Origin of the sequence: Delftia sp. WSY_22 (assembly GCF_043104185.1) — a bacterium.
Classification (GTDB): Bacteria; Pseudomonadota; Gammaproteobacteria; order Burkholderiales; family Burkholderiaceae_C; genus Comamonas; species Comamonas tsuruhatensis.
In genome coordinates this window covers 1-89258 of sequence record NZ_JBICKN010000014.1, presented here as the reverse complement: position 1 = coordinate 89258, position 89258 = coordinate 1, and the positions used below count along the sequence as shown (strand labels likewise).

Below are 89258 nucleotides of genomic sequence, written 5' to 3'. Positions count from 1 at the left end.
ACCTGTGCGTGAACGTGCGCGACACCGGCATAGGCCTGGATGCATCGCGGGCCGAACGGCTGTTCCAGCCCTTCACCCAGGCCGACATCCAGACCACGCGCCGCCACGGCGGCACCGGCCTGGGCCTAGCCATCTGCCACAGGCTGGTGCAGCTCATGGGCGGCGAGATCAGCGTCTGCAGCCAGCCCGGCCAGGGCAGCAACTTCCGCTTCACGGCCAAGGTCCGGCCTGCCACGGATGCGCCGCTGGACGGCCACGACAACCTGGGCAGCACCGGCGTTCTCATCGTCGATGACAACGCCAGCGCGCGCGAGGCCCTGGCCGCCATGGTGCGCAAACTGGGCATGCGCTGCGATACGGCGGCGGACGGCATGCAGGCGCTGCACATGCTGCAAGAGGCCGCACGCCAGGAATCCCCCTACGGCCTGGCCCTGCTGGACTGGCGCATGCCCGGCATGGACGGGCTGGACCTGGCACGCCGCATGCGCGAGCAGCAGGACCTGGCCAAGACCCCGGCTGCGCTCATGGTCACGGCCTTCGGGCGCGACGAAGTGCAGCTGCAGGCCGCGCAGTTGGGCCCGCGGGGCCTGCTGATCAAGCCCTTGACCGCATCGGCACTGCGCTCGTGCATCCGGGAGGCACTGCGGGACCCCGAATCGCCCCCGCCGGAAAGCCCGGCGGCCGGCCCCTCGCCACAGCAGCGCTACCCGGGCCTGCCTGGGCGCAGGGTGCTGGTGGTGGATGACAACGTACTCAACCGCGAGGTGGCCACCGAGCTGCTGGAGCAGGCCGGCATATCGGTACAGACTGCGCAGGACGGTCTGCAGGCGCTGCAGCTGCTGGACACCCAGCCTTTCGATGCCGTGCTCATGGACGTGCACATGCCCGGCATGGACGGCCTCAATGTCACGCACACCATCCGCACGCGCAGCGCGCTGCGGCATCTTCCGGTGATCGCGCTGACTGCGCAGGCCTATGTCGAGGAGCGCGCCCGGATCGAGGCCGCAGGCATGAATGCCCATCTGACCAAACCCGTTGACGATGTGCTGCTGTACGAGACACTGCAGCGCTGCCTGCGCGCGGGCCCTCCTCCAACGGCAGCGCTTGCGCCGGCCGCGCCCTTGCAGCCGACGCCGTCAAGCCCTGCCCAGGCCTGGGATCCGGCACGGCTGCGGCAACGCCTTGCCGGCCAATCGCCGCGCATGCTCCACGCCATCGAAGGCTTTGCCCAGGACTTTGCCGATGCGCCGCAACGGCTGCGCGATGCCGTGCGCAGCGGCCATTGGGACACCGTGGCATCGCTGGTGCACACCTTCAAGGGCAGTCTGGGCTACCTGGGCGCGGACCTGCTGGAGCAATGGTCGGCCATGGCCGAGACCGGTGCGCAAGCCTGCCTGTCAGGCGACGGCAATGGCGGCAACGCCCGGCCCGGCGGCGATCTGCAATCCCTGGTCCAGGCGCTGGCCGATGGACTGCAGGGCCTGCTGGCGGAAATCGCCCGGCGGTCCGGGCAGACGGCCGTAGTGGCCGTGGCGTCCGCGGCCGCCGTGACCACTGCCGCGCCCCCCCCGCAGCGGCAGCCGATGACCGCGGAAGAAGTCTCGTCCACCCTGGCTCGGCTGCGGCTGCAGATTGCCGACAGCGACTATGCCGCCTTGGCCGAACTGGAACGGCTGCGGCCCCTGGTCGACGGGCGCCATGCGTCCGTGCTGCAGCGCATCCAGCGCTGCACCGAGTCCCTGGAAACCGAGGCGGCGCTGCAGGCGCTCGAACAGCTGGCGCGGAGCATGGCCGTGAACCGGACGGTCCTACAGGGAGCTGCAGATGTTTGAAGCCTTGACCGGGCCGGAACTGCCCACGGTCCTCATCGTTGACGACGAACGGCTGAACCGCAGCATGCTGGCCGAGCTGCTGAGCCCCCACTACCGTGTGCTGCTGGCCAAGGACGGCCCGGGTGCGCTGGTGATCGCGCAGCGCGAAGCCCACCGGCTGCAGCTGATCCTGCTGGACCTGGCCATGCCCGGCATGAACGGCTACGAGGTGCTGGGTGCGTTGCGCGCCCAGGAGCGCACCGCCCATATCGCCGTCATCTTCATTACCGGCCAGAGCAATGCCCAGGCCGAGGAATACGGCCTGCGCCTGGGCGCGGCCGACTATGTCTCCAAGCCCATACGTCCCGCCGTGGTCGAGGTGCGCGTGCGCAACCAGATACGCCTGGCCCTGCAGCGCCAGGCCCTGGAGCGCCTGGCCATGGTGGACGGACTGACAGGGCTGGCCAACCGCCGCCACTTCGACGACATGCTGGAGCGCTCCCACCGCCGCAGCCTGCGCACGGGCGAGTCCGTGGGCCTGGCTCTCATTGATATAGACCACTTCAAGCAATACAACGACTGCTATGGCCATGTGCAGGGGGACGAGGCGCTCAAGGCAGTGGCCGCCACGCTGCAGCGCCATGCGCGCCGGCCCTACGACCTGGCAGCGCGCTTTGGCGGCGAGGAATTCGCGCTCATCCTCCCCGGCGAAAGCGACGCCCAGGTCATGGCCGAGAATTTCCGCCAGGAAGTGCTGCGCCTGTCCATCGCCCACGCCGCCTCTCCCACGGCGCCGCTGCTCACCGTCAGTTGCGGCGTACTCACCGTGCGGCAGCCGTCTGCCGCGCCTTTGGAAACCTGGCTGCAGAAGGTGGACGGCCTGCTCTACCAGGCCAAGGCCCTGGGGCGCAATCGCATCGAGGCAGCCATCGAGCCCTGAAGAAAGTGCGCTCCGAACCACGGCACGGCGCCCGGATTCTGAGCCTGCACAACCGGCGGCAGGAAAGCCACAGCTATCATAGAAAGATGCTCTCCGTCCCCCTGATTTCCGCCAACGCATCGCCCCTGGGCTGGATGCTGGCGCTTGCCGCAGCCGTGGCCTATGCCGTGCCGGCCGCCGGTGCCCGACGCATCAGCCATGCTGGCGCCCGCGCCGCATTGCGCCTGGCCTGGGTGCTCCACGCCCTGGCCCTGGCCTGGGGCCTGCTCGGGGAACAGCCGCACTTCGGGTTCGCGCCAGCACTGTCCATGACGGCCTGGCTGGTGCTCACCGTCTATGGGGTCGAACAGCAGTTGTTCCCCAAGATGCGCGCGCAATTGGCGCTGTCAGCGCTGGGCACGGCCGCCGTGCTCCTGGCCGCGCTGTTTCCGGGAACGCCCCTGCATGTCAACGCCTCGCCCTGGCTGCCGCTGCACCTGGCGCTGGGCATTGCCTCCTACGGACTGTTCGCCGCCGCCGTGGTCCATGCCTCGCTGATGACACGCGCCGAGCAGCACATGCGGCTGGGCGGTGGCGGGCATGACAGCGGCCTGCCCCTTCTCACGCTGGAGCGCCTGACCTTCCGCTTCGTTTCCGCAGGCTTCGTGCTGCTCACGGCCACGCTGGCCGCAGGCTGGCTGTTCGGCGAACAGCTCTACGGCAAGGCCTGGGTCTGGAACCACAAGTCGGTGTTCTCGCTGCTGTCATGGCTGACCTTTGCCGTGCTGCTGATCGGCCGTGCGCGCTTTGGCTGGCGTGGCCGCAGCGCCGTGCGCGTGCTCTACGCGGGCGCCGCGCTGCTGCTGCTGGCCTATGCGGGATCACGCTTCGTGATGGAAGTGCTGCTGGAGCGCGCCGCATGAAGTACCTGCTGGTCCTGATCGTCATCGTCATTGCCGTCGGCGTCTGGCGCAGCCAGCGCCGCACCGAGGCCCGTGAGCGGCGCCAGGCGGCTGCGCCTCGCAACCCGGCCAACGCGCCGCTGGCGGCACCGCAGGACATGGTCGAATGCGCGCACTGCGGACTGCACCTGCCGCGCAGCGAAGCCATCGAGGCCGCAGGCCGCAGCTATTGCAGCGCCGAGCACCGGGCCCTGGCGCAACGGCGCTGAGCATGCAGGACGCCGCCCGCTCCCAGCCGCCCACCATCGACGAGGCCACGGCGCAGTCGCCGCACGACGCCAACGCCCCCTTCGTCCGGCTGTGGCAGGGATTTCTGACGGGCCGCGTTCTCATCGCCACTGCGCTGCTGCTGCTGCAGTTGGCGCTGCTCAGCGTGCAGCCCGGCGGCAATCCCCTGGTCTGGCTGGTCTGCCTGGGCTACCTGGGGCTGACGCTGCTGGTGCGGCTGACCGCACGCGAGCAGCCGCCCTCTGCCCGCGTCGGCGTGCACTGGCTGCCCGTGATCGGCGTGGACATCGCGGCCATCTGCCTGCTGCAGGTGTTGCAGACAGGCCCGCTCAACTACTCGGCCCTGCTGGCCATCCCCATCCTGATTTCGGCCGTGCTGGGCAATCTGACGCTGGCGCTGGCCACCACGGCCAGCGTCACGCTGTTGACCCTGGGCTGGGTCGCATGGCAGGACCTGGCGGGCCGCATAGAAAGTACCCAGGCCTACTACCAGGCCAGCTTTGCCTGCGCAGGCTATTTCGCCGTGGCCTATCTGACGCACGAGCTGGCGCGCCGCGTGCGGCGCGAGCGGCACCTGGCACAGCACAGCAGCCGCAAGGCCCAGGCCCAGGAGCAGGTCAATGCCCTGGTGATCCGCCACCTGGGCGAAGGCGTGCTGGTGGTTGATCCCCAATTCCGCGTGCGGCAGGCCAACCCGGCCGCGCTGCACCTGCTGGGACTGTCCGACGCGCATGCCCTGCCCTTCGCCCTCAAGGAACACGCAGGCTGGCAGCGGCTGCAGGATGCCGTGGCCCAGAGCTTTGCCCAGAACCTGCCGATATCGGCCGCCATCCATCTGCAGTCCATAGGCCAGGAAGGCATGACGGGACTGCATCTGCGAACCTGGCTGACCGAGGTCGCCACCCCGTCCGACGCCACCGATGCCGCCGAGCCCGCGCTGCTGCAGCAGCTGTGCGTGGTCTTTCTGCACGACCTGCGCGAATTGGAGGCGCGGCTGCGCACGGAAAAGCTGGCCTCCATGGGCCGCATGTCCGCCGCCGTGGCCCATGAGATCCGCAATCCGCTGGCCGCCATCACCCAGGCCAACGCCCTGCTGGCAGAAGATCTGGCGCAGAACCCGGCCCAGCAGCAGCTGTGCCGCATCGTGGGCCAGAACGCCGAGCGGCTGGCGCGCACCGTCGAGGACGTGCTCAACATCGCGCGGGCCCAGCAGCACATTGGCGAGGCCCACGCCGGCCTGCTGGACCTGGACCAGCATGTGGCCCAGGCCTGCCAGGAGTGGCAGGCCCAGGGCCAGCCTGCGCGCAGCATCCAGCTGCTGCTGGACGCGCGCGCAAGGACCGTGGTGTTCGACGGCGAGCACCTGCGCCGCATCCTGGTGAACCTGCTGGACAACGCCCAGCGCTACCGCAGCAACGCCCAGCAGCCGCATACGCTGCAGGTGCTGACCGGCGCGCCGGCCGCAGGCCAGATCTGGCTGCAGGTCTGGAGCGACGGCGCCGCACTGGAGCCCACGGTGCAGCGCCATCTGTTCGAGCCCTTCTTCTCGTCGGAAAGCCGCTCCAGCGGCCTGGGCCTGTACATCTGCCGCGAGCTGTGCCAGCGCTACGATGCAGGCATCAGCTACCAGCGGCTGTCGCGGCCCGCGCCGCACGGCCCTGTCGAGGGCAATGCCTTCAGCATCGTGTTCCGCGCCGGCGCCGCATCGGCTCTGCCGGCCTCCCTGTTTGACCAGATTGTGGTGTGATGCCCTTGAACTCCCTGCCCGCTGCCGCATCGATTCTTGTCGTGGACGACGAGCCGGATCTGCGCACCCTCTATGAACTGACCCTGCTGCGCGAAGGCTACCGCGTGGAAACCGCCGCCAGCGTGGGCGAGGCGCGCGAACAGCTGCAGACCCAGCGCTTCGACGTGGTCATCACCGACATGCGCCTGCCCGACGGCATGGGAATGGAGCTGCTGCAGGACCTGCGCAACCAGCAGCGGCGAGAACGCTGCGTGGTCATGACCGCCTACGGCTCGGCCGAAAATGCCGTCGAAGCCCTGCGCTCGGGCGCCTTCGACTATCTGACCAAGCCCGTGGACCTCAAGCAGTTCCGCCTGGTCGTGGCCTCGGCCGCCCAGGGCGTGGGCGGCGTGCCGCCCCCCGGCGTGATGCCGGCGCGCAGCCCCTCGGCGGCGTCGGCCGCAAGCCCCGTGCTCAGCGGCGGCGGGGCGCTCGACGCCATGGTTGGGGAGTCGCCCGCCATGCAGGCCGTCAAGCAGCGCATTGCCAAGGTGGCGCGCGGCATGGCGCCGGTGCTGGTGCACGGCGAGTCGGGCACGGGCAAGGAGCTGGTGGCGCGTGCCCTGCACGCCTGCAGCCAGCGCGCCCACGGCCCCATGGTGGCCGTGAACTGCGGCGCCATCCCCGAAAACCTGCTGGAGGCCGAGTTCTTCGGCGCCCGCAAGGGCTCCTATACCGGAGCCACCCAGGACCGCGACGGCTATTTCCAGGCGGCACGCGGCGGCACCCTGTTCCTCGACGAAATCGGCGACCTGCCGCTGCCCATGCAGGCCAAGCTGCTGCGCGCCATCCAGGAACGCCGCGTGCGCCCCCTGGGCTCGGCGCAGGAGGAAGCGGCCGACGTGCGCATCGTCAGCGCCACCCACCGCGACCTGGCCGCCGACGTGCAGGCAGGACGTTTTCGCCAGGACCTGTACTACCGCCTCAACGTCATCGAAGTCCTTCTTCCGCCGCTGCGCGAGCGCCGCGAGGACCTGCCCGCGCTGTGCCGTGCATTGCTGGCACGGCTGTCGCAGGAGTCGGGCCTGCCCATGCCCGAGATCGACGAGCGTTCCCTGGAGCAGATCGCCCGCCTGCCGCTGCCCGGCAATGTGCGCGAACTGGAGAACCTGCTGCACCGCGCCATCACGCTGGGCGAGGAAGGGCCGCTGCGCATAGACCCCGAGATGCAGCTGCCCTGCGGCACTCCGCCGGCTCCACCCGCATCGGCGCAGACCCAGGCGCACGACGGCGCCGCACCGCCGCCGGAGCCTGCCGACATGGAGCTGCCCCGCGACCTGCAGGCCTGGCTGGACGAGCGCGAGCGCGGCATCCTGGTGCAGGCGCTGCAGGAAAACGGCTTCAACCGCACGGCCACGGCCGCACGCCTGGGGCTGAGCCTGCGCCAGATCCGCTACCGCATCGACCGGCTGAACATCGCCCTGCCCGGCGACGCCAGCGCCGAGGCGGACGGAGGCGGCCATGGCGAAGCCTGATCCGCAGGCACCAGCCACCACGACCATGGGCCCGGCCTGGACCTGGCAAGGCGGCTGGCTGCAACAGGCACGCCACCTGCCCTCGCCCAACTTCGGCGAGCGCCCGGCCCAGGCCCTGGTCGATCTGGTCGTCGTGCACTCCATCAGCCTGCCCCCCGGCGAGTACGGCACGGGGGCGGTCCAGCAACTGTTCACCAACCAGCTCGACTGGGACGCCCATCCTTACTACCAGGGCATACGCGGCCTGGAGGTGTCGGCGCATTTCTTCGTCACGCGCCTGGGCGAGGTCTGGCAATTTGTGGACTGTGACGCGCGCGCCTGGCATGCGGGCGCCTCCAGCTGGCGCGGCAAGGATCGCTGCAACGACGACTCCATCGGCATAGAGCTGGAAGGCCTGGAGGGACTGCCGTTCGAGCCGGCGCAATATGCGGCCCTGGAGAACCTGTGCGAAGCCATCGCCGCACGCTACCCCGTCGCCCATCTCGCAGGCCATGAGCACATTGCGCCCGGCCGCAAACGCGATCCCGGCCCCGGCTTCGACTGGCCCCGGCTGCGCGGGCTGCTGTCCCGTCACCAGGCCACGGCGAACTGGCAGCTGCCGCCCCGCGCCGGCCAGCCCTCCACGTAAGCACACACCCTCCTGCCGGACTGCGCCAGGCCTTGCACGCAGGCCGGCTTGTCCACAGGCCCAGGAAAAGTGCGCTGTCAATCCAGAAAGCAACCCATGTGGCGCGCAGGCGCACGCCGGGCCGGCCTGATCTTTTTTTACAAATTCACGCATGTGTCGCAGCCCCACTGTTCATGGGGCTTTCGGCGGTCCGACCGGCGCAGCGGCAAGGCTGTAGCGGCTTGCGACAGGCCATCGCCCGCCAGCCACCGCGCAGCGGTGATCTGCTGCTATGGGCTTGCATGCTGGGCACTGTTTTGGCGCAGCGCAAACAGCGGTTTTCCGGCCGTGAGTACCCCGTGTACATGAGACGGCGATACACTACAGGTAGTGCCTGAGAGCACGCCGGACACCATATCTAGTGTTCACAAGCTGTGCACACCCTGTGAAAACGGTGTGCACATCCGGCCATCGATTCCATCTCCCAGCAAGCCTGCCCCCAGTGCAGGTCCGCGTCCGTTCTATCCACAAACACCCGTTGAGGAAACTCATGCAAGAAGCACTGAATTCTTTGGCTCCCGCTGCGCACGGTGATGCTGCCAATCCTTCCTCCGCCCATCACCTGTCCGTGCAGGACGGCTACCAGATCATCCGCCGCAGCGGCGACGTGGTGCCCTTCACCCCGCAAAAGATCGCCGTCGCGCTGACCAAGGCCTTCCTGGCCGTGCGCGGCGCCCAGGGCGCTGCCTCCGCCAGCGTGCGCGAGACCGTGGACGAGCTCACCCAGGCCGTGGTGCGCGCCCTGCTGCGCTCGCGTCCGGGCGGCGGCACCTTCCATATTGAAGACGTGCAGGACCAGGTCGAGCTGGGCCTGATGCGCGGCGGCCACCACGACGTGGCGCGCGCCTACGTGCTGTACCGCGACCGCCGCAACCAGGAGCGTGCCGAGCAGAAGAAGGCCGCCGAGGCCGCTGCCGCCGCTGCGGCCGCGCCCGCCCCCGTGCTGCATGTGACCGACAACGGCCAGCGCGTTCCGCTGGACCAGGCCCGCCTGCTGGCCCTGATCGAGGCCTCCTGCCGCAACCTCAATGCCGACATCCAGGCCGCGCCCATCGTTGCCGAGACGCTGCGCAACCTGTACGACGGCGTGCCGATCGAAGAAGTCTTCAAGGCCTCCATCCTGGCCGCGCGCACGCTGATCGAAAAGGACCCCGACTACACCTACGTCACCGCCCGCCTGCTGCTGCACACCATCGTGCGCGAGGTCATGGGCCATGACGTGCAGCCTGCCGACATCCAGTCGGCCTACGCCGCCTACTTCCCCGGCTTCATCCAGAAGGGCGTGGACAACGAGCTGCTCAACCCCGAGCTGCTGAACTACGACCTGCCCCGCCTGGCTGCCGCCCTCAAGGCCGAACGCGACCAGCAGTTCGACTACCTGGGCCTGCAGACCCTGTACGACCGCTACTTCCTGCACGTGCGCAAGACGCGCATCGAGCTGCCCCAGTCCTTCTTCATGCGCGTGGCCATGGGCCTGGCGCTGCAGGAAGAGGACCGCAACGCGCGCGCCATCGAGTTCTACGAACTGCTGTCTTCCTTCGACTTCATGAGCAGCACGCCCACGCTGTTCAACAGCGGCACGCTGCGCTCGCAGCTGTCTTCGTGCTACCTGACCACGGTGCCCGACGATCTGGACGGCATCTATGAGTCGATCAAGGAAAACGCCCTGCTGTCCAAGTTCGCCGGCGGCCTGGGCAACGACTGGACGCGCGTGCGCGCCCTGGGTTCGCGCATCAAGGGCACGAACGGCGAGTCGCAGGGCGTGGTGCCCTTCCTCAAGGTGGTCAACGACACGGCCGTGGCCGTGAACCAGGGCGGCAAGCGCAAGGGCGCCGTCTGCACGTACCTGGAGACCTGGCACCTGGACATCGAGGAATTCCTCGAGCTGCGCAAGAACACGGGTGACGACCGCCGCCGCACGCACGACATGAACACGGCGAACTGGATTCCCGACCTGTTCATGAAGCGCGTCATGGAAAAGGGCCAGTGGACCCTGTTCTCGCCCTCCGATGTCGGCGACCTGCACGACCTCTTCGGCGCAGCCTTCGAGCGCGCCTACACGGCCTACGAAACCAAGGCCGACACCGGCGAGCTCAAGCTGTTCAAGCGCATCCCGGCCGTGGACCTGTGGCGCAAGATGCTGTCCATGCTGTTCGAGACCGGCCACCCCTGGGTCACCTTCAAGGACCCCTGCAACGTGCGCTCGCCCCAGCAGCACGCCGGCGTGGTGCACTCGTCCAACCTGTGCACCGAGATCACGCTGAACACCAGCGACACCGAGACCGCCGTCTGCAACCTGGGCTCGGTCAACCTGGCGCGCCACATCACCAACGGCGCCATCGACCACGGCAAGCTGCGCAAGACCATCACCACGGCCATGCGCATGCTGGACAACGTGATCGACATCAACTACTACGCCGTGCAGAAGGCCAAGGACTCCAACCTGCGCCATCGCCCCGTGGGCCTGGGCCTGATGGGCTTCCAGGATGCGCTCTATGAAATGCGCATCGCCTACGCCAGCGACGCGGCCGTCGAGTTCGCCGACCAGTCGATGGAAGCCATCTGCTACTACGCCTACTGGGCCTCCACCGAACTGGCCAGGGAACGCGGCCAGTACTCCAGCTACAAGGGCTCGCTGTGGGACCAGGGCATCCTGCCGCTGGACACGCTGAACCTGCTGGAGAAGGCCCGCGGCGGCTACGTGGAAGTGGACCGTTCCTCGCGCCTGGACTGGGATGCGCTGCGCGCCAAGATCGGCCAGCACGGCATGCGCAACTCCAACTGCGTGGCTATCGCGCCCACGGCGACCATCTCCAACATCGTCGGCGTCGATGCCTCCATCGAGCCTTCGTTCGGCAACCTGTCGGTAAAGTCCAACCTGTCCGGCGAGTTCACCGTCATCAACCAGTACCTGGTGCGCGACCTGAAGCGCCTGGGCCTGTGGGACGACGTGATGGTCATGGACCTCAAGCATTTCGACGGCTCGCTGCGCCCCATCGACCGCGTGCCCCAGGACGTCAAGAACCTGTACGCCACCGCCTTCGAGGTCGAGCCCACCTGGCTGGTCGAGGCCGCTGCACGCCGCCAGAAGTGGATCGACCAGGCCCAGAGCCTGAACATCTACATGGCCGGCGCCTCGGGCAAGAAGCTGGACGACACCTACAAGCTGGCCTGGCTGCGTGGCCTGAAGACCACCTACTATCTGCGCACCACCAGCGCCACCAACATCGAGAAGTCCACGGTGCAAAGCCGCGTGCTCAACGCAGTGCCCACGGCTGCCGCCCAGCCCGCTGCCGTGAGCACCTCCAGCGCCCTGGAAGCCGCGGCAGCCGCCGCACGCGCCCAGGCCCCGGCGACGGACATCAAGTTCTGCGCCATCGACGATCCCGGCTGCGAAGCCTGCCAGTAAGCCGCGCAGCGCGGGGCCTCGCCACGGCGCAGGCCCCGCGCCCTGCCCGCCAGCCAGCGCCATGCGCAGGATCTTCGCCATGGACCTTGGGCCTGCTCAACATGCCAGGCCACCCATGGTCCTACATTGACCGGAGCAGAAAGAGAGGCCTCTTTCGCACCGAATGAACTGAACATATGCCTCAGGGCATGCCGGAGAAAATTGCAATGCTGACCTTTGACGACGACGCCACCCTCTCGAACACGCCGACCGGCGCAGGAGCTGCCCCCGCCACCGGCACACACCAGCGCGTCAACGCCGCCGACAAGCGAATCATCAACGCCAAGACCGACGTCAACCAGCTGGTGCCCTTCAAGTACAAGTGGGCCTGGGAAAAGTACCTGGCCACCTGCGCCAACCACTGGATGCCGCAGGAAGTGAACATGAACCGCGACATCGCCCTGTGGAAGGACCCCAACGGCCTGACCGAGGACGAGCGCCGCATCGTCAAGCGCAACCTGGGCTTCTTCGTGACGGCCGACTCGCTGGCTGCCAACAACATCGTGCTGGGCACCTACCGCCACATCACCGCACCCGAGTGCCGCCAGTTCCTGCTGCGCCAGGCCTTCGAGGAAGCCATCCACACCCACGCCTACCAGTACATCGTGGAGTCGCTGGGCCTGGATGAAGGCGAGATCTTCAACGCCTATCTCGAAGTTCCCTCCATCCGCGACAAGGACGAATTCCTGATCCCCTTCATCGAGGCGATCATGGACCCCAGCTTCAAGACCGGCACCTTCGAGACCGACCAGACGCTGCTGAAGTCGCTCATCGTTTTCGCCTGCCTGATGGAGGGCCTGTTCTTCTACGTGGGCTTCACGCAGATCCTGGCCCTGGGCCGTCAGAACAAGATGACCGGCGCTGCCGAGCAGTACCAGTACATCCTGCGCGACGAGTCCATGCACTGCAACTTCGGCATCGACCTGATCAACCAGCTCAAGCTCGAAAATCCGCAGCTGTGGACACCCGAATTCAAGGAAGAAATCACGGCGCTTTTCGTCAAGGCCGTCGAGCTGGAATACCGCTACGCAGAGGACACCATGCCGCGCGGCGTGCTGGGCATGAACGCATCGATGTTCAAGGGCTACCTGCGCTACATCGCCAACCGCCGCGCCACGCAGATCGGCCTGGAGGCCCTGTTCCCGAACGAGGAAAACCCGTTCCCCTGGATGAGCGAGATGATCGATTTGAAGAAGGAACGTAACTTCTTTGAGACACGCGTCATCGAGTATCAAACCGGAGGCGCACTTTCCTGGGATTAATCGCTTCTCTGCAGGCACAATGCGAACCATGACGCGCTTCACGCTTTTGCAATACCGATGGTGTTGCGGCGTGGGGCGTCTCCGTGTTCATTGCGATGCGTCACTCCACATCGCATTGAATCGCTTCGGAGCCCCGTACCCCGAAGTGTTTTGTGCAAATCAACGAAGGAGAAGATGATGGCAACTGCGAAGAAGACGGCCTCTACCAAGGCCCCCACCGACAAGAAGACCACCGCCAAAAAGGCGGCCGCCCCCAAGGCTGAAGCCGTGAAGAAAGCCACGGCCACTGCCAAGGCAGCGCCCGCCAAGAAGGCTGCGGCTCCTGCTGCAAAGAAGGCTGCCGCTCCCGCCAAGAAGGCTGCTGCTCCTGCTGCCAAGAAGGCTGCTGCGCCTGCTGCGAAGAAGGCCGCTGCTCCCGCCAAGAAGGCTGCAGCTCCTGCTGCCAAGAAGGCCGCCGCTCCTGCCAAGAAGGCTGCTGCTCCTGCTGCAAAGAAGGCCGCTGCTCCCGCCAAGAAGGCTGCTGCTCCTGCTGCAAAGAAGGCCGCTGCTCCCGCCAAGAAGGCTGCTGCTCCTGCTGCCAAGAAGGCCGCCGCTCCCGCCAAGAAGGCTGCTGCGCCTGCTGCAAAGAAGGCCGCCGCTCCTGCCAAGAAGGCTGCTGCTCCTGCTGCAAAGAAGGCCGCAGCTCCCGCCAAGAAGGCTGCTGCGCCTGCTGCAAAGAAGGCCGCTGCTCCCGCCAAGAAGGCTGCTGCACCTGCTGCCAAGAAGGCCGCAGCGCCCGCCAAGAAGGCTGCTGCTCCTGCTGCAAAGAAGGCTGCCGCGCCTGCCAAGAAGGCTGCTGCTCCTGCCGCCAAGAAGGCTGCAGCTCCCGCCAAGAAGGCTGCAGCTCCTGCGGCCAAGAAGCCCGCCGCTGCACCGGCTGCCAAGCCCGCAGCAGCACCCGCCAAGGCTGCAGCAGCTCCTGCCGCTCCCGCCAAGAAGGCTGCAGCGCCGAAGAAGGCCGCTGCTCCCAAGAAGGCCGCAGCAGCTCCCGCCGTTGCCGCGCCTGCAGCTCCCGCTGCCGCACCCGCGCCCATCGCGCAAACCCGCCTGGCACCCCAAGCCGCATGGCCCTTCCCCACAGGCAGCAAGCCCTGAGACTTCTCCGGTCTCAAAGCAAAAAGCCCGGCTCTTTCGAGTCGGGCTTTTTTCATTGCGACGATGGCGGCTGTACCGCCACCCGGCGATCACCGCCTCAGGGCTTGGCGAAGTCCAGCACGTAGTTCTGCGGGCCGCGGCTGGCAATCTTGAGCGCACCCAGGCGGTTGCCCAGTTCTGCACAACGCACCAGATCCCAGCCACGCTCCAGGCCGAACAGCAGGGCGCCACGCCACGCGTCGCCACAGCCCGTGGGGTCGACCACGGCAGCGGGCTGCACAGGCGCCACCGGGGTCCTGGTGCCTTGCACCCAGACCTCGCAGCCTTGCGCGCCCAGCGTCACCACCAGGCCCTGCACCTGCCCTGAAATCTGCTCCAGGCTCCAGCCCGTGCGCTCGCTGAGCATGCGGGCTTCATAGTCGTTCACGGCCACCCAGTCGGCCTGCTCGATGAAGCGGCGCAGATCCTGCCCGTCGAACATGGGCAGGCCCTGGCCCGGATCGAAGACAAAGGGAATGCCTGCAGCCTTGAACTGCTGGGCATGCTCGATCATGGCCTCGCGGCCATCGGGAGCGATGATGCCCACGCGCACCTGCTCCCTGAGTTCGGGCGTGATGCGGTTGCCGTGGGCCTGCATCATGGCGCCCGGGTGGAAGGCCGTGATCTGGTTGTTGTCGCGGTCGGTCATGATCATGCACTGGGCCGTGTGCGTGTCCTGCAACTGGCCGATGTGCGCCGTGTGCACGCCCAGATCCTGCAGGCGCTGCACATAGTCGGCACCGTCACTGCCCACCATGGCCATGGGCCAGGCATCGCCCCCCAGCAGCCTCAGCGCATAGGCGATGTTGCCCGCGCACCCGCCGAAATCGCGGCGCAGCGTGGGCACCAGGAAGGACACATTGAGGATGTGCAACTGGTCAGGCAGGATCTGGTCGGCAAACCTTCCGTCGAAGGTCATGATGTTGTCGAACGCAAGCGATCCGCAGATGAGAGCGGCCATGGTGTGTCTCGGCTTTCTTGAAGAGTCAGGGGAATCAGGGATAAAAAACCAGGGCGCGGTAACCGGCAACGGCGGACTCCAGGCCCTGCACTTCGACCGGGGCGGTCACGCTCCATTCGCCATGGCCCTCGATCTGCGCCGGGGCACCGAACTGGTCGAGCCGGATCACGCGCCGCAGCAGCAGCTTGTCCTGCGCATCGGTGAGCGTGAGTTCGACAGCGGGCATGGCCACGGGGAAGTCGGAACGGTTCTCCAGGGTCAGGCTCCATTGGTACTGGCCGTTGCGCGGCAGCTGCCGAAAACCCGAACTGCCGATCACCACATCGCCGATCTGTCGGCGCGGCTGCAGCTCGCAGCCCGCCATGGCGCACAGGGTCTGCAGCGTGGGCGCCAGCGAAGGATGCTGCACGGCCAGCGCATCGCGCTGGCCCCACATCACCTGGCCTGCCAAAGCGCCCGCGCCCAGCAGGCAGCCCAGCACAAGGGCCACGCGTACGGCAGGCCGGCGCCAGAAGGCCTTGCGCCGCGCCTGACGCACAAAGCCGGGCTCGGCCTCGGGCAGCGCAGGCTGGTCGTCGCTGCCACCCTCGCCGTCGCTGTCGGGCCAGCGGGAGAACTCCGGCGAAGGCACGGATACCTGCGCCTGCCGCTCCGATTCACGGACCAGGCCCGTCGGGACGGACAGCGAAGGCGCATCGGCTTTCTGGGACGGCACGGCACCATCCACCTTGTGCGGCGATGGCGCGGAAACAGGCTTGTGTTCAGGCTCGGGCTGGGGTTCAGGCTCGGGTTCGGGCTCCAGGCCGGGCGGGGACGCCACCGCCGGCTCATGCCGCGCGTCAGGCTGGGACTGCGCCGCTGGTGCAGCCACGGACGCCGCCAGGATCTCGTCCACCAGCGACGCGCCAGGCAGCTCGCGGCCCGGATCGTCGGCGGCAAAAGCCGAAGGGGTCTGCGCAGGCGGTGCCGGGGACGCGGGCGCGGGCGCCTGCGGAGCCGCAGCTTCGGCAGGCGGCACGGCAGGCGAAGGCTCGACCCTGGCAGCAGGCGCCGTGCTTGCAGCAGTTGCCGTGGCTGCAGCCGGTGCCGGAGCACCCCGCCCCGGCAGCCCCACGGGCGCCGTCGGCAGCCACATGGACTCCCGGAATTCGCGGATGTCATCGTCCTCGAATTCCGGCCCATCGAGCGATGCCCCGCCCGCCACGGGATTGCCGGCGGCATGCGCAGGCGTGGCCGGCAGGGGCTGCAGATCCTCGGAGGCATCGAACACTTCATGGCAGACGCCGCAGCGCACCCACCCCTGCGAAATTCGCAGCTGGTCGGCCACCACTTTGAAGCGGGTTCCACAGGCAGGACAGCGGGTGACTTGGCTCATCAGCGATCGATTGTAGGCAGCTGCTCGCGGCACGCGCCATGAAGGCGGCAGCCGCGCAGGGACTCGTGGCGCAAATCAGGCCGCGCGGCGCGCGGTCATCAGGATCCAGCCATCTTCGCTGTCGGCGACTTCGAGTGCCAGGTACGGCGCGTAGGCCTGCTTGAGTTCGTCGGCCTGGCGCTCCAGGATGCCGGCCAGCACCAGGCTTCCACCCTCCGCCACGCGGGCGCACAGCAGCGGCGCCAGCACCTTGAGCGGCGTGGCCAGGATGTTGGCCAGCACGGTGCGGTATTCACCCGTCACGGCATCGGGCAGGCCGGCCTTCAACTGCACGGCGTTGGCATCGGCGTTGTAGCGCGTGGACTCCACGGCAGCCGGGTCGATGTCCACCGCGTCGATGTCGGTGGCACCGAACTTGGCCGCACCGATGGCCAGGATGCCGGAGCCGCAGCCGTAGTCCAGCGTGCGCCCCAGGCTGCCCTCGGGCTGGCGCGCGATCCAGCGCAGGCACATGCGCGTGGTCGGGTGCGTACCCGTGCCGAAGGCCAGGCCCGGGTCCAGGCGGATGCTCACGCGCGCCTGCGGCGGCAGCTCGTGCCAGGTGGGAACAATCCAGAATTCGGGGGTGATGTCCACGGGGGCGAACTGCGACTGCGTCAGGCGCACCCAGTCCTGCTCGGGCACCTGCTTGACGGCGATGATGCTGCAGCCCTCGAAGAAGTCCTGGGGCAGCAGCAGATCACGTGCCTCTTCGGCCGCTTGCTGCGTGGGGAACAGCGCCACCAGGCGGCTGCGCTGCCAGCCGTCCTTGGGTGGCGGCATGCCGGGCTCGCCGAACAGGGCCTGCTCGGCCTCGGTCTGCGCGTCGGCGTCCTCGACCGATACGCTCAGGGCGTCCAGCGCATCCAGTGCATCGCTGATGGTTTCGACCCGGTCTTCCGGGCACAGCAGGCTCAACTCGAACATGGGCCCATCCTTTTCTAAGCAATCAATGAAAAATGCCGGCCGCCGTCGCCGGGGGCCAGCATGCATGGTCGATCGGGTGACCCGCTCAACGCTTGTTGGCGTTGCGGTGCGCCAGCCACTCTTCCAGGTAGTGGATGTTGGTGCCGCCTTCCATGAACTTGGCGTCCACCATCAGGTCCTGGTGCAGCGGGATGTTGGTCTTGATGCCTTCGACCACGGTCTCCAGCAGCGCAGTGCGCATGCGTGCCAGCGCCTGCTCGCGCGTGTCGCCGTGAACGATGATCTTGCCGATCATGGAGTCGTAGTTCGGCGGCACGAAGTAGTTGTTGTAGACGTGCGAGTCCACGCGCACGCCCGGGCCACCGGGCGCATGCCACATGGTGATGCGGCCTGGCGAAGGCATGAAGTTGTAGGGGTCCTCGGCATTCACGCGGCATTCGATCGCATGGCCCTTGAGCTGGGCATTGATCTGGCGCTGGGTGAAAGGCAGCTTCTCGCCTGCGGCCACCATGATCTGGGTGCGAACGATGTCCACGCCCGTGATCAGTTCCGTCACCGGATGCTCCACCTGCACGCGCGTGTTCATCTCGATGAAGTAGAACTCGCCGTTTTCGTAGAGGAACTCGAAGGTGCCTGCGCCACGGTAGCCCAGCTTCTTGCAGGCTGCAGCGCAGCGCTCGCCGATCTTCTCGACCAGGCGACGGGGAATGCCGGGAGCCGGCGCTTCCTCGATGACCTTCTGGTGGCGGCGCTGCATGGAGCAGTCGCGCTCGCCCAGGTAGACGGCATTGCGATGGTTGTCGGCCAGGATCTGGATTTCCACATGGCGCGGGTTCTGCAGGAACTTCTCCATGTAGACGGCCGGATTGCCGAAGGCCGCACCGGCCTCGGCCTTGGTCATCTGCACGGCATTGATCAGCGCCGCCTCGGTATGCACCACGCGCATGCCACGGCCACCGCCGCCGCCTGCGGCCTTGATGATCACCGGATAGCCCACGGCCTTGGCGATGCGACGGATCTGCACCGGATCGTCGGGCAGTTCGCCGTCCGAGCCCGGCACGCAGGGCACGCCCGCCTTGATCATGGCCTGCTTGGCCGAGACCTTGTCACCCATGGTGCGGATGTTGTCGGGCGTGGGGCCGATGAAGGTGAAGCCGCTCTTTTCCACGCGCTCGGCAAAGTCGGCGTTCTCGCTGAGAAAGCCGTAGCCAGGGTGGATCGCCTCGGCGTCGGTCACCTCGGCGGCCGAGATGATGGCCGGCATGTTGAGGTAGCTCAGCGGCGAAGGAGCGGGGCCGATGCACACGGCCTCGTCGGCCAGCTTGACGTACTTTGCGTCACGGTCGGCCTCGGAATACACCATCACCGCCTTGATGCCCAGTTCACGGCAGGCGCGCTGGATGCGCAGGGCGATCTCGCCCCGGTTGGCAACCAAAATTTTCTTAAACATGAAGGTCCTCGCGGCTTGGTGCCTGCGGCGGTACGCAGGCCGAAGCCGTCAGTTGAGCCAATTGCTCTGTCGCGCCGCGGCATGCGTTCGCGCCAGGGCGTCGTGCCGCTTGCGGCATCGCTCGCCTGCAGGTTACTCGATCACGAACAGGGGCTGGCCGTACTCGACGGCCTGGCCGTTTTCACCCAGGATGCGGGTAATGGTGCCGCTCTTGTCGGCCTCGATCTCGTTGAGAATCTTCATCGCTTCGATGATGCAGATGGTCTCGCCTTCCTTGACCTGGTTGCCCACTTCCACGAAAGGCTTGCCGCCAGGGCTGGATGCGCGGTAGAAGGTGCCGACCATGGGCGACTTCACCACATGTCCCGCGACGGCTGCCTCGGCAGGGGCTGCCACGGGCGCTGCTGCAGGAGCGGCCACAGGTGCTGCCACGGGCGCAGCCATCGGAGCCTGCATGGGCGCAGCCACGTAGTGCTGCACCACGGCGCCTTCGCTCTTGACGATCCGGACCTTGCCCTCTGCTTCGGTGATCTCCAGTTCCGACACGTTCGATTCGGACACCAGATCAATGAGGGTCTTGAGTTTTCGCAAATCCATGGGAGCTCCAGCGGCTAACAACTAAATAGGGCGCGAATTTACTCCAATTTCGCCCTTCTGCGTGCTTTGAGGCATATTTTTCATCAACGTCGCCATGGAATTCGGGGGATTTCCTGAGCCTGCACAGGCTCGGTCGCTGCGGAAATCAGCCTTTTACGCTCCAGGAAGCCAGATCTTCGGTAGTAAGCTCACCTATTTTACGTTGCCGCACCAGGCCATCCTCGCCGAGCAGCACGGTGAAGGGCAGTCCACCCTGCAGATTGCCGAGCGAGCGGGTCAGGCCCAGACCGCCTTCCACCGCCAGCGCCACGGGGAAACGCAGGGGTGTGCGGCCCAGAAAGCGCTGCACTGCCTCGGGCTTGTCCACGGCCAGGCCAATGACCTGAATGCCATGCTGGTCTTGGCGTGCCGAGAAGGCATCCAGCATGGGCAGTTCGCGCACGCACGGCGGGCACCAGGTGGCCCAGAAATTGACCAGCACCGGCTTGCCACGCCAGCGCGACAGCGTCATGGCCGAGCCATCCGGCGTGATGAAACGCTGCTGCCACAGCTGCTCTTCGGCGCTGGACTCCATGGCATGGGGCTGAAATCGCCACCAGGCCAATCCGGCGCCACCCAGTCCCGCAGCGGCGGCAACGCCGCCCATCAGCCAGCGGCGGCGGGAAGATGTGTTTTGACCTGCATCCACGGAATCAGCCACGGTCGGCCTCCCCTTCGCCCTGGTTCAACAGCTTGCGCAATGCCTCTGCGCTGCCACGCGGGCTGCGCCCCTGTCCATCGGGCTTGAGCGCGCCGCGCAGATCGTCAAGATCATGGACCAGCAGGTGCACACCCACATCCTCGTTCAGCGGGCGGCAGAAGGCATGGATGCTCAGCGCCTCCACGCTCTGGCCGGTGAATCCCGTCACGGTGCTGGGTTCGTAGTTCACATGCTGGTTGATCAGTGCGATCTCTGCCGATTTGGGGTCGTCGCAGAACAGTTGCAGATAAATATCGGACAGGCGCGTGGCCGTGCCGCGCCAGACGGCGCCGGCCAGGTGGGGACGGAACTCGGCCAGGCGATCCATCCATTGCAGAGCCAGCTCGCGCAGGGCCTGCAGTTCCTGGGGCTGGGTGTCGGCGCAGAACAGGGCGATGTATTCGCGCACAGCCTCTTCCACCAGGTCATTGCCCGGCAGCGCAGTGCGCGAGGGCAGTCCCAGCTGGCGCACAGCGCGGTGCTTGGCAGGCCCCCATTCCAGACCTTCCTCGACCACGAGGCGGGCCGCAGTCTGGGCAATTTCGGCAGTGGCTTGGTCCATGGCTTTACGATCCGCTGTATCCCTACATATATATAAGAGGCCGTCCCTGCGGATGGCCCCGGGCCATTGTGACCCAAGCCGCGGCAACGCCGGCCGCTGACGGGCTTTGCATGTTCCCGCCAGCGCCTTGCACCGGCGATTTCGCAACCTTGTGTTTCCGGGACCCGGTGCCTGCTGGGCCGCAAGCTCCTGTTTTTGCAGGCCAGCCATCCCGGACATGGCGGCAACCGTAGAATGCCCGGCCATGCACATACATATTCTGGGCATCTGCGGCACCTTCATGGGCGGACTGGCCGCGCTGGCGCGCGAGGCTGGGCACCGCGTCACAGGCTGCGACGCCGGCGTCTACCCGCCGATGAGCGATCAGCTGCGTGCACTGGGCATCGAGCTGATCGAGGGCTACGGCGCCGACCAGATGACCCTGCAACCCGACATGTATGTCGTAGGCAACGTGGTCAGCCGCGCGCGCCTGCCCGACGGCAGCCCCAAGTTCCCGCTGATGGAGGCAATCCTCGAAAGCGGCGCTCCCTACACCAGCGGGCCGCAATGGCTTTGCGAACATGTGCTGCACCATCCGTCCTGCCCGCGCCATGTGCTGGCCGTGGCCGGCACGCATGGCAAGACGACCACGACGTCGATGCTGGCCTGGATTCTCGAATGCGCAGGCCTGGCTCCGGGCTTTCTGGTCGGCGGCGTGCCGCTGGACTTCGGCGTCTCGGCCCGCCTGGGTGCATCCAGGCGCCCGACGCCAGGCGAGGGCCCGGCCGGCGCGGAGCCCGTCTTCGTCATTGAGGCCGATGAATACGACACGGCCTTCTTCGACAAGCGCAGCAAGTTCGTGCACTACCGCCCGCGCACGGCCGTGCTCAACAACCTGGAGTTCGATCACGCCGACATCTTCGAGGATCTCGGTGCCATCGAACGCCAGTTCCACCATCTGGTGCGCACCGTCCCCGCTTCGGGCCGGCTTGTTGTCAACGGTATCGAGGAAAGCATCACCCGCGTGCTGCACCAGGGCTGCTGGAGCGAGGTTTCCAGCTTCGGGGCGGTGGTCAGCGACTTCAGCGCAGAGGGCGATCCGAGCGCCTTCGACGTGCTGCACCGTGGCCGCAAGGTGGCCCGCCTGGAATGGGCGCTGACCGGGGAACACAACCAGCTCAACGCGCTGGCCGCCATTGCGGCAGCCGAGCACGTGGGCGTGACGCCGGCACAGGCCTGCGAGGCGCTGGCGCGCTTTCAGAACGTCAAGCGACGCATGGAGCTGCGCGGCATGGCGGGCGGCGTATCCGTCTACGACGACTTCGCCCACCACCCCACGGCCATACGCACCACGCTGGACGGCCTGCGCCGCAAACTCGGCAGCCAGGCACGCATCCTTGCGGTGTTCGAGCCGCGCAGCAACACCATGAAGCTGGGCACCATGAAGTCGCAACTGCCCTGGTCCCTGGAAAGCGCCGATCTGGTGTTCTGCCACACGGCCGGCCTGGACTGGGACGCCGCCGAGGCGCTGCATCCCCTGGGCGTGGGCCCTGGCCGCAAGGCGCAGGTGGCAGGCGACATGGACACGCTGATCGGACAGATCCTCGCAGCCGCCCGGCCGGGCGACCATGTGGTGTGCATGAGCAACGGCGGCTTCGGCGGCATACACCCCAAGCTGCTGGCCGCCCTGCAGGCCGCAGGCTGAACAAAGCGCAAGCAGGCCCCACCCCAATGAAAGAAGCCCGGGACATGCCCGGGCTTCTTTCATGTGCCTTCGCCTGTCAGCCGTCAGTAGCTGATGGACATGGCGGGCACGTCGACACGGATCAGCGGCTTGGACAGCACGGCCTGGGCTGCAACGGCATAGCTGTTGCGCCACTGCTCGTCGTCGAACAGCCCGACACGCGAACGCGCCGCGCGCGCCACCACCACCAGCTTGTCGGCCAGCAGTACCTTGCCGCTGGCACGCAGGGGTTCGCAGTCCATGGAGATGAACTGCTGGTCCAGCCAATGCCGTCCTTCATCGGAACTCATGGGGGTGAGCCCGTTGGTGTCCGTGCGGTACTCTTTTCCGGCATCCAACACCACAATCACTTCGCTGCGCATGGAACTCCTCTCGTCATTACTGGATACAACCCCGTGCCTGCTCGCGCGGACAGGGCCGTTACTCATACCGCGAGCTTAACCGCAAGCGCCTTTTCCACACCCCGGGCAAGCTGACATGGCGCAAGCGCCGCAGCCTGGGGCTGGCACTGCCAGCAGCAGGTGTTTCATGGCGGCACGGCGCCCGCTTCAAGGTGCAAACGTACAATCGCCTGCAGATTGGACCCCGAATCTTCATCAACCGCATCGCATGACGACCGACACCACACACCAGAAACTGCTTGACCAGCTGCAGCAGCTCGAAGATGAGTTGCGCGGCCAGAGCCTCTGGTCGGCCGTGGCGCCAAGCCCCGAGGCCATGGCGTCGACCATGCCCTTCATGTACGACACGCTCAAGCTGCAGCAATGGCTGCAGTGGGTTTTCCTGCCCCGGCTGCGTGCCGTGATCGAGGCCGGCGGCCAGCTGCCCTGCCAGAGCCACGTTCATCCGCTGGCCGAACATGAGTGGAGCCAGCCCGTGGAATTCGACAAGCGCCAGTTGCTGGCCCTGCTGCAGGGCATAGACGACACGCTGAACCAGTGCGGTCTGACTCCGCCGGACGCCACATCGTCCCACTGACCACGGAGCGGCCAGGCACGAAAAACGGGGCGCAGACGCCCCGTTTTCTTTTGCGCCTCAGGCAGCCACCAAGGCTGCTGCCGCCTCGGTCTGCTTGACGCGGCGCTGCCGCACGGCGTCGGACAGCTCGGCCAGCGTGGCCAGGGAATCATCCCAGCCCAGGCAGGCGTCGGTAATGCTCTGGCCGTAGGTCAGGGCAGCCACTTCATCCTTGCCGGGCGTGAACTTCTGGGCGCCGCCCACAAGATGGCCTTCGATCATCACGCCGAACACGCTGCGCGAGCCGCCGCTGATCTGTCCGGCGATGTCGCGGGCCACGTCCTTCTGGCGCTCATGCTGCTTGGAGCTGTTGGCGTGACTGCAGTCGACCATCAGCGTGGGCGTCAGGCCCGCCTTTTCGAGGTCCTCGCAGGCAGCGGCCACGTTGGCAGCGTCGTAGTTGGGAGTCTTGCCGCCGCGCAGGATGACGTGGCAATCCTGGTTGCCCGCCGTGTTCACGATGGCAACCTGGCCATTCTTGTGCACCGACAGGAAGTGGTGGCCACGGCTGGCCGACTGGATGGCGTCGGTGGCGATGCGGATGTTGCCGTCCGTGCCGTTCTTGAAGCCGATGGGCGCCGAGATGCCCGAGGCCAGTTCACGGTGGACCTGGCTTTCCGTGGTGCGCGCACCGATGGCGCCCCAGCTGATCAGATCGGCGATGTACTGGGGAGAGATCACGTCCAGGAACTCGCTGGCGGCCGGCACGCCCAGGCGGTTGATGTCGATCAGCAGTTGCCGCGCAATGCGCAGGCCCTCGTCGATGCGGTAGCTCTGGTCCAGGTAGGGATCGTTGATCAGCCCCTTCCAGCCCACGGTGGTGCGCGGCTTTTCGAAGTACACGCGCATCACGATCTCCAGCGTGTCCTTGTACTGCTCGCGTATGGGCGCCAGGCGGCGCGCGTACTCGATGGCGGCCGCCGGATCGTGGATGGAGCAGGGGCCGACGATGACCAGCAGGCGGTCATCCTCGCCAGCCATGATGTTGTGGATGGTGCGGCGGGTATCGCCGATCAGGGTTTCGACGGCCGTACCGCGGATGGGGAAGAAGCGAATGAGGTGCTCGGGAGGGGGCAACACGGTGATGTCCTTGATACGTGCGTCGTCGGTTTGGCCAGTCTTTTGGGAACCGCCGCGATACCAGGAATCGGCGAGGGAAGCTTGATGAGCAGTCATTGCTTGCTTTCGTGAGGAAAGATGGATCGTGGAAAACGGAGCGAAGAATCGTGAGGGGAAAAACAAAAAACCGCCGGGCTCTGCAGCTTCGGCGGTTCTGAGGGAGGTTTGTTCGGGTGCGCGCGCTTACCTCTCTTCCGCCGGGGAGGAGAACCAAAAGTAAAAGTAGAAGGAGGTACGGGCTTGCATGGGAACTGAATGTAGCACAGTCATTTTTCGCAGTGCAACATGGCCATGGCAGCACGGGGGGCGCACTTCACAGTGCCACAGAGAGAAACCTCAAAATCCCCCACGCACTTAAACTGCTTTTTTAACCGTTCAACGCAAAAATATTTCGTCATCACGGATAAAAACACGATGACATGCAGTTTTCTTGCATTCACCTTTGAAAACGTGCAAACCCCAGAAAATGACGCTTCCGCGCATCGCGGCAGGCCCGCCTCAACGCCGCAGCAAGGAGTCGCGCAGCCTGCGCAGTGCTCGGCGCAGGGCGCTCCAGGGACGCCAGCGACGCGTCCGGTACCAAGGCTGCATTGCGGCGGCATCGAACCCGCCGGCCACAGCGGCGGATTCCGCAAACATGTCTATCAACAGGCATGCATCTCCCAGCAGGCGCCAGCCCAGACGCTCGCAGCGGCGGAAATGCTCGGGCTCCTGGGCATCGCCCACCAGCACGGACTGCTGCCAGGCGTGCACGACCTCCCTGAATCCCTTGAGCAGGCGCTGGTAGGCGGGAAATTCGTAGAGGGCGTGCCATACCGCCCCCAGCGTGGTGAGGAAGTGCTGGTGGTCCAGCACGGCCAGGTCGAGTTGCTGTATGGCCTCTTCCACGGCAGGGCGTGCACTGCCCGCATAGCGCACGCGCACGGCCTCGTCCAGCGCAACGGCCAGCAAGGCCAGTTGCTGGTGCATGGGCTGCAGGTCGCCCACGATCAACTCGTTCAGCCAGACGCGGTTCAGCCGCGACTCGCCGGCCCAGGTGCGCCAGTGTTCCGGCAGGCTGCGCAGGGGATGGGCAGAAGTCTGCAGGCCTGGCCGGGAAGGAAAGGAAAGCTGGGTCATGGAATCGGCGCCGGGCGGCGCCCACGGAGCGCGGCGGGCCGCGTCAGGCAGGACAGAGGACCCGCCCCCTGCCATGCAGGGCGCGGGCATGCGACGGTCAGGCCGTGCCGCCCACCGTCAGGCCGTCGATGCGCAGCGTAGGCTGACCCACGCCCACGGGCACGCTCTGGCCTTCCTTGCCGCAGGTGCCCACACCGCTGTCCAGGCGCATGTCGTTGCCGATCATGGTGATGTGCTTGAGCGATTCCGGGCCGCTGCCCACGATGGTCGCGCCCTTGACGGGGTACTGGATCTTGCCGTTCTCGACCCAATAGGCCTCGCTGGCAGAGAACACGAACTTGCCGCTGGTGATGTCGACCTGACCGCCGCCGAAGTTGGTGGCGTACAGGCCCTTCTTGATCGAGGCCACGATTTCCTGCGGATCCTTGTCGCCACCTAGCATGTAGGTGTTGGTCATGCGCGGCATGGGGATGTGGGCATAGCTTTCGCGGCGGCCGTTGCCCGTGGGCTTGACGCCCATCAGGCGGGCGTTCATTGCGTCCTGGATGTAGCCCTTGAGGATGCCGTCCTCGATCAGCACATTGCTCTGGCTGGTGCAGCCCTCGTCATCGACGTTGAGCGAACCGCGGCGATCGGCCAGCGTGCCGTCGTCCAGCACGGTGACGCCCTTGGCCGCCACGCGCTGGCCGATGCGGCCGCTGAAGGCGCTGGCGCCCTTGCGGTTGAAGTCGCCTTCCAGGCCATGGCCCACGGCTTCGTGCAGCAGCACGCCGGGCCAGCCGGGGCCAAGCACCACGGTCATTTCGCCTGCCGGCGCGGGGCGCGACTGCAGGTTGGTGAGGGCCGCGCTCACGGCTTCGTCCACATATTGCGCGATCTGCTCATCGCTGAAATAGGCCAGGCCAAAACGGCCACCACCGCCGGCCGAACCCACTTCGCGCCGACCCTTTTGCTCGGCGATCACGGTGACGGAAAGACGCACCAGCGGCCGCACGTCGGCAGCCAACGTGCCATCGGCGCGGGCGACCAGCACCACGTCGTACTCGCTGGCCAGGCCGGCCATGACCTGGACGACACGCGGGTCCTTGGCGCGGGCCAGGGTTTCGACCTTGCCCAGCAGCTCGACCTTGGCCGTGCTGTCCAGCGTGGCAATGGGATCCAGCCCCGGATACAGCGAGCGGCTTTGCGCGATCTTGGACGCGTTGGCGCGCACGCGCTTGCTCTGGGCCGCGCCCGAGATGGAGCGCACGGTGCGTGCCGCATCCAGCAGGGAGGCTTCGGAAATATCGTCGGAATAGGCAAAGGCCGTCTTCTCGCCGCTGACCGCCCGCACGCCCACACCCTGGTCGATGCTGAAGCTGCCGGTTTTGACGATGCCCTCTTCCAGGCTCCAGCCTTCGGCGCGGGTGTACTGGAAGTAGAGGTCGGCGTCGTCGACCTGGTGGCTGCGGATCTCGGCCAGTGCGCGCGCGAGATGGGTTTCATCGAGCCCGAAGGGCTCAAGCAGCAACTGGCGCGCTGTGGCCAGGCGTTCAATGGTGGGTTCGCGGGAGATCATTCGCCCATTGTAGAGAGCCGGCCATGCCCTCGCCGTGCAACGGGGGCAGCCAACGGCTCATGGGCCTGCAAAAAAGAACGGAATGCCGCCCCACCAGGCTGAGCGGCATTCCGTAGGCATGCATCCGCGTGGATGGCGAACATGCTGGCCCATGTCCGCGCTTGCTTTGTAGCGCGCCTCGGCGTCCGTGGCAAGTGCACGGTCATCCCGCAGACGTTATGGAAACAGGAGCATGCCAGTCTCATGCAGGCTTGGCTTGCTCGCCAAATCATGGAAAGAAACGGAGCTTTCCGGCAGCAGGCATCCAGACTATTTGACATTTGCAGGCGCCTTGGGCGCCGCAAACTGGTGTTCAGAGCGGGCCGCCGCCCTCGCCCGGCAGTTGCCGCTGCGAACGCGCCACCGACATCAGCACCCCCAGCGCCAGCCCCAGCGTGACCATGGCCGTGCCGCCGTAGCTGATGAAGGGAAGCGGCACGCCGACCACGGGCAGGATGCCGCTGACCATGCCCATGTTCACGAAGGCATAGGTGAAGAAGATCATGGCCACGGCCGCCGCCATGAGCCGCGCGAACAGCGTGTTGGCCTGGATGGCGATGGCCAGCCCGCGCCAGACCAGCAGCAGGAAGGAGACGATGATGAACAGGTTGCCGACCAGGCCGAACTCCTCGGAATAGGCGGCGAAGATGAAGTCGGTCGTGCGCTCGGGGATGAACTCCAGGTGGGTTTGCGTGCCTGCCATGAATCCCTTGCCCCAGACGCCACCGGAGCCGATGGCGATCATGCCCTGGATGATGTGGAACCCCTTGCCCAGGGGGTCGCGCGTGGGGTCCAGCAGGGTGCAGACACGGGTCTGCTGGTATTCATGCAGCACGGGCCAGCGCACGCCGTCGGCGCACAGCTGGGGTTCGTACCAGACGATGAGGGTGATGCCGATCACACCGGCCAGCACGGGCGGAACGATGAGTTTCCAGGGCAGGCCCGCGAAGAAGATCACCGACAGGCCGGCCGCCATCACCAGCAGCGAGGTCCCCAGGTCGGGCTGCTTCATGATCAGCCCGACAGGCACCATGAGCAGCACCATGGCGATCACGAAGTCCGTGCCGCGCAGCTGGCCCTCGCGGCGCTGGAACCACCAGGCCAGCATCAGCGGCGTGGCGATCTTCAGCAGCTCGCTGGGCTGGATCACCACGCCCACGTTGACCCAGCGCTGAGCCCCCTTCTTGGTGATGCCGAACAGCGCCACCGCCACCAGCAGCGCCACGCCCAGCATGTACAGCGGCACGGCCACCTTCATGAGCTGCTGGGGGGGAATCTGGGCCACGACAAAGAGGATGGCCGCCGCGATCAGCATGTTGCGCCCGTGGTCGGTGAAGCGCGTGCCGTGGTCGAAGCCCGAGGAGTACATGGCGATCAGCCCCGCCGACGCCAGCATGCCCACGAACAGCAGCAACCAGAAGTCAAAGCCCCGCAGCAGCGGGGCAACACGTTGCCAGAGGGAGGGCTTGTCGAATTCGGTCACGGGGATGGTCGGTCGCGGGCACGGGCCGCCATTATCCCGTGGCGCATGCGGCCTAGCCCGGCGCAGGGTTGCCCACGGAGGCGGTTGTCATCCTGCTGTCGGCCCGGGCCTTCCCTGCTGGGCGCCGCCCGCCGCAGCGGCCACAATGGGCCATGAGCCGTCCGGGCCGCATCCGGCGCCCGGCCCCAGCAACGCAAAGGAGAGCGCCCGCCATGACCACCACCCATTTGCTGTATCTGCACGGCTTTCGCTCCTCACCCCAATCCACCAAGGCCCGGCGCATGGCCGAACATGTGGCCACGCGCCATCCCCATGTGCGCTGGTGGAGCCCGCAATTGCCGCCATCCCCGCGCGAGGCGGCCGCCCTGATTGCCGACGGCATAGGCAGCTGGCCGCGAGAGACCATGGCCGTGATCGGCTCCTCGCTGGGCGGCTACTACGCCAGCTGGGTGGCCCAGCTGGCGCGCTGCCGCAGCGTGATGATCAACCCGGCCGTGAACCCGGCGCGCGATCTTGAAAAGTACATTGGCGAGCAGACGTCCTGGCACAACCCCGAGGAACGCTTTTTCTTTCGCCGCGAGTACATGGAAGAGCTGCGCGCGCTGGACACGCGCTCCATGACACCGGCCGCGCCCGAGATGCTGCTGGCGGCCGAGGGCGACGAAGTTCTGGACTGGCGCGAGATGAGCGCGCGCTACCCGCATGCGCTGCAGATCATCCAGGAAGGCGGCGATCACGCGCTGAGCAACTTCGAGGAGTACCTGCCCCAGCTCGACGAGTTCCTGAATCTGGCCTGATGCCGCACACGCCTGCGCGGCAGCTGCCAGCCGCAGCGTGGGAGAATATCGGGCTATGCACGCATTGTTTGAAGAAGCCGGCAAGTTCCTGGCCGGCCGCATCCTCTCCGAAGCCGACACCTCCGCCCAGGTGGAACTGGACTCGGGCAAACGGGTCAAGGTCAAGTCCGCCAACATCCTGCTCAAGTTCGACAAGCCGGCGCCTGCCGAGCTGATCGCCCAGGGCCAGGCAATGGCCGCCGAGATCGATCTGGACCTGGCCTGGGAATTCGCCCCCGAGGAGGAATTCGGCTTCGCCGACCTGGCACGCGACTATTTCTCGGACAATGCCACGCTGGCCCAGCAGGCCGGCGCGCTGTTTCGCATCTACGAGGCGCCGCACTACTTTCGCCGCGCCGGCAAGGGCCGCTTCAAGAAGGCGCCGGCCGAGATCCTGCAGCAGGCGCTGGCCGGCATAGAGAAGAAAAAGCAGATCCAGGCCCAGATCACGGCCTGGGCCGAGCAGCTGGGCGCTGGCGAATGCCCCGGCCCCATACGCGAACAGCTCTACAAGATCCTGTTCCGCCCCGACAAGAACGCCGCCGAATACAAGGCCGTGGTCGAGGCCAGCCGCGCCACGCGCCTGGCACCGCTGGATCTGCTGCACAGGGCCGGCGCCATTGAATCGGCCTACGAATTCCACTGGAAGCGCTTCCTCTTCGACCACTTCCCCAAGGGCACGCAATTTCCGCCACTGGAGGCGCCCCAGCCGCCGGCAGAGCTGCCGCTGGCCGATGTCCAGGCGTTTTCCATCGACGACTCGGCCACCACCGAGATCGACGACGCGCTGTCGGTGCGCGGCCTGGGCACGGGCACGGTCACCGTGGGCATCCACATCGCGGCCCCCGGCCTGGCCATCGTGCCGGGCACGCCGCTGGACCAGCTCGGCCGCTCGCGCCTGTCCACTGTCTACATGCCCGGTTACAAGATCACCATGCTGCCCAACGAGGTGGTGCAGATCTACACGCTGGACGAAGGCCGCGCCAACCCCGCCGTGTCGCTGTACGTCACCGTGGACGAGGCCACGCTGGAGACAACGGCCAGCGAGACGCGCCTGGAGCGCGTGCCCGTGCAGGTCAACTTCCGCCATGACAAGCTGGACCACATCGTCACCGAGCAGTGGCTGGCCGACCCCTCCTTCGAGGTCGAGGGCACGCCCGAAGTGCTGCAGGGCAAGCGCGCCGAACTGACGTTCCTGCAGCGCTGGGCCAGGCACCTGAAGGCCGGGCGCGAACTGGTGCGAGGCAAGCCCGAGAACTTCAACCGTCCCGACTACAACTTCCGCCTGGTGGGCAACGGCAGCGCCGAGCCCCGCGGCAACGAGCAGGTCGAGATCACCGTGCGCAAGCGCGGCGCACCGCTGGACCTGATCGTGGCAGAGGCCGCCATCGTGGCCAACAGCACCTGGGGCGGCTGGATGGCCGATCTGGGCGTGCCCGGCATCTACCGCAGCCAGGCCAGCCTGGCCCCCGGCATCAAGGTGCGCATGTCCACCAAGGCGCTCCCCCACGCGGGCATCGGCGTCAAGAGCTATGCCTGGGCCACCTCGCCGCTGCGCCGCTATGTGGACCTGGTTAACCAGTGGCAGATCATTGCCTGCGCGCGCCATGGCAAGACCGCCGCACTGGCGGCGCCGTTCAAGCCCAAGGATGCCGAGCTGTTCGGCATCATCAGCAGCTTTGACGGCGCCTACAGCGCCTACAACGGCTACCAGGCAGGCATGGAGCGCTTCTGGACGCTCAAGTACCTGCAGCAGAACGCCATCACCGAGCTGACGGCCACCGTCATCAAGGAAGGCATGGGCGGCGGCCTGCTGGTGCGCGCCGACGACCTGCCGCTGGTCTTTCCCGTGCTGGGCGTCACCGGCCTGCCGCGCGGTGCCCATGTGCGCGTGCGCCTGGGCGAGATCGACGAGATCGCGCTCGATGTCTCGGGCACGCTGATCGAGCGCCTGGACAGCGACGCCGCCGCTGCCGACGATGGAGCGGAGGACGACGAGGAGGCCGTGGCCGGCCCCATCGCCATCGCCGTGGACATGAACGAGACCGACGGCACGCCCGCGGCCGATCCTGCCCAGCCCTGATCTGCCCGCGCCCCTGCCTCGCATCCAAGCCACTGCCTTAGATCTGACGTGAAACTGCCTACCGCCTTCCGTTCCCTGAGTACGCTGCAGTTGGCACTGGGTGTCTCCATTGCCCTGCATGCCGGGTTGCTCTCGTTCCGGTTCATCGATCCGGAACGCTTCGACCGCGTGTTCCAGGACACGCCGCTGGAAGTCATCCTGGTCAATGCCCGCGCCAACGAGCAGCCCGACAAGGCGCAGGCCATCGCGCAGACCTCGCTGGCCGGCGGCGGCGAAGCCGACAAGGGCCGGGCCTCCAGCCCCATGCCCTACTCGGCGCTCACCGCCGTGGGCGACGACTTCGAGGAACGCCAGCGCCAGATCGACTCCATGCAGGAGCAGCAGACCGTCTTGCTGACGCAGTTGCGCAAGCAGGTCGCGGCCCTGCCGCCGCTGGACCCGCGCGAGGCGGCAAAGCAGACCAAGGAGCAGCAGGCCCAGCAGGAAAAGCGCCAGCAGCTGGTCAAGCTGCTGGCCGAGATCGAAAAACGCATCAACGAAGAAAACGCCCGCCCCAAGAAGCGCTACATCAGCCCGTCCACGCGCGAGGCCGTCTACGCCATCTACTACGACGGCCTGCGCCGCAAGGTCGAGGACAAGGGCACGGAGAACTTTCCCGAGCAGGCCGGCAAGAAGCTCTATGGCGAGCTGGTCATGATCCTCACCGTCAACCACGACGGCCGCGTGCTGTCCACCGAGATCGTGCAGGGCTCGGGCAACCGCCTGCTGGACACCCGCGCCGAAGCTATCGCGCGTGCGGCCGGCCCCTTCGGCCACTTCGGCCCCGCCATGCGCGCCAAGGCCGACCAGATCGCCGTGGTCTCGCGCTTCAAGTTCACGCGTGAGCAGACGCTGCAGACCACGGTCCAGTAGCCCAGTAGCGCCCCGCCCTCTTCGCACTCCATTTTTTCGACATGACTTCCGTTGCCGCCACCTCCTCCGACCGCTACTGCGTCATGGGCAACCCCGTCGCGCACAGCCGTTCGCCCTGGATCCATGCCCGCTTTGCCGAACTGTGCGGGCAGGACCTGCACTACGAGCGCCAGCATGTGGAGCTGGATGGCTTTGCCGAGGCCGTGCGCGGCTTCGTCGCGGCAGGCGGACGCGGCTGCAATGTCACCGTGCCCTTCAAGCTGGAAGCCGCACAGCTGGCCACCACCTCCAGCGAGCGCGTGCAACTGGCCGGCGCCGCCAACACCCTGGTGCTGGCGGCGGACGGCATCCATGCCGACAACACCGACGGCCTGGGCCTGGTGGCCGACATCGTGCGCAATGCGGGCGTGCCGCTGGCCGGGCGCGACCTGCTGCTGCTGGGCGCGGGTGGCGCCGCAGCCGGCGCACTGGGCTCGCTGCTTGCCGAGCGCCCGCGCCGCATCGCCGTGGTCAACCGCACCTTCGAGCGCGCCCAGGCCCTGGTGCAGCGCCATGCCGCCATTGCCGCGCAACATGGCGTGGAACTGGTGGCGCTGGAGCAGCAGGCCGTGGATGAGGATTTCGACGTGGTCATCAACGCCACCGCCAGCAGCCTGGCCGGTGCCGAGGTGCCCGTGCCGGCCCGCGTGCTGCGCCCTGGCAGCCTGGCCTACGACATGATGTACGGCCCCGCGGCCCAGGGCTTCATGCAGTGGGCCGAACAGCACGGCGCCACGGCCCGCGACGGGCTGGGCATGCTGGTGGAGCAGGCGGCCGAATCGTTTGCGCTGTGGCGCGGCGTGCGCCCGCCCTCGGCCCAGGTGCTGAACGAGCTGCGCGCCCATATTGCTCAAGGCGGCTGAGCGCTTCATGAAATCCCTGGCACGCGCCCTGCTGCTGGTGCTGTGCGCCGGCCTGCTGCTGCAGCTGTTCTTCGTGCTGCGCATTGCGCTGATGGTGGTGGTCGATCCCGAGTCCACAGCCTTCCAGCGCTCCGAAGCCTGGCAGATGCTGCGCAGCTCCGAAGGCCTGCACTGGAGCCAGCAATGGCTGCCCTATGACCGCATCGCGCCCACGCTCAAGCGCGCCGTCATTGCCTCCGAAGACGACAGCTTCACCGAACACCACGGGGTGCAATGGGAAGCCATCGAGAAAGCCTGGCAGCGCAACCAGCGCGCCGAAGCCCGGGCCATGAAGACCGACAACGGCAAGGCGCCCAAGATCTATGGCGGCTCCACCATCACGCAGCAGCTGGCCAAGAACCTGCTGCTGTCGGGCGAACGCAGCCTGCTGCGCAAGGGGCAGGAACTGGTGCTGACCCAGCTGCTGGAACTGATGCTGAGCAAGCAGCGCATCCTGGAGATCTACCTCAACAGCGTGGAATGGGGCCAGGGCGTGTTCGGCGCCGAGGCGGCCGCTCGCCACTACTTTCGCAAGAGCGCCTCCCAGCTCAGCGCCGCCGAGGCCGCGCGCCTGGCCGTGATGCTGCCCCAGCCCAAGCGCTTCGAGAAGCTGCCCAACTCCGGCTATCTGCTGCAGCGCACGCGCACGGTCATGCAGAGAATGCCCAGCGCCGTCGTCCCCTGAACAGCTACATTCACCCCATGCGCATCCTTGGAATCGACCCCGGTCTGCAGACCACGGGATTCGGCGTGATCGACGTCGACGGCCACCGCCTGGCCTATGTGGCCAGCGGCACCATCCGCACCACGGGCATCGCGCTCGGCGACCTGCCGGGCCGGCTCAAGCTGCTGTTCGACGGCATCTCGGAAGTCGCCAGCCGCTACCAGCCCGACACCTCGGCCGTGGAAATCGTCTTCGTCAACGTCAATCCCCAATCCACCCTGCTGCTGGGCCAGGCACGCGGCGCCGCGCTCACGGCCCTGGTCAACGCCGGCCTGCCGGTGGCCGAGTACACGGCACTGCAGATGAAGAAGGCCATGACCGGCCATGGCCGCGCGGCCAAGAGCCAGATCCAGGAAATGGTGCGCCGCCTGCTGCAACTGCCCGGCCTGCCCGGCACCGATGCCGCCGACGCCCTGGGCCTGGCCATCACCCACGCCCATGCAGGCGCCGCCATGACGAAGATGGCCGAGGTCACGCAGCTGCAGCGCCGCCAGCATGCGGTCTACAAAGGTGGGCGCGTCTACTAGGACACCAGTGCTTGGCCACCCTGCTCGGCCCTGAGCCTGATCCATTGCGCGATCCGGGGGAACACATCGGATTGCGCATTGCCGGCCATCAGCAACCTGCTGTGGCTGTAGTCTTCGACAAAACCGGCGGCCTTGCCGCACAGCACGAACTCCACATCCGTCCCGCCGAAGGCGCTTGCCAGCGCTTCGCACCCCTGCCAGGGTGCAATCAGGCGGTCTCCAGCACCCGCCAGCGCCAGAACGGGAATACGCACCTGGGAGAGTGCCTGCAGGTAGTTCATGCCGTCATGTCCCACAAATCGGCGCTGGAGATTCCACTGACACCACTGGCGCATCAGTTGGCCGCTTTCCGCCTCGGGCCCCACCATGCGGTTGGCTGCCAGCCAGTTCCGGCGGCCTATCCACGCCAGGTAACCCCGGATCCTGGCCCAGGCCAGCGGTGTGGCGGCAGCATGGGTGGCCTGGGCGGCCAGCAGCACGACACCGGCCAGATGGTCCCGGGCCACATCGGGATTGCGAGCGGCCCAGATGGCTGCCGCAATGCCGCCCCCGCTGTGGCCTATCAGGGTCAAAGGCCGGCCCTGCTCCTCGCTGCGGATGGCCTCGATGGCACTGGCGATGTCATGCCTGGCCACGGCTTCCAGATCATGGCCATGGCCGCAGGCCGGGTTCCGTCCATGGCCGCGCCAGTCGAAGAGCCAAGTGCCGAATCCCTGCGCCGCCAGATACGCGCCGAGCCGGTCGCAGGATGCGGTGCCGGAGAAGGTGCCGTGCGTGATGGCCACGACAGGCCCCTGGACGCAGCCGCTGCGCACCAGCACAAGGGTGTGGCCGTCGCCGGCCCGGATCCGAATTTCCTTCATGGCGGCCCGGCAGTCTCCGCAATGGCGGCAGCGCAGCCCATTCAGGACCTCAGACGATGCGTCCAAAGAACAGCACGGCGAAGAAGGTCACGCCGGCAATCACGGTCCACTTAAGGATGATGAAGCCCCAGCGCTTGTAGCGGGGCTGGCCCGTGCCCAGGTAGAACGCAAAGGACACGGCTGATGCCAGCAGCAGCAGGGTGGCCAGCCAGCGGAAGATCAGCATGGCGGCGCCCGCCTCACCAGGCCCGCGCGGGCTGGGCGAAGCCCTTGGGCGCCTGGCGCTCGCTGTCGAAGCTGACCATTTCCCAGGCGTCGGGCTGGGCCAGCAGGGCACGCAGCAGCTGGTTGTTCATGCCGTGGCCCGAGCGGAAGGCGCTGTAGGCGGCCAGCAGGGGCCTGCCGATCAGGTACAGGTCGCCGATGGCGTCCAGGATCTTGTGCTTGGCGAACTCGTCGTCGTAGCGCAGGCCGTCGCTGTTGAGCACCTTGTAGTCGTCCATGACGATGGCGTTGTCCATGCCGCCGCCCAGCGCCAGGCCGTGGCTGCGCAGCATTTCCACGTCCTTGGTGAAGCCGAAGGTGCGCGCGCGTGCGATGTCGCGCGTGTAGTTGTCCTCGCCCATGTCGAACTCCACACACTGGCCGGTGGAGTCCACGGCAGGATGGGCGAAGTCGATCTCGAAGCGCAGCTTGAAGCCGTGGTACGGGTCAAAGCGTGCCCACTTGAGGTTCTGGCCCTCGCCCTCGCGCACCTCGACGGGGCGGATGACGCGGATGAAGCGCTTGGGCGCCTTCTGCAGCTCGATGCCCGCGCTTTGCAGCAGGAATACGAAGGAGGCGGAGGAGCCGTCGAGGATGGGCACTTCCTCGGCGGTGATGTCTATGTAGATGTTGTCGAGCCCGAGGCCGGCGATGGCCGACATCAGGTGCTCCACGGTATGCACCTTGGCGCCGCCCGTGCCGATGGTCGAGGCCATGCGCGTGTCGGTGACGGCTTCGGCGGAGATCGGGATGTCCACGGGCTCCGGCAGGTCCACGCGACGGAACACGATGCCGGTGTCGGGCTGCGCGGGACGCAGCGTCAATTCGACACGCTGGCCGCTGTGCAGACCCACGCCCACGGCACGGGTGATCGTCTTGATGGTGCGTTGTTGGAGCATCCGGCTATTTTAAAGTGCGGCAGCCGTGCGCAGGGCATGGCCCTGGCACGGCATTCGCTATCACAACCATGCAGCGACCGTATCGGCCGCTGCTCAGTCAGCCTGCTTGCGCAGGAAGGCCGGGATTTCCAGATCGTCCATGCCGCCGGAGGCCAGGGCATCGACGCGGGCAGCGGCCTGCGTGCGGTTGGTACGCCAGACGCTGGGCACCGACATGTTGTTGGCATAGTCGGCGCCGCCAGCGGCACCGCCGACCAGGCCGCCGGCTGCCGTTGCGGCACCCATGGAGGCCGAAGGCAGCTGGTAGCTCATGTTGTCGGTACCGGTGCGCAGGCCACCCTGCACCACCTGCATGTTCTGGCGGCGTGCGCTGGGGCGCGACAGGCCGGTGGCCACCACGGTGACGCGGATTTCGTCACCCAGGCTGTCGTCGTAGGCAGCGCCGTAGATCACATGCGCATCGGGCGAGGCGTAGGCATTGATGGTGCTCATGGCCAGGCGCGACTCGGACAGCTTGAGGCTGCCCTTGGCGGCCGTGACCAGCACCAGCACGCCCTTGGCGCCCGACAGGTCGATGCCCTCCAGCAGCGGGCAGGCCACGGCCTGCTCGGCAGCGATGCGCGCGCGGTCGGGGCCGGCCGCCTTGGCCGTGCCCATCATGGCCTTGCCGGGTTCGCCCATGACGGTGCGCACGTCTTCGAAGTCGACGTTCACATGGCCGTACTCGTTGATGATTTCGGCAATGCCGCCCACGGCGTTCTTGAGAACGTCGTTGGCATGGGCAAAGGCCTCGTCCTGCGAGATGTCGTCGCCCAGCACGTCCAGCAGCTTCTCGTTGAGCACGACGATCAGCGAATCGACGTTGGCTTCGAGTTCGCTCAGGCCGCTGTCGGCGTTGGCCATGCGTCGGCCGCCTTCCCACTCGAAGGGCTTGGTGACCACGCCCACGGTGAGGATGCCCATTTCCTTGGCCACGCGCGCGATCACGGGCGCAGCGCCCGTGCCCGTGCCGCCGCCCATGCCGGCCGTGATGAACAGCATGTGCGCGCCTTCGATGGCAGTGCGGATGTCGTCCTCGGCCAGCTCGGCGGCTTCGCGGCCCTTGTCGGGCTTGCTGCCCGCACCCAGGCCGCTGCCACCGAGCTGGATGGTGCGGTGGGCGCTGCTGCGCAGCAGCGCCTGCGCGTCGGTGTTGGCGCAGACGAACTCCACGCCCTGCACGTTGCGCGCAATCATGTGCTCGACGGCATTGCCGCCGCCGCCGCCAACGCCGATCACCTTGATCTGCGTACCCTGGTTGAATTCTTCAACTTCAATCATGTCGATGGGCATGTTGGTTCTCCTGTAGCTCTCTGTAAGTGGTCACCACCGTCTGGGGAAAATTCTGTCTTCTGTCCGGTATTCGGAAGCCGGTGGGCGGGCCGGTAATGCGCAGTCGATGAAAGCACATATCAAAAGTTCCCCACGATGAAGTCTTTGAAACGGCCAAAAGCGGTCTTCATCGACCCACTCTTTTGTGCCACCTTGAAACCGCGCAGGCGAGCCAGGCGGGCCTCTTCGAGCAATCCCATCACGGTGGCGGCGCGGGGTTGAGCCACCATGTCAGCCAATGCGCTCGAATACTTGGGGATGCCGCGGCGCACGGGCTTGAGGAAGATGTCCTCGCCCAGTTCCACCATGCCCGGCATGACGGCGCTGCCGCCGGTCAGCACGATGCCCGAGGACAGCACTTCCTCGTAGCCTGAATCGCGCACCACCTGCTGCACCAAAGAAAAGATCTCTTCCACGCGCGGCTCGATCACGCCGGCCAGCGCCTGCTTGCTGATCATGCGCGGGCCGCGGTCGCCCAGGCCCGGCACTTCGACCTGGGCGTCGGGGTCGGCCAGCAGCTGCTTGGCATAGCCGCTTTCGACCTTGATGTCCTCGGCGTCCTTGGTGGGCGTGCGCAGCGCCATGGCGATGTCGCTGGTGATCAGGTCGCCCGCGATGGGAATCACGGCCGTGTGCCGGATGGCGCCGCCCGTGAAGATGGCCACGTCGGTGGCGCCCGCGCCGATATCGACCACGGCCACGCCCAGCTCGCGCTCGTCATCGGTGAGCACGGCCTGGCTCGATGCCAGCGGGTTGAGCAGCAGCTGCTCGACCTCCAGGCCGCAGCGGCGCACGCACTTGATGATGTTCTCGGCCGCGCTCTGCGCGCCCGTGACGATGTGGATCTTGGCCTCCAGGCGGATGCCGCTCATGCCGATGGGCTCGCGCACTTCCTGGCCGTCGATCACGAATTCCTGCGGCTCGACCAGCAGCAGCCGCTGGTCCGAGGAGATGTTGATGGCCTTGGCCGTCTCCATCACCCGCGCCACGTCGGTGGCCGTGACTTCCTTGTCCTTGATGGCCACCATGCCGCTGGAGTTCAGGCCGCGGATGTGGCTGCCGGTGATGCCGGTGCACACGCGCTGGATCTTGCAGTCGGCCATCAGCTCGGCCTCCTTCAGCGCCTGCTGGATGCTCTGCACCGTGGCGTCGATGTTGACCACCACGCCACGCTTGAGTCCGTTGCTCGGGGCCACGCCGAGGCCGGCGAGCTTGAGTTCGCCGTTGTACAGGACCTCGGCGACCACGACCATGACCTTGGCCGTGCCGATGTCCAGTCCGACGATCACATCTTTGTATTCTCTTGCCATATCAGCATCCGCCCCCGGTTGGTTCTGTCCTGTCGCTGTGTCGCTGCTTGGTGTGCATGTACATAGGTCTGTCCTCCCTCGTCTTCAGCGTCGGGGACGCACTGCAGCCGGCGCCTTGGCCGTGCCGGTGGTCACACCGCGCAGCCTCAGCGCATATCCGTCTTCGTAGCGCAGGTCGGCCGACTCGATGGCGTCGGCCTTGCGCTTGTATTGGGTCGTGATCTGGGGCAGCGTGCGCACGAAGCGCTGCACGCGCTGCAGCACGGCCTCCACGCTGCCGCCACCCAGTTCGATCTGTGCGTCGTTGGCCAGCCTGAGCTGCCAGCTGCCGCGCGCATTGAGCGTCAGCCCGTCGATCTCCACATCCAGCGGCCCCAGCGCCGGCACCAGCAGCCGGTACATCTGCAGCATCTGCGGGGCGCTGTCCTCGGGGCCCTGCAGGCGCGGCAGGCCGTCGCGGTCCAGCTCGCCCAGGTTGGCCTCGAAGACCTCGCCGAAGCTGTTGACCAGGCCGGTGCCCGAATCAGGCCCCCAGAAGGCCTCGGCCACATGCTCGTGCAGGATGACGCGCAGGCTGTTGGGATAGTCGCGGCGCACCTGCGCCTCGCGCACCCAGGGCACCTGCTCGAACGCCGCCTTGGCGGCCTTGAGATCCACGGTGAAGAAGTTGCCCGTGAGCACCGGCGCCACATTGGCGCGCAGCGTCACCGCGTTGTTGTGCACCAGCTCGCCCTCGACCACGATGCGGCCGATATTGAAGGCCGGATGGCGCAGCGCCCACCAGCTCACCGCTGCCAGCCCCAGCGCAGCCACGCCCACGAACAGGACCGTGGCGGTCACGTTCATGAGCTTGACGTCGAAGGGGGCCGGCAGGGAGTAGCTCATGCGTGCTCCTGCTCCGGTTGCGCGTCCAGCGCGGCGTTGGCCAGGATGCCCAGGCACAGGTTTTCGTAGCTCACGCCGATGGCGCGGGCCGACATGGGCACCAGCGAGTGGCCCGTCATGCCCGGCGAGGTGTTGATCTCCAGCAGGAAGGGCTTGCGGTCGCTGGCGCGGATCATGATGTCGGCGCGCGACCAGCCGCGGCAGCCTAGCGTGCGGAAGGCCCGCACGACGATGCGCCGGATCTCGGCCTCTTCCTCGGCAGGCAGGCCGCTGGGGCAGTGGTACTGGGTGTCGTCGGTGAAGTACTTGTTCTGGTAGTCGTAGTTGCCTTCGGGCGCGACGATGCGGATCACGGGCAGGGCGTGGGCGCCCTCGCCGGTTCCGAGCACGGGGCAGGTGGTCTCGTCGCCTTCGATGAACTCTTCGCAGAGCACTTCGGGGTCGTACCGGGAGGCCAGCACATAGGCCTGCTCGCATTCCTCGGCTGTCCAGACCTTGGTCAGGCCGATGGTCGAGCCCTCGCGCGAGGGCTTGACGATCATGGGCGCGCCCAGCGCCTGCAGCGCGGCGCGGGTCTCGTCGGCGCTGGCGACCAGCCGCCAGTCGGGTGTGGGCAGACCCTCGAAGCGCCAGATGCGCTTGGTCATGATCTTGTCCATGGCGATGCTGGAGGCCATCACGCCGGGGCCCGTGTACGGGATGCCCAGCAGCTCCAGCGCGCCCTGCACCGTGCCGTCCTCACCGTAGCGGCCATGCAGCGCGATGAAGCAGCGGTCGAAACCGTCCTTCTTCAACTCGCCCAGGTCCCGCTCGGCGGGGTCGAAGGCATGGGCATCCACGCCCTGCGACAGCAGGGCCTTGAGCACGCCCGTGCCCGACATCAGCGAGACCTCGCGCTCGGCCGAGCGGCCGCCCAACAGCACGGCCACCTTGCCCAGGGCCTTGACATCGATCTGGGTGCCGAAGCTGCTCATTGCGCAGCTCCCTGCTGCGCCTGCAGCTCTTGTTTCTGAAGCATTTCAACCAACTTTCCGGGCACGGCGCCAATCGAGCCGGCCCCCATGCACAACAGCACGTCGCCATCGCGGGCGTGGGCGGCCAGGGCCGCCGGCAGCTCGGCAACGTCTTCCACAAAGACCGGCTCGACCCGGCCGGCCACGCGCAGGGCGCGCGCCAACGAGCGGCCATCGGCCGCCACCACCGGCGCCTCGCCGGCCGCATAGACCTCGGTCAGCAGCACGGCATCGGCCAGGCCGATGACCTTGACGAAATCCTCGAAGCAATCGCGCGTGCGGCTGTAGCGGTGCGGCTGGAAGGCCAGCACCAGGCGGCGGCCCGGGAAGGCGCCGCGCGCAGCAGCCAGCGTGGCCGCCATCTCGACAGGGTGGTGCCCGTAGTCGTCGATGACGGTGAAGATGCCACCGTCCGCTGCAGGGAGTTCGCCATAGCGCTGGAAGCGCCGGCCCACGCCCTTGAAGCTTTCGAAGGCGCGCAGCAGCGCCTCGTCGGCAATCTCCAGCTCCATGGCGACGGCCACGGCCGACAGCGCGTTGAGCACGTTGTGCTCGCCCGGCAGGCTCAGCACCACGTCCAGGTCGGGATAGCTTTGGCCGTTGCTGCGGCGCACCGTGAAATGCATGCGGCCGGCCTCGGCGCGCACGTTGAGGGCGCGCACCTGGGCGTCCTCGGCAAAGCCGTAGGTGGTCACGGGGCGGGCCACCTGGGACAGGATCTCGCGCACGGCCGGGCTGTCCACGCAGACGATGGCGCGGCCGTAGAACGGCATGCGGTGCAGGAAGTCGACGAAGGCGCCCTTGAGCCGGCCGAAGTCATGGCCGTAGGTTTCCATGTGGTCGGCGTCGATGTTGGTGACGACGGCCATCACGGGCAGCAGGTTCAGGAAGGAGGCGTCGGACTCGTCCGCCTCGACCACGATGTAGTCGCCCTGGCCCAGCTTGGCGTTGGCGCCCGCGCTGTTGAGCTTGCCGCCGATGACGAAGGTCGGGTCCAGCCCGGCCTCGGCCAGCACGCTGGTCACCAGGCTGGTGGTCGTGGTCTTGCCGTGGGCTCCTGCGATGGCGATGCCCTGCTTGAAGCGCATCAGCTCGGCCAGCATGAGCGCACGCGGCACGACGGGGATCTTGTGCGTGCGCGCAGCGACCACCTCGGGGTTGTCGGACTGCACGGCGGTGGAGGTGACGACGGCGTCAGCCCCTTCGATGTGCGCGGCGGCATGGCCGACGTGGGTGGCAATGCCCAGGCCTGCGAGCCGGCGCAGCGTGGCGCTGTCGGACAGGTCCGAGCCCGAGACGGCGTAACCCAGGTTGTGCAGCACCTCGGCGATGCCGCTCATTCCGGCGCCGCCGATGCCGACGAAATGGATGTGATGAATGGCGTGCTTCATGCGGCCAGTTCCTCACAGGCGGCGACCACCTCGGCGGTGGCTTCGGTCTTTTGCATTTTCTTGGCTTTTCCAGCGCGCTCCAGCAGCGTCGCACGCTGCATATTTTGTAGCATTTCGGCCAGGCTTTGGGCAGTCAGTGCGCTTTGTTGCATCAACCATCCACCACCGGCATCGACCAGGAAACGCGCGTTCGCGGTCTGGTGGTCGTCCACGGCGGCCGGGAAAGGCACATAGATGGCGGCTGCGCCCACGGCCGCGATCTCGGTGACCGTGCTGGCACCGGCGCGGCAGACGATGACATCGGCCTCGGCAAAGGCGCGCGCCGTATCGTCGATGAAGGGCGTCAGCTCGGCCTGCACGCCTGCCGCCGCGTAGTTGGCGCGCAGGGCGTCGATCTGTGCGGCGCCGCTTTGGTGGAGCACGACGGGGCGCACATCGGCCGGAATCAGGGCCAGCGCCTGCGGCACGATCTCGTTGAGCGCCTTGGCGCCCAGGCTGCCGCCCACCACCAGCAGGCGCAGCGGACCGCTGCGGCCCGCAAAGCGCTGCTCGGGCGCGGGCTGCTCGGTGAAGGCCTGGCGCAAGGGGTTGCCGACCCAGCGGCCCTTGGGGAACACGTTGGGGAAGGCGGTGAAGATGCGGTGGGAGACGCTGGCCAGCACCTTGTTGGCCATGCCGGCCACGGAGTTCTGCTCATGCAGCACCAGGGGCTTGCCGGCCAGCACGGCCATCATTCCACCGGGGAAGCTGATGTAGCCGCCCAGGCCCACGACCACGTCGGGCTTGACGCGGCGCACCACGGCCAGCGCCTGCCAGAAGGCACGCAGCAGGCGCATGGGCAAAAAGGCCAGGGTCATGATGCCCTTGCCGCGCACGCCCGAGAACTCGATGGTCTCCAGCGGGAAGCCCTGGGCCGGCACGATGCGCGACTCCATGGAGCCGGGGGCGCCCAGCCAGCGCACGTTCCAGCCGCGCTCGCGCAGCGCCTGGGCCACGGCCAGGCCCGGGAAGATATGGCCGCCCGTGCCGCCGGCCATGATCAGGGCCGTGCGCTGGCGTTGCGTGCCTTGAGAGGTGGACTGCGTCATGCATGCCCTCCCTTCATCAGCAACTTGTTCTCGTAGTCCACCCTTAACACCACCGCTATCGCTATCAGATTCATGAGGATGGCCGACCCGCCGAAGCTCATCAGGGGCAGCGTCAGTCCCTTGGTCGGCAGCGCGCCCAGGTTCACGCCCATGTTGATGAAGGCCTGGAAGCCCATCCAGATCGCAATGCCCTCGGCCACCAGGCCGGAGAACACCCGGTCCAGCGCAATGGCCTGCCGGCCGATGAGCATGATTCGGCGCGTGAGCCACAGGAAGGTGACGGCGATCAGGAGCACGCCGACCAGGCCGAATTCCTCGCCGATCACGGCCAGCAGAAAGTCGGTGTGCGCCTCGGGCAGCCAGTGCAGCTTTTCGACGCTGCGGCCCAGGCCCACGCCGAAGATCTCGCCGCGCCCGATGGCGATCAACGCATGCGACAGCTGGTAGCCCTTGCCCAGGGCATGCTTTTCATCCCAGGGATTGAGGTAGGCAAAGATGCGCTCGCGCCGCCATTCGGAGGTGGCGATGATGAGCACGAAGGCCAGCACCACCAGGGCCGCGATCAGGAAGAACATGCGCGCGTTCACGCCGCCCAGGAACAGGATGCCCATGGCGATCACCACGATCACCATGAAGGCGCCCATGTCGGGCTCGGCCAGCAGCAGCACCCCGACCAGCACCACGGCCAGCCCCATGGGCAGCACGGCGCGGAAGAAGCGCTCCTTGACCTCCATCTTGCGCACCATGTAGTCGGCCGCATAGATGAGCACGGCGAACTTGGCCAGCTCGGACGGCTGGAAGTTCATGATGCCCAGGGACAGCCAGCGCCGCGCGCCGTTGACCACGGTGCCCACATGCGGGATCAGCACGGCCACCAGCAGGACCAGGGACACCAGGAAGAGCTTGCGCGCCATGCGCTCCCAGGTGGCCATGGACACCTGGAAGGCCAGCAGCGCGCCGACGAAGGCCATGCCGATGGACATGGCATGGCGCATCAGGAAATGGGTGGGCGCGATCTTGCCGAAGCGCGGATTGTCCGGCATGGCGATCGATGCCGAATACACCATGACCAGGCTCCAGGCCAGCAGGCCTATGACCACCCAGATCAGGGCCTGGTCCAGGCCGAGCACGCTGGCCGGCGTCTGCGTGGGCCGGTGGTACTGGGGACCGCCCAGGCGCACGGGCAGCACGTCGATGGCCTTTTCCTGCGCGCCTCCGAACCAGGAGCGCATGCGGCCCAGGGCCTGGTTCATGGCGTTCATCGCGCTCATGCAGCACCTCCGAGTTCATGCCCGGCATCCAGCGCCAGCGCGCGCACGGCATCGACGAACTGCTGGGCCCGGTCCTCGTAGTTGCGGAACATGTCCAGGCTGGCGCAGGCGGGCGACAGCAGCACGGCGTCGCCTTCATGGGCGCGCGAGGCGGCCAGCTCCACGGCATCGGCCATGGTGGTGGCATCGACCAGGGGCACGCCGCAGTCCTGCAGCGCAGCGCGGATGCGGCCCGCGTCGCGGCCGATCAGCACGGCGGCGCGCACGTGGCGCGACACGGGTGCGGCCAGCGGAGAGAAATCCTGGCCCTTGCCGTCACCGCCCAGGATGACCACGATGCGGTGGTCAGGCCCCAGGCCCGACAGCGCGGCCACGGTGGCGCCCACGTTCGTGCCCTTGCTGTCGTCGTAGTACTCCACGCCGTTGACGCGGCCGATGGGCTGGACGCGGTGCGGCTCGCCCCGGTACTCGCGCAGGCCGTAGAGCAGGGGCGCCAGCGTGCAGCCGCCCGCGCTGGCCAGGGCCAGGGCGGACAGGGCATTGATGGCGTTGTGCCGGCCACGGATGCGCAGCGCGTCGGCGGGCATCAGGCGCTGGATGTACAGGTCTTCGGCGTTCTTGCCCTTGGCGGTTTCGTCGGCCTCATGGGCGCGCACCAGCCACGTCATGCCGCTGACCACTTCCAGACCGAAGTCGCCGGGGCGGCGCGGCATGTCGCCGCCGAAGGTGATGTGGGCGCGCTGCTGGGGCTTTTGGCGCTTGCCCGGCGGCACCACGGGTGCCGGCAGCATGCGCATGACCTCGGGGTCCTCGCGGTTGAGCACCATGATGCCGCTGCTGCCGAAGATACAGGCCTTGGCATCGGCATAGGCGCGCAGGCTGCCGTGCCAGTCCAGGTGGTCCTGGGTGATATTGAGGACGGCGGCGGCCGTGGGCTCGAACATCTGCACGCCGTCGAGCTGGAAGCTGGACAGCTCCAGCACCCAGGCCTGGGGCAGCGTTTCGGCATCGATGGCCTGGGTCAGCGTGTCCAGCAGCGTGGGGCCGATATTGCCCGCCACCGCCACGCGCAGGCCGGCATGCTCCAGCAGTTGGCCGGTCAGCGAGGTGACCGTGGTCTTGCCATTGGTTCCGGTAATGCCCAGCACGGTGGGACGGTAGCCATGGGCTGCGGCCAGGGCCTTGAGCGCCATGGCGAAGAGATCGAGTTCGCCGCCCACGGGCAGGCCCTGGGCCCGGGCCGTGTCGACCACGGGCGCCACGGCGGCCGGGCTCAGGCCGGGCGAGCGGTAGACCAGCCCCAGGCTCTGGCCGTCCACCAGTTGGGCCGTGAAATCTCCGGGCACGAAGCGCGCCTGGGGCAGTTCGGCGGACAGCTGTTCCAGCTGGGGCGGCGCCTGGCGCGTATCGGCCACGATGACTTCGGCGCCGCAGCGCACGCACCAGCGCGCCATGGCCAGGCCCGAGGCGCCCAGGCCCAGGATGAGCACGCGCTGGCCCTGCAGGTGCTGGGCCTGCTCGCCGGGCCAGCCGGCAGCCACGGGTGGCAGTACCTGTTCGGCTTCAACCGCCTCTTCGGTGGCGACCGGGGTGACCTCGGCGTCGGAGGAATCCGAGATGCTGGGGTCGGCAAAGATCTGGGCCACGAAGGCAGCGGCATCCCTGGCCGCCGTCAGCGTGGAGATGTCGGGTACAGGCTCGGTCATCGCCGCAGGGGCCGGGGCTGCCTCAAGCCCGAGCGCCTGCGAAGGCTCCGCAGCCAGCGGCTGCTCTGCGCCTTCCAGAGCCGCAGCCGGCGAATCGTCCAGGACCGGATCCGCGACCGGCTCGTCCGCCCGCTCGCCGGCAGACTCCGAGGCAAAGTCGGCCCCCTTGGCCAGTTCGGCATGCAGCGCCGGGACAGCGGGCTCGCCAGCCGGCAGCGCAGGAGGTTCGGTCTTGAAGTCTTCGGTGTTCATGGACTCACCTCAGCTTCAGCGTGGACAGGCCCAGCAGGCACAGCAGCATGGTGATGATCCAGAAGCGGATCACGACCTGGGTTTCCTTCCAGCCGCTCTTCTCGAAATGGTGGTGCAGCGGCGCCATCTTGAGCAGGCGACGGCCTTCGCCATAGCGCTTCTTGGTGAACTTGAACCAGGTGACCTGCAGCATCACCGACAGCGCCTCGACCACGAAGATGCCGCCCATGATGGCCAGCACGATTTCCTGGCGAACGATCACGGCGATGGTGCCCAGCGAAGCGCCCAGCGCCAGCGCGCCCACGTCGCCCATGAAGACCTGGGCCGGATGGGCGTTGAACCACAGAAAGGCCAGACCCGCTCCGGCCATGGCCGCGCAATACACCAGCAGCTCGCCCGAGCCCGGGATGTGCGGGAACAGCAGGTACTTGGCGTAGCCGGCATTGCCGGTGACGTAGGCAAAGATGCCCAGGGCCGAGCCCACCATGATCACAGGCATGATGGCCAGGCCGTCCAGGCCATCGGTCAGGTTCACCGCATTGCTGGCGCCCACGATGACCAGGTAGGTCATGACCACGAAGCCGAGCACGCCCAGCGGGTAGCTGACTTCCTTGAAGAAGGGAACAAGCAGGCCGGCCTTGGGGGGCAGGTCCAGCGAAAAGCCCGACTGCACCCAGGTCACGAACAGCTCGAAGACCTGGGCATTGGTGTTCTCCGAAATGCAGAACACCAGGTAGAGCGCGGCCAGCAGTCCGATGACGGACTGCCAGAAATATTTCTCGCCCGAGCGCATGCCCTCGGGGTCCTTGTTGACCACCTTGCGCCAGTCATCGACCCAGCCGATGGTGCCGAAGCCCAGAGTGACCAGCAGCACGATCCAGACGAAGCGGTTGGACAGGTCGAACCACAGCAGCGTGGACACGGCGATGGACAGCAGGATCAGCGCCCCGCCCATGGTGGGCGTGCCGCTCTTGGCCAGATGGGTTTCCATGCCGTAGCCGCGCACGGGCTGGCCGATCTTGAGCGAGGTCAGCATGCGGATCAGGCGCGGTCCGGCCAGCAGGCCGATGACCAGGGCCGTGAGCGCGGCCATCACGGCGCGCATCGTGAGGTACTGGAAGACGCGCAGAAAGCCGAACTCGGGGGACAGGCCCTGCAGCCATTGGGACAGCATCAGCAGCATGCGGCCTCCTTCTTGCAACCGTCATCCTTGCCGGCCGCCTCGACCGCCTGAACCACCTGCTCCATCTTCATGAACCTCGAACCCTTGACCAGAATGCTACCCACCTCGGGCAGCGCGGCACAGGCTGCCTGTTGCAGCGAGGCCATGTCTTCGAAATGCCGGGCACCTGCACCGAATGCGGTGGCGGCGGATGTGCTTTGCGCGCCCAGCGTGAACAGCCGGGCAATGCCCAGGCTGCGCGCCAGCGCGCCCGCCTCGGCATGGAATTGCGGCCCCTGATCGCCGACCTCGCCCATGTCGCCCAGCACCAGCAGCTGGGGAGCGGGCAGTTCGCGCAGTACCTCGATGGCCGCGGCCACCGAATCGGGATTGGCGTTGTAGCTGTCGTCGATCACGGTGACCGGGCGACCTTGCACCGAAACGCTCAGCGCGCGCGAGCGGCCCTGCACGGGCTCGAACACGCTCAGGCCGCGTGCGATGTCGGCCAGCGGCACGCCGGCAGCCTGGGCGCAGGCCGCTGCGGCCAGCGCGTTGCGCACGTTGTGGCGGCCGGCGATGTGCAGGCGCACCGGCGCCTCGCCCTCGGGCGTGGCCAGGGTGAACTGCCAGGCATCGCCCAGCCACAGCGCGTCACGCGCGTGGATATGGGCGCCGTCGCCAGACTCGCCGAACAGCAGGCATTGGCGGGCGCCCGCCAGCTCACGCCACAGCGGCGTGTAGGTGTCGCCTGCGGGGAACACGGCCACGCCGTCGGCGGGCAGGGCCAGCAGCACGCTGCCGTTTTCGCGCGCCACGGCCTCGACCGTGTGCATGAATTCCTGGTGCTCGCGCTGGGCGTTGTTGACCAGGGCCACCGTGGGTTGGCCGATGGCGGCCAGCTCGGCAATCTCGCCGGGATGGTTCATGCCCATCTCCAGCACGGCCACGCGGTGCTGGCCGGTCATGCGCATCAGGCTCAGCGGCAGGCCGATGGAGTTGTTGAAGTTGCCGCGCGTGGCCAGCGCCGCCTCGCCCGCATGGGCACGCAGGATGGAGGCCACCATCTGCGTGACCGTGGTCTTGCCGTTGCTGCCGGTGACGGCGATCAGCGGCAGCGCAAAGCGCGCGCGCCAGGCCGTGGCCAGCGCGCCCAGGGCGGCCAGCGAATCGGGCACTTCGATGCCGGACAGGCCTGCAGCCTCCAGGCCGCCATGGGCCAGGGCTGCGGCGGCACCGGCCTCGCGGGCCTGGACCAGGAACTGGTTGGCATCGAAACGCTCGCCCTTCAAGGCGACGAACAGATCCCCGGCCTGCAGCGTGCGGGTGTCGGTGTGCACGCGCGTGAGCACGGTCTGGCCGTTGCCGACCAGCCGTGCCTGGGGGATATGCGACTGGATCAGCTCCAGCGCTTGTTGCAAGGTCATCATGACCGCTTCTTTCCTTCACGGGCCGCCAGCGCCTTGCGCGCCTCGGCCATGTCGGAGAACGGATGGCGCTGGCCTGCCGTCTCCTGGTAGTCCTCATGTCCCTTGCCGGCGATCAGCACCACGTCGCGTTCGCTGGCGTGCGCGATCGCCTGGGCGATGGCCGCCGCGCGATCGGCCTGGGACTGCAGGTTCTCGCCCGGCTGCATGCCGGCCAGGATCTGGTCGATGATGCGGTCGGGCACTTCGCTGCGCGGGTTGTCGCTGGTGACCAGCACGCAGTCGGCATTCTTCTGGGCGGCCTGCCCCATGAGCGGCCGCTTGGTGGCATCGCGGTCTCCACCGCAGCCGAACACGCACCACAGCCGGCCCTGGCGCTGCTCGGCGGCCGGGCGCAAGGCGCGCAGGGCCTTGTCCAGCGCGTCAGGCGTGTGGGCGTAGTCCACGGCCACCAGCGGCTGGCCGGGCTGGACGATCTGCTGCATGCGGCCGGGCACGGGCTCCAGGTGGGCGCAGGCAGCGACGGCCTGGTCCAGGCTCAGGCCCAGGCAGCGCAGCGCTGCCAGCACACCCAGCAGGTTGGATACGTTGTACTGGCCCACCATGCGCGTGTGCATGCGCAGGCTGTGGCCGGCCTCGATCACGGTGAAGCTCAGGCCCTCGGCGCCCAGCGCGATGTCCTTGGCCTGCAGGCGCGCCGCGCCCTCGATGGAAATGCTCCAGACATCGAGCGCGGCAGAGGATGGGCGCGACTGCAGCGTGGCCCACAGGCGCGCGCCGTGCGCGTCGTCCACATTGACGACGGCGGCCTGCAGGCCGGGCCAGTCGAACAGCGCGGCCTTGGCATCCCAGTAGGCCTGCATGCTGCCGTGGTAGTCGAGATGGTCCTGCGTGAAATTGGTGAACATCGCCACGCGGATGCGCGTGCCGTCCAGCCGGTGCTCGACGATGCCGATGGACGAGGCCTCGATGGCGCAGGCCGCCAGGCCCGCATCGGCGTACTCGCGGAATGCGCGCTGCAGCCGCACCGGGTCGGGCGTGGTCATTCCCGTGGATTCCAGGGCGGGCGGGATGCCCACGCCCAGCGTGCCCACCAGGGCGCAGCCGCTGCGTTCCTGCAGCTTCACCTGGGCCAGCGCATGCGCCAGCCACCAGGCCGTGGTGGTCTTTCCGTTGGTGCCGGTGACGGCCAGCACGTCGATCCGGGCGCTGGGATGCTGGAACCACTGGTCGGCGATCAGGCCCGTGGCGGCCTTGAGGCCGGGCAAGGCCGCGATGTGCTCGCCGGAAAAACCGAAGGGCTCGACGCCCTGCGCTTCGACCAGGCAGGCCACGGCGCCGCGCTCCAGGGCCGAGGCCACATGGGCGCGGCCATCGGTGGCCGCGCCGGGCCAGGCAATGAAGGCATCGCCGGGCCGGACCTTGCGACTGTCGGTCTGCAGCGTGCCGCTGCCTTGCAGGCGGGCGGCCAGCCATTGGACAGCCTCGGTGGCCGACGACAGCATCAGCAGGGCTTGGGAGGAACTCATAGCGAGGGCTCCTCCACGGGATTGGCGACGATCAAGGGCTTGACTTCCATATCGGGCTGCACGCCCATCAGGCGCAGCGTCTGCTGCACCACTTCGCTGAACACGGGTGCCGCCACGGTGCCGCCGTAGATGGTGCCGGCACTGGGCTCGTCCACCATCACGGCGACGATGATGCGCGGGTTCTCGATGGGCGCCATGCCCGTGAACCAGGCGCGGTACTTGCCGGCGGCATAGCCCTTGCCCTGCTGCTTGCGGGCCGTGCCCGACTTGCCGCCCACCGAGTAGCCGATGGTCTGGGCGCGCTGGCCCGTGCCGCCGGGGCCGGCCGCCAGGGCCAGCATCTTGCGCACCTCGTTGGCCGTGCGCGGAGAGAACACGGGCACGCCCACGGGCGGCTCGTCGGTCTTGACCATGGTGGCCGGGATCACGCGCCCGCCGTTGGCAAAGACGGTGTAGCTGCGCGTCATCTGCAGCAGGCTGGCGGACAGGCCGTAGCCATAGCCCATGGTGGCCTGCTCCACCGGCCTCCAGGTCTTGTAGGGACGCAGGCGACCGCTGGCGGCGCCGGGAAAGGAGATCTGCGGCTTCTGGCCGAAGCCCACGGCCGAGAAGGTTTCCCACATTTCCTTGGCCGGCATCTGCAGCGCGATCTTGGTCGTGCCCACGTTGCTGGACTTCTGGATCACGCCGGCCACGGTGAGCAGGCCGTAGTTGTGGGTGTCGGAAATCGTCGAGCCCGTGACGTTGACGCGGCCCGGCGTGGTGTCGATGGGCGTTTCCGGCTTGAAGCGGCCCGACTCCAGCGCCAGGCCGATGGTGATGGGCTTCATGGTCGAGCCGGGCTCGAAGGTGTCGGTGATGGCGCGGTTGCGCAGTTGCTCGCCCGTCAGGTTCTTGCGCTTGTCGGGCACGTAGCTGGGGTAGTTGGCCAGGGCCAGCAATTCGCCGGTGTGCGCATCCATGACCACCACGCTGCCCGCCTTGGCCTTGTGCGCGATGACCTGCTCCTTGAGCTTCTGGTAGGCGAAGTACTGGACCTTGCTGTCCACGGACAGCTGGATGTCGCGGCCGTCCTGCGGCGGCACTTCCTCGCCCACGCCCTCGACCACGCGGCCCAGGCGGTCCTTGATCACGCGGCGCGAGCCGGGCTTGCCACCCAGCTCCTTGTCGAAGGCCAGCTCCATGCCTTCCTGGCCATGGTCTTCCACATTGGTGAAGCCCACGATGTGGGCGGCCGATTCGCCTTCCGGGTACTGGCGCTTGTATTCCTTGCGCTGGTAGATGCCCTTGATGTTGAGGGCATGGATCTGCTGGCCCACGTCCCAGTCGAGCTGGCGCTTGATCCAGACGAAGGTCTTGTCCTCGTCGGCCAGCTTTTCCATCAGCGCGGGCAGCGGCATCTCCATGAGCGCGGCCAGCTGCTTGAGCTTGGCCTTGACCTCGGGGTCGTCCTGCTCGACATCTTCGGGAATGGCCCAGATGCTGGCGGCCGGCACGCTGGAGGCCAGGATCAGTCCATTGCGGTCCAGCAGGCGGCCGCGGTTGGCCGGCAGCTCCAGCGTGCGCGCAAAGCGCACCTGGCCCTGGCGCTGGAAGAAGTCGTTGCCGAACACCTGCACATAGGCCGCGCGTGCGCCCAGGCCGACAAAGCCCAGGCCCAGCATGGCCACGATCATCTTGCTGCGCCACAGGGGTGTCTTGGACGCCAGCAAGGGGCTGGAGGTGTAGAGCACGCTGCGCGTCATGGAGCCACTCCCGTGCGCGCATCGTCATTGACGTACTGGGCGATGGCCGGCGTGGCCGGCTTCATCTGCAGACGCTCGCGCGCCATAACCTCGATGCGCTGCGGCGTGGCCTGGGCGCGCTTTTCCACCTGCAGGCGCTGCTGCTCGGTGGCCAGGCGGCGCGATTCGGCCACGGCGCGGTCCAGTTCGGTGAACAGCCGGCGCGACTCGTACTGGTTGTGCACCAGGAAGATGGCGCTGGCCATCACCGCCAGCAGCAGCACGAGGTTCAGGCGCAGCATGCCACGCCCTCCTCTTGCGCCAGACGACGGTGCGTGCGCTTCATGCAGGCACCTCGGTGCGGCGGGCCACGCGCATCACGGCCGAGCGCGAACGCGCATTGGCGGCGACCTCGGCCTCGCTGGGCTTGATGCGGCCCAGGGCTTCAAGGCGCATGGGTGTGGGCGCGGCAAAGGGTGCGCGCCGGTCATAGACTTCCTTGGAATGCCTGGCAATGAACTGCTTGACGATGCGGTCTTCCAGCGAGTGGAAGCTGATCACCACCAGGCGCCCGCCCGGCGCGAGCACGCGCAGGCTGGCCTCTAGCGCCTGTTCGAGTTCTTCAAGCTCGGCATTGATGAAAATCCGAAGAGCCTGGAATGTGCGTGTCGCTGGGTTCTGCCCAGCCTCGCGGGTCCGGACCGCGCCAGCCACGAGCTCGGCAAGCTCCGCGGTATTGCGAAGGGGCCCCTGGCTTTCGCGCCGAGCAACAATCGCCTTTGCAATGGGGCCAGCAAACCGTTCTTCGCCGTAGTCACGTATCACCTCCGCAATCTGCTGGGCATCGGCTTCCGCCAGCCAGTCCGCCACGCTCTGACCGCGCGTGGTGTCCATGCGCATGTCCAGCGGACCCTCGAAGCGGAAGCTGAAGCCACGCTCGGGGTTGTCGATCTGGGGAGAGCTCACCCCCAGGTCCATCAGCACGCCCTGCACGCTGCCGGCCGGCAACTCGCCCAGGTGGCGAAACCCTTCGTGCCGAATCGAAAAACGCGCATCGGTGATGCGCGCTGCCTCTTCGATCGCGTCCGGGTCCTTGTCGAACGCCAGCAAGGTCCCGCCCGGCCCTAGCCGCTGGAGGATGCGCCGGGAATGCCCGCCTCGCCCGAACGTCGCGTCCACCCATTGCCCGGCAACGGGCTGCGCGGCGCCGTCCAGCAGCGCATCGACGGCCTCGTCGAGCAAAACGGTGATGTGTTGCAACGGCTGATTCAAGAGAACGCCTCTTTCCTAGAAAGCAAAATCCTGGAAGGCCGCAGGCATCTCTTCCTGCATGGCCTTCGCTTCATGTGCCTCATAAGTGGCCTTGTCCCACAGCTCGAAATGGTTGCCCATGCCCAGCAGCACGACCTCCTTGGTCAGACCCACGGCGTCGCGCAACTCGGGCGACACCAGCACACGGCCGGTGGCATCCATGTCCACGTCCATGGCGTTGCCCAGGAAGATGCGCTTCCACCACTGCGCCGACATGGGCAGCTGCGCGATCCGCTCGCGGAACTGCAGCCACTCCGTGCGCGGGAACAGCATCAGGCAACCATGGGGGTGTTTGGTGAGGGTGACCTGGCCCTGCGCCATGGCCAAGAGGGCGTCACGATGCCGGGTCGGCACAGACAGCCGCCCCTTGCCATCGAGATTCAGCGAGGACGCCCCTTGAAACACGGTCAGTCACCCCGGTCGGTTGGAGCCATCGCGTCCCGGAAATCGGGGCACAAAGGCAACTTTCACCACTTAATTGCACTTTTTTGCACTGTAGCAGCAATTTGGTGTTTCACAACCCGGGAATGGACAATTATTTGCAATGAAATCAACAACTTAGAGATCGAATGCAATGTGAGTGATGACAAAAACCCGAGACTTTACAAGCACTTAGGGGAGTGATTGCAAGTGAACTCTCAATCCCGGCAGGCAATTGCAACGATTCAATTCGCTGGCGACCGGGTGCAACTCGGGCCGGCCTCCTACAAAAAGTGACTGCCCGGCAATGCGGGCAGTCACTTCGATGGCGGCCGCTCGGCCGCCGGGGCAGGCTTCAGAGGATGAAGCGAGACAGGTCTTCGTCCTGGCTCAGGGACTGCAGGCGCTGGTCCACGTAGGCCGCGTCGATGGTGACGGTCTGCCCCGAAAGCTTGGCCGCATCGAAGCTGACCTCGTCCAGCAGCCGCTCGAGCACGGTGGACAGGCGGCGCGCGCCGATGTTCTCGGTGCGCTCGTTGACCTCGAAGGCGATGCCGGCCAGCCGGGTGATGCCTTCGGGCGTGAACTCCAGCGTGACGCCTTCGGTGGCCAGCAGCGCCTGGTACTGCTTGACCAGGGAGGCATGGGTCTGGGTGAGGATGGCTTCGAAGTCCTGGACCGACAGCGACTCCAGCTCCACGCGGATCGGAAAGCGGCCCTGCAGCTCGGGGATGAGGTCGCTGGGCTTGGACAGGTGGAAGGCGCCCGAGGCGATGAACAGGATGTGGTCGGTCTTGACCACGCCGTACTTGGTGGAGACGCTGGTGCCCTCGACCAGGGGCAGCAGGTCGCGCTGCACGCCCTGGCGCGAAATGTCGGAGCCGCTGCTTTCCTGGCGCGTGGCGACCTTGTCGATCTCGTCGATGAAGACGATGCCGTTTTGCTCCGCATTGGCAATGGCGCGCGTGCGCACGTCTTCCTCGTTGACGAGCTTGGCCGCTTCCTCGTCGGTCAGCAGCTTCATGGCCTCGGCAATGCGCAGCTTGCGCGTCTTGCGCTTTTCCTGGCCCATGTGGCTGAACATGCCGCGCAGCTGCTCGGCCATCTCCTCCATGCCCTGCGGGCCCATGATCTGCACCTGAGGCGGCGCGTCGGCCACGTCGATATCGATTTCCTTGTCGTCGAGCTGGCCTTCGCGCAGCTTCTTGCGAAAGACCTGGCGAGCCGTGCTGTCGGCAGCCACCTCGCCGCTGCGGGCCTGGGGCACGAGCACGTCGAGGATGCGGTCCTCTGCAGCGTCTTCGGCGCGCAGGCGCAGCTTCTTCATGTCGGCCTCGCGCGTCTGCTTGACGGCGACCTCGGCCAGATCGCGGATGATGGCGTCCACGTCCTTGCCCACGTAGCCCACTTCGGTGAACTTGGTGGCCTCGACCTTGATGAAGGGCGCATCGGCCAGCCGCGCCAGGCGGCGCGCGATCTCGGTCTTGCCCACGCCGGTGGGGCCGATCATGAGGATGTTCTTGGGCGTGATTTCCTGGCGCAGGCCGTCGGCCACGTTCTGGCGGCGCCAGCGGTTGCGCAAAGCGATGGCCACGGCGCGCTTGGCACCGGTCTGGCCGACGATGTGGCGGTCCAGTTCGGAGACGATCTCCTGGGGGGTCATGGCAGAGGACATGGTGTGTATTCGAAGCATTGCGCCGCCAGCCCCGCTTCCGTTACCTGGCCGCTGGCGGCTATCCGTTTCAATGGCCGGGCGAGAACCGCCCGCGCCGCGAGGGTCTCAGAGCGTCTCGACCGTGTGATGCATGTTGGTGTAGATGCACAGCTCGCCGGCAATCGCCAGCGACTTGCGCACGATCTCCTCGGCCGACAGCTCGGTGTTGGTCAGCAGCGCCTTGGCCGCCGAGTGCGCGTAGGCGCCACCCGATCCGATGGCCACGATGCCCTGCTCGGGCTCCAGCACATCGCCGTTGCCGGTGATGATCAGCGAGGCCGATTCATCGGCCACGGCCAGCATGGCCTCCAGCCGGCGCAGCACGCGGTCGGTGCGCCAGTCCTTGGTCAGCTCGATGGCCGCGCGCGTCAGATGGCCCTGGTGCTTTTCCAGCTTGGCCTCGAAGCGCTCGAACAGCGTGAAGGCGTCGGCCGTGGCGCCGGCAAAGCCGGCCAGCACCTTGCCGTGGTAGAGCTTGCGCACCTTGCGCGCCGTACCCTTGACGACGATGTTGCCCAATGTGACCTGGCCATCGCCACCGATGGCGACCTGCACGCCTTCGGGGGTCTGCCGGCGCACGCTGATGATGGTGGTGCCGTGATACTGTTCCATAGCGGTGCCAGATGAGGGCGGCTCCCGCCTTCTCAAGAGCCCCTCCAAAGAATGCCGCCGCTCGGCAGGTCAGTCCCGTCTCGGCGTTACCTGCGCATGCTCCTGGATGCCGATCACATTGAAGAATACGGCCACCAGCTGGTGCAGCTGACCGAACTGCAGCACATGGCCCAGCGACTGCATGTGGGCCGCCCAGTTGAGCACGGAGCCGGCCGCCGCAAAGTCCATGCGCACCAGCTGGGTGCAGTCGATGAACACCGGCTCGCCCAGGCTGGCGCCTTCCTGCACCGGGTCCAGCCAGGTGGAGGCATCGCCTTCGATGGTGCCGGACAGCGCAAATCGCACGGCATCCGCCGGGGCGGCAGCGCCCGGCTGCACAGGGGCTTGTGCACCGCCGGACTCGACGGCTTGCGTCAGGCACTGGCAGACCGGGTCCACCCATGCAGGTGGCGAGACTTCGTAGGTCACGCAGTAGTCCAGGGCCACCAGCTCGAAATCATCCTGCCGGTTCATCAGGCGCAGCACGGCCATGCGCAGGCGCCACCACAGCGTATCCACAGCGGAGTCGCCCGACGGAGCCAGCTCACCCAGCAGCGCCTGCAGCCGGTCCGCGTTGAGCAGCACGAATACGCCCTGGGAATCGGCCCATTGCTGCAGCAGCGCCTCCAAGGCGGTGGCTGCCGCCTCGTCGATGTGGGTCACGGCAGCCCAGTCCAGGGTCCAGGGACCGGCGGCCTTGGCCTGGGAGGCCTTCAGCGCCGTGACGGCGCTGGGCGTGACCTGGGCAGGAGCGCTCCAGCGCCAGCCGCGCCCTGCCGCTGCGCCGGGAAGGGGCGCCATCGCGGCGGTGCGCTGCTGCGGCATCGCGAACCACTGGGGAGCGGAGCGGCCGAAGCGCGCCGCGAATTCAATGCCGGCCTTGTCGAACTGCAGCGGGCGATCGGCCGCGCGGTACAGGTCCAGCAAGGCCAGCCAGACCGGCAGTTGCGCAGGCACATCGCGCCGCTCGATCAGCTCCAGCATGCCCTGCTCGGCGCCGTCCACGTCGCCATTGGCAAAGAGGATGGCCGGCTCTTCGAGGTCGGGATCGTGCTCGAACACCACGAAGGATGGCGGCACCATGTCCATGGGCTGCGGGGCAGAGACCTCGGTGGCCGCGAAGGCGGGCAGAAAATCGGTGGCCCCTTCCAATGGCCGCAGAGGGCGGGCCATGGGCATGGAATCCATGAGGGGAGCCGTGGAGACGGACGGCACCTGCGGCGCAGGTGCCAGGCTCATGGGCAAGGTGGTGGCAAAGGCCGCCACGTCGCCGGCCGAGGCGATGGCCGCAGGCACCACGTCGCTGAGCATGGGAATCTGGCCCGGCGGCGGCTGCTTGCGAAACGACGCCGGCGCGGGGTTGCCGCCAGCGGGCAGCGCCATGGGAATGGTGGTTGCATCGGCCGCCTGCTTGCCCCGCCACCATTGCTGGGACATCTGGGCCTCGATCTCGTCGATCTTCTTGAGCGTGACGGCGCGCTCGCCGGAGGATTTGGAGCTCAGCAGGCTGCTGAGGAATTGCGAGCCCTGCGCAGCCGGTCCGGGCACGCCGACACCGACAGATGCGCTGCCCGGCCGGGAGGCCTGTTGCAACTCGGCCTGGCGCAGGCGGCGCAGCTGGTCGAACTCGCGCTTGCGCACGAAATCGTTGCGGCGCTTGCGCTCGATCATTTCCTTGAGCGCCTGCTTGCTGTACTGGCTCTCCTGGTCAGCGTCGAGGCCGTCGAGATCGGACCAATTGACCGTCGGGTGGCGCACAAAGCGCACCACCTTGGACAACAACCCTCCCGATTTGCTGCTCTCTTCTTTTGCCATGGCGAATCAGATTAGCACCACCGTTCCGAAGGCCGTTGCCGCAACTCAATCTCCGTACATCTTCTGCTTGAGCTCGCGTCGCTGCTGGGCTTCCAGCGACAGCGTGGCCGTGGGACGGGCCAGCAGGCGGCCCACGCCGATGGGCTCGCCGGTTTCGTCGCAGTAGCCGTAGTCGCCTGCGTCGATGCGTGCAATGGATTGCTCGATCTTCTTGAGCAGCTTGCGCTCGCGGTCGCGGGTGCGCAGTTCCAGCGCGTGCTCTTCCTCGATGGTGGCGCGGTCGGCCGGATCGGGAACCACCACGGTGTCCTCGCGCAGGTTTTCTGCCGTCTCGCCCGCGTTGGTGTGCATGTCGTGCTTGAGAGTGAGCAGCTTCAGGCGGAAAAACGCCATCTGCTTCTCATTCATGTAGTCGTCATCGGACATGGCCAGCACTTCGGCATCCGTCAGCTCCTCCGCCGACTTGGTCTTCCAGGCATTGGCCAGCTTGGGGTCTCGTTTCGTCGATCCCGACGAAGGCGTTTGCGTAGTGGTAGGCATAGTGTTGGTTTCGCTAACTTAGTCCGAGCCGGGGGCATCGGACGGGGCCATGGATGGTACTGTCAATCGAGGCGCCCGGGTCGAATGCCATGTAGGACAGCCGATCGCCGCAGTTGCGGAACCTGCCGGCTTCCCCTTGCGGCGGGGTGCGGCAATCCAGGCCGTGCGGCGGCCGTGCGTGCAAAGAGCCCTTTTCCAGCCGGCGCGGGAGGCCAGGTCGACGACGCCGACCGCAGTGCGGACCGCGGCCTTCTGGCTTGCAGCCGGGGCCTGGGCGGCCACTGACGGCTTCTTGCTGGATTCGGCGCTCACTTGCTGTCTCCTCACGGTATGGGCGACCCCTGCGGGGCAGTCCATTGGGCTTGGGGGCTCTCTTCAGGGGCGCGATTGTATCGATGCTCTACAGGAGCGCAAGCCGTTGCACATACCCCACATGAAAGCAGAGGAACCGCCTGCAGATGCGGGCGGCTCCTGCGTCAATCAGATGTCAGCAAAAACCATGTGATTCCTCACAAAAGTTCACAGACGGCTCAGACCAGGCACTGCTCCAGGCCCTGCAGGAAGATGTCCTGGGGCAGGTCGATGCCGATGAAGACCATCTTGCTCTGGCGCTTTTCGTCTTCGGCCCATTGCGGTCCCAGGTCGCTGCCCATGAGCTGGTGCACCCCCTGGAAGATGACCTTGCGCTCCGTGCCCTGCATGTTCAGCACGCCCTTGTAGCGCAGCATGCGCGGGCCATAGATGTTGACGATGGCGCCCAGGAAGTCCTCCAGGCGGGCAGGGTCGAACGCGCGGTCGGCACGGTAGACGAAGCTCTTGACGTCGTCATCGTGGTGATGGTGGTGAGGATGATTGCAGTGTTCGCCGTGCTCGTGATCATGGGCGTGGCTGTGGGCGTGGTCGTGCCCGCAGTTCTCGTCATGCTCGTGGTCATGGCTGCAGTGCTCGCCATGCTCGTGCTTGTGATCATGGCCGTGGTCGTGATCGTCTTCCTTGAGGAAGTCGGGATCGATGTCCAGCTTGGCATTGAGGTTGAAGCCACGCAGGTCGAAGACTTCGTTCAGGGGCACTTCGCCGAAATGCACGGCGCGGATGGGCGCGCGCGGGTTCATGTGCTTGAGGCGGTGGATGAGCGCGTTCTTCTCGTCCTCGCTGACCAGGTCGGTCTTGGACAGGAAGAGCTGGTCGGCAAAGCCGACCTGGCGGCGCGCTTCCTGGCGGTCGTCCAGCTGCTGGTTGGCGTGCTTGGCGTCGACCAGGGTCAGGATGGAGTCGATGAGATAGGTCTCGGCGATCTCGTCGTCCATGAAGAAGGTCTGGGCGACGGGACCGGGATCGGCCAGGCCCGTGGTCTCGATCACGATGCGGTCGAACTCCACCAGGCCCTTGCGGCGCTTGGAGGCCAGCAGCTGCAGGGTCTCGCGCAGGTCTTCGCGGATGGTGCAGCAGATGCAGCCGTTGCTCATCTGCAGGATCTGCTCCTTGGACTCCGTCTTGAGAATGTCGGTGTCGATGTTTTCTTCGCCGAACTCGTTCTCGATCACGGCGATCTTCATGCCGTGGGACTCGCTGAGCACGCGCTTGAGCAGCGTGGTCTTGCCCGAGCCCAGGAAGCCGGTAAGGATGGTGACGGGAATCAGTGCCATGGGATTGCTTTCAGAAAATTCAGCAAAGGGAAGCGGCAAGGCCCGTCCACCATGGACGGGCCTTGTCGAAAAGACGTTCCGAATAAGTTTAGCGAGCCTGTCAAGTGCTGTTTTGCCAGAGGGCTTGGCCTTTTTTATTCGAGGTTGTCCTTTTCAGGGGTTTCGCCGATTTCGCCGACTTGCCTGCTGTCGCCGCTCTTGCGGCGCGCGCGCGGGTGGGCGCTCTCGTAGGCCTGGGCCAGATGCTGGAAATCCAGGCGCGTGTAAATCTGCGTGGTCGAGATGCTGGCGTGGCCCAGCAGCTCCTGCACGGCGCGCAGATCGCCACTGGACTGCAGCATGTGGCTGGCGAACGAATGCCGCAGCACATGGGGATGGACACCGGCCGACAGGCCGGACTGCTGCCCGCGCTGGCGCAGCCGCGCCCAGACCGACTGCGCGCCCAGGCGCTCGCCGCGCCGGCCGATGAAAAGGGCGGGTTCGTGCTGCGCAGCCTGCGCGGCCGCCCCCGCAAGACCCGTTTCCCGAAGGGCCAGCCAGCGCTGCAGCGCCTGCAGCGCGGCCGCTCCCACGGGCACGGTGCGGCGCTTGCCGCCCTTGCCCTGCACGTGGGCGTCGGCGGACTGCAGGTCTATCCAGCCACGGCCCTGGCGCTGCGTGTCCTGGCCGGGCGCCACGTCCAGCCCCACCAGCTCGCCCACGCGCAGGCCGCAGCTGTACAGCAATTCGGTGATGGCGGCGTCGCGCGCCTCGATCCAGGGGTCGGCATCGGCGTTGCTGAAGGCGGCCAGCTGCACGGCGTCATCCACGCCCAATGCCTTGGGCAGGGGTTTGGGTGCCTTGGGGCCGCGCACGCCCTCCACAGGATTGAAAGGCACCAGCGACTGCTGGGCCGCCCAGCGGAAGAAGCTGCGCCAGCCGGACAGGATGAGCGCAATGCCGCGCGGGCTGCGGCCCCGGGAATGCATCCGGGCCACGAAGCGGCGGATGTGGGCGGGCTGCAGCGCCAGCAGTTCCTGGCCGGCGTCGCGGGCCATGGCGCACAGCCGGGCCATGTCCAGCGCATAGAGCTCGCAGGTGCGGTCGGCCAGGCGCTTTTGCACGCGCACATGCTCCAGATAGGCATGGACGGCGGAGGGGAGCAGCGCCAGGTCCTCCGCCTCCAGATCCTCTGCCGGAAGGCCGCCTTCCGGGAGCCCGTCCCTGTCCGATGCCCCCGGCATGGGCTTTCAGCCGATCAGCCGCGCGCCAGGGTCAGCGCCACGGGCCGCATGCGCGAGAGGGCCGCGCTGGCCAGGGCCGCGATGCGCGAGAGGAATTCCGTGCCCATGGTGGCCTCGAAGCGCAGCGGATCGGGCGAGCCCAGGACCAGCATGCCGAAGGCATGGGCCGGGTTGCCGGGGTCGCCATCGTGCAGGGTGAGCAGGGCCAGGGACTGGGCCGCGTCGGGATCGACCAGCCAGCCGCCGGGCTCGAAGCCCATGTTGGGGCCGCAAAACGGCATGGTCAGCGAGGCAGCGAAGGACTTGGCATCGTCGCTGACGCCCATGGTGTAGATGCTGCTGGTCTGCGCGCCGGAGACGTTCCACAGGCGCAGGGCCACCTGGGGCACCTCGAAGACATGCTGCAGGCTGGCCGTCAGCGCATGGGGCAGTTCGCGCAGGTCCTGGACCTTGGCCAGGGCGCAGCTCCAGGCGTGCAGCTTGTCGGCGATGGAGGCGTTCTCGCTGCTGTGCCGCATCATGTCCATGATGCGGTGCTCCAGGCCCTTGATCTTCTCGCGCAGCATCTCGGCCTGGCGTTCCTGCAGGCTTACGGTGCGCGGGCTGTGGCTGCTGACCAGCTGCACGCGCGCGAGCATCTCGGCGTGGCGCTCGAAGAATTCCGGATGGTTCAGCAGGTAGTCGGCAATCGTCTCTTCGGTGACGGCGATATCGGTAGTGCTGTTCATGGCTGGTCGGGAACCTCGATCTGTCCTTCAAAAACAAACTCTGCGGGGCCGGTCATGCGCACTGCGCCGCCGTCCCACTCGATGGTCAGCCGGCCGCCGCGGGTGTGCACATCGACGCGCGCGTCGAGCAGCCCCCAGCGGATGCCGGCCACCACGGCCGCGCAGGCGCCCGTGCCGCAGGCCAGCGTCTCGCCGGCACCGCGCTCGTACACACGCAGCCGGATCTGGCCGCGATCGACGATCTGCATGAATCCCGCATTGACGCGCTGGGGAAAGCGCGCATGGCGCTCGATCAGCGGGCCCCAGGTGGCCACGGGCGCATGGTCCACATCGTCCACCAGCTGCACCGCATGCGGGTTGCCCATGGAAACGGGGGCGATCCAGACCGTGGCCTCGTCGCCCAGCTGCAGAGGCCATTGCTGCGCCGCACCCAGCGGGCGGGGAACCAGGCCTGCACCATCGAAGGGCACCAGGGCGGGCTCCAGCACGGGCTGGCCCATGTCCACGGTGACGCGGCCATCGGCATGCAGCTCGGGGGCGATGAGGCCGGCCAGCGTCTGCACGCGGATGACGGACTTGTCCGTCAGTCCCTTGTCGTGCACATAGCGGGCAAAGCAGCGCGCGCCGTTGCCGCACTGCTCGACCTCGCCGCCGTCGGCGTTGTGGATCACGTATTCGAAGTCGATGCCTTCGGCGGGCGAGGGCCGCACCGTGAGGATCTGGTCGGCGCCCACGCCGAATTGGCGGTGGGCCAGAAAGCGGTACTGGGCTGCGCTCAGGCCCAGCGGGCCGGCGGTTTCGTCAAGGACCACGAAATCGTTGCCAGCGCCCTGCATCTTGGTAAAGCGGATCTGCATCCCGCGATTATCCCCTGCACGGCAGCCTCATGGCGCAATCCGGGGCATGCCCTGGCGCAGAGCGCCATCCAGCTGCCTGCGTCTCCGGCGCAACAGCACGATGCAGGTCCATCCGCATAATGCCCCCATGACCCGCCCCAGCCAGCTCCTGCACCCCCAGCGCCAGCCCGTAGACACGCTCAAGGCCTCCACCGTTTTGCTGATGCGCGACCGCGCCGATGGCAGCGGACTGGAAGTGCTCATGACAAGGCGCTCGCCCAAGGCCAGCTTCGTGCCCAGCGCCTATGTCTTCCCGGGCGGCGGCATCGAGGCCCAGGACTCTGCCGACGCCGCCCATGCCTGCGCCAGCACCCGCCCCGCCCAGGCCGGCGACCGCCTGCGCGTCACCCAGGCCATCGCCGGCCTGCGCGAGACTTTCGAGGAGCTCGGCATTTTGCTGGCCCACGATGCCCAGGGCCGACCGGTATCGGCCGCCGAGCTGGCCACGCTGGACCGCAATGCTCCCCTGGTTCCCCAGTGCGAGGCACGCGGCCTGCGCCTGGCCGTGGATGCGCTGTGGTACCTGGCCCACTGGACGGCCGACCGCGACCTGCCCCGGCGCTTCGATGTGCCCTTCTTCGTGGCGCGCATGCCCGAAGGCCAGGAGCCTGACGCCGACGGATCGGAACAGTTCGAGCCCATCTGGGTGAGCCCCCAGCAGGCGCTGGAGCGCCACCGCGCCGGCAGCTTTCCCATGATCTTTCCCACCATCCGCACGCTGGACCGGCTCAGCCGCTTCGCGGGCACCGATGCCGTGTTCGCCGCCCTGCAAGGCGAGCGGCCGCTGTGGCAGTGCTGCCCGCGCACCGGCTTTCTCGATGGCAAGGAAGCCCGCCACATGGAGGACGAGGCCCCCTTCGGCGAGCTGGAAATGGTCTGCCCGGACGGCCAGATCCTGCACACGCTGGACTGGCAGAGCGAGCGCGCCGTGCCCCTGCGCAAGAACCTGCTGCGCCTGACGGCCCCCAACCCCGGCGTGATGACCGGCCCCGGCACCAACAGCTATCTGGTGGGCGATGCCGCCACGGGCTACATCTGCATCGATCCCGGCCCGGCCGACGCCGCCCATGTGCAGCGCCTGTTCGAGGCGGCCGGCGGCGACATACGCCACATCCTGTGCACCCACTCCCATGCCGACCATTCGCCGGGCGCTGCCCTGCTGCAGGCGCTGGCGGTGCAGGCCGGCAAGCCACGCCCGGCCATCGGCGGCCTGCCTTCGGCACCCACGGCCCGGCCGGCCAGCCGCTTCACGCCAGACCACGTGCTGGCAGATGGCCAGCGCATCGCCGTGCAGGATGCGCAAGGCACCGTCACCCACACGCTGCAGGCCGTGTTCACGCCGGGCCATGCGGCCAACCACGTGTGCTTTCTGCTGGAGGAAGATGCCCTGCTGTTCAGCGGCGACCACATCCTCAACGGCAGCACCACCATCATCGATCCGCCCGACGGCAACATGCGCGAGTACATCGATTCGCTGGACAGGCTGGACGCGCTGTGCGCCGCGCACGATGCGCGCTTCATCCTGCCGGCCCATGGCTATGTGCTGGGCTTTGCGCGCCAGGCGATCGCCAAGCTGAAGGCCCACCGGCTGGCGCGCGAGGCCAAGGTGCTGGCCGCCATGCAAAGACAGCCCGACGGCAGCGTGCAGGACTGGGTGCGGCTGGCCTATGACGACGCCCCGCCGCAGCTGTGGCCGATTGCCGAGCGCTCGCTGCTGGCGCATGTGGAGCGCATCCGTGCGCTGTGCGGGCGGCAATGACCGGCAATGACCGACGACGCGCGCGGGGCCTGGTATCTGGTTAAGCTGCGCGCATGTCTGAATCTGAAAGCGTTCGCCTGGCCAAGCGCCTGGCCGAACAGGAACAATGCTCGCGCCGCGAGGCCGAGCTGCATATCACCGCCGGCAACGTCCAGGTGGACGGCAAGGTCGTGCAACTGCCCGAGACGCGCGTGCGCCCCGAGCAGCAGGTCACGCTGCGCAGCGGCGCCCAGCCCGAGGCCGTGCCGCCCGTCACCCTGCTGATGAACAAGCCTGCGGGCTATACCCAGGGCCGGCCCTATGGCCGGGTGCGCAGCGCCCACTCCCTGCTGGGCGAAGCCAGCATGGCCCAGGTGGACACGCCCATGCCGCTGCTGGTGCTGGCCCAGCACTTCAAGAACCTGGAATCCTTCCTGCCCCTGCCGCTGCCGGCCAGCGGCCTCATCGTCTACACCCAGGACAAGCGTGTGGCGCGCAAGCTGGGCGAGGAAGGCATGTGGCTGGAGCAGGAATGCATCGTCGGCGTCGAGGGCCAGATCCACGAGGACGGCCTGGAGCTGATGAAGGCCGGCCTGCCGATCGGCAAGCGCCAGCTGCCGCCCTGCCGCGTGAGCTGGCAGAACGAGAACCACCTGCGCTTTGCGCTCAAGGGCATCGCCCCCGACGAGATCGACGCCATGTGCACCGAAGTGGGCCTGCGCGTGGTCAGCCTGCGCCGCCTGCGCATTGGCCGCCTCTCTCTGGCCAAGGTGCCCGAAGGCCAGTGGCGCTACCTGATGCCCTGGGAGCGGTTCTAGGCCGGCATTGCCGGGTGCGCGGCGGGTAGCACATTCGGCAAATGAGAATCATTTCATAAAATGCGGGATTCCCGTGCTGCCTTCGGGCCTCCCGCATGCCTGCGCCCGCCTCTTCCTCTTCCCTGCTGAGCACCTTCCAGGACAGCTACCACGAGCTGGTGCGCTTCGTGGCGCGCCGCGCCGGCCCGCAGGCCGCGCGTGACCTGGTGCATGACGCCTGGATACGCCTGGCCGAACGCCAGCGCGGCGAAAGCGATGCGCCCGCCGCGCCGGACAGTCCGCCAGGCGCCAGCCGCGCCTATCTCTACGCGGTGATGGAGAACATCGCCATCGACCACCTGCGCCATGGCCAGCGCACGGCCGAGCGCTTTGACACCAGCGCGAGGGAAGGCGAGCCGCCCTCCCCCCTCAGTCCCGATGTGGCCGACACCCATTCCTACCGCCAGGCCCTGGCCGGGGTCGAAGGCGCCCTGGCGCAGTTGCCGGCGCGCTGCCGCGACATCTTCCTGGCCGACCGCATCGAGGACGCCTCGCATGCCGAGCTGGCCGAGCGCCACGGCGTCTCGGTCAAAACCGTGGAACGCGAAGTCATGCGCGCCATGGACAGCGTGGAAGCCTCGCTGCGCCGCTGGCGCGGAGACATCGCCGCACCCGCACCACGCACGGGCCGCCGCCGCGCCCTGTCCACCCTGCTGGGGATGGCGGGCCTGGGTGTCGGCAGCCCGGCGATCTGGCTGGCCTGGCGCCAGTGGATGCCGCAGTACCAGGTGCGGCTGGCCACGGCCACCGGCCGCCTGCTGAACCAGCCCCTGCCCGACGGCAGCACCCTGACGCTGGACGCCGCCAGCCGCACCGAGGTGGATTTCTACGCCACGCGCCGCCAGGTGCGGCTGCTGGCCGGCAGCGCCTTCTTCGCCGTGGCGCGCGACACGGAACGGCCCTTCGTGGTCCAGGCGGCGGACGTACAGGTCAGCGTGCTGGGCACGCGCTTCGAGGTGGCGCTGGAGGACGATGCGGTGCTGGTCGCCGTCGATGCGGGCCGCGTGCAGGTGCGCGACGGCAGCGGCGCCCGGCATGCACTGGGCGCAGGCCAGATGCTGCGCCTGGCGCCAGGCCAGACGGCCGCCGTGCAAACGGTTGCGGCAGTGGCCGCCTGGCGCGAGGGCTGGCTGGACTTCCAGAACACGCCGCTGGCCGAGGTTGCCCGCCGCCTGGAGCGCTACAGCCTGCAGCCACTGCGCGTGGAGCCCGACGCCGCCGCCCTGCCCGTGCTGGGGCGCGTGCGCATTGCGGCGGCCCAGGGCTGGCTGCGCATGCTCCCGCGCACCCTGCCGGTCAGCGTGCAGGAAGAGGAACAGGGCCCGGGAACCGGGCGCACCCTGGTCATCCGCCGCCGCAGCTGATGCGCTGATGCGCCCATGGCCCCGGAATGCACGGCGCATGCGCACCAGGCGTGAGGGAATGTCTGCGCCCGTTCGTATAGGCATGAGGACCCGGGAACGCGACGCATTCGCAGCCCGGGAATCGCCATTGCCCAGATCCGCCACGGGACCTTCCATGTCTTCATTCCCCTCCAAGCCTTCCCGCCTTGCCCGCCACCATGCCGTTGCCGCGGCCATCGCGCTGCTGGCCGTGCAGCTTTCTCCAGCCGCGCTGGCCCAGGCAGCACCGGCCCCGGCCACGGCCGCCAGCACCGACTTCCACATTCCCGCCCAGCCGCTAGACCAGGCGCTGGCCCAACTGGCCCGCCAGGCCGGCCTGCAGCTGCTGGCCGCGCCCGAACTGGTGCAGGGCCGCCGTGCGCCCGCTGTGGAAGGGCGCCTGAGCACCGCCGCCGCCGTGGCCCGGCTGCTGCGCGGCAGCGGGCTGGAAGGCCATGTGAGCCAGGGCACGCTGGTGGTGGAAAAGCCCGCCGGCACCGTGGCCCTGCCCGAAGTCACGGTGTCCGCCGTGGGCGAGACCACGACCACCGAGGGCTCGGGCTCCTACACCACGGGGCTGATGAGCACCTCGACCAAGCTGCCGCTGTCCATCCGCGAGACGCCCCAGTCCCTCACCGTGGTCACGCGCCAGAAGATGGACGACCAGGGCATGCTGTCCATCGACGACGTGGCCAACAGCGCCACCGGCATCACCATCAACCGCTGGAGCGACGACCGGGCGCGCTACTTCTCGCGCGGGTTCGTGATCGGTTCGTTCCTGCAGGACGGCGTGCCCGTCTCGTATGAAACCGACACCTCCATCTACGACACCATGGCCATGTAAGACCACGTGGAAGTGGTGCGCGGCCCCACGGGGCTGATGACGGGCGTGGGCGACCCTTCGGGCACGATCAACTTCGTGCGCAAGCGCGCGCCGCGCACCACCCAGCGCTCGGTCACCCTGCGCGGCGGCAGCTGGAACCAGGCCGTGGGCGAGGTCGATGTGGGCGGCGCCCTCAACGAGGACGGTTCGGCGCGCGGGCGTGTGGTGGCCTCGGCCCAGTCGCGCGACCACTTCATCGATGGCTATAGCAGCCGCCGCCAGCTGCTGTACGGCACCGCCGAGTTCGACCTGGGGCGCGACACCACGCTGAGCGTGGGCGGCTCCTATGTGAACGAAGACAACCCCGGCTCGCAATGGATGGGCGTGCCCATGGGCTTCGATGGCTCCTTCCTCGACATTGCGCGATCCAGGCGTTTCTCGCCCTCCTGGAGCAAATGGGACAAGAAGGAGGTCAGCCTGTTCGCCGACCTGGAGCACCGCTTCGACAACGGCTGGAAGGCCAGGCTGGCCGCGCGCGCCCTGCAGGCCCAGTCCGCGCTGGACGGCGCCTACCTGGTCTCGGGCGGCCTGGACGACCAGGGCCGCACGCGCTACGACGTGGCCGGCGGCCTCTACGACTACGACAAGCGCCAGCTCAGCCTCGATGCCTCGGCCCAGGGCCCCGTGCGCCTGTTCGGCCGCGAGCATGACCTGGCCTTCGGCCTCAGCCGCCGCACCATCCGCTGGAGCGACCAGGGCTACAGCTACCTGTCGCCCACGGGGGAATGGCTGATCGCCAATGGCGTCGATCCCTATACCTGGAACCCCGACTCGCTGGACCGCTCCGGCCTGCTGGCCGAAGACCTGTGGACGCGCCGCCAGAAGACCACGCTCACCTCGGCCTATGCCACGGGCCGCTTCCTGCTGGCCGAGCCGCTGAACCTGATCGCCGGCGCGCGCCTGGACTGGTACGACTTCACCAACGTCCAGCGCCAGGGCAGCTGGAGCCGGGAGCGCGAATTCAGCGAGAAAGCCCATGCCACGCCCTATGCGGCGCTGACCTATGACATCAGCAAGACCTACTCGGCCTATGCCAGCTACACCAGCATCTTCCGGCCGCAGGATTTTCTGGATGTCTCGGGCAGCATGCTGGCGCCGGTGGAGGGCCGCAACTTCGAGCTGGGCCTCAAGGGCAGCTACCTGGACGAGCGCGTGAACCTGGCCGTTGCCGTGTTCAACACCACGCAGGACAACCTGCCCCAGGCCATCGCGGACATCAACTCCTGCACGGTGAAGACCAATTGCTACCGCTCCGTCGGCAAGGTCAGGAGCAAGGGGCTGGACGTGGACATCAGCGGCGAGATCCTGCCGCGCCTGAACGCCGGCCTTGGCTATACCTTCACCCAGGCCGAGATCGCCAGCGACAGCACCGAAGGCGCCAAGGGCGCGCCCTATGCCAGCTACACGCCGCGCCACCAGCTCAAGCTGTCGGCCATGTACCACCTGGGCGGCGAGCTGGGCGCATGGCGCGTGGGCGGCGGCCTGCGCTACCAGAGCCGCACCACGTCCGAGTCGCTGACCAGCGCCGAGGGCTATGCAATCCGCCAGCCCGCCCATGCCGTGGCCGACCTGGTCATCGGCTATCGGGTGAACCGGCAGCTGGACCTGCAGATGAACATCAGCAACCTGTTCGACCGCCGCTATTTCGAGACCCTGGGCACGAACAACGGCGGCAACTATTTCGGCGTGCCGCGCAGGCTGCTGCTGACGGCCAAATACCAGTTCTGAATCGCCCATGAAAATGCCCCGCCGGTGGCGGGGCATGGAAGAAAGTGTGAAGCGCGCCGATAAGCCGGATTCTGTGCACGCGGTTGCCCGCATGTGACCGCCATTAATCTGGGCCGGGCGTCGCCGCCCGGCTCGGTGCTACCTACCCGCACACTCCGGGGGCCCCGTCAACGTGTGCCTACTTGGTATTGCTGCGCGTAGAGATTGCCCGTTTCACCTTGGACGGTTCCCGTCCAAGGTGGCTGTGGGTTCCATGCTTGCGCATGGACCGTATGGCTTGCGCCATCCGGTTCGGCTTTCGCCGACCCACAGAACACCCGGGGGGAATTGTTCCGTCCAAACTCGTCTCTGTTGCTCTGATCCTCACCTCACGGTGGACAGCCGTTAGCTGCTACGCTGCCCTGTGCAGTCCGGACGTTCCTCCAGTGCCGTGTTTCCACGATTGCACCAGCGGCGGTCTGGCGTGCTTCACGGGCGGCATTATCTCGCGGCTTGGGCCGGGCTGCAGGCAGATGGCGCAACAGCCTCACGGCGGCATGCAGAACTCGCGGCGGAATTGTTCGGGTGAGGTGCCGGCCTCGCGCTGGAACATGGCGATGAAGGCCGAGGGCGTGCTGTAGCCCAGGTCATAGGCGATCTGCTGCACGCTCAGGCCGGCCTCCAGCGCATCGATGGCCAGCAGGTAGCGCATGCGCTGGCGCCATTCGCCCAGGCCCATGCCCAGCTCGCGCTGGCAGTGGCGCGCCAGGGTGCGCTCGGTCATGTGCACGCTGGCGGCCCATTGGGCCAGGCTGCGGTGGTCCTCGGGCGCAGCGCGCATGCGGGTCAGCACTTCGACCAGGGCCGGGTGTTCGGCGGCCGGCAGATAGCCGGGCTCCACGGGAACGGCCCGCAACTGGTCGTAGAGCACACGGGCCAGGCGCAGGTCGGCGTCGGTGGCGGGAATGTGCACGTCGCGCACGGCAAAGTCGGCCAGGATGGCCTTGACGATGGCGCCGATGCGCATGGAGCACGGCTGCGCCGGCAGCTCCCTGCACAACGCAGGCGCCAGGTAGACCGAGCGGTAGACCACGGCGTGCGCCACATGGCAGCTGTGCACCACGCCGGGCGGCACCCAGACGCCGTACTGCGGCGGCGAGACCCAGCGCTGGCCTGCCGTGTCCATGCACATGCTGCCGTGGGGCGTGTAGTTCAGGTGACCCCAGCTGTGGCTGTGCGGCGGCACCTCGGTGTCGGCGCCGAATTCGTCGTAGCGGAAGTAGTACTCGCCCGGCACATCCTCGACGTTCTGGATGCGCATGGGCTTGCTGGGACGGGGCATGGCGGATGGTCCGGGTTGCGCTATCGATTGTCCGAAACCAGGGATGCACTCCAAGTCGGACAGAACGATCATAGGACCAGTCTTAGGAGTCTTCCAATGGGGTCTTACCTTTTCCCTTTGATCGCCGTGCTCATCTGGTCGGTCAATACCGTGGTCAGCAAGATGGCGGCCGACAGCATCGGCGCGGCCGAGATCGGTTTCTACCGCTGGCTGGTGGCGGCCGTGCTGTTCACGCCTTTCCTGCTGCCGTCCATCTGGCGCCAGCGCGCCGACATCCGGCCGCTGCTTCCGCGCCTCATCGTGCTGGGAATGCTGGGCATGGTGATCTACCAGAGCCTGGCCTATTACGCGGCCCATATGACATCGGCCACGCACATGGGCCTGATCGGCTCGCTCACGCCCATGATGGTGCTGGGCCTGTCCACCGCCATGCTGGGCCAGGCGCTGAGCCGGGGCGCCGTGCTGGGCTGCGTGCTGGCGATTGCGGGCGTGGCCCTGGTGGTGTCTTCGGGGCAGCCTGCCACCTTGCTCACCCAGGGCCTCAATGGCGGTGACGCGCTGATGTTCGTGGCCATGCTGGCCTATGCCGTCTACAACATCCTGCTCAAGCGCTGGCCCATGCCGCGCCTGGCCACGGTGCAACTGCTGTACCTGCAGATCCTGGTGGCCGTGATCGCGCAGCTGCCGCTGTTCCTGATGGCGCCGCGCACGGGGCTGAACGCGGCCAACCTGCCGCTGGTGGGCTTTGCGGGCATCATGGCCTCCATCGCCGCGCCGCTGCTGTGGATGATGTCGGTGGCGCGCATCGGGCCGGGCCGCTCCAGCATGTTCTTCAACCTGGTGCCCATCTTCACGGCCGTGATCGCCTTCATGGCATTGGGCGAGCCCCTGGCGGCCTACCACGCCGTGGGCGGCGTGCTGACCATCGGCGGCCTGCTGCTGGCCGAGCTGTGGAAGCAGCCCTTGCGTGCGCCGCGTGCCGCCGCCACCGCCTGAAAAAATCAGGGTTTTCCCGAGCACAAATGGTGCACGCATGCCGCATGCCGGTGCGGCGCCCGCACCATTGCTGCCCATAAGAATTTGCATTCAGGCCTGCTCATAATTTCTTGTTGGACAGCCCTGTCCTGCCTTTCGATACTGCCGCCAAAGGAACCGCTGCAAGCGCCAGACGCCTGAGGTTCCCACGACACACGGGCCCGGTCCCAGCGGCCTGGCCCGTGTGCCCGCTGCACTTTCGAAGACAGGAGACACCCCATGAGCAGCCCGGCATCCGCCGCACATCCCCTCGCACAGAGCACAGGCGCCGGCGAGGCCGCGTCCCTCGACATGGACGCCACCTACCGCAAGATCGCCTGGCGCCTGATCCCTTTTCTGGTCCTGCTCTTCATCCTGGCCTGGATAGACCGCGTCAACGTCGGTTTCGCCAAGCTGCAGATGCTGGACGACCTGCAGTTCAGCGAGGCCATCTACGGCCTGGGCGCAGGCATCTTCTTCATCGGCTACTTCCTGTTCGAAGTGCCCAGCAACCTGCTGCTGGAGAAGATCGGCGCACGCAAGACGCTGGCGCGCATCACCATCCTGTGGGGCGCGGCCTCCATGGCCATGGCCTACGTGACCACGCCCACCATGTTCTACGTGCTGCGCTTCGTGCTGGGCGTGGTGGAGGCCGGCTTCTTCCCCGGCGTGGTGCTGTACCTGACCTACTGGTTCCCGGCCCGCCACCGGGCGCGCGTCAACGGCCTGTTCATGACCTCGTTCGCCATTGCAGGCGCCGTGGGCGGCCCGATTGCGGGCGCCATCATGAATGGCATGCAGGGCGTGGGCCATCTGTCCAACTGGCAGTGGCTGTTCATCCTGGAAGGCATTCCCTCGGTGATCGCCGGCTTCTTCGTGCTGCTGTACCTGCCCGAAAAGCCCGCCAACGCCAGGTGGCTGAGCGCGGCCGAGCAGCGCGCCGTGACCGCCGCAGTGGAGGCAGAGAACCAGGGCGGCCACAAGCATGTGTCCTTCCTGGATGCCTGCCGCAACTACCGCGTGTGGCTGTGCGCCGCCGTGTATTTCTGCATCGTCAGCGGCAACGCCACCATCGCGTTCTGGTCGCCGTCCATCATCAAGGAGATCGGCATCCAGAACACGCTGCAGATCGGCCTGATCTCGGCCATTCCCTTCCTGGCCGGCACGCTGGCCATGGTCTGGAACGGCATGCATTCGGACAAGACCGGCGAGCGCCGCATGCACTGCGCCCTGTCCGCGCTGATCGCAGCGGCGGGCCTGATCCTCACGGGCCTGTTCCTGCACAACGCCGTGCTCGCCCTGTGCGCGCTGACGCTGGCCTCCATCGGCATCCTCGCGGCCTTTCCCGTGTTCTGGTCGATTCCTGCCGCCTTCCTGGCCGGCACGGCGGCGGCCGGCGGCATTGCACTGATCAACTCCATCGGCAACCTGGCCGGCTTCGTGGTGCCCTACATGATCGGCGCGCTCAAGACCAGCACGGGATCGCTGTCCTCGGGCCTGTACTTCGTGGCAGCCCTCGAATTCCTGGCGGCCTTCCTGGTCGTGCTCTTCGTCAGGAAGCAGTGAGGCCTGCGCGTGCGGTGCCGCTCCACGCCCTCCGCACGCCACAGCCTGACTTCCGCGTTTTCTCACCGGGGCCCGCGGCCCCGAATTCCCCCTGGATCGCCTGCCATGCAACTGCAGTTCACCACCCCCGAAGGCCAGACCTTCGCCCCTGAATTCGACACCCTCATCGTCGCCGGCTGGGCCGGCCGCGACCGCGAGGCCATCGAGCACCACATCGAGGAGCTGGCCGCCATCGGCATCCCGCGCCCCAGCGCCGTGCCGCTGTACTACCGCATCTCCAGCAACCAGCTGAGCCAGCACAGCGCGCTGCAGGTGCTGGGCCCGGACTCCTCGGGCGAGGTCGAGGTCTTCGTGTTCACGCACGAAGGCGAGATGTTCGTGAGCCTGGCCTCCGACCACACGGACCGCAAGCTGGAAGCCTACAGCGTGGCCTTTTCCAAGCAGGCCTGCGTCAAGCCCGTGGCCACCCAGGCCTGGCGCTTTGCCGACGTGGCCGGCCACTGGGATGAGCTGGTCGTGCGCTCGTGGATCGTGGAAGACGGCCGCGAGGTGCTCTACCAGGAAGGCACGCTGGCCAGCCTGCGCACGCCCCAGGACCTGATCGCAGGCTTCACGGGCGGCAAGGATCTGCTGCCCGCAGGCTGCGGCATGACCTGCGGCACGGTGGGCGCCATCGGTGGCATCCGCCCCTCGACGCAGTTCTCCATGGAGCTGTACGATCCCCGCAGCCAGCGTTCCATCCGCCACAGCTACCGCAGCGAACTGCTGGACGTCGTGGCCTGAGCCGCGACTCCGATCCGCCCACGCCCGCCTTCACCCACAGGACTTCCCACATGACCCAAGCCCTCCCCCTGCCCAGCCTGGAACTGGCATCACAGCGCCTGCATGGCGGCGAAACCACCTCGGTGCAGCTGACCGAGCAGGCCCTGGCCCGCACCATGTCGCGGGAAGGCCCCAAGGTGTTCACGCGCGTGTTCCAGGGCGCGGCCCTGGCCGAGGCCCGCGCCAGCGACGTGCTGCGTGCGGCCGGACTGGCGCGCTCGCCCATCGAGGGCCTGCCGGTCTCGGTCAAGGACCTGTTCGACATCGCCGGCTTTCCCACGCTGGGCGGCTCGCGCCTGCTGGCCGACGCACCGCCCGCGCAGCGCACGGCTGAAGTAGTGCAGCGCCTGCGCCAGGCCGGCGCCGTCATCGTGGGCACGACCAACATGACCGAGTTCGCCTACTCGGGCCTGGGCATCAACCCGCACTACGGCACGCCGCGCAATCCCTGGCAGCGTGACGAGGACGGCGGCCGCATCCCGGGTGGCTCGTCCTCGGGCGCGGCCATCTCGGTCACCGACGGCATGGCCATGGCGGCCATCGGCTCGGACACGGGCGGCTCGGTGCGCATTCCTTCGGCGCTGTGCGGGCTCACGGGCTTCAAGCCCACGGCGCGCCGCGTGAGCATGGAAGGCGTGCTGCCGCTGTCGGCCAACCTGGACTCCATCGGCCCGCTGGCCCCCAGCGTGCGCTGCTGCGCCACGCTGGATGCCATCCTCTCCGGCGAGCCGCTGGGCGAGCTGCATGCCGCGCCGCTGCAGGGCCTGCGCCTGCTGGCACCCACCAACGTGGTGCTGGACGGCATGGACGCCACCGTGGCCGCGGCCTGGGAGCGCACGCTGGCCCGGCTGTCGCAGGCGGGCGCCCACATCACCCATGCCGTGGTCGCGCCCTTCGGCGAGCTGGCCGACATCAATTCCAAGGGCGGCTTCACGGCCGCCGAGGCCTGGGCCTGGCACCGCCACCACATCGCCACGCGCCTGTCCGAGTACGACCCGCGCGTGGGCACGCGCATCCTGCGCGGCAAGGACATCAGCGCGGCCGACTACATCGACCTGCTGGCACGCCGCAGGCAGTGGATTGCCGCCGTGAGCACGCAGATGGCCGACCATGACCTGATCGTCATGCCCACCGTGCCCGTGGTCGCCCCGAAGATCGCCGACCTCACGCAGAGCGACGAGGCCTACTTCGGCGCCAACGGCCTGATCCTGCGCAACCCCACGCTGATCAACTTCCTCGACGGCTGCGCCATCTCCCTGCCCTGCCACCGCGCAGGCGAGGCACCCGTGGGCCTGAGCCTGGCCGGCCTCGGCGGGCAGGACCGGCGACTGCTGTCCGTGGCCCTGGCCGTGGAGCAGCTGCTAGCTTCGGCGCAGGGCTGATCGACCAGGCGGCCTCGGGCCTAGCCGCCCAGGCCGCTGCCCGGCAGCCGCGCCACGGCCTGGCCGTGGTTCAGCGCAAAGGCGGCAGCAGTCTCCTCGGCCGCGCGCGCCACCACTTCGGTCAGCGGGTTCTGGTGGTCATTGCGGTAGCAGGCCACCAGCGGCAGCGAGGGGAACTCCCGGTCCACGCGCAGCAGGCGCAGGCGCTGCTCGGCCAGCTCGCGCTGGATGATGGCCGGCGGCACGGCGGCCACGCCCAGGCCGTCGCAGACCACGCGGATCATGGTGGCCACCGAGGCAATGCAGTTCAGGTGCACCGAGGCACTGCTTTCGGTGGAGAACAGCTGCTCGATCACCGCATAGGGCTCGGAGCCGCGCGCAAAGCACATGATGGGAAAGGCCGCCAGCTCGGCCAGGCTCAGGGTCTCGTCGCCGATGCCCAGCTTGGGGCTGCCCACCCAGGCCATGGGAAATTCACCCAGCGACAGATGGCCCACGCCGGCCGCCGTCACGGGCTTGGCCTGCAGCGACAGGTCCAGCTGGCCCTTCACCAATTGCTCGGACATGTGCAGCGTGGTGTCGCAGGCAATCTCCACCTGCAGGCGCGGATAGCGCTGCTGCAGCAGCGCCAGGAAATCGGGAAACCAGCTGTGCACGATGGACTCGATGGCGCCGATGCGGATCACGCCCGCATAGGCCTGCTTGTCCAGCATGTCCTCGCGCATCTCGCGCATGAGGCGCAGCATGCGCTCGGCATGGACCAGGGCCTTGGCGCCGTCGGCTGTGAGCGTGACCTCGCGCACGCCACGGTCGAACAGGCGCACGCCGAACTCCTGCTCCAGCGTGGCGATACGGCTGGAGACGGCGGCCTGCGTGGTGTACAGCCGCTCGGCCGTCATGCGGAAATTGCGCAGTTCGGCCAGCAGCACAAAGGTTTCCAGGAACCGTAGATTCATGCGGCGATGTTAGCCGTCCAGGCCATATCGATATAGCCCATGCATGGAACGCCTGCGTGCACAATGCTCCGTGACCGCGCACGCTGGCTGCGCAACACCCCGACTGTCCAACCACCACCCCAAAATCGCGGAGGTCCGATGAGAGCTGACAACATCCTGCAAACGATTGGCAACACGCCCCACGTGCGCATCAACCGCCTGTTCGGCGCCGGTGCCAATGTGTGGATCAAGTCCGAGCGCGGCAACCCCGGCGGCTCCATCAAGGACCGCATCGCGCTGGCCATGGTCGAGGACGCCGAGAAGTCCGGCGCCCTGAAGCCCGGCGGCACCATCATCGAGCCCACCAGCGGCAACACCGGCGTGGGCCTGGCCCTGGTGGCCGCCGTCAAGGGCTACAAGCTGGTGCTGGTCATGCCCGAGAGCATGAGCATCGAGCGCCGCCGCCTGATGCTGGCCTACGGCGCCAGCTTCGACCTCACGCCCAAGGAAAAGGGCATGAAGGGCGCCATCGCCCGCGCCCAGGAGCTGGCCAGCCAGACGCCCGGCGCCTGGATTCCGCAGCAGTTCGAGAACCCCGCCAACATCGATGTGCATGTGCGCACCACCGCCCAGGAAATCCTGGCCGACTTCCCCGAAGGCCTGGATGTGCTGATCACCGGCGTGGGCACGGGCGGCCACCTGACCGGCGTGGCGCGGGTGCTCAAGGCCCAATTCCACCAGCTCAAGGTCTTCGCCGTGGAGCCTGCCGCCTCGCCCGTGATCTCGGGCGGCCAGCCCTCGCCCCACCCCATCCAGGGCATTGGCGCAGGCTTCGTGCCCAAGAACCTGGACACCAGCCTGCTGGACGGCGTGATCCAGGTCGAGGCCGAACCCGCGCGCGAGTACGCACGCCGTTCGGCCCGCGAGGAAGGCATCCTGGTCGGCATCTCCTCGGGCGCCACCCTGGCCGCCATTGCGCAAAAGCTGCCCGAGCTGCCCGCAGGCGCCAAGGTGCTGGGCTTCAACTACGACACGGGCGAGCGCTACCTGTCGGTGGAAGGCTTCCTGCCGGCCTGACCGCCCTGCCCCCTGAACAAGCCAAAGGCCCTTCGCGGGCCTTTTGTCATGGCAGAGCCGTTCAGATCGTCAGGCCCTGAGCCAGGTGCCGCAGCAGCGCATCCACCTTGGGCAGCAACTGGCGGCTGCGCGGCCAGACCAGGTGCAGCGGCAGGCCATCGACTTCGGCGCCGGGCAGCAGCCGCAGCAGGTGGCCATCGCGCAGCGGCGCCTCAACCATCCACGTGGCCAGTTGGGCGATGCCGCAGCCCGCCATCACGGCAGCCACCACCGCTTCGCCATCGCCCAGCACCATGCGCGGCTGCACCGCAATGGCGCCGGCACTGCTCTGCCATGCACTCATGCCTGCATCGGTCCTTCCATAGGCCACGGCATCATGGCCGGCCAGTGCCTGCAGGCTGTCAGGCGCTCCGCGCCGCTCCAGATACGCAGGCGATGCGCAGAACACCAGCCGCTCCCGCCCCAGCAGACGCTGGCCCAGTCCCGCAGGCAGCTGCACGCTGCCGCCTATGCGCACGGCCACGTCGATGCCTTCGTCCACCACGTCCACGAAGCGGTCCGTGAACGACACCTGGGGCTGCACCGCCGCATGGCGCTGTGCAAACTCCAGCAGCAGCGGCATCACCTTCATCCGTCCGTACAGCGCCGGCAGGTCCACGCGCAGCCTGCCTGCGGGCTCCAGGTGCTCGGCGGCCAGCACCTGCTCGGCCGACTCCAGCTCGCCCAGCACGCGCACACAGGTGCGGTAGAAGGCCTCGCCGGCATCGGTCAGCCGCAGCCGCCGCGTCGTACGTTCAAACAGGCGCGTCGCCAGCCGGGCTTCCAGCCGGGCCACGGCCTTGCCCACGGCCGAGCCCGTCAGGTGCAGCCGCTCGGCAGCAGCCGTGAAACTGCCCGCGTCTGCGGTACAGACAAAGGCCTCGATGCCCTTGAGACGCTCCGAAGGAAACATGGCGATGGCGGCTTTCATTCAAGAATCAATTTCCAGTATCTGCAGAAAATTCATCCGAGATAAGAATTCACATCTTAAATAAGCTCGCGGGCCTGTTGTTTCTTTTCCCCGGAGTCTTTGCGCATGTCCCCTGCCCCATCCCTGAACCGCGATGCCCGCCCCTCCATTCCTGCCACCCAAGGCAAGGCCGCCACCGCCGTGCTGGCGGTGGCGGCTTTCGTCATCGTCACAACGGAGTTCCTGATCGTCGGCCTGCTGCCGGCGCTGGCGCGCGACCTGGGCACCAGCGCTGCGGCGGCAGGCCAGCTGGTCACGCTGTTCGCCCTGGTCGTGGCGCTGGCCGGTCCGCCGCTCACGGCCTGGCTGGCACCTGTGGGCCGCAAGCGCCTGTTCGTGGCCATTGCCCTGCTGTTTGCGGGCTCCAACGCGCTGGCGGCCGTGGCGCCCAGCCTGGGCGTGCTGGCACTGGCGCGCCTGCTGCCGGCCATGGCGCTGCCGGTGTTCTGGGGCACGGCCAGCGAAACCGCTGCGCAACTGGCAGGACCGTCACGCGCAGGCCGTGCCGTGGCCAGCGTCTACCTGGGCATTTCTGCGGCGCTGCTGCTGGGCATTCCCCTGGGCACGCTGGCCGCCGATGCCGTGGGCTGGCGCGGCGCCTTCGGCCTGCTGGCCCTGCTGTCGCTGCTGGTGGCCCTGGCCCTGCAATGGAAGATGCCGGCGCTTGAAGGCGCGCCCCGCATGCCCCTGGCGCAGCAGTTGCGCGTGTTGCGCACTCCCCGGTTCCTGGCGCAGATTGCGCTGTCGGTGCTGGTCTTCACGGCCATGTTCACGGCCTATACCTATCTGGCCGAAATCCTGGAGCGCGCCGCCGGCGTGGCACCCGCACGCGTGGGCTGGTGGCTGATGGGATTTGGCGCCGTCGGCCTGGCCGGCAACTGGCTGGGCGGGCGCTGGGCCGAGCGCCACGCGCTGAGAGTCACAGCGGCCCTGTGCCTGGTACTGGCCCTGGGCATGGCGGCCACCGTGCAGCTGGCCCAGGCCCTGCCCTGGCTGGTGGTCGCGCTGGCCGTCTGGGGCGTGGCCAACACGGCCCTGTACCCGGTCTGCCAGATCCGCGTCATGCAATCCGCACCCCAGGCGCAGGCCCTGGCGGGCACGGCCAATGTCTCGGCCGCCAATGCCGGCATTGCGCTGGGTGCCCTTTTGGGCGGATGGGCACTGCAGACGGCAGGCCCTCTGTCCACGGGCCGGGTTGCCGCCGGCCTGGCCATGCTGGCGGCCGTGGCGGCGCTGTGCATGGCACGCTCGGGGCGAGCAAGGCACGCGCACTGCGCATGATCCACTCCATGAAGAGCCAGGGCCGGCAACCGCAGCGGCGTGCATTGTTGCTGGCCGCTGCATGCTGCGTTGTCTGCTCGCGCACAAAGTGAACCGCCTCGGGCCTGGACAATCCGTACCGGCGCCGCGACCGCATCCCGGACCGCCGCCTGTGTGCAGCGCAGACGTGACGCCCAGCCCGGCGTAAGACAGTTGTGTGGAGATCTCTTACAAAACATGTTGCGCCCAAAGGTCATGCTGAACGCGCATCGGGCAAACCCGACTCTGGCCTACGATGGTCTGACCAAGGAGTAAAAAAATCTTGTTCGGTTTCTTTGAAAAACGCGTCCCGCCCTATCCCAGCGTCGAGCCCACGGTCCCGCCCAAGGGCTTTTTTGCCTTCATCTGGGCCTGCACGCAAGGCATGCGCGGCTGGATCGCGCTGCTGACCTGCACCTCGGCGCTGCTGGCCGTCTACGAGGCGGCGCTGTTCGCCCTGATGGGCCATGTGGTGGACTGGCTTTCCACCGTGTCGCCGGCAGGCTTCTGGGAGCAGCAGCGCGGCACGGTCTGGGGCATTGCCGCCATCCTCTTGTCCAGCGTGCTGCTGCTGGCCTTTCACACGGCAGTGATGCACCAGGTGCTGGCCATCAATTTCCCCATGCGCCTGCGCTGGGTGTTCCACCGGCTGATGCTGGGCCAGAGCATGTCGTTCTATGCGGACGAGTTCGCGGGCCGCATCACCACCAAGATCATGCAGACGGCGCTGTCGGTGCGCGAAGTGGTGTTCATGGTGGTCGATGTGCTGGTGGGCGTGAGCGTCTACATGATCGGCATCCTGGTGCTGGCGGCCAGCTTCGAGTGGCGGCTGATGATTCCGTTCGCGCTGTGGCTGCTGGCCTATATCGGCGCCTGCTTCTACTTTGTTCCGCGCCTGGGCAAGATCGGCAAGGAGCAGGCCGATGCGCGCTCCATGATGACGGGCCGCGTGACCGATGCCTATACCAACATCGCCACCGTCAAGCTGTTCGCCCACACGCGCCGCGAGGCAGAGTACGCGCGCAACGCCATGGACGCCTTCAAGTCCACCGGCTATGCGCAGATGCGGCTGGTCAGCCTGTTCGAGATCACCAACCACCTGATGATCACCCTGCTGCTGGTGGGCTCCACGGGCACGGCGCTGTACCTGTGGTCTGCCGGCCAGGCCAGCGCGGGCGTGGTGGCAGCGGTGATTGCCATGGCGCTGCGGCTGATGGGCTATTCGCACTGGGTGATGTGGCAGATGACGGGCCTGTTCGAGAACGTGGGCACCATCCAGGACGGCATCCTCACGCTGACCAAGCCGCGCACCATCGTGGACGCGCCCGACGCCAGGCCGCTGCAGGTCACGCACGGCGCCATCGCCTTCGAGGACCTGAGCTTTGCCTACAAGGACGGCGGCAAGCAGGTGATCGACCACCTGAACCTGCACATTCGCGCGGGCGAGCGCATCGGCCTGATCGGCCGCTCGGGCGCGGGCAAGTCCACGCTGGTGAACCTGCTGCTGCGCTTCCATGAACCCCAGGGCGGGCGCATCACCATCGACGGGCAGGACATCCGCACCGTCACGCAGGACAGCCTGCGCGGCGCCGTGGGCATGGTGACGCAGGACACCTCGCTGCTGCACCGCTCCATGCGCGACAACATCCTCTACGGCCGCCCCGATGCGACCGAGCAGGAGATGCTGGCCGCCGCGGACAAGGCCGAGGCCTCGGACTTCATCGCCACGCTGACCGACCTCAAGGGCCGCAGCGGCTACGACGCCCAGGTGGGCGAGCGCGGCGTCAAGCTGTCGGGTGGCCAGCGCCAGCGCGTGGCGATTGCGCGCGTGATGCTCAAGGACGCGCCCATCCTGCTGCTGGACGAGGCCACCAGCGCGCTGGACAGCGAGGTCGAGGCCGCCATCCAGCAAAGCCTGGACAGCCTCATGCACGGCAAGACCGTGATCGCCATCGCCCACCGCCTGTCGACCATCGCGGCCATGGACCGGCTCATCGTCATGGACCAGGGCCAGATCGTCGAGCAGGGCACGCACCAGCAACTGCTGGAGCTGGGCGGCATCTACGCCAAGCTGTGGTCGCACCAGAGCGGCGGCTTCCTCGCAGAGCAGGGCTCGGAAGCTGCCAACGCCAACGGCTAGACGCTCGCCAGATCCCGGTCCAGCTGCGTATGCAATGTGTAGCGGCTGGCCGGGTGCAAGGTCACACTGAGGTCCATCAACTCCCCATCGGTATCCAGGTAGCGGCGCACGATCTTCAGCGCCGCTGACCCGGCCGGGGCCTGCAATTCCTCCGACAGCGCCTCGGGAATGAGCGCCCCCACCACGGCCTGCCGCACCCGCGCGATGCGCAGGCCGTATTGCTGCTCCAGCAGGCTGCTGACCAGCAACTCGGGCGCGGCGCGCACGCGCTCGGCCAGCTCCTGCGTGTCAAAGCGCTGCGCATCCACATAGACCACGGTCCAGGCAATGGGCAGGTGCGGCGCTGCGCCGTCGCGGCGCAGGCTGCAGATGGCCAGCCAGCGGCTGCCGGCCGGGCAGTCCAGTTCGGCGGCCAGGTCCTGGTCCAGCACCACCTCCTCGATGCGCCGCACTTCGCGCACATGGGTGGCGCCGAACTGCACCAAGTCCTCCAGCGAGGTCAGCGCCTGGCGGTAGTGCGCATGGGGCTGCGCCGCCTCCACGCGCGTGCCGACCTTCTTGCGCCGCGAGACCAGCCCCGACTGCTGCAGCTCGGCAATCGCCGCGCGCACGGTGTGGCGGCTCACGCCATAGCGGTCGCACAGCTCCAGCTCGGTGGGCAGCAGGGCGCCCACGGCGTATTCGCCCGAGGCAATGCGCTCGGACAGGTCGCGCGCCACCTGGGCATAGCGTGTCTCAGCCATGGGCGCAGGCCCTCACCCCAGGCAAACCCGGATGTTCGTAATGTACGTACATAAATAAAAATATCGATATGTCCGAACTTAATTGCAATTGCGCACCATGACCCTTCCGTCCTTCACCTCCAGCACCGCCATCGATTCGCTGCTGTTCCGCGACGCCTTCGGCACCCCCGCCATGCGCGCCATCTTCGCCGACAGCGCGCTGGTGTCGCGCTACATCGAGGTCGAGGTCGCGCTGGCGCGCGCCCAGGGCCGCTGCGGCGTGATTCCGGCCGAGGCCGCACACGAGATCGCGCAGCGCTGCAGCCTCGAAGCGCTGGACTTCGAGCTGCTGCGCAAGGAAACCGACATTGTCGGCTACCCCATCCTGCCGCTGGTGCACCAGCTGGTGAAACAGTGCGGCGACGCAGGCCGCTACATCCACTGGGGCGCCACCACCCAGGACATCATGGACACGGCCACCGTGCTGCAGGTGCGCGATGCGCTGGACCTGGTCGATGCCGACATCGCCGCGCTGCGCACCATCCTGGCCGACCTAGCAGAACGCCACCGCGACACGCCCATGGCCGGCCGCACGCACCTGCAGCACGCCCTGCCCATCACCTTCGGCTACAAGGCCGCCATCTGGCTGGCCATGTTCGACCGCCATGCCCAGCGCCTGAAGGAACTGCGCCCGCGCGTGCTGGTGGGCCAGTTCGCGGGGGCGGCAGGCACGCTGGCCTCGCTGAGCGGCCGGGGCCTGGAAGTGCAGCAATTGCTCATGGAAGAACTGGGCCTGGGCGTGCCCTCCACCACCTGGCATGTGGCGCGCGACGGCCTGGCCGAGGCCGTGAATTTCCTGGCCCTGGTCACCGGCTCGCTGGGCAAGATCGCCTACGACGTGATGCTGCTGTCCTCCACCGAGTTCGGCGAGGTGTTCGAGCCCTTCGTCACGGGGCGCGGCGCCAGCAGCACCATGCCGCAAAAGCGCAACGCCATCTCCAGCGAGCTGATGCTGGCCGCCTCCAAGGCCGTGCGCCAGCATGCGGGCCTGATGCTGGACGCCATGGTCCAGGACCTGGAGCGCGCCACCGGCCCCTGGCACGCCGAATGGGTGGCCCTGCCCGAGAGCTTCGTGCTCTCGGCCGGCGCCCTGCACCAGGCGCGCTTCATGCTGGGCGGCCTCATCGTCGATCCCGAACGCATGGCCCGCAACCTGGACATGACCGACGGCCTGATCGTGGCCGAGGCCGTGATGATGGGCCTGGCCCCGCACACGGGCCGCCAGCAGGCGCACGACATCGTCTATGCCGCCTGCCGCAGCGTCAACGCCGAGGGCGGCACGCTGGCCGATGCGCTGGCCCGCCTGCCCGAAGTCACGGCCCATTTCGACCGCGCGGCGCTGCAGCGCCTCACCGACCCGCGCAACTACCTGGGCGAGGCCCCGCAGATGGTGGACCGCGCCCTTGCGCTGTCGCGCGCCCATACAGCCAGCGGCCGCTGACATCCCGGCCCAGGACAGAACACAGCACTACAGGAGACAACACCATGCCTTTCCATCTTCCCCGCCTGCCACGCCTGGCCCTTGCCCTGGCCGCCACCACCTTCGCCCTGGCCGCGCACGCCCAGGGCGGCTACCCCGCCAAGCCGCTGACCTGGATCGTGCCCTTCGCGGCCGGCGGCCCCACGGACGCCATGGCGCGCGACATCGCCCAGCGCACCAGCACCCAGCTGGGCCAGCAGATCATCATCGAGAACGTTCCGGGTGCGGGCGGCACCATCGGCGCGGCCAAGGCGGCGCGCTCGGCGCCCGACGGCTACAGCTTCCTGGTCGGCCACATGGGCTACATGGGCGCGGCGCCGTCGCTGTACAAGAAGCTGGCCTATGACCCGGTCAAGGACTTCGAGGCGGTGTTCCGCTTCCCCGACACGCCGCTGGTGCTTCTGGTGGGCAAGAACTCCCCGTACAAGACGGCCGAGGAGCTGGTGGCCTTCGGCAAGCAGAACCCGGGCCGGCTGAACTTCGGCAACGCGGGCGTGGGATCGACCTCGCACCTGGTGGCGGCGCTGTTCGCCAGCCGCGCGCAGATGGAGATCACCCAGGTGGCCTACAAGGGCGCGGCACCGGCCATGACCGATGTGATCTCCGGCCAGGTCGATGCCATGTTCGACCAGACCAACACCGCCCTGCCCCAGCTGGCGGGCGAGCGCATCCGCGCCATCGCCCTCACCTCGGACAAGCCCATGCCCCAGTTCCCGGGCGCCGCCGCGCTGGGCCAGAAGCTGCTGCCGGGCTTCGAGACCGCCACCTGGTACGGCATCTACGCGCCCAAGGGCACGCCGCGCGACGTGGTGCAAAAGGTCTACCAGGCCTATACCAAGGCCCTGGCCGACAAGGCCTGGACCGACAGGATGGCCGCCCAGGGCATACGCCTGCTGCCCGCAGATCAATACGCGCCCGAAGCCCTGGCCCGCCACACGGCCGCCGAGGTGGAGCGCTGGCGCAAGGTGGCAGCCGACGCGAAGATCTCGCTGGACTGAGCCCATGGACCAGACACGCACCCAGGCCCAGGCACAGACCCAAGCTCATACCCGCATCGAGCACGATGCCTTCGGCCCCGTCCACATCCCTGCCGACCGCCTCTGGGGCGCGCAGACCCAGCGCGCGCTGGAGCTGTTCACCATTGGCGAGGAGCGCTTTCCGCAGGGCCTGTACCGCGCATTCGGGCTGCAGAAGCTGGCGGCAGCGCGCGCCAACCGGCGCCTGGGCGTGCTGGACGACCAGCGCGGCGCGGCCATCGAGGCCGCAGCCGCCGAACTGCGCGACGGCCTGCTGGACGCGCATTTCCCGCTGACCATCTGGCAGACGGGCTCGGGCACGCAGACCAACATGAATGCCAACGAGGTCATCGCCAACCGCGCCAACCAGATGCTGGGCCAGCCCCCCGGCACGCGCAGCCCGGTCCACCCCAACGACCATGCCAATGCCTCGCAGTCGTCCAACGACAGCTTTCCCACGGTGATGCACCTGGCCACGGCGCTGGAGCTGCGCGACCACCTGCTGCCCGCCCTGGAACAGCTGCAGCAGCGCCTGCAGGAACGCGCCCTGGCCTTTGCCGGCGTGCTCAAGGTGGCGCGCACGCACCTGATGGACGCCGTGCCCATGACGCTGGGCCAGAGCTTCGAGACATTCGCCCACCAGGTGGGCCACGGCATCCACCGGCTGCGGGACACCCAGCCCCGGCTGTGGAGCCTGGCCCAGGGCGGCACGGCGGCCGGCACGGGGCTCAACGCGCCGGCCGGATTCGACCGGGTCTTCTGCGAGGAGATACAGGCGCTCACGGGCCTGGCGGTCACGCCCAATCCCTGCAAGTTCGAAGGCATGGCCGCGCACGATGCGCTCATCGAGGTCTCGGGCGCACTCAATGTGGTGGCCGGTTCGCTGGCCAAGATGGCCAATGACATCCGCCTGCTGGGTTCAGGCCCGCGCTGCGGCCTGGGGGAGCTGGTGTTTCCCGACGATGGGCTGAGCTCCTCCATCATGCCGGGCAAGCGCAACCCGACCGTGGCCGAGGTCGTGGTCCAGGCCGCCTACCAGGCCATGGGCCACCACCTCACCGTCACGCTGGCGGGCTCGGCCGGGCACTTCGAGCTCAACGTGGCCAAGCCCGTGCTGATCCACCACCTGCTGCGCGCCATGCGCGCGCTGGGCGACGCCAGCCGCGTGTTTGCCGAGAAACTGGTGGCCGGCCTGCAGGCACATACGGAGCGGCTGGAGCAGCAGGTCAGCCACTCGCTGCTGCAGGCCACCGCGCTCAACCCGGTGCTGGGCTATGACGCCGTGGCACGCATCACGCGCGAGGCCATGGCGCGCGGCATTGCGCCGCGCGAGGCGGCCGTGGAGCTGGGGCTGGTCACGGCGGCCGAGTACGACCGGCTGGTGGACCTGCGTGCCATGGCCGGGCTGCCGCCCGCGTAGCGGCCTCAATCCTCCAGGCCTATGTTCTGCACGATCTTCTTCTCGTCCTCGAACGCCTTCCTGGCGAACGCCGTGTACTCCTGGCTGCCGCGGAACTGCGTGCGCACGCCGTAGTTGCCGACGACCTGGCGGAAGGCCGGGTCGTCCATGGCGGCCTTGATGGCGGCTTCGAGCTTGCGCACGATCTCGGGCGGCAGGCCGCGCGGCCCGGCAATGCCCAGGGGCGAGGGCACATCGAAGGCATAACCGGCCTCGCGGAACGTGGGCACGTTGGCAAAGGCCTCGGGCCGCACCTCGGAGGCCGAGGCCAGCGCGCGCAGCTTGCCCGAGCTCAGGTACGGCAGCACCGTGTTGGCGTACACGCCGGACTTGATATGGCCGGCCATCAGCGAGTTCAGCGCCTCGGCATCGCCCTTGAAGGGCGCATGCGTGAAGCGTGCGCCCGTGGCCTGCTCCAGCAGCGCCATCACCACGTGGTTGGCCGTGAACTTGCCCGGCGTGCCGTAGTCCACGGCGCCCGGATTCTTCTTGGCGAACTCGACCAGGTCCTGCACCGTCTTGAACGGCGAGTCCTGGGGCACGGCCAGCACGAAGTCATAGGTCATGTAGGTGGCGATGTAGCTGAGATCGCGCACCGGGTCGTACTGCACCTTCTGGATGTGCGGCTGGCGGAAGATGCTCACGGGCGCCAGCGTCAGGCGGTAGCCGTCCGGCTTGGCCGATCGCATGTCCATCACGCCCATGGACGCGCCCGCGCCGGGCTTGTTCTCGATCACCACGGTCTGCCCCAGCTGCTTGCCCATGCCCTGGGCCAGCGCACGCGCCACCACATCGGTCACGCCGCCCGCGCCGTAGGGCACGACCAAGCTGATGGGGCGGCTGGGATAGCTGTCCTGCGCCCATGCTGCGCCCGTCATCAGGACCGATGCGCACATCCATGCGCCAAACACTCGTCTTTGCATTTCCATCTTCCTCAGAGGCTCACGACCATCGAACTTGCTGCTGTTCAATTTAGATGGATGCATGCCAACCATGGATTCGGGCAAGCCCGTAGCGTTGGGGCTTGTGGGGAAAACGCGCAGCGTGGGTGCGGGACTGATGGCTCTATAGCAGGGGGTGGCGTGGTTGCTTGGTTTGCGGGGGGTGGTGGGGTGTTTTTTTGCGCATTGTGGTGGGTGGGGCATGTCTTTGAGGCGACAGTCATGGGGCGTGTGCCCTCAGAGCGGCTGCCGTTCAGGGGTGCTTTTTTGTCCCTGCCGGGGGGTTGTTTTTCGAGGCCGGGTCTCGGCCCGGCGGCCGACCTACTTTCTTATCGCGCGATAAGAAAGTAGGCAAAGAAACGCGCCCAAATGCCCGCGACCCCTGCGCTTCGCTCCGGGGCAACCTGCGTCGTGGCGGTTGCGGGGTTCGCTGCGGAACTCGCTTTGCGCTTCGCGCGCCGCTCAGACAACCGCAGCGAGTCAGGTCACGAAGCAGTCCTGTCCTTCGGCAGGACTGCAACCCCGCAACCACCACGCCGCAGGCGCTGACATACGGGAGGTGGTGCGGGCCTTCGCTTCGCTCGGCCCCGGTTTGAAGCCGAGCGGAGCGATGGCGCCGGCTGTTGGCTGTTGGCTGTTGGCTGTTGGCTGTTGGCTGTTCCCCAGCCTCCCCCCTTCTGCCCACGCCTGCGTTGGGCGGGATGCGGGGTGGCAGCCCTGCCGAAGGACAGGGCTGCTTCGTTGTCTAGCTTGCCGCAGTTGTTTGAACGGATTGCGCCGCAGGCGCAAGGAGTGAGTTCTGCGGCACACCCCGCATCCCGCCCAACGCAGGTCGCCCGCAGCGAAGCGAAGGGTCGTGGGCAGTTCGG

At 67.6% G+C, this 89258-nt stretch carries 74 protein-coding genes, 1 other RNA gene and 1 pseudogene; 32 read left to right on the top strand and 44 right to left on the bottom strand.

The features are described from left to right. The 10 genes from ACF8NF_RS08510 to ACF8NF_RS08465 form a co-directional block, all read left to right on the top strand. A partial coding sequence (locus tag ACF8NF_RS08510) for a response regulator (protein ID WP_392450443.1) occupies positions 1-1832 on the top strand: 1832 nt, incomplete at its 5' end. After that, positions 1825-2751, top strand: coding sequence for a diguanylate cyclase (locus ACF8NF_RS08505; protein WP_016447995.1), 927 nt, complete (start codon positions 1825-1827; stop codon positions 2749-2751). The genes ACF8NF_RS08510 and ACF8NF_RS08505, both read left to right, overlap by 8 nt. Positions 2752-2837: 86 nt before the next feature. After that, entirely contained in the window at positions 2838-3653 is an 816-nt protein-coding gene (locus tag ACF8NF_RS08500; protein ID WP_017407444.1) for an inner membrane protein YpjD, read from the top strand. Next, positions 3650-3901, top strand: coding sequence for a PP0621 family protein (locus ACF8NF_RS08495; RefSeq protein ID WP_392450442.1), 252 nt, complete (start codon positions 3650-3652; stop codon positions 3899-3901). Before ACF8NF_RS08500 ends, ACF8NF_RS08495 begins: the two co-directional genes overlap by 4 nt. A gap of 2 nt (positions 3902-3903) precedes the next feature. Next, positions 3904-5667, top strand: a complete 1764-nt coding sequence (locus tag ACF8NF_RS08490) for a sensor histidine kinase (protein ID WP_392450441.1) — start codon at positions 3904-3906, stop codon at positions 5665-5667. After that, positions 5667-7181, top strand: a complete 1515-nt coding sequence (locus tag ACF8NF_RS08485) for a sigma-54 dependent transcriptional regulator (RefSeq protein WP_016447999.1) — start codon at positions 5667-5669, stop codon at positions 7179-7181. The genes ACF8NF_RS08490 and ACF8NF_RS08485 overlap by 1 nt, the downstream gene beginning before the upstream one ends. Beyond that, positions 7168-7809 carry a 1,6-anhydro-N-acetylmuramyl-L-alanine amidase AmpD gene (ampD, locus tag ACF8NF_RS08480; protein ID WP_016448000.1) on the top strand — a complete coding sequence of 214 codons (642 nt, stop codon included), beginning with the start codon at positions 7168-7170 and terminating at the stop codon, positions 7807-7809. Before ACF8NF_RS08485 ends, ampD begins: the two co-directional genes overlap by 14 nt. Before the next feature lie 529 nt (positions 7810-8338). Beyond that, positions 8339-11257, top strand: coding sequence for a ribonucleoside-diphosphate reductase subunit alpha (locus tag ACF8NF_RS08475; protein ID WP_016448001.1), 2919 nt, complete (start codon positions 8339-8341; stop codon positions 11255-11257). 206 nt (positions 11258-11463) lie between these two features. Then, positions 11464-12558, top strand: coding sequence for a ribonucleotide-diphosphate reductase subunit beta (locus ACF8NF_RS08470; protein ID WP_016448002.1), 1095 nt, complete (start codon positions 11464-11466; stop codon positions 12556-12558). Positions 12559-12735: 177 nt separating this feature from the next. After that, on the top strand, positions 12736-13692 hold the full coding sequence (locus ACF8NF_RS08465; protein ID WP_392450439.1) for a hypothetical protein: 957 nt from the start codon (positions 12736-12738) through the stop codon (positions 13690-13692). A 97-nt stretch (positions 13693-13789) separates the two neighbouring features. Here the strand turns inward: ACF8NF_RS08465 and ACF8NF_RS08460 are convergent, their stop codons facing one another. From ACF8NF_RS08460 to ACF8NF_RS08430, 7 genes are all read right to left on the bottom strand, one after another. Then, positions 13790-14692 (bottom strand): carbohydrate kinase family protein, encoded by a 903-nt coding sequence (locus ACF8NF_RS08460; RefSeq protein WP_160852018.1) that lies wholly within the window; start codon positions 14690-14692, stop codon positions 13790-13792. A 34-nt stretch (positions 14693-14726) separates the two neighbouring features. After that, complete coding sequence (locus tag ACF8NF_RS08455) at positions 14727-16067, bottom strand: zinc-ribbon and DUF3426 domain-containing protein (RefSeq protein WP_392450438.1); 1341 nt, start codon at positions 16065-16067, stop codon at positions 14727-14729. 75 nt (positions 16068-16142) lie between these two features. After that, the gene (gene prmA / locus ACF8NF_RS08450; RefSeq protein ID WP_017404628.1) at positions 16143-17033 is read right to left on the bottom strand and encodes a 50S ribosomal protein L11 methyltransferase; all 891 of its coding nucleotides are present in this window, start codon (positions 17031-17033) and stop codon (positions 16143-16145) included. 85 nt (positions 17034-17118) lie between these two features. Next, positions 17119-18483 carry an acetyl-CoA carboxylase biotin carboxylase subunit gene (accC, locus tag ACF8NF_RS08445; protein WP_016448007.1) on the bottom strand — a complete coding sequence of 455 codons (1365 nt, stop codon included), beginning with the start codon at positions 18481-18483 and terminating at the stop codon, positions 17119-17121. A 132-nt stretch (positions 18484-18615) separates the two neighbouring features. Continuing rightward, a complete protein-coding gene (gene accB / locus ACF8NF_RS08440; protein ID WP_016448008.1) occupies positions 18616-19080 on the bottom strand; it encodes an acetyl-CoA carboxylase biotin carboxyl carrier protein in 465 nt (154 codons plus the stop codon). A 145-nt stretch (positions 19081-19225) separates the two neighbouring features. Then, on the bottom strand, positions 19226-19726 hold the full coding sequence (locus tag ACF8NF_RS08435) for a TlpA family protein disulfide reductase (protein WP_392450445.1): 501 nt from the start codon (positions 19724-19726) through the stop codon (positions 19226-19228). A gap of 46 nt (positions 19727-19772) precedes the next feature. Beyond that, complete coding sequence (locus tag ACF8NF_RS08430; protein ID WP_392450436.1) at positions 19773-20381, bottom strand: hypothetical protein; 609 nt, start codon at positions 20379-20381, stop codon at positions 19773-19775. Positions 20382-20625: 244 nt separating this feature from the next. On the opposite strand from ACF8NF_RS08430, the gene mpl reads away from it, so the two are divergent. Then, positions 20626-22065: a UDP-N-acetylmuramate:L-alanyl-gamma-D-glutamyl-meso-diaminopimelate ligase gene (gene mpl / locus ACF8NF_RS08425; protein WP_061288105.1), complete on the top strand. Its 1440-nt coding sequence runs from the start codon at positions 20626-20628 to the stop codon at positions 22063-22065. An 83-nt stretch (positions 22066-22148) separates the two neighbouring features. Here mpl and ACF8NF_RS08420 read toward each other — a convergent pair whose 3' ends face one another. Then, positions 22149-22466 carry a hypothetical protein gene (locus tag ACF8NF_RS08420; RefSeq protein ID WP_392450434.1) on the bottom strand — a complete coding sequence of 106 codons (318 nt, stop codon included), beginning with the start codon at positions 22464-22466 and terminating at the stop codon, positions 22149-22151. A 247-nt stretch (positions 22467-22713) separates the two neighbouring features. Here ACF8NF_RS08420 and ACF8NF_RS08415 point away from each other — a divergent pair, with 247 nt between their 5' ends. Beyond that, entirely contained in the window at positions 22714-23082 is a 369-nt protein-coding gene (locus ACF8NF_RS08415) for a YqcC family protein (protein WP_016453140.1), read from the top strand. A 57-nt stretch (positions 23083-23139) separates the two neighbouring features. Here ACF8NF_RS08415 and ACF8NF_RS08410 read toward each other — a convergent pair whose 3' ends face one another. The 4 genes from ACF8NF_RS08410 to rodA all read right to left on the bottom strand — a co-directional run bounded on the left by ACF8NF_RS08410 (position 23140) and on the right by rodA (position 28439). Continuing rightward, positions 23140-24297 carry a 3-deoxy-7-phosphoheptulonate synthase gene (locus tag ACF8NF_RS08410; protein ID WP_016448014.1) on the bottom strand — a complete coding sequence of 386 codons (1158 nt, stop codon included), beginning with the start codon at positions 24295-24297 and terminating at the stop codon, positions 23140-23142. 441 nt (positions 24298-24738) lie between these two features. After that, complete coding sequence (locus tag ACF8NF_RS08405; RefSeq protein WP_016448015.1) at positions 24739-25359, bottom strand: hypothetical protein; 621 nt, start codon at positions 25357-25359, stop codon at positions 24739-24741. 97 nt (positions 25360-25456) lie between these two features. Then, entirely contained in the window at positions 25457-26917 is a 1461-nt protein-coding gene (gene tldD, locus ACF8NF_RS08400) for a metalloprotease TldD (protein WP_392450433.1), read from the bottom strand. 352 nt (positions 26918-27269) lie between these two features. After that, positions 27270-28439 carry a rod shape-determining protein RodA gene (gene rodA, locus ACF8NF_RS08395; protein WP_016448017.1) on the bottom strand — a complete coding sequence of 390 codons (1170 nt, stop codon included), beginning with the start codon at positions 28437-28439 and terminating at the stop codon, positions 27270-27272. 212 nt (positions 28440-28651) lie between these two features. On the opposite strand from rodA, the gene ACF8NF_RS08390 reads away from it, so the two are divergent. Genes ACF8NF_RS08390 through ruvC form a run of 6 tightly spaced genes read left to right on the top strand, consistent with a single transcriptional unit; the run spans position 28652 to position 34462 of the window. Then, a complete protein-coding gene (locus ACF8NF_RS08390) occupies positions 28652-29236 on the top strand; it encodes a YqiA/YcfP family alpha/beta fold hydrolase (RefSeq protein WP_016448018.1) in 585 nt (194 codons plus the stop codon). A gap of 55 nt (positions 29237-29291) precedes the next feature. Next, positions 29292-31358, top strand: a complete 2067-nt coding sequence (locus ACF8NF_RS08385) for a ribonuclease catalytic domain-containing protein (protein WP_279493336.1) — start codon at positions 29292-29294, stop codon at positions 31356-31358. A 48-nt stretch (positions 31359-31406) separates the two neighbouring features. Next, entirely contained in the window at positions 31407-32270 is an 864-nt protein-coding gene (locus tag ACF8NF_RS08380; RefSeq protein ID WP_016448020.1) for an energy transducer TonB, read from the top strand. Between the two features lie 41 nt (positions 32271-32311). Then, a complete protein-coding gene (gene aroE / locus ACF8NF_RS08375) occupies positions 32312-33172 on the top strand; it encodes a shikimate dehydrogenase (RefSeq protein ID WP_017404620.1) in 861 nt (286 codons plus the stop codon). 7 nt (positions 33173-33179) lie between these two features. Then, positions 33180-33896 carry a monofunctional biosynthetic peptidoglycan transglycosylase gene (mtgA, locus tag ACF8NF_RS08370; RefSeq protein WP_279493337.1) on the top strand — a complete coding sequence of 239 codons (717 nt, stop codon included), beginning with the start codon at positions 33180-33182 and terminating at the stop codon, positions 33894-33896. 17 nt (positions 33897-33913) lie between these two features. After that, positions 33914-34462, top strand: a complete 549-nt coding sequence (ruvC, locus tag ACF8NF_RS08365; protein WP_016448023.1) for a crossover junction endodeoxyribonuclease RuvC — start codon at positions 33914-33916, stop codon at positions 34460-34462. Here the strand turns inward: ruvC and ACF8NF_RS08360 are convergent. The 26 genes from ACF8NF_RS08360 to dapF form a co-directional block, all read right to left on the bottom strand. Continuing rightward, on the bottom strand, positions 34459-35325 hold the full coding sequence (locus tag ACF8NF_RS08360) for an alpha/beta fold hydrolase (protein ID WP_374006099.1): 867 nt from the start codon (positions 35323-35325) through the stop codon (positions 34459-34461). The genes ruvC and ACF8NF_RS08360 overlap by 4 nt on opposite strands. A gap of 49 nt (positions 35326-35374) precedes the next feature. Further along, positions 35375-35551: a hypothetical protein gene (locus ACF8NF_RS08355; RefSeq protein ID WP_016453134.1), complete on the bottom strand. Its 177-nt coding sequence runs from the start codon at positions 35549-35551 to the stop codon at positions 35375-35377. A gap of 13 nt (positions 35552-35564) precedes the next feature. Next, positions 35565-36488 (bottom strand): UDP-3-O-acyl-N-acetylglucosamine deacetylase, encoded by a 924-nt coding sequence (lpxC, locus tag ACF8NF_RS08350; protein ID WP_016448026.1) that lies wholly within the window; start codon positions 36486-36488, stop codon positions 35565-35567. A 93-nt stretch (positions 36489-36581) separates the two neighbouring features. Next, the gene (ftsZ, locus tag ACF8NF_RS08345) at positions 36582-37820 is read right to left on the bottom strand and encodes a cell division protein FtsZ (RefSeq protein WP_016448027.1); all 1239 of its coding nucleotides are present in this window, start codon (positions 37818-37820) and stop codon (positions 36582-36584) included. A gap of 119 nt (positions 37821-37939) precedes the next feature. Beyond that, positions 37940-39169 carry a cell division protein FtsA gene (gene ftsA, locus ACF8NF_RS08340; protein WP_392450430.1) on the bottom strand — a complete coding sequence of 410 codons (1230 nt, stop codon included), beginning with the start codon at positions 39167-39169 and terminating at the stop codon, positions 37940-37942. 84 nt (positions 39170-39253) lie between these two features. Then, a complete protein-coding gene (locus ACF8NF_RS08335) occupies positions 39254-40054 on the bottom strand; it encodes a cell division protein FtsQ/DivIB (protein ID WP_016448028.1) in 801 nt (266 codons plus the stop codon). Further along, entirely contained in the window at positions 40051-41028 is a 978-nt protein-coding gene (locus ACF8NF_RS08330) for a D-alanine--D-alanine ligase (RefSeq protein ID WP_016448029.1), read from the bottom strand. Before ACF8NF_RS08330 ends, ACF8NF_RS08335 begins: the two co-directional genes overlap by 4 nt. Further along, complete coding sequence (gene murC, locus ACF8NF_RS08325; RefSeq protein WP_074922731.1) at positions 41025-42458, bottom strand: UDP-N-acetylmuramate--L-alanine ligase; 1434 nt, start codon at positions 42456-42458, stop codon at positions 41025-41027. Before murC ends, ACF8NF_RS08330 begins: the two co-directional genes overlap by 4 nt. Beyond that, positions 42455-43546 (bottom strand): undecaprenyldiphospho-muramoylpentapeptide beta-N-acetylglucosaminyltransferase, encoded by a 1092-nt coding sequence (murG, locus tag ACF8NF_RS08320; protein ID WP_016448031.1) that lies wholly within the window; start codon positions 43544-43546, stop codon positions 42455-42457. The genes murC and murG overlap by 4 nt, the downstream gene beginning before the upstream one ends. After that, positions 43543-44808, bottom strand: coding sequence for a putative lipid II flippase FtsW (gene ftsW, locus ACF8NF_RS08315; protein ID WP_017404612.1), 1266 nt, complete (start codon positions 44806-44808; stop codon positions 43543-43545). Before ftsW ends, murG begins: the two co-directional genes overlap by 4 nt. A 5-nt stretch (positions 44809-44813) precedes the next feature. Continuing rightward, positions 44814-46775, bottom strand: a complete 1962-nt coding sequence (gene murD, locus ACF8NF_RS08310) for a UDP-N-acetylmuramoyl-L-alanine--D-glutamate ligase (protein WP_392450428.1) — start codon at positions 46773-46775, stop codon at positions 44814-44816. Positions 46776-46779: 4 nt separating this feature from the next. After that, the gene (gene mraY / locus ACF8NF_RS08305) at positions 46780-47958 is read right to left on the bottom strand and encodes a phospho-N-acetylmuramoyl-pentapeptide-transferase (protein ID WP_016448034.1); all 1179 of its coding nucleotides are present in this window, start codon (positions 47956-47958) and stop codon (positions 46780-46782) included. Then, entirely contained in the window at positions 47949-49364 is a 1416-nt protein-coding gene (murF, locus tag ACF8NF_RS08300; protein WP_047217442.1) for a UDP-N-acetylmuramoyl-tripeptide--D-alanyl-D-alanine ligase, read from the bottom strand. Before murF ends, mraY begins: the two co-directional genes overlap by 10 nt. Continuing rightward, positions 49361-50890 carry a UDP-N-acetylmuramoyl-L-alanyl-D-glutamate--2,6-diaminopimelate ligase gene (locus tag ACF8NF_RS08295; protein WP_016453129.1) on the bottom strand — a complete coding sequence of 510 codons (1530 nt, stop codon included), beginning with the start codon at positions 50888-50890 and terminating at the stop codon, positions 49361-49363. Before ACF8NF_RS08295 ends, murF begins: the two co-directional genes overlap by 4 nt. After that, on the bottom strand, positions 50887-52635 hold the full coding sequence (locus ACF8NF_RS08290; protein WP_013804112.1) for a penicillin-binding protein 2: 1749 nt from the start codon (positions 52633-52635) through the stop codon (positions 50887-50889). The genes ACF8NF_RS08295 and ACF8NF_RS08290 overlap by 4 nt, the downstream gene beginning before the upstream one ends. Then, entirely contained in the window at positions 52632-52916 is a 285-nt protein-coding gene (gene ftsL, locus ACF8NF_RS08285; protein ID WP_012203393.1) for a cell division protein FtsL, read from the bottom strand. The genes ACF8NF_RS08290 and ftsL overlap by 4 nt, the downstream gene beginning before the upstream one ends. 40 nt (positions 52917-52956) lie before the next feature. Continuing rightward, positions 52957-53886: a 16S rRNA (cytosine(1402)-N(4))-methyltransferase RsmH gene (gene rsmH / locus ACF8NF_RS08280; protein WP_016448037.1), complete on the bottom strand. Its 930-nt coding sequence runs from the start codon at positions 53884-53886 to the stop codon at positions 52957-52959. Between the two features lie 15 nt (positions 53887-53901). Beyond that, complete coding sequence (mraZ, locus tag ACF8NF_RS08275) at positions 53902-54330, bottom strand: division/cell wall cluster transcriptional repressor MraZ (RefSeq protein ID WP_026062826.1); 429 nt, start codon at positions 54328-54330, stop codon at positions 53902-53904. A 370-nt stretch (positions 54331-54700) separates the two neighbouring features. Further along, positions 54701-56020 (bottom strand): ATP-dependent protease ATPase subunit HslU, encoded by a 1320-nt coding sequence (hslU, locus tag ACF8NF_RS08270; protein ID WP_193616008.1) that lies wholly within the window; start codon positions 56018-56020, stop codon positions 54701-54703. Between the two features lie 105 nt (positions 56021-56125). Beyond that, positions 56126-56671, bottom strand: coding sequence for an ATP-dependent protease subunit HslV (gene hslV, locus ACF8NF_RS08265; protein ID WP_392450427.1), 546 nt, complete (start codon positions 56669-56671; stop codon positions 56126-56128). A gap of 69 nt (positions 56672-56740) precedes the next feature. After that, positions 56741-58525 carry an STAS domain-containing protein gene (locus tag ACF8NF_RS08260; protein WP_392450425.1) on the bottom strand — a complete coding sequence of 595 codons (1785 nt, stop codon included), beginning with the start codon at positions 58523-58525 and terminating at the stop codon, positions 56741-56743. 45 nt (positions 58526-58570) lie between these two features. Further along, a complete protein-coding gene (gene dksA, locus ACF8NF_RS08255; protein ID WP_016448042.1) occupies positions 58571-59065 on the bottom strand; it encodes an RNA polymerase-binding protein DksA in 495 nt (164 codons plus the stop codon). Positions 59066-59595: 530 nt separating this feature from the next. Further along, positions 59596-60711 carry a GTP-binding protein gene (locus ACF8NF_RS08250; RefSeq protein ID WP_016448043.1) on the bottom strand — a complete coding sequence of 372 codons (1116 nt, stop codon included), beginning with the start codon at positions 60709-60711 and terminating at the stop codon, positions 59596-59598. 134 nt (positions 60712-60845) lie between these two features. Next, entirely contained in the window at positions 60846-61934 is a 1089-nt protein-coding gene (locus tag ACF8NF_RS08245) for a tyrosine recombinase XerC (RefSeq protein WP_392450423.1), read from the bottom strand. Positions 61935-61948: 14 nt separating this feature from the next. Continuing rightward, a complete protein-coding gene (locus tag ACF8NF_RS08240) occupies positions 61949-62662 on the bottom strand; it encodes a DUF484 family protein (protein ID WP_016448045.1) in 714 nt (237 codons plus the stop codon). Then, a complete protein-coding gene (dapF, locus tag ACF8NF_RS08235) occupies positions 62659-63519 on the bottom strand; it encodes a diaminopimelate epimerase (protein ID WP_016448046.1) in 861 nt (286 codons plus the stop codon). Before dapF ends, ACF8NF_RS08240 begins: the two co-directional genes overlap by 4 nt. A 127-nt stretch (positions 63520-63646) precedes the next feature. Here dapF and ACF8NF_RS08230 point away from each other — a divergent pair, with 127 nt between their 5' ends. From ACF8NF_RS08230 to ACF8NF_RS08215, 4 genes and pseudogenes are all read left to right on the top strand, one after another. Continuing rightward, positions 63647-65317 (top strand): MBL fold metallo-hydrolase, encoded by a 1671-nt coding sequence (locus ACF8NF_RS08230; RefSeq protein WP_034366279.1) that lies wholly within the window; start codon positions 63647-63649, stop codon positions 65315-65317. Positions 65318-65370: 53 nt separating this feature from the next. Continuing rightward, positions 65371-66114 (top strand): pseudouridine synthase, encoded by a 744-nt coding sequence (locus tag ACF8NF_RS08225; protein ID WP_012203381.1) that lies wholly within the window; start codon positions 65371-65373, stop codon positions 66112-66114. A 95-nt stretch (positions 66115-66209) separates the two neighbouring features. Then, positions 66210-67517, top strand: coding sequence for a sigma-70 family RNA polymerase sigma factor (locus tag ACF8NF_RS08220; protein WP_392450420.1), 1308 nt, complete (start codon positions 66210-66212; stop codon positions 67515-67517). A 154-nt stretch (positions 67518-67671) separates the two neighbouring features. Then, positions 67672-70146: pseudogene (locus ACF8NF_RS08215) on the top strand (TonB-dependent siderophore receptor). Positions 70147-70190: 44 nt separating this feature from the next. On the opposite strand, the gene rnpB reads toward ACF8NF_RS08215, so the two are convergent. Beyond that, an RNA gene (gene rnpB, locus ACF8NF_RS08210) (RNase P RNA component class A) lies at positions 70191-70616 on the bottom strand. 56 nt (positions 70617-70672) lie between these two features. Continuing rightward, complete coding sequence (locus tag ACF8NF_RS08205) at positions 70673-71467, bottom strand: helix-turn-helix domain-containing protein (protein WP_016453123.1); 795 nt, start codon at positions 71465-71467, stop codon at positions 70673-70675. Positions 71468-71563: 96 nt separating this feature from the next. Here ACF8NF_RS08205 and ACF8NF_RS08200 point away from each other — a divergent pair, with 96 nt between their 5' ends. From ACF8NF_RS08200 to ACF8NF_RS08185, 4 genes are all read left to right on the top strand, one after another. After that, positions 71564-72463, top strand: a complete 900-nt coding sequence (locus ACF8NF_RS08200; protein ID WP_046241200.1) for a DMT family transporter — start codon at positions 71564-71566, stop codon at positions 72461-72463. 258 nt (positions 72464-72721) lie between these two features. Beyond that, on the top strand, positions 72722-74047 hold the full coding sequence (locus tag ACF8NF_RS08195) for an MFS transporter (RefSeq protein ID WP_392450419.1): 1326 nt from the start codon (positions 72722-72724) through the stop codon (positions 74045-74047). 105 nt (positions 74048-74152) lie between these two features. Next, positions 74153-74830, top strand: coding sequence for a DUF2848 domain-containing protein (locus tag ACF8NF_RS08190; protein WP_043822013.1), 678 nt, complete (start codon positions 74153-74155; stop codon positions 74828-74830). Between the two features lie 50 nt (positions 74831-74880). Continuing rightward, the gene (locus ACF8NF_RS08185) at positions 74881-76251 is read left to right on the top strand and encodes an amidase (RefSeq protein ID WP_392450417.1); all 1371 of its coding nucleotides are present in this window, start codon (positions 74881-74883) and stop codon (positions 76249-76251) included. 20 nt (positions 76252-76271) lie between these two features. Here ACF8NF_RS08185 and ACF8NF_RS08180 read toward each other — a convergent pair whose 3' ends face one another. Next, positions 76272-77207 (bottom strand): LysR family transcriptional regulator, encoded by a 936-nt coding sequence (locus ACF8NF_RS08180; RefSeq protein WP_047470973.1) that lies wholly within the window; start codon positions 77205-77207, stop codon positions 76272-76274. A 138-nt stretch (positions 77208-77345) separates the two neighbouring features. Between ACF8NF_RS08180 and cysK the strand changes: the two genes are divergently transcribed. Then, positions 77346-78263 (top strand): cysteine synthase A, encoded by a 918-nt coding sequence (gene cysK, locus ACF8NF_RS08175; RefSeq protein ID WP_392450416.1) that lies wholly within the window; start codon positions 77346-77348, stop codon positions 78261-78263. A 61-nt stretch (positions 78264-78324) separates the two neighbouring features. Here the strand turns inward: cysK and ACF8NF_RS08170 are convergent, their stop codons facing one another. After that, positions 78325-79233 (bottom strand): LysR family transcriptional regulator, encoded by a 909-nt coding sequence (locus ACF8NF_RS08170; RefSeq protein ID WP_016453118.1) that lies wholly within the window; start codon positions 79231-79233, stop codon positions 78325-78327. 105 nt (positions 79234-79338) lie between these two features. On the opposite strand from ACF8NF_RS08170, the gene ACF8NF_RS08165 reads away from it, so the two are divergent. Then, a complete protein-coding gene (locus ACF8NF_RS08165) occupies positions 79339-80553 on the top strand; it encodes an MFS transporter (RefSeq protein WP_016453117.1) in 1215 nt (404 codons plus the stop codon). Between the two features lie 301 nt (positions 80554-80854). Next, positions 80855-82711: an ABC transporter ATP-binding protein gene (locus tag ACF8NF_RS08160; RefSeq protein WP_016448059.1), complete on the top strand. Its 1857-nt coding sequence runs from the start codon at positions 80855-80857 to the stop codon at positions 82709-82711. Here ACF8NF_RS08160 and ACF8NF_RS08155 read toward each other — a convergent pair. Beyond that, on the bottom strand, positions 82708-83454 hold the full coding sequence (locus ACF8NF_RS08155; RefSeq protein ID WP_016448060.1) for a GntR family transcriptional regulator: 747 nt from the start codon (positions 83452-83454) through the stop codon (positions 82708-82710). The two genes, ACF8NF_RS08160 and ACF8NF_RS08155, sit on opposite strands and share 4 nt — an antisense overlap. Before the next feature lie 97 nt (positions 83455-83551). Here ACF8NF_RS08155 and pcaB point away from each other — a divergent pair, with 97 nt between their 5' ends. From pcaB to ACF8NF_RS08140, 3 genes are read left to right on the top strand one after another with little or no spacing between them, the layout of a single operon-like run. Then, entirely contained in the window at positions 83552-84934 is a 1383-nt protein-coding gene (pcaB, locus tag ACF8NF_RS08150; RefSeq protein WP_392450413.1) for a 3-carboxy-cis,cis-muconate cycloisomerase, read from the top strand. 44 nt (positions 84935-84978) lie between these two features. After that, positions 84979-85971: a tripartite tricarboxylate transporter substrate-binding protein gene (locus tag ACF8NF_RS08145; protein WP_012203368.1), complete on the top strand. Its 993-nt coding sequence runs from the start codon at positions 84979-84981 to the stop codon at positions 85969-85971. 4 nt (positions 85972-85975) lie between these two features. Next, entirely contained in the window at positions 85976-87409 is a 1434-nt protein-coding gene (locus tag ACF8NF_RS08140) for a lyase family protein (RefSeq protein WP_203399966.1), read from the top strand. Positions 87410-87414: 5 nt separating this feature from the next. Here ACF8NF_RS08140 and ACF8NF_RS08135 read toward each other — a convergent pair whose 3' ends face one another. Further along, positions 87415-88371, bottom strand: coding sequence for a tripartite tricarboxylate transporter substrate binding protein (locus ACF8NF_RS08135; protein ID WP_016448063.1), 957 nt, complete (start codon positions 88369-88371; stop codon positions 87415-87417). Positions 88372-89258: the final 887 nt, after the last annotated feature.

What these genes read in the sequence shown, in the direction of transcription:
- ACF8NF_RS08505 (WP_016447995.1), top strand. Translation starts at nt 1,825, where the DNA reads ATGTTTGAAGCCTTGACCGGGCCGGAACTGCCCACGGTCCTCATCGTT.
- ACF8NF_RS08500 (WP_017407444.1), top strand. Translation starts at nt 2,838, where the DNA reads ATGCTCTCCGTCCCCCTGATTTCCGCCAACGCATCGCCCCTGGGCTGG.
- ACF8NF_RS08495 (WP_392450442.1), top strand. Translation starts at nt 3,650, where the DNA reads ATGAAGTACCTGCTGGTCCTGATCGTCATCGTCATTGCCGTCGGCGTC.
- ACF8NF_RS08490 (WP_392450441.1), top strand. Translation starts at nt 3,904, where the DNA reads ATGCAGGACGCCGCCCGCTCCCAGCCGCCCACCATCGACGAGGCCACG.
- ACF8NF_RS08485 (WP_016447999.1), top strand. Translation starts at nt 5,667, where the DNA reads ATGCCCTTGAACTCCCTGCCCGCTGCCGCATCGATTCTTGTCGTGGAC.
- ampD (WP_016448000.1), top strand. Translation starts at nt 7,168, where the DNA reads ATGGCGAAGCCTGATCCGCAGGCACCAGCCACCACGACCATGGGCCCG.
- ACF8NF_RS08475 (WP_016448001.1), top strand. Translation starts at nt 8,339, where the DNA reads ATGCAAGAAGCACTGAATTCTTTGGCTCCCGCTGCGCACGGTGATGCT.
- ACF8NF_RS08470 (WP_016448002.1), top strand. Translation starts at nt 11,464, where the DNA reads ATGCTGACCTTTGACGACGACGCCACCCTCTCGAACACGCCGACCGGC.
- ACF8NF_RS08465 (WP_392450439.1), top strand. Translation starts at nt 12,736, where the DNA reads ATGGCAACTGCGAAGAAGACGGCCTCTACCAAGGCCCCCACCGACAAG.
- ACF8NF_RS08460 (WP_160852018.1), bottom strand. Translation starts at nt 14,692, where the DNA reads ATGGCCGCTCTCATCTGCGGATCGCTTGCGTTCGACAACATCATGACC.
- ACF8NF_RS08455 (WP_392450438.1), bottom strand. Translation starts at nt 16,067, where the DNA reads ATGAGCCAAGTCACCCGCTGTCCTGCCTGTGGAACCCGCTTCAAAGTG.
- prmA (WP_017404628.1), bottom strand. Translation starts at nt 17,033, where the DNA reads ATGTTCGAGTTGAGCCTGCTGTGCCCGGAAGACCGGGTCGAAACCATC.
- accC (WP_016448007.1), bottom strand. Translation starts at nt 18,483, where the DNA reads ATGTTTAAGAAAATTTTGGTTGCCAACCGGGGCGAGATCGCCCTGCGC.
- accB (WP_016448008.1), bottom strand. Translation starts at nt 19,080, where the DNA reads ATGGATTTGCGAAAACTCAAGACCCTCATTGATCTGGTGTCCGAATCG.
- ACF8NF_RS08435 (WP_392450445.1), bottom strand. Translation starts at nt 19,726, where the DNA reads ATGGGCGGCGTTGCCGCCGCTGCGGGACTGGGTGGCGCCGGATTGGCC.
- ACF8NF_RS08430 (WP_392450436.1), bottom strand. Translation starts at nt 20,381, where the DNA reads ATGGACCAAGCCACTGCCGAAATTGCCCAGACTGCGGCCCGCCTCGTG.
- mpl (WP_061288105.1), top strand. Translation starts at nt 20,626, where the DNA reads ATGCACATACATATTCTGGGCATCTGCGGCACCTTCATGGGCGGACTG.
- ACF8NF_RS08420 (WP_392450434.1), bottom strand. Translation starts at nt 22,466, where the DNA reads ATGCGCAGCGAAGTGATTGTGGTGTTGGATGCCGGAAAAGAGTACCGC.
- ACF8NF_RS08415 (WP_016453140.1), top strand. Translation starts at nt 22,714, where the DNA reads ATGACGACCGACACCACACACCAGAAACTGCTTGACCAGCTGCAGCAG.
- ACF8NF_RS08410 (WP_016448014.1), bottom strand. Translation starts at nt 24,297, where the DNA reads ATGACTGCTCATCAAGCTTCCCTCGCCGATTCCTGGTATCGCGGCGGT.
- ACF8NF_RS08405 (WP_016448015.1), bottom strand. Translation starts at nt 25,359, where the DNA reads ATGACCCAGCTTTCCTTTCCTTCCCGGCCAGGCCTGCAGACTTCTGCC.
- tldD (WP_392450433.1), bottom strand. Translation starts at nt 26,917, where the DNA reads ATGATCTCCCGCGAACCCACCATTGAACGCCTGGCCACAGCGCGCCAG.
- ACF8NF_RS08390 (WP_016448018.1), top strand. Translation starts at nt 28,652, where the DNA reads ATGACCACCACCCATTTGCTGTATCTGCACGGCTTTCGCTCCTCACCC.
- ACF8NF_RS08385 (WP_279493336.1), top strand. Translation starts at nt 29,292, where the DNA reads ATGCACGCATTGTTTGAAGAAGCCGGCAAGTTCCTGGCCGGCCGCATC.
- aroE (WP_017404620.1), top strand. Translation starts at nt 32,312, where the DNA reads ATGACTTCCGTTGCCGCCACCTCCTCCGACCGCTACTGCGTCATGGGC.
- mtgA (WP_279493337.1), top strand. Translation starts at nt 33,180, where the DNA reads ATGAAATCCCTGGCACGCGCCCTGCTGCTGGTGCTGTGCGCCGGCCTG.
- ruvC (WP_016448023.1), top strand. Translation starts at nt 33,914, where the DNA reads ATGCGCATCCTTGGAATCGACCCCGGTCTGCAGACCACGGGATTCGGC.
- ACF8NF_RS08360 (WP_374006099.1), bottom strand. Translation starts at nt 35,325, where the DNA reads ATGAAGGAAATTCGGATCCGGGCCGGCGACGGCCACACCCTTGTGCTG.
- ACF8NF_RS08355 (WP_016453134.1), bottom strand. Translation starts at nt 35,551, where the DNA reads ATGCTGATCTTCCGCTGGCTGGCCACCCTGCTGCTGCTGGCATCAGCC.
- lpxC (WP_016448026.1), bottom strand. Translation starts at nt 36,488, where the DNA reads ATGCTCCAACAACGCACCATCAAGACGATCACCCGTGCCGTGGGCGTG.
- ftsZ (WP_016448027.1), bottom strand. Translation starts at nt 37,820, where the DNA reads ATGCCCATCGACATGATTGAAGTTGAAGAATTCAACCAGGGTACGCAG.
- ftsA (WP_392450430.1), bottom strand. Translation starts at nt 39,169, where the DNA reads ATGGCAAGAGAATACAAAGATGTGATCGTCGGACTGGACATCGGCACG.
- ACF8NF_RS08335 (WP_016448028.1), bottom strand. Translation starts at nt 40,054, where the DNA reads ATGAGCTACTCCCTGCCGGCCCCCTTCGACGTCAAGCTCATGAACGTG.
- ACF8NF_RS08330 (WP_016448029.1), bottom strand. Translation starts at nt 41,028, where the DNA reads ATGAGCAGCTTCGGCACCCAGATCGATGTCAAGGCCCTGGGCAAGGTG.
- murC (WP_074922731.1), bottom strand. Translation starts at nt 42,458, where the DNA reads ATGAAGCACGCCATTCATCACATCCATTTCGTCGGCATCGGCGGCGCC.
- murG (WP_016448031.1), bottom strand. Translation starts at nt 43,546, where the DNA reads ATGACGCAGTCCACCTCTCAAGGCACGCAACGCCAGCGCACGGCCCTG.
- ftsW (WP_017404612.1), bottom strand. Translation starts at nt 44,808, where the DNA reads ATGAACGCCATGAACCAGGCCCTGGGCCGCATGCGCTCCTGGTTCGGA.
- murD (WP_392450428.1), bottom strand. Translation starts at nt 46,775, where the DNA reads ATGAACACCGAAGACTTCAAGACCGAACCTCCTGCGCTGCCGGCTGGC.
- mraY (WP_016448034.1), bottom strand. Translation starts at nt 47,958, where the DNA reads ATGCTGCTGATGCTGTCCCAATGGCTGCAGGGCCTGTCCCCCGAGTTC.
- murF (WP_047217442.1), bottom strand. Translation starts at nt 49,364, where the DNA reads ATGATGACCTTGCAACAAGCGCTGGAGCTGATCCAGTCGCATATCCCC.
- ACF8NF_RS08295 (WP_016453129.1), bottom strand. Translation starts at nt 50,890, where the DNA reads ATGAGTTCCTCCCAAGCCCTGCTGATGCTGTCGTCGGCCACCGAGGCT.
- ACF8NF_RS08290 (WP_013804112.1), bottom strand. Translation starts at nt 52,635, where the DNA reads ATGACGCGCAGCGTGCTCTACACCTCCAGCCCCTTGCTGGCGTCCAAG.
- ftsL (WP_012203393.1), bottom strand. Translation starts at nt 52,916, where the DNA reads ATGCTGCGCCTGAACCTCGTGCTGCTGCTGGCGGTGATGGCCAGCGCC.
- hslU (WP_193616008.1), bottom strand. Translation starts at nt 56,020, where the DNA reads ATGTCCTCTGCCATGACCCCCCAGGAGATCGTCTCCGAACTGGACCGC.
- hslV (WP_392450427.1), bottom strand. Translation starts at nt 56,671, where the DNA reads ATGGAACAGTATCACGGCACCACCATCATCAGCGTGCGCCGGCAGACC.
- ACF8NF_RS08260 (WP_392450425.1), bottom strand. Translation starts at nt 58,525, where the DNA reads ATGGCAAAAGAAGAGAGCAGCAAATCGGGAGGGTTGTTGTCCAAGGTG.
- dksA (WP_016448042.1), bottom strand. Translation starts at nt 59,065, where the DNA reads ATGCCTACCACTACGCAAACGCCTTCGTCGGGATCGACGAAACGAGAC.
- ACF8NF_RS08250 (WP_016448043.1), bottom strand. Translation starts at nt 60,711, where the DNA reads ATGGCACTGATTCCCGTCACCATCCTTACCGGCTTCCTGGGCTCGGGC.
- ACF8NF_RS08245 (WP_392450423.1), bottom strand. Translation starts at nt 61,934, where the DNA reads ATGCCGGGGGCATCGGACAGGGACGGGCTCCCGGAAGGCGGCCTTCCG.
- ACF8NF_RS08240 (WP_016448045.1), bottom strand. Translation starts at nt 62,662, where the DNA reads ATGAACAGCACTACCGATATCGCCGTCACCGAAGAGACGATTGCCGAC.
- dapF (WP_016448046.1), bottom strand. Translation starts at nt 63,519, where the DNA reads ATGCAGATCCGCTTTACCAAGATGCAGGGCGCTGGCAACGATTTCGTG.
- ACF8NF_RS08230 (WP_034366279.1), top strand. Translation starts at nt 63,647, where the DNA reads ATGACCCGCCCCAGCCAGCTCCTGCACCCCCAGCGCCAGCCCGTAGAC.
- ACF8NF_RS08225 (WP_012203381.1), top strand. Translation starts at nt 65,371, where the DNA reads ATGTCTGAATCTGAAAGCGTTCGCCTGGCCAAGCGCCTGGCCGAACAG.
- ACF8NF_RS08220 (WP_392450420.1), top strand. Translation starts at nt 66,210, where the DNA reads ATGCCTGCGCCCGCCTCTTCCTCTTCCCTGCTGAGCACCTTCCAGGAC.
- ACF8NF_RS08205 (WP_016453123.1), bottom strand. Translation starts at nt 71,467, where the DNA reads ATGCCCCGTCCCAGCAAGCCCATGCGCATCCAGAACGTCGAGGATGTG.
- ACF8NF_RS08200 (WP_046241200.1), top strand. Translation starts at nt 71,564, where the DNA reads ATGGGGTCTTACCTTTTCCCTTTGATCGCCGTGCTCATCTGGTCGGTC.
- ACF8NF_RS08195 (WP_392450419.1), top strand. Translation starts at nt 72,722, where the DNA reads ATGAGCAGCCCGGCATCCGCCGCACATCCCCTCGCACAGAGCACAGGC.
- ACF8NF_RS08190 (WP_043822013.1), top strand. Translation starts at nt 74,153, where the DNA reads ATGCAACTGCAGTTCACCACCCCCGAAGGCCAGACCTTCGCCCCTGAA.
- ACF8NF_RS08185 (WP_392450417.1), top strand. Translation starts at nt 74,881, where the DNA reads ATGACCCAAGCCCTCCCCCTGCCCAGCCTGGAACTGGCATCACAGCGC.
- ACF8NF_RS08180 (WP_047470973.1), bottom strand. Translation starts at nt 77,207, where the DNA reads ATGAATCTACGGTTCCTGGAAACCTTTGTGCTGCTGGCCGAACTGCGC.
- cysK (WP_392450416.1), top strand. Translation starts at nt 77,346, where the DNA reads ATGAGAGCTGACAACATCCTGCAAACGATTGGCAACACGCCCCACGTG.
- ACF8NF_RS08170 (WP_016453118.1), bottom strand. Translation starts at nt 79,233, where the DNA reads ATGAAAGCCGCCATCGCCATGTTTCCTTCGGAGCGTCTCAAGGGCATC.
- ACF8NF_RS08165 (WP_016453117.1), top strand. Translation starts at nt 79,339, where the DNA reads ATGTCCCCTGCCCCATCCCTGAACCGCGATGCCCGCCCCTCCATTCCT.
- ACF8NF_RS08155 (WP_016448060.1), bottom strand. Translation starts at nt 83,454, where the DNA reads ATGGCTGAGACACGCTATGCCCAGGTGGCGCGCGACCTGTCCGAGCGC.
- pcaB (WP_392450413.1), top strand. Translation starts at nt 83,552, where the DNA reads ATGACCCTTCCGTCCTTCACCTCCAGCACCGCCATCGATTCGCTGCTG.
- ACF8NF_RS08145 (WP_012203368.1), top strand. Translation starts at nt 84,979, where the DNA reads ATGCCTTTCCATCTTCCCCGCCTGCCACGCCTGGCCCTTGCCCTGGCC.
- ACF8NF_RS08140 (WP_203399966.1), top strand. Translation starts at nt 85,976, where the DNA reads ATGGACCAGACACGCACCCAGGCCCAGGCACAGACCCAAGCTCATACC.
- ACF8NF_RS08135 (WP_016448063.1), bottom strand. Translation starts at nt 88,371, where the DNA reads ATGCAAAGACGAGTGTTTGGCGCATGGATGTGCGCATCGGTCCTGATG.